The following is a 112,282-nucleotide window of genomic DNA, read 5'->3' on the forward strand; positions in this document are numbered from 1 at the left end:
TGCGGTTCGGGCTGGCCTGGCCGGCGACGATCGCGGCGAGGCAGAGCGCGAAGCCGACCAGTTGGATCGGGGTGAGCAGCTGGCCGAGGAACACCGCGCCCAGCACGGCGGCCACCAGCGGCGACAGCAGGGTGAGCACGGCGACGGAGGTGACCGGCAGCGTGCCGATGCCGCGGAACCAGAGGGTGTACGCGAGCAGGCCGCCGGGCAGGCCGAGCCAGAGGTAACCGAGGGCGGCGTTCCCGTCGACGGCGGGCGGCGCCCCCTCGAAGAGGAACGTCACCGGCAACAGGAACAGGCCGCCGGCCGTGAGTTGCCAGCCGGCGAGGGTCGTCGGGCCCACGTCCGGCGGGCGTCCCCAGCGTTTCGTCAGCGTCACGCCGAGCGCCATCGCGCCGGCACCGCCGAGACCGGCCAGGATGCCGACCGTGTCGAAGGCCGCGTCGGGGCCGACGACCATCAGCCCGACGCCCAGCACACCTGCGGTTCCCCAGCCGAAGCTCCAGGCCGACGGGTTCTGGCGCAGCACCGTCACGGCCAGGATCGCCACGGCCAGGGGCTGCACCGCGCCCAGCGTGGCGGCCACCCCGCCGGGCAGCCGCTCGGCGGCGACGAACAGCAGCGGCAGGAACACGCCGATGTTGAGTACGCCCAACGCCGCCGCCTTGAGCCACCAGGAGCCGCGCGGCAGCGTACGGGCGAACGCCAGCGCGAGCAGACCCGCCGGCAGCGCACGCATCAGCCCCGCGAACAGCGGGTGGCCCGCCGGCAGCAGCTCGGTGGTTACCACGTACGTCGTCCCCCACACCGCAGGGGCGAACGCGGTCGCGGCGGTGGCGGCCAGCCGGCCGGTGCCGGTTGGTGTGGTCGCGAGGTTTGTCACGCGACTCAGGATCGGTGCCGGGACAGCAATGAGTCCAACACATGTTTGTCAGCTGATCTATCGTGGTTCACGATTGATCGGTGGAGCTTCAGCAGATGCGGTACGTCGTGGCGGTGGCGGAGACGCGCAACTTCACCCGGGCCGCCGAGCGGTGCCGGGTGGTCCAGTCGGCCCTCAGCCACCAGATCGCCCGTCTGGAACGGGAACTCGGTGCCCGGCTCTTCGACCGCACCAGCCGCCGGGTGCGGCTGACCCCGGCCGGCGAGGCGTTCCTCCCGGCGGCCCGGCAGTGTCTCGACGCCGCCGAGCGGGCGGCGGCCGAGGTGGCCTCAGCCGTCGGCGAGATCCGTGGCCGCCTCACCGTCGGCGTCATCCCCACCGTCGCGGCGGTCGACATCCCGGCCGCGCTCGACGCCTTTCGGCAGCGCTATCCGCAGGTCCGCATCAACCTCCGGGTCGCCGGTAGCGAACAGCTCATCGACCAGGTGAAGGAGGGCGCGATCGACGTCGGCTTCCTCGGGCTTCCGGTGACCGCCCGGCCGGAAGGGGTCACCGCCAGGCAGTTGGCCCACGACCGGCTGGTCGCCGTGGTGGCACCCGAGCATCCGCTCGCCGGACAGGACGAGGTCGACCTCGCCCAACTCTCCACCGAGGTGTTCGTGGACCTGCCGGCGGGAACGGCCGGACGCGCCCAGTCCGACCAGGCCTTCGCCGCCGCCGGAGTGCACCGTGAGGTCGCCTTCGAGGTGACCACGGTGGACATCCTGATGACCCGGCTGATCCGCCGTAACCTGGGCATCGCCCTGCTCGCCTCGAACTTCACGCCACACCTGGCTGGCGTGGTCACCATCCCGGTGCGGGACGCGCCCGCCCGGATCGAGTACCTGATCTGGAACCGGGCCGCCCGAACCCCTGCGGCGAGCGCCTTCCTCGCGGAGTTGGGCGTCCCGGTCGACAGTGCGGCCGAGGAGCGGTGAACGCCGGCCGAGGAGCGGTGGTCGCCGGCCGGGGAGCGGTGGTCGCCGGCCGGGGAGCGGTGGCCGCCGGCCGAGGTCAGGCCGGGAGGGGCCGGGTTCGTCGGGCGTCGGCCAGCACCTCGGCCCACCACCGCAGCTCGGCCAGGCTCGCGGCCAGGCCGCGCGAGACATCGGTGTCCGGCGCGTACCGGCCCCGGTCGTCGAGGCAGGTCCACGGCACGCGCAGGCCCATGGCCCGGCGGGTCGTCACGACGCTGAGTTCGGCCAGCACCCCGCGCAGGTGCTCGATCGCCGCGTACCCGCCCTGGACGCCGTACGCGACAACAGTCGCAGGCTTGACGCGCCACTCGGCGTAGTGCCAGTCGATCAGGCGCTTCAGCGAGGCGGGATAGCTGTGGTTGTACTCGGGCGTGACGAAGACGAACGCGTCGGCCGCCGCGATCCGGTGGGCCACCTCGCTTCCCGGCCCGCCGCCGGGATAGAGCAGGCTGTCGTCGGGCAGCGTGATCTCGGCGATGTCGATCAGGTCCGCCTCGACCGACTCGTCAAGCGCGGCGACGACCCAGCGGGCGATCGCCGGACCCATCCGTTCGGTGCGGACGCTTGCGGAGATCACGGCGACGCGTAGGCCGGTTGCGGCGGCGGGGTGGCTGTGCGGTTCGTTGGAAATGGTCACGCCCGAGACCGTGCCGGTTCAACATTGGTTGAAGTCAAGTCCCGGGGCGCTAGTCTGCGGTCATGTCCGCTCTCGCGCACTCCACCCGGACGCTCGGTGTCGGCGAAGTCGCCGTGGACAGCGGCGTCGCGCCCTCCGCGGTGCGGTTCTACGACAACCACAGGGTCATCAAGGCCGTACGGACCTCGGGCAACCAACGGCGCTTCGACGAGTCCGCCGCCTGCCGGATCCAGGTGGCCAAGCTCGCCCAGCGGGTCGGCCTGAGCGTGCGCGAGATCGCCGACCTCTTCGCCGACCTCTCGGACGACCCGACGCCCGAGGAGTGGGGGCGGGTCGCGGAGCGGCTGGTGACCGAGGCCGAGGAGCGGGTGCGCCACCTCAAGGCGCAGCTCGCGGCGGTGGCGTCCGGCGCCAAGCTCTGCGAGATCGGGCGGGACGACCCGACCCGCTGACCCGTACCCGCTCGCGGGCTTGACTTCAACCTATGTTGAACCCCGATCGTCGGGGGCATGGAGCATCCTGAAGCGCACCGGCTCGCCGCCCTGGTCGAGACCGCCACGATCGTCGGGCTCGGCACCAGCACCCGCGCGGCTAACGAGACCTTCGGGCTGGTCGAGCAGACCACGCACGCGCTGATCCGGCGCGGGTTCCGGGTCGTCGCGCTGCTCGACAACGAGCGGGTCGGCGACCGCTACGACCGGTACGTCCGGGGCGAGGACGTCGACCTGGACGCGACGCTCGCCCAGGCGTGGGGGCCGTGGCGGACGATCGAGATGCGCGACGCGCTGGTCCGGTTGCGCCGGCACAACGAGCGGCACCCGGACGATCCGGTACGCATCATCGGCATCGCCGGCCCGCGTACGCTCCCCGCCGACTACGACCGGGTGGTGGAACTGCTCGCTTCGGTGGACCGGGCGACCGCGACGCGGGTCGGCGAACGCTTCGAGGTCATCCGCACCGCCCACGACAACGGCGAACACGTCCAGCGCCTGTACGGCACCCATCCCGGCGTACCCTTCGTCGAGCTTGCCCGCACCGCCCGCGACCTGGTCGCCCGGCTCGACGGCGGCCCGGGGCACGACGAGGCGCTGCGGCTGGTCGACGCGATTGTCGACTTCCACGCCACCGCCCCCGGCAGCAGCGGATACGACGCCGAGCGGGAGGAACGTGCCGCAGCTGAGCGGCTCCTCGATCACCAGCGTCGCAGCGGTGGCCGCGTCGTGCTCTGGGAGGGCAGCGCACACGTGGCGAAGCACGGCAACGTCATGCTGGGTGCCCACCTCGGGGCGGCCCTGGGGGACCGGTACGCGGCCGTGCACATCGCCTTCGGCCGGGGGCGGATCCTCGGCACGGAGATCCCGTACCCGAGCCCGACCTCGCTGGAAGCCCGGCTGCTCGACGGCGACGACGAGAGTGCCGGCGACATGAGTGGCGCACGGATCGTCGACCTGCGCTCGGCGGCCCCCGGGGACGGGTTCGACCAGCCCTGGCGAACCCGGCTGATCTCCGGCATATATCAGCCGGAGCGCGACGACGAGCACTACTACGAGTTGCCCTCGCCGGCCGGCAGCTTCGACGCGATCGCCGTGATCCCGACGATCACCGCCGCCAGTCCGCTCACAGAGCCGGCCGGCCGCGACTCGTAGCGCGACGATCAGGCGGGGCGGCGCAGGACGCTGACGGCGAAGTCCGCGTCGTCGCGCCAGGGGCGCAGGTCCCAGGTGGCGAAGCGGTGTTCCAGTCGCAGGCCGGCGGCGGCCAGGTCGGCGTCGAAGTCGGCCAGCGGATAGCCCCGGTCGGTGCCGAAGCCGACCGCGAGCACCCCGTCCGGGCGCAGGTGCGCGGCGACCCGGCGCAGCACCGCCACCTCGGTGCCCGGGGCGACGAAGGTCATCACGTTGCCGGCCAGCACCGCCGCGTCGAACGGCTCCGGCTCACCGGCAGCCGCGAGATCCAACTCCGCCAGGTCGCCGACCAGCCAGCGGGGTCCCGGGTGGTCGGCGCGGGCCGCCTCGATGAGCACCGGGTCGGCGTCCACCCCGAGCACCGTGTGCCCCCGGGCGGCCAGTGCGGCACCCACCCGGCCGGTGCCGCAGCCGGCGTCGAGGATCCGTGCTCCCGGCGGTACCAGCGTGTCCAGCAGCCGGGCCTCGCCGGCCAGGTCGGCACCCTCGGCGGCCAGTTGGCGGAAGCGGTCCACGTACCACTGGGAGTGTTCCGGGCCGGTGTCGGTGACCCAGCGGGTCGGGCTGCCCGTGCCGGCGCTGCGTTCGCTCATTCGACCACCGTATCCAGCCCTGATCACCGCGCAGTGGGAAGCACGATCCGGCCGGTGCTGCCGTCCACCTCGACGGTCGCGCCGTCGGGCAGGGCGGTCATCGCGTCCGTCACCGCCAGCACGGCTGGCAGGCCCTGTTCCCGCGCCACGATCGCGGCGTGCGAGAGCAGGCCGCCGGTCTCGGTGACCACCGCCGCGACGACGCCGAACAGCGGCGTCCACGCCGGGTCGGTGGTGCGGCAGACGAGCACGTCGCCGGGGCGTACCCGGGCGAAATCGTCGGGGCCGCGGACCAGGCGGGCGGGGCCGGCGGCGACCCCCGAACTGCCGGGCGTACCGGTCAGCGCGGTGCCGCCGCCCGCAGGGGAGGGTGGCACGGCGGCCGTGATCGGCCGGGCCTGGAGCAGCCAGATCCGGCCGTCGGCGAGCGCCCATTCCACGTCCTGCGGACCGCCCAACAGCTCCGCTGCCTGCTGGCCCAGCCGGGCGAGCCGGTGCAGGTCGTCGTCGGTGAGGCAGAAGCGGTCCCGGTCGGCCGGCGGCACGGCTCGGGTGACGAGCCCGGTGTCTGCGCGGTCGATGCGCTGCTGCTTTCCGCCGAGCGACCGGTGAGTCACCGTGTCACCGGAGAGCACCCATGAGTCCGGGGTGACCCGGCCGCCGACCACGCTCTCGCCCAACCCCCAGGACGCCTCGATCCGCACCTCTGGGCCGGCGAACAGCACCCCGGCGACGTCGGCGTCGACCAGCCGCTGCACCAGCACGGCGGTCGTCGGAGCTGCGGGCGGCGCGCCCGCCGCCCGCCGCCGGTACTCGACGGCCCGCGCGGACCAGAGTGAGGCCCAGCACCCGCGTACCGCCTCGGCCACCCGGTCGGCCCCGCTGACGCCCAGGAAGGTGTCGTACTGTCCGGCCGCCGAAGCCTCGGCGGTGTCCTCGCCGGCCGCCGAGGAACGCACCGCGACGTACGCCTCAGTCGACGGACCGGCGAGCCGGACCAGTGCGTCGGAGATCGCGTCGGTCAGCGCGGGGGAGAGCGGCACCCGCTCGACGAGCCGGCGTGCGGTGGCCACCCCGGCGAGATCGAGCCCGGCGACCGCCTGCTCGTACGCGGCGCTCGGCACCACGAATCCGGGCGGCACCGGCAGCCCGGCCCGCAGCAGCCGGGCGAGTACGGTGGCCTTTTCGCCCGACGTGGCGGCGTCGGCGTCGGCCAGGGCGATCAGCACCACGCTCTCCTGCCCCACGACGGTCCGTGCTCTGCATCGCGAACCCTACGCGACCGGGCGGGCGTGCCGGCGTTGACGGCCGAGGAAAGAGCCTGGATGCTCACTGCCGTGCCGCACTCCTCGACGCCGGGTCTGCTCGTCCTGCATGCCGTTCGGGTGGCCGGGATGGCCGACGACATGGCGGTCGCCCGGCGTACCGGCCTCGACCAGCCCACCGTCTCCGAGCTGCTGGAAGACGACGAGGCGTACGGCTGGGTGACCCGGGTCGGGTTCGCCGGCACCAACGGCTGGACGCTCACCGAGCGGGGCCGCGACCAGGACGCCCGCAGTCTCGCCGAGGAACTCGACCGCACCGGGGTCCGGCCCGACATCGAACGGGCGCATCGACGGTTCGAGTTGCTGAACGGGCGCCTGGTCAAGGCGTGCACCGACTGGCAGTTGCGGCCCAGCCCGGCCGACCGGCTGGCCGCCAACGACCACACCGATCCGGAGTGGGACGCCCGGGTGCTTGCCGAACTCGCCACCCTCGCCGCCGAGCTGCGGCCGTTGGTCGACGGCCTGTCCACAGTGCTGGCCCGCTTCGGCGGCTACGACGAGCGGTTCGCCGCGGCCCTGGCCCGGGCGCGGGCGGGGGAGACCCGGTGGGTGGCCGGCGTCGAGGTCGCCTCGTGCCACGCCGTCTGGATGGAGTTGCATGAGGATCTGCTCTCCACCCTCGGCATCGCCCGCGACGGGACCCGCTAGGTTGCCCGGGTGGCGACCCGACACCTCTATCTGGCCCGGCACGGTGCGGCGGACGCGTTCGGCGAACTCACCGACGTCGGCTACCAGCAGGCGCGGCTGCTGGGCGAACGACTCGCCGACCTGCCGATCGACACGGTCTGGCACTCGCCGCTGCCGCGTGCCGCGGCGAGCGCCCGCGAACTGGCCCGGCAGCTGCCCGACGTGCCCGCCGCCGAGGCCCCCGAACTCGTCGACCACGTGCCGTACGTGCCAAGCGCCGCCGAGCTGCCCCGATCCTGGGCCGGTTTCTTCGATCGCTGCGACGAGGCCGAGACCGCGTCGGGCCGCCGCCTCGCCGAGGCGCTTGTGACCAGGTTCGCGCGGGCACCCGAGCCGGGGCAGCCGGACACGTACGAGGTGCTGGTGACGCACGCGTACCAGATCGCCTGGCTTGTCCGCGACGCGCTGGCCGCCCCGCCCGCGCGGTGGCTCAGCCTGGGCAGCGCCAACACCGGCCTGACGATGATCGAATACCGTACCGGTCGAGCGCCTGTCCTGATGATGTTCAACGACCTGGGCCACCTGCCGGCCGACCTGCGCTGGACCGGGTTTCCGGCCGCCGCCCGCCCCTGAGCGCGGGGCGCCGAGCTAGCTGGAGACGAGTGACTGCTCGGCGGCGAGCCGTGCGCAGCGGGCCGTGCCCCATTCGCCAAGCGCGCGGAGGGCCTCGTTGAGCGACGTGCCGTGCTCGGTGAGGGAGTACTCGACCCGGGGCGGGACCTCGCGGTAGACCTCGCGGTGGACCAGCCCGTCCTGCTCCATCTCGCGCAGCTGCTGGATAAGCATCTTCTCGCTGACGCCGGGCAGGCCACGCCGTAGCTCGCCAAAGCGGCGGGTGCCGTAGTTGTCGAGCTCCCACAGGATCAGCGACTTCCACTTGCCCGACACCACGTCCATGCCGGCGTCGATGCCGCAGATGTACGGCCCACGCCGCGCGCCCGCTGCCATCCGAATCCTCCCGAAGTCGCCTGTCGCTCCAATACTTACCACGAGGTGAGTATTGAACAAATAAGTAGGTACTTGCCCGGAGGAAGGCGTCGGCGGAAGCATTGCCCACGGCGCGCCAGTGAACGAAGCATTCGACCGACCAGAGGACAGAATTGTTAACCAGCAGCACGTTCCTTGGGCTGGGCGCGATGGGCGGTGCGCTCGCGACCGCCGCGCTCGACGCCGGCAGTGCCGTCACGGTCTGGAACCGCAGCGCGGACCGGACCCGACACCTTGGCGAACGGGGTGCCGCCGTCGCCGGCACCATCGAGGAGGCGGTGGCCGGCGACGGGGTGATCGTCGCCTGCCTGCTCGACCACCGGTCGGTGCACGACGTACTCGACCCGGTCGCCGCGCGACTCACCGGACGTACCCTCGTCAACCTCACCACCACGACGCCGAACCAGGCACGCGACCTCGCCGGCTGGGCGGCCGCGCACGACATCGACTACCTCGACGGCGCGATCATGGCGGTGCCGGCGATGATCGGTGCCCCCGGATCGGTGATTCTCTACAGTGGCTCGGCCACCGCCTTCGACACGTACCGGCCACTGCTCGACCGCTGGGGGCAGAGCAGCCACCTCGGCACCGACGCCGGCCTGGCCTCCCTCTACGACCTGGCGATGCTCTCCGGGATGTACACGATGTTCGCCGGCTTCACCCACGGCGCGGCGATGGTCGGTGTGGACGGCGTCTCCGCCACGGAGTTCGCCGGCCGGGCCGTGCCGTTCCTCGCCGCCATGACCGGGGCGCTGACCCACGCCGCCGCAGTCATCGACGCCCGCGACTACGCGGGCGAGGGCCAACAGAGCCTGGAGTTCACCCGGAGCGCGCTCGACACGATCACCCAGGCGAGCCTCGACCAGGGAGTGGCCGCCGAGGTGTTGCGCCCGATGCGCGACCTGGTCCGCCGGCAGATCACCGCCGGGCACGGCAAGCAGGGTTCCGACCGCATCTTCGAGGAACTGAGGAGCGTCCGATCAAGGCGCCAGCTGACCAGTTCACGCGACCAGGCCCAGGCGGCGCAGCGCGCACCGTGTCCGGGTGGGCGCGGTGCGCGGTGCTACCGTGATCTGACTGATGGTGAGCGGAATGGTGCCGGCCACACCGGACGATGACGAGCTGTGGCGGTTGGCCGTGCGCACGCTCGACGGCAACTGGGAACACGACCACACCGTGCCGTCGCGCACCCTCTACCCGCACCAGTGGAGCTGGGATTCGGCGTTCATCGCGATCGGCTGGGCGCATGTCCGTCCCGATCGCGTCTGGAGGGAGCTGAGCAGCCTCTTCGCCGCCCAGTGGGCCGACGGGCGGGTGCCGCACATCGTGTTCAACCCGGCGGTGTCCGCTGACGCGTACTTCCCGGGGCCGGGGTTCTGGGCCTCGGCGACGGTCGCGGGGGCACCCCGGGTGGCCACCTCGGGGCTGGTCCAGCCGCCGGTGCACGCCCTGGCGGCGTGGCACGCCTACCGCCGGGCACCGTCCGAGTCGGGCCGCGCCGCGCTGGGGCGGCTCTACCCGCGACTGGTGGCGCAGCAGCGCTACCTCGCCACCCGCCGCGACGTCGGCGGCGCCGGGCTGGCCAGCATCGTGCATCCGTGGGAGTCCGGGTTGGACAACAGCCCGGCCTGGGACGAGCCGATGGCCGCCGTACCGGCCGAGGTGGCGGCGCTGCGCGCGTACCGGCGGCGGGACCTGGCCCACGCCGCCGCCGCGCATCGGCCCACGGACCTGGACTATGCCCGGTACGTCGCGATCGTCACCGCATACCGCACGGCCGGCTACCGCGACGACGGCCTGGCCGACCGGCACCCCTTCCTGGTGGAGTGTCCGCTGTTCAACGCGGCGATGGGGGCCGCCGAGCACGCGCTCGCCGGGATCGCCGGTGAGATCGGCGCGGATCCCGGCCCGCACCGGGAGCGGGCGGCCCGGATCACCGCCGCCCTGGTGGACCGGCTGTACGACCCGACGACCGGCACCTTCCACCCGCGTGACCTGCGTACCGGCCGCTGGACGCCGGCCCGTACGGTGCTCGGCCTGGCACCGTTGATCCTGCCCGACCTGCCGGCGCGCCAGGTCGAGGCGATCCTGGCCGAGGCGGGTTCGGCCCGGTTCGGTCTCGCCGCCCGGATGACCCGGCCGCTGCCCAGCCACGACCGCACCGCCACCGACTTCGAGCCGCTGCGCTACTGGCGCGGCCCGAGCTGGATGAACATCAACTGGCTGGTGCGGCACGGTCTGCTCGGGCACCGGCGTCCGGAGTTGGCGGCCGGCCTGCGGACCTCGATGATCGAGTTGGCGGCCCGGGCGGGCTGCCACGAGTACTTCCATCCGGAGACCGGCGCCGGCCTCGGCTCCCCGGCCTTCGGCTGGACCGCCGCGTTGCTGCTCGACGTGCTGGCGGCCGACGGCGGGTGACCCGCAGGCGAGGGAGAGAGCGATGGCCCGGGACAGCTACGACGAGCAGCTCGACCGGCTGACCGGGATGCTGGCCACGATGAGCCGGGACGCCGGGGCGGCGATCCGGGGTGCCAGCACGGCCCTGTTCGACGTCGACCGGGGCGCGGCCGAGGCGGTGTTGGCCGGCGACGCCGCGCTGGACCGGTGCCGGGCCGAGGCGGAGGCGCTGATCCCGCAGGTGCTGGTCCGGCACCAGCCGGTCGCCTCCGACCTGCGGCTGGTGGTGTGCGCGCTGCGTATCGCCGCCGCCCTGGAGCGGATGGGGGACCTCGCGGTGCACATCGCGAAGGTCGTCCTGATGCGGTATCCGGTGGGCGTGGTCCCGGAGCCGGCGGTGCCGGTGCTGACCACCATGGCGGAGGCGGCGGCCCGGATGGCGGAGAAGACCGCGGTCGTGCTGGCCACCCGGGACCAGTTGGCCGCCACCCAGCTCGGGCTCGACGACGACGAGGTGGACGCCGCCGAGAAGCGCCTGCTGTCGCTGCTCGTCTCCGGCTGGCCGTACGGCGTCGAGTCGGCGATCGACCTGGCCCTGGTCGGCCGCTACTACGAGCGGTACGCCGACCACGCGGTGAATGTCGCGCGGCAGGTGGTGTTCCTGGTCACCGGAACGATCCGCCTCTGACCGCCAAGTTCATTTTTCGTTCACCTGGAGCCGGGAGTCCGGCTACCTGCGCCTCCTAGCTTGACTCGCGTACGGCCCGTACGGGCTGATGCACCCCGATAGAGAGGCTTACCTGGTGAACCGCAACGTGCTTTCGCGGCGCGTCCTCGCTGGCGTCGCGCTTGCCGCGCTCGCGCTTACCGGCTGTGGTAGCAACGACAACAGCAGCGCAGCGTCGGGCGCGAGCGGCGGCGACAGCGCCTACGCGAGCCTGTCCGGCGAGTTGAAGGCGTCCGGCGCCAGCTTCCCGGACGCGTACTACCAAGAGGTGATCGAAGCCTTCAAGGCCGAGGCCTCCGGCGTGACGGTCACCTACAACGCGACCGGCTCGGGCACCGGCAAGAAGCAGTTCGGTGAGGGCCTGGTCGACTTCGCCGGCACCGACAGCCTGGTCAAGGAGTCCGACGGCGTGGCCGCCGGCTCGTTCCTCTACGTGCCGACGGTGGCGGCGCCGATCACCGTCTCCTACAACCTTCAGGGCGTCGACAAGCTCCAGCTCAGCCCGGAGACGCTCGCCAAGATCTTCCAGACCGACATCAAGACCTGGGACGACGCGGCCGTCAAGGCGGACAACCCGGGCGTCGAGCTGCCGAACACCCCGATCGTGGTGGCCCACCGCTCGGACGGCTCGGGCACCACCAGCAACTTCACCAAGTACCTGGAGGCGGCCGCCGGGGGGACCTGGAAGCTCGGCAGCGGTGACACCGTGGCCTGGCCGGCGAGCACCCAGGGCGGCGAGAAGAACACCGGCGTGGCGCAGATCGTGCAGCAGACCAACGGCGCCGTGGGTTACGTGGACCTGAGCGACGCCAAGGCCACCGGCCTGAAGTTCGCCGCCATCAAGAACAAGGACGGCCAGTTCGTCGAGCCCACGCTGGAGGGCACGACCGCGGGCCTGGAGGGTGCCGAGATCGCCGACGACCTGAGCTACAACCCGCTCAACGCCGCCGGTGCCACCGCGTACCCGATCACCGCGCCGACCTTCATCATCGTGCAGACCTCCTACGGTGACGCCGCCAAGGCGGAGCTGGTCAAGGGCTTCCTCACCTACCTGCTCAACGACGGCCAGGAGCTGGCCAAGGAGATCGACTTCGCGCCGCTGCCCGCCTCCCTCAAGGAGAAGGCGCTGGCCCAGATCGACAAGATCCAGGGCTGATCAGGATCAAGATCGCTAGGGCGGTCCGGCTGGGGACGGGATCACGTCGATCCCGTCCCTAGCGGGGTCCCTGAGCTGGAGTGAAGATGACCTTGACGAACAAGTCTCCCGCCTCCCGGTCGACGCTGACCCAGCGCGACGGCAGCGCCGTCGGCGACCGCGTCTTCTCCTGGTGGACGCTCGGCACCGGCCTGCTGGTGCTGGCGATCCTCGGGCTGATCCTGATCACCACCGTCCGGGAGGCGTGGCCCGCGTTCGACGCGATGGGCCTGCGCTTCCTCACCGAGCGGGTCTGGGATCCGAACCCGGCCACCGGCGACGCCATCTTCGGCGCGCTGTCGTTCGCCTACGGCACGGCGATCTCGTCGCTGATCGCCCTGCTCTTCGCGGTGCCGGTCTCGGTGGGCATCGCGCTGTTCCTCACCGAGCTGGCGCCGCGCCGGCTGCGCGGTCCGGCGGTGACCGTGATCGACCTGCTCGCCGCCGTGCCCTCGGTGGTCTTCGGGCTCTGGGGCATCCTGGTCGTCGCACCCGCCATGGTCCCGGTCTACAACTGGTTCCACGACATGTTCGGCGGCATCCCGGTGCTGGGTAACCTCTTCGGTCCGGTGACCAGCGGTCGCAACTTCATGACCGCCGGCCTCATCCTGGCGATCATGGTCACGCCGATCATCACCTCGATCACCCGCGAGGTGTTCAGCACCGTCCCGCGCGCCGACAAGGACGCCGCCCTCGCGCTCGGTGCCACCCGCTGGGAGATGATCCGGGGCGCGGTGTTCCCGCACAGCTTCGGCGGTGTGGTCGGCGCGGTGATGCTCGGCCTCGGCCGGGCCATGGGGGAGACCATCGCGGTGGCGCTTGTCATCGGCGGTGCCACCAACATCACCGGCAACCTCTTCGCTCCCGGCAACTCGATGGCCGCCGTCATCGTGCAGCAGTTCGGTGAGTCCACCGGCACCTTCACCGCGGCCCTGATCGGTCTCGGCGTCGTGCTCTTCGCGATGACGGTGCTGATCAACGTGCTCGCCCAGACGGTCGTCCGTCGGGCCGAGGCCCGGATGAAGGGAAGCATCGCGTGACCGTCGCCGCACCAGCCGCCACCCGCCCGGCCGCCGGTCGTCCCGACCTGACCCGGGCGGCCCTCTCCGGCCGTCGCCGCTTCACCAACCACCTGGCCACGGCCGCCATCTGGGGTGCCGTGCTGCTCGCCGTCGTTCCGCTCGCCCTGGTGACGTACACCGTCATCGGCAAGGGCGGCGGGGTGCTGAGCCTGTCCTTCCTGACCGAGGACATCCCGAACTCGTACCGCCGCGAGGGCGGTGGCATGGCACCGGCGATCGTCGGCACCCTGGTCATCACCGGGATGGCCGCGCTGATGGCCATCCCGCTCGGCGTCTTCGGCGCGGTCTACCTCAACGAGTACGGCAAGCAGCGACCGCTGGCCCGGGTCATCCGGCTGATGGCCGACGTGATGACCGGCGTGCCGTCGATCGTGATGGGTCTGTTCATCTACATCTCCTGGGTGCTGCTCGTCGGCGAGCAGACCGGTTTCGCCGGTGCGCTGGCGCTGGCCTGCCTGATGCTGCCGGTGGTGATCCGCAGCAGTGAGGAGATGCTCCGGCTGGTCCCGGACGAGCTGCGCCAGGCGAGCATGGCGCTGGGCGCCCGCAAGTGGAAGACCACGCTCACCGTGGTGCTGCCGGCGGCCATCTCCGGCATCACCAGCGGCTCGCTGCTGGCCGTCGCCCGCGCGGCCGGCGAGACCGCGCCGATCATCATCGTCACCGGCATCGTCTTCGCGCCGAACTGGAACCTCTTCGCCGGCTCCAACACCGCGCTGCCGGCGCAGATCTTCCGCAACGCCAGTACCTCGTTCCCCGCCGCCCAGGATCGGGCCTGGGGCGCGGCCCTGACGCTCATCGTGATCGTACTCAGCTTCACGATCATCGCCCGATTCATCTCGAGCCGGTTCGCCATCAAGGAGCGCTGACATGGCCAGCAACGACACCGATCTGACCACCCGCCCGTCCGTCGCGGTGCACGCGGCCGGCACCACCGCCTCCGGCGTCGAGACCGCCGGCGCGCCGGTGATGCAGCTGCACGACGTAAGCGTCTACTACGGCAGCTACGAGGCGGTCCGCGGCACCACCATGCCGATCCAGCAGAACCAGGTCACCGCGATGATCGGGCCCTCCGGCTGCGGCAAGTCCACAGTGCTGCGGGCGTTGAACCGGATGAACGACCCCATCCCGGGGGCCCGGGTCAGCGGCGAGGTCCTCTTCCACGGCCAGGACCTCTACGCCCGGGACGTCGACCCGATCCAGGTCCGTCGCCGCATCGGCATGGTGTTCCAGAAGCCGAACCCGTTCCCGAAGTCCATCTTCGACAACGTCGCCTACGGGCTGCGGATCAACGGCATCAAGGGCCGCCTCGACGACCACGTGGAGGAGGCGCTGACCCAGGCCGCGCTCTGGGACGAGGTCAAGGACAAGCTCCGCAAGAGCGCCCTGGCGCTCTCCGGCGGCCAGCAGCAGCGGCTCTGCATCGCCCGGACGATCGCGGTCAAGCCCGAGGTCATCCTCATGGACGAGCCCTGCTCGGCGCTCGACCCGATCGCCACGGCGAAGATCGAGGACCTCATGTTCGAGCTGACGAACGACTACACGATCGTGATCGTCACGCACAACATGCAGCAGGCCGCCCGGGTCAGCCACTACACCGCGTTCTTCACCGCCGAGGTGGACGAGCAGCAGGTGCGGCACGGCCGGTTGGTCGAGTTCAGCCAGACCGGCAAGCTCTTCACCAACCCCGCCGACAAGCGTACGGAGGACTACATCACCGGCCGCTTCGGCTGAGCCGGAACCGGAGCCGGTACGCGATGAACAACCTCGTCGGGGCCGCCCCGGGTGATCGTCGGTCCGACGGCCGTTTCGTGCTGCTCGTGGTGGACGACGACGAGGCCGTCGGTGCCGCGCTGGTCACCGAGCTGGCCGAGCACCGGGTACGCGGACACCACTACCCGTACGCGGCCGAGGCCCTGCTTGCCGCAGGCACCCTGCAACCGGACGCGGCGGTGGTCGCCGCCGGGCTGACCAGCATGAGCAGCGCCGAACTGGTGCGCCTGCTGGCCTGTCGGGCCGGCATCCCGACCGTGGTCGGGGTCGGCGACGACGACGGCGGGACCGCCGCGGCCGGCCTCAAGGCGGGTGCCACGGCCGGCGTACGGCGACCGTACCGGGCCGAGGAGGTGCTGCCGATCCTGCGGGCGATCCGCCCGGAGACCGCCGCCGCGCTCGACCCGCCGATCGAACTTGGCGGGCTGCGGGTGGACCCGTCGACGTTCGAGGCGCACCTGCGCGGGCGGCCGGTGGCCCTGCCGATGAAGGAGTTCCGGCTGCTCTACTTCTTCATGAGTCACGCCGAGCGGACGGTCACCCGGGAGCAGCTGCTGGCCGCCGTCTGGGGTGGGGTCGCCGACGACGCGTCGAACACCCTCACCGTGCACATCAAGCGGCTGCGGCGACGGCTCGCGCTGGACGGCGGAGCGCCGCCGATGATCGTTACCGTACGCGGCCTGGGTTACCGGTTCGTGCCGGCCGCGTCGAACTCAGCCGAGCAGGACGAAGATCGGGGCGCCGACGAGCGGACCGAGGATCGCACCCGCGACCACCTGGCCCACGGTGTGGGCGCCCAACCGAACCCGTGACCAACCCACCAGCCCGATCAGGGCCAGCAGCGGGGTGACCGCCGGGCCGAAGAGGTAGCCCAGGGCGGCCACCGAGGCGGCGCAGATCGCCGCGTGGGCGCTCAACTTCCAGACCTGGTTGACCCCGCCGATGGCGGCCACGATTGCGAACATCGCCACCACCAGGGCCACCAGTGGGCGGGGCGCGCCGAGTGCCACCAGCACCGCCAGCCCGGCGAGGACCGAGACCAGCCCGTGCAGCAGCGGCCGGCGGCGCTGGGTGCGTACCCCGATGTGGTGGTCGGTCAGCTGGCCACGTCGTACGCCCAGCCAGATGATCCCGTACGGGATGACTGAGCAGAACAGCACGGCCAGGGCGCCCCAGCCGAGCCCGACCGCGACGGCCGGCGCGGTGCTGTGCACGGCGACCACCATGGGCAGTACCGCGGCGAAGACCGCGGGCGCGAAGACCTCGGTGGTGAGCCGGGCCAGCCGGTAGGCGGCGGAGCGGGTACTCCGCTCGACAACGGTGGGCACGGGCCCACGGTACGGGTCCGCGTTGCGCCTGTGGGTCCGGTCCGTTTGTCGGCTCCGGGCGGGGGTAACCAGCGCGGCGCTGACGAACGGAGGGCGGCGTGCGGTTTCCCCTTTTCGTCGACGCGGTGTCGCGCCGCTCGGGCCTGCCGCCCGAGCTGGCCGCGACGGTCGTGCGGGCGGTGTTGCAGACCATGGCGGAGCGGACGACCGGCCCGAGCACCGACCCGACGGGTTACCTTCCCGCCGAACTCGGCGGCACGTCGGCCCCGCATGCCCCCGAGGACTTCCTGCGTCGGGTTGGCGAGCGGGCCGAAGTCGACGAGCGGACCGCTGGGACCGGCGCGGCAGCGGTCTTCGCGACGCTGCGCGAGGCGGTCACGGTCGACGAGTTCCAGGAACTGCTCGCCCGGCTACCCGCCACCGGCGACGGCACGAGCCACCCACTGACCGGCCCGGACGAGGTCGGGCCGTAGCCGGACCGGGCGGAGGTCCCTGCCCCTGCCGGACGAGAGGTTGGCGACGGCGGTTAGGCTGCCCGCCGTGGCAGGTCTGTTGCGGAGCATGGCGGCCCGCGTCGGCGCGGCGATTCCGACCCCCCGGCGTGCCGGGCCGACTCCGGCCCGGGTCGCGCGGCCTCGTCAGGTCAACGCGTTGCAACGCCGCGAGTTGTCGTATGCCCCGGAGCCCGACGGCCAGGCCGACCCGGGCGAGATCGTCTGGACCTGGGTGTCCTACGAGGACGATCCCCGGCAGGGCAAGGACCGGCCGGTGCTTGTGGTGGGCCGGCAGAGTCGGACGCTGTTCGGGCTGATGCTTTCCAGCCAGCGGGATCGCGACGGCGAGCGGCACTGGCTGGCGCTGGGCCCCGGCGAGTGGGATCGGGAGAAGCGGCCCAGCTGGGTGCGGTTGGACCGGGTACTGACGATGCGCGAGGACGGCATCCGGCGCGAGGGCGCGGTGCTGGACCGGGCCCGGTTCGACCGGGTCAGTCAGGCGTTGCGCGCCGGCTACGGCTGGCACTGAGCGAACAGCGGGCGGCCCTGGGCGGCAGCCGCCCCCGGCCGGTCTCTCAGCACTCGGCGAGGTGGGCGGTGTCGCGTAGGGCCCGGCCGCTGCGGCCCGACCCGAGCCCCTTGGCCTGGTACATCGCCGCGTCGGCGCGGTCGAGCGCCTCGGTGAGCTGGGTCCCCTGCACCGGCGCGAGTCCGACCGAGGCGGTCACCCGCAGGGTGAGCCCACCCAGCGGGATCGGCGCGGCGAGCATGTCGTAGAGCCGCCGGGTGGCCTGGTCGATCCACCTGTGGTCGAGCGTGGGGCTGGCCAGCAACCCGGCGAACTCGTCACCACCGAGTCGCCCGACCGGGTTGTCGCCGGCGAAGGCGGCCAGCCGCTGGGCGACGTGGATCAGGACGTGGTCACCGGCCGAGTGCCCGTACCGGTCGTTGATCTGCTTGAAGTCGTCCAGGTCGAGCACCACCGCGACCAGCGGTCGGCCGGTGCCGTCGGTGAGCAGCGCCGCGGCGAGACGGTAGAAGGCCCGCCGGTTGGGCAGGCCGGTCAGCGGATCGTGGCTGGCCGCGTGCCGTTCGGCGGCTAGTTCGGCGCGGAGCCTACCGATCTCGGCCTCGGCGCGTACCGCCCGGCGGCCCAGCTGCCAGGAGGAGAGCAGGGCACCCGCGGCGCAGATGCCGGACGCGACGGTCAGCGGATCCGGCACCGACCTCTCCCTTCGCCCCCGCCGCAGCGCCCAGCGCGGCCAGACACCTCGTTTCCCCTGGTGGCGGCCAGGTTCACGTAACAGAATGTGAGCGGATGCGCACCGCTCACATGCGCTATCATGCTCGCTGTCCATTGCAGATGCAATAGCAGATGCACGTGCAGAATCATCGAGAGTCGACACCGTCCCCTCATGCCGCTACCGCTCCTCCCCACGGCACCGGCGCCTACCGGAGAGAACCACGCACACATGCAGCAGCCGCCGAACGGTGTTCCCGTACCCCAGTTGCCTCCTCTCGCCTGGCAGAAAAGCCGGCGCAGCAATCCCAGTGGAAACTGCGTCGAACTGGCGGAGTTGCCCGGAGGTGCGGGGATCGCGATGCGCAACTCCCGGCACCCGGAGGGGCCGGCGTTGATCTACACCGTGGACGAGATCGCCGCGTTCGTGCGCGGTGCCCGGGACGGAGACTTCGATCATCTGATCAGCTGACCCCACATCCCATCTGCGGGAATCGCCGCGCACGGGATGGAGGTTCACCTCACTGATGGTTCATGGCATGCTTACAGGTCGGTCGGGCCGGTTCACCGGTTCGGCCCACCGGATGACATGCGGAGGACGGCAGGTGACCATGGTTTCCGCCGAGCAGGGCCCGGCGGCAGGGCCGACCGTGCTGCGGATGCTGCTTGGCGCGCAACTGCGCCGGCTGCGCGAGTCACGCGGGGTCACCCGGGAGAGCGCCGGCTGGGAGATCCGGTCCTCCGAATCGAAGATCAGCCGGATGGAGCTGGGCCGGGTCGGCTTCAAGGAGCGCGACGTCGCCGATCTGCTCACCCTCTACGGCGTCACCGCCGAGCAGGAGCGCGCCGCGCTGCTCAAGCTGGCCCGGGACGCCAACAGTCCGGGCTGGTGGCACCGCTACGGTGACGTGCTGCCGTCGTGGTTCCAGTCGTACCTTGGCCTGGAGGCTGCGGCGGTGCTGATCCGCAGCTACGAGGTCCAGTTCGTGCCGGGGTTGCTCCAGACCCGGGAATATGCCCGGGCCGTGGTGCTGCTCGGCCACTCCGGGGCCGACCCGGTCGAGGTCGATCGCCGGGTGGACCTGCGGATGCGGCGTCAGGAGCTGCTGCACCGCCCGCGCCCGCCCCGGCTCTGGGCGGTGGTCGACGAGGCGGCGCTGCGCCGGCCGATCGGTGGTCCACAGGTGATGCGTGGCCAACTGGAGGCGCTGCTCGAAGCCACCCGGACGTCGAACGTCCGGTTGCAGGTGATCCCGTTCGCCGCCGGTGGGCACGCTGCGGCCGGCGGTGCCTTCACAATTCTCCGCTTCGGTGACCAGGACCTGCCGGACATCGTCTACATCGAGCAGTTGACCAGCGCGCTCTACCTGGACAAGCGCGAGGATCTCGACTTCTACGCGCTGGCCATGGAACGACTCTGCGTCGAGGCCGAGCCGCCGGAGAACACCCCGGACATCCTCAAGCGGATCATCGCCGACATCGACTCCGTGTGACTCTCCGGCCCCGCTGACCTGCGCAGACGGCGCGGGGCAGCGGGGCCGTCAATCATCTGCGTTGACATCCTTCGCTCTCTGCGGCTAATCTCTGGATCGATCCAGTCTGAATCGATCCAGAAGAGAGGGCGGGCCGATGAAACCGACCCTGCGAGCCGTCGCCGAGGCCGTCGGTGTCTCGCGGAGCACCGTCTCCAACGCCTACTCCCGCCCGGACCAGCTCTCGGCTGAGCTTCGCCGACGGATCCTCGACACCGCCCGCGAGATGGGCTATCCGGGTCCCGACCCGACCGCCCGCTCGCTGCGACGCGGCTTCGTGGGCGCCATCGGCGTGCTGTTCACCTCGCAGTTGTCGTACGCCTTCACCGACCCGTTCGCGCTGCGGTTCCTCACCGGGGTCTCCGAGGCGGCCGAAGGGCACGGCAGCAGCCTGCTGCTGGTCCCGCTGCCCACCGACCCGGCGGGTGCCCGCAAGGCGGTGGAGAACGCCGCTGTCGACGGTTTCTGCGTCTACTGCGCCGGTGACGAGGAGGACATCCTCGACACCATCCGGGGTCGCGGGTTGCCCTTCGTCACCACCTCCTCGCGTCCCCGGGCGGGCGACCGGTGGGTGGGCATCGACGAGCGCGCCGCCGCCCGGTCGGTCGCCGAACACCTGGCCGGTCTCGGCCACCGGCGGGTCGCCCTGCTCGGCGACGACGTCCTGCCCGACGCCGCCACCGGCCGGCTGCGGGTGGCGGACGTCGCCGACGTACCGCACCCGACCACCCGCGACCGTCTCGCCGGCTTCGCCGACGCCTTCGCCGTGGTCGGCGTCGGCTGGCCCGAGCTGACGATCCTCTCCGCACCCGGCAACAGCCGGGCCGCCGGTGCCGCGGCCGTACGCGGGCTCGACTCCCTTCCCGAGCCGCCGACCGCCGTCCTGGCCTGCTCCGACGTGCTCGCCCTGGGCGCGCTCGACGCGCTCGCGGCGCCCGGCGGGCCGGGCCGGACGGTCTCGGTGACCGGCTTCGACGACATCGCCGACGCCGCCACCGCCGGACTGACCACCGTGCGCCAGCCCGGTGAGGAGAAGGGCCGCTCGGCGGCCGGCCTCCTCTTCGACCCGCCCACGGAGGCCTCGGCGGGTCAGATCCTCCTGCCCACCACACTCGTCGTCCGCACCAGCAGCGGACCAGCCCCGAGGAGTTGACCATGGAACAGCCCACCGGCTTCATCTTCGCCGTCGACGCCGTCACCCGGCACGTCACCTCCGCGCGACCGGACGCGCCGGTCCGCCCCGACCCGCCACGCGCCACGCCACTGGCCGGCGTCCGTCGCCTCGCCGCGACCGCCCTGCACCACCTCGCCGACCAGATCCAACCCACCCCGCTGCCGTGCAAGGAAGGGCCCCTTGCTAACGCCTAGCGTGGTAAAAGGGCCCCCTATTAACAATCGGTAGCCGGCCGGGGCGGGTGGTGGACCGCCCGGGCGACCAGGCAGACTGGATGCCGATGTCGCCGTTAATGCCGAACCTACGGTTGCACGACCGTTACGTGCTGCACGACCGCGTCGGCCTCGGTGGGATGTCCGAGGTGTGGCGCGCCGACGACGACGTGCTGGGCCGACCCGTCGCGGTGAAGGTGCTCGCCGGCACGTTCGCCGTCGATCCGGAACTGCGGGCCGTGATCCGGCGGGAGGCCCGCGCCGCGGCCCGGCTGGCCCACCCACACGTGACCCAGGTGTACGACTACGGCGAGGCGACGCTCGACGGCGGCACCGTGCCATACCTGGTGATGGAACTGGTCGACGGGCGCAACCTCGCCGACCGGTTGGCCGAGGGCCCGCTGCCCTGGCCGTCCGCGCTCCGCACGGCCGCCGAGGTCGCCGCCGCGCTTGCCGCCGCCCACCGCATCGGGGTGGTGCACCGGGACATCAAACCGGGCAACGTCATGCTTACCGACACCGGTGCCAAGGTGCTCGACTTCGGCATCGCCGCGCTCGCCGGTCCGCAGTCCGCCGGCACCGGGCGCAGCAGCGAGCCGATGATGGGTACGCCCGCGTACACCGCGCCGGAGCGGTTGCACGCCGGGGCACCGAATCCGGCCAGCGACGTGTACGCGCTCGGCGTACTGCTTTATCGCACCCTGACCGGTGACGTTCCGCTGCCCGTACGCAGCTGGGAGGAGGCCGTGCTGGTGCACGCCCGCCGGCCGCCGGTGGCACCGCCGCAGGTGCCGGGGCTGCCCGCCGACGTCGCCGACCTGGTGCTGGCCTGCCTCGACCCCGAGCCGGCCCGGCGGCCCGGTGCCGCGGAGTCGGCCGCTCGGCTGCGTGCCGCCACGGCCGGCACGGCGGGACCCTTCACCGCCCTGCTGCCGATCGTCGCGCCGGCCGGCCAGGGAGACACCGTGAGCCGGCCTGCCTCCGTCCAGCCGCCGACCCTCGTGGACCGCGCCGGCACCTGGCCCGCCACCGGCCCCACCGCCCCGACCGCCATCGGCCCGACCGCCATCGGCCCGACGACCGCCACCGGCACCGCGACCGCGCCCGGTGGTTCCACCTTCGCTGGTCCCGGTTCCGCGCGGGCCGCAGCCCCGCCCTGGTCGGCGTCCGCGCCGGTGACGGGTGCTCTGGCCCGTGGGGTCGGCCGCAACGGGCGTGGTTCCGGTCGGTCCCGGCGGCGGTACGCCCCACCGACAGGCGCGCTGGTCGCGGCCGGCCTGGCGCTGCTCGTCGGGCTCGGTGCGCTGCTCGCCCAGGGCAACGGCGACGGCGACGGCGGGGCGGCACCGGGGGCGGCGGCCAGCAGCGCGCCGGCCGCTCCGGCTGCGGTGCCGACCTCGGCCACCCCGGCGGCACCGCGTCCCGACCCGTCGCCGGCCGACCCCGAACCGGTCAGCCTGCGGCAGACCGCCACCGAGTTCGTCACCCTGCTCGCGGAGGCGCAACTCGTCGGTGACATCGACCGCAAGGCCGCCGATCGGCTCCGCAAGGACCTCACCGATCTCGCCGGGGGCAAGCCCAAGGACCGGGAGAAGCGGATCGAGAAGCTACGCGACCGCATCGAGGACGAGGCCGAGGACGGTCGGCTCCCCGCCGACTTCGCCGACCGCCTGGACGACCTGCTCGACCGGCTCGAAGCGACGCTGCCCGAGGAGGACTGACCGGCCTCGTCAGGTCAGCGTCACCTGCACGTACTCGCCCGGCGCGCTGCCGGCCCGGGCGAGCAGCCGGCCGTCCGCCGCCCAGATCGCCGACTGGCCGGCGGCCTCGGAGTAGCCGCCGCCGGTCGAGCCGGCAAAGCTGGCGACCGCCGCGACCACCCGGTGGGTGCTGACCACGCGCAGCGCCCGCTCGTCGGAGAGTTCCGCTTCGTCGGCCTGGTGGAGGATGGCGCCGACGTAGACGTCGACACCGAGGGCACAGGTCCGTGCCGCATGCTCGACGACGCCGGTGTCCTTGCAGATCGCCAGGCCCAGCCGCCAACCGTCGACCGTCAGCACCACCGGCTCGCGCCCCGGTGTGAAGCGGTGGACCTCCGGCGCGCCCAGCCACATCTTGCGGTACGCCACCCGCGCGCCGGTGCCCTCCACGGCCAGGGTGGCGATGTGGTCGCCGGCCACGGGCGCGCCGACCAGCGCGACGGTCCCCGTCTCCGCGCACGCCTCGACCAGCGGTGCCAGTCGCGGGTCGGCCGGGTCGACCGGTGCGGCGTCCAGTTCGTAGCCGGTAAGCGAGAGTTCCGGGAAGACCACCACCCGGGCCGCCGCCGCGCGGACCAGCGCCACGTGCGCTGCCACGTTCGCGCCGACGTCGTACGCTTCGCAGGTTGGCTGGGCGACCGCGAGCCGTAACGGAGTGCGCACCGACATCACCTCCACGCCTGCGCAGCGTAGAGTCTTCTCGTTCCGGAAGTCGATACCGACTGAGCGGTTCCCAGGATCAGTTCGTAGCGTAGGGGCCATGATTCTCCTGCCGTACGCCGCCGAAGAACCCAGCCCGTCCGGGCCCCCTCAGGACGGCCTGGTCGGTTTCGTCACCGACCTGGTGGAGCGGCTCGGCGGTCCGGGAGCAGGGCTGGCGGTGGCGCTGGAGAACCTCTTCCCGCCGATTCCGAGCGAGGTCATCCTGCCGCTGGCCGGGTTCGTCGCGGCGCAGGGCCGGATGAGCGTCGTCGGGGCGATCTTCTGGACCACCCTCGGCTCGCTGCTGGGCGCCCTGGCCCTCTACTACATCGGTGCGGGGCTGGGACGGGAGCGGACGCGGGCGATCGCGGCCAAGCTGCCGCTTGTGAAACTCAGCGACATCGACCGGACCGAGGAGTGGTTTCTCAAGCACGGCGTCAAGGCGGTCTTCTTCGGCCGGATGATTCCGATCTTCCGGAGCATGATCTCCATCCCGGCCGGTGTGGAACGCATGCCGGTGCTCACCTTCGTCCTCTACACCACGCTGGGCAGCCTGATCTGGAACACCACGTTCGTGCTGGCCGGCTACCTGCTCGGAGACAACTGGCACCTGGTCGAGGGGTACGCCGGGATCCTCCAGAACCTGGTAATCGTCGCCTGCGTGATCGGGTTGGTCTGGTTCGTGGTGACCCGGCTGCGCAGGTCCCGGCGCTCCGGTGGCCTCAGGTCCAACGACAGCGGCGCGGGACTGGGCGACGTCACGCAGGCCGGGGTGCCCGACCCGGACGGCCGGGGCACCATCTACCGCAGCGCCTGGGCCGACGACCAGCGCCGCCCCGACCAGCACCCACCCCGCTGAATCCGCCGCCCGACCTCGTCCGTCGCCGGCAGGGGCGGTCCGGCACCAGGATTCGCGAAATACTACGCCGATGGACGGGGAACTGGGCTGGGCGGACGCGGTCGGGGTCGTCGAGCTGCCCGGCGGGGTAAGGGTACGGGGACGGCGCATCGCGGACGCGGCGTCGCCGGCCGACTTCAGCCTGCTGCTCGCGCCCGGTCCGACACCAGGCTGGGAGTACCGGCGGGTACGCTGGCCCGACTTCTGGGTGCCGGTGGACCGGGCGGACGCCCTGGACGCCCTGCGCGAGGCGCTGCGCCGCGGCTACGCCGGCCAGCGGGTGGAGGTGGCCTGCCGGGGCGGTACGGGCCGGACCGGCACCGCGCTGGCCGCGCTGGCGATTCTCGACGGGTTGCCCGCCGACCGGGCCGTCGACTGGGTCCGTGCCGCGTACCGGCCCCGCGCGGTGGAGACCCCCTGGCAACGTCGCTGGCTGCGTCGGCTGGTCTGAGACCGGGGCCGGCTCACCGGGGGAGGACGAGCCGGCCCGCCGCTCAGCGTGTGACGTACTGACGCAGGTGCTGCGCGGTCAGGGTGTCGCCGTGGGCGACCAGGTCGGCGGGGGTGCCGGTGAAGACGATCCGGCCGCCGTCGTGCCCCGCGCCCGGCCCGAGGTCGATAAGCCAGTCCGCGTGCGCCATCACCGCCTGGTGGTGCTCGATGACGATTACCGTGTTGCCGGCGTCGACGAGCCGGTCCAGCAGCGCGAGCAACTGGTCGACGTCGGCCAGGTGCAGGCCGGTGGTCGGCTCGTCCAGCACGTACGTGCCGGCCCGGTCGGCCATGTGGATCGCCAGCTTGAGCCGCTGCCGCTCGCCGCCGGAGAGGGTGGTCAACGGCTGGCCCAGGGTCAGGTAGCTGAGCCCGACGTCGGTCATCCGGTCCAGGATGGCCCGCGCGGGTCCGCTGGGGAAGAAGTCCCGGGCCTCGGCCATGGACATGCCGAGCACCTCGCCGATGTTCCTGCCGCGCAGCCGGTAGGTGAGCACCTGGTCGGTGAAGCGCCGGCCCTCGCACTGCTCGCAGACCGAGGCGACGCCGGCCATCATCGCCAGGTCCGTGTAGACCAGCCCGATGCCCTTGCACGTCGGGCAGGCGCCCTCGGAGTTGGCGCTGAACAGCGCCGGCTTCACCCCGTTGGCCTTGGCGAAGGCGGTGCGGATGGGGTCGAGCAGACCGGTGTAGGTGGCCGGGTTGCTGCGCCGCGAGCCGCGGATGGGGGACTGGTCCACCACGACCACTCCGTCCCGGCGATGCAGCGAGCCGTGGATCAGGGAACTCTTGCCCGAGCCGGCCACCCCGGTCACCACGGTCAACACACCGAGCGGGACGTCCACGCTTACGTCGCGCAGGTTGTGCAGGTCGGCGTGGCGGATGGCGAGCTGGCCGGTGGGGGTACGGACCCGGTCGCGCAGCCGTACCCGGTGATCCAGGTGGCGGCCGGTCAGGGTGTCGGAGCGACGCAGCCCGGCCACGTCACCGGTGTAGCAGATCGTGCCACCGGCGGTGCCCGCGCCCGGTCCCAGGTCGACCACGTGGTCGGCCACCGCGATGGTCTCCGGCTTGTGCTCGACGACGAGCACCGTGTTGCCCTTGTCCCGCAGCCGCAGCAGCAGGTCGTTCATCCGGGCGATGTCGTGCGGGTGCAGGCCGACGGTGGGTTCGTCGAAGACGTACGTGATGTCGGAGAGGCTGGAGCCGAGGTGCCGGACCATCTTGACCCGCTGCGCCTCGCCGCCGGAGAGGGTGGCGGACTCGCGGTCGAGGCTGAGGTAACCCAGCCCGATCTCGACAAGCGAGTCGAGCAGGTCCCGCAGGTTCCCGGTCAACGGGGCGACGGACTCGTCGTCGATGCCCCGGACGAACTCGGCCAGGTCACTGATCTGCATGGCGGAACACTCGGCGATGTTGCGCCCGGCGATCCGGGCGGAGAGCGCGGCGGCGTTGAGTCGGGTGCCGCCGCAGTCGGCGCAGGTGGTGAAGGTGACCGCCCGGTCGACGAAGGCCCGGATGTGCGACTGCATGGACTCGCGGTCCTTGGCCAGGTACAGCCGGCGCACCTTGACGATCAGACCCTCGTAGGTGATGTTGGTGCCACCGATCTTGATCTTCGTGGCCGGCTTGTGCAGGAAGTCCGCCCACTGCTGCGGGGTGAAGTCCTGGAGCTTGACGTCCGGGTCGAACAGGCCGGAGCCGACGATGGTCTGCCAGTACCAGGTGTCGACGCCGAAGTTCGGCACCGTGATGGCGCCGTCGTTCAGCGACTTCTCCACGTCCACCAGTTCGTTGACGTCCAGGTCGGAGACCCGACCCAGGCCCTCGCAGGCGGGGCACATCCCCTCGGCCAGGTTGAAGCTGAACGCTCCGGCCCCGCCGACGTGTGGGGTGCCGAGCCGGCTGAAGACGATCCGTAGCATCGCGTACGCGTCGGTGGCGGTGCCCACTGTGGAGCGCGAGTTGGCACCCATCCGCTCCTGGTCGACCACGATGGCGGGGGTGAGGTTGCGCAGCGAGTCGACGTCCGGCCGGGAGCGGCTGGGCATGAACGACTGGAGGAAGGCGCTGTAGGTTTCGTTGATCAGGCGCTGCGACTCGGCGGCGATGGTGCCGAAGACCAGCGAGGACTTGCCGGAGCCGGAGACCCCGGTGAAGACGGTGAGCCGGCGCTTGGGAATGTCGACCGAGACGTCGGCGAGGTTGTTCTCCCGCGCCCCGCGTACCTCGATCAGATCGTGGCTGTCGGCGGCGGACTGTGCTGGCTGCTGCATGCGAACCCTTCGCGAGATCGTGGACGGACCGCCACCCGGGACACCGGGTGGGGGATTGGCCTGACCACTTCAAGTGTCTCATTCACGCGCCTGTAGAGACTTTTGCCGCATTTATCGCGTGGGCTGATGAGCTATCTGACCGAAAGTCTCAAACGACGCGTAAGCGGTAGGGTGATCGGGTGGCGGGTCCGACGAGCAACCGCCGACTGCGCGCGGTCGACCTCGCCGCGACGGTCGGCATCTCCGTGCAGCAGGTCCGCAACTACGTCGATCTCGGTGTGCTGCCGCCGGTCGAGCGCACCCCGAGCGGCTACCGGATCTTCACCGATGCGCATGCCCTGGCGCTCGCCGTGGTGCGGACGATGGCCGAGGGGCACGGCTGGGCGCGTACCCGGGAGGTGATGGCGGCGGTGCACCGCGGTGACCTGCCGGCGGCGCTGGCGGCCCTCGACGCCGGCCACGCCGAACTGGACCGCGAGCGCGCCGAGATCCGTCGGGTGCTCGGCGCGTTCGAGACGGTGGTGACCAGCCCGCCGGTCGCCGCGCCGCGCCGCGCGGTCCGCATTGGCGCGGTGGCCGATCTGGTCGGGGTTCGCACCTCACAGCTGCGTCTCTGGGAGGCTCGCGGGCTGCTCCGACCGGTCCGCGAGCGGGGCACCGAATACCGGGTGTACGACGAGAGCGAGGTGCGCGCCGCCCAGGTGGTGGCGCTGCTGCGCCGAGGCGCCTATCCGTTCGAGATCATCACCGCCGTGCTCGACGAACTGCGGACCACCGGCAGCCCGCAACGGGTCCGCGCCGAGTTGGCCCGCCGGGAGCAGGACCTGCACCGGCGCAGCCTGCGACGGCTGGCCGCGTCGGCGGCTCTGCACGACTACCTGGGCCGCGCCGCGCCGTGACCGCATTGCGGCGTTTCTAACCGCAGGGTGACCGTCCGGTCAACCAGTTGTGATCTGGTGCGCAGCGCGGTGGGCGGTGGCCCGAGGCCACCGCCCACCGTCGATGTCTCGCGGGATCAGCGCACCGTGCAGGGCGACGCCAGGTTCACCAGGTCGGCGGGACGGTTGCCGTTGACCCGGCCGATCGCGGTGGCGATCCGGTTGATGGCGGCGACCCGCCGGTCCACCAGGGGACCGACGATGGCGTTCTGGACGAAGTTGGCGCCGCCCTGGGGGTTGGCGGCCTGCTGGGCGAGGCGGGCGTTGGCGTCGGCGATCTGCGCGTCCAGGTTGGCCAGTTCCCGCTGCACCTCGGCGGCGGCCTGGGCGGGCACGGCCGGCAGCCGGTCGGCCACGCTCGGGCAGCTCACGGTCTGGGCGACACCGGCGTTGCCGTTGTTCCCCGCGTTGCCGTTACCGGCGTTGCCGTTGTTGCCCGCGTTGCCGTTACCGGCGTTGCCGTTGTTGCCGGCGCCCGCGTTGCCGTTGACCGCGCTGGGGGTGCCGGCACCGTTCAGCCCGCAGGTGGCCAGGGCGGCGAGGTTGGGCCGCTGCCCGCCGACCCGGTTGATGTTGATGCCGATCCGGTCGAGGGCGGCGGTGCGCTTGCTGGCCAGTGGGCCGAGGATGGCGTTCTGGATGAAGTTGGCGCCGCCCTGGGGGTTGGCGGCCTGTTGGGCGAGGCGGGCGTTGGCTTCCTCGATCTGCTTGTCGAGGTTTGCCAGTTCCTGCTCGACTCCGGCCTGTGCGGCGGCCGGTACGTTGGCCAGCTTGTCCCGCACCGTCGGGCAGTTGACCGTCTGCGCTCCGGCGGCGCTCGAACCGCCACTGTTGCCCGCGTTGCCGTTACCGGCGTTGCCGTTGTTGCCGGCGCCCGCGTTGCCGTTGACCGCGCTGGGGGTGCCGGCGGCGTTCAGGCCGCAGTTCGCCAGGCTGCTCAGGTCGGGCCGCTGCCCACCGGCGCGGTTGATGTTGATGCCGATCCGGTCGAGGGCGGCGGTGCGCTTGCTGGCCAGTGGGCCGAGGATGGCGTTCTGGATGAAGTTGGCGCCGCCCTGGGGGTTGGCGGCCTGTTGGGCGAGGCGGGCGTTGGCTTCCTCGATCTGCTTGTCGAGGTTTGCCAGTTCCTGCTCGACTCCGGCCTGTGCGGCGGCCGGTACGTTGGCCAGCTTGTCCCGCACCGTCGGGCAGTTCGCCGTCTGCGCCCCGGAGCCGGCGCTGTCGTCGGCCGAGGCCAGCGTCAGACCGGCCCCCAGCAGCGCCACCGCGAGGACGCCGACCCCGCCGAGCTTCAGCGCGGCGTGCTTCTGGAGCTTTCGCGTACGCCTGACCATGCTTTCTCTCCTCATGATTGACCGCCCGACGGGGTCGGACCCCGCCGGCTGATGCGCCGTGGATGCCGGGAGGGTGACCGACGGCGGCGGCCGGCCCGCCGTACGTCCCCTCCGCGGATGCTGTCGGACCGGCGGCGGGAGCGCTCCCGTTGCTGGTCCGGAAGGTTGCGATGGTTCGGTCGTGGATACGCGGCGGCCCGGGCTGTCGGTTCAACGCCGACGCGGAAAGATCGCCGTTCGCTTCCTCCTCGATGGACCGGCGTCGGTACGCGCGGTCGGAGATCTTGCGGTTAGGCTGCGTCTTCATGACAGTCCGGGCTCTGGTGACCGCTCCCGTCGTCCTCGCGCTCGCGACGATTCCCGCGACCGGGAGTGTCCTGCCGGCCACCGAGCGTGTTTCCGGCGAGGTGTCGGTCGCCGCCGGAGCTGCGCCCGCGACACCGGTCACCGCGCCGCCGGCCGTGCCTGCGCCGACCGGCGGCGCTACGGCGCTGCCCTGCCCGAAGGCGGTGGCGCCGAAGGTGAAGCGGTCGCCCCGACCCACGCCACCGCCGTCCACGCCGGAGCATCTGGTCGTCGGCGGGGACGCGCTCGCCACTCCCGGGCTGATCGTGCCGCCGAACGTGCCGGCACCGCCGCAGGTGACCGCCACCTCGTGGCTGGTGGCCGATCTGGACAGCGGCGAGGTGCTGGGCGGCTGCGGCCCGCACGAGTACGCCACCCCGGCCAGCGTGCAGAAGCTGCTGCTGGCCGCGACGATGCTGCCCCGCCTCGACCCGGACGAATTCGTCACGATTACCCGGGAGGACCTGGACATCGCGCCGGGCAGCTCGGCCGTGGGGCTGCTCGTCGGCGGCCAGTACCGGGTGCGGACCCTGTGGCTGGGACTGCTGTTGCAGTCCGGCAACGAGGCGGCGAACGCGCTGGCCCGGCTTGGCGGGGGACCGGACGGTGCGGCCGGCGGGGTGCGGGCGATGAACGAGCAGGCCCGCCGGCTCGGCGCGTTGCAGACCCGCGCGGTCACCCCGTCCGGGCTGGACGCGCCGGGTCAGTTCACCAGCGCGTACGACCTGGCGCTGATCGCCCGGGCCTGCTTCGCCGATTCGGCCTTCCGCCGGTACGCACTCACCGAGCGGACCCGGATCCCGGCGCAGAAGGCGCTGCGCGCCAAGGGCTTCGAGATCCAGAACGAGAACCAGCTGATCTACCAATACCCCGGTGCGTTGGGCGAGAAGACCGGCTTCACCGACTATGCCCGACACACCTACGTCGGTGCCGCCGAGCGCGACGGCCGCCGGCTGGTGGTGACGCTGCTCGGCGCCGAGCCCCGGCCGCAGCGCGGCTGGGAACAGGGCGCCGCGTTGCTCGACTGGGGATTCGCGCTGCCGCCGGGTGCCACGGTCGGCCGGTTGGTGGAACCGGGGGAGCTGGACGCGCCGGAGGCGGCCCCATCGGCCGCGCCGCAGCCGGGCGACGCGCCGTCGGCGGACGCCACCACCTCGGCCGCGCTCGACGACGGGCCGGGCGCCGGCACGCTTGTGGCGTTGGCGGTCGGTCTGGCCGCGATCGGGCTGGCCGTGCTCGCCGCCCGACGGCGTTGATCGCCTCGGCAGACCGGGAACCCGCGTGTTGGTCGATTCGCCAGACTGGCCGGAAATCACCCGATAGTGTCGCTGGATGTGAGAGTCAACCGCCTCGCCGCCGCGGTGACCGCGGCGTTCATCACGGCGCCCCTGCTGCCCGCCGCCGCACCCACTCGGACTCCCACCCACCGCGAATGAGCGCCCCGCCGACGGGTCGCGTCCGGCTGACCGTGCCGCTGCTGGGAGTCCTGGCCGCAGTGGGTGTGGTGGGTGGGTGCGTACGGCCACCGCAGCCTGCGCCGCAGCCGTCGCCGTCGGGGCGGCCGGGCCTCGTGCTGCTCTCCGAGGTGGATTCACGGATCCACACCGACATCCGGTACGCCACCGCGCACAACTTCGTCGGCCGGCCCGTCGACGGCTATCCGGAACCGCTCTGCCTGCTCACCGCCGCGGCAGCGGCGGCGCTGCGCCGGGTGCAGGACGCGGCGTTGGCCACCGGGCACAGCCTGAAGGTCTACGACTGCTACCGGCCCCGGCGCTCGGTGGCGGACTTCTCGACCTGGGCGCGCCAACCCGACGCGCAGCAGATGAAGGCCGAGTTCTATCCCCGGGTGGCCAAGTCCGACCTGTTCGACCAGGGTTACCTGGGCGCGCCCAGCGCGCACAGCCGGGGCAGCACTGTCGACCTGACCCTGATCGACGTGCCGGTACCCGAACAGCCCGATTACGTCCCGGGTCAGCCGCTGGTCGCCTGCACCGCCGCGCGCGAGCGACGCTTTGCCGACAACAGCGTCGACATGGGCACCGGCTTCGACTGCTTCGATCCGCTCGCGCACGTCGACTCGTCCCAGGTCGACGCCCCGGCCAGGCGGAACCGGGAACTGCTCAGGCGGCTGATGACCGACGGCGGGTTCGTCGGCTACGACCGCGAGTGGTGGCACTTCCGCTACCGCGACGAACCCTGGCCGGACACCTACTTCGACCTGCCGGTCGCCCGTTCCTCGGCGGGTTGAGCCGCGTCGAGGGGTACGCGGCTGCGGTGGCCGGCACCACAGCGCGACCCGTCGAGATGTGTGCCGCGCTCATGTCGTCGGTGACCCAGCTCACGCTAGCGTCGCCGTACGCCGACACCACCGCCGGCGCTCACCACCACCAGGGAGAGCGTCTTGACGAAAACTCTGCTGCGGATGCTCACCGGCGCCGTCGCGGTGCTGCTGCTGACGCCCGCCGCACCCGCCTCCGCCGCCACCATCCCGCACACCAAGACCCCCGTCTCGGGGACCCTGTCGACGTACCGGGTATCCGGCGTGTACGTCGCCGGTGTCTCCTCCGGCGCCTACCTGGCCACCCAACTCCAGGTGGCCTACTCGCAGCGGATCAGGGGAGCGGCACTCTTCGCCGCCGGCCCCTACTACTGCGCGCAGAACAACGTCGCCCAGGCGCTCTACGGCTGCGGCGACAACGTCTACCCCACCCACCTCAGCGCGTTGCAGACCTACACCCGCAGTTGGGCCGCGAGCGGCTGGATCGACCCGGTCAGCGGGCTCTCCGGCGAGCCGGTCTATGTGTTCCACGGTGGAGCCGACCAGACGTGAAGCGGTCCGTAAGCGACGACCTGGTCCGCTACCAGCAACACTTCGGCGCCAGCGTGCAGTACGACAGCGGCTCCTCGGCCGGGCACGGTTGGGTCACGCCGTACGGGACGGCCGGCTGCTCGGCCACGGCGGCGCCCTACCTCAACGACTGCGGCACCGACCCGCAGGGCACCTTCCTGCGCAAGCTGCTCGGCTCGGTGCAGCCGCCGAACACCGGGCCGCTCGGCGGCACGCTTGTGCGGTTCAGCCAGAACACGTTCGCGGTCAACGGCTGGGCCAACGGGTTGAGCATGGACGCCAACGGTTTCGCCTACGTTCCGGCGTCCTGTGCGGCGGGGGCGAGCTGTCGTCTGCTGGTGGCGCTGCACGGGTGTCTTCAGGGTCACAGTCGGGTCGGCACCTCCTTCGTGGACCGCGCCAATCTCAACCAGTACGCCGACACCAACCAGATGATCGTGCTGTATCCGCAGGCCATCCCCGTGGCGAGCAATCCGAACGGCTGCTGGGACTGGTGGGGTTACCTCGGCGCCACCAACTATCCGATCAAGGGCGGTGCCCAGATCGAGACCGTCATGAACATGGTCCGTCGGCTGGGTGGGTGATGTCCTAGATCCTTTCCCCGTAGGCTGTCGTCCATGATTGCCGTACGTCAGCGTCCTGACGACGCACGGTGGGCGCCCTCGCCGGCCCCGGTCACCCCACCGGGGCCGGCCGGGCGGTGAGCTGGACCCGCATACCGGCCCAGCGGGATGATCGGGCCCGCCCCACGGGTGGCGCCCGGTTGGTCGCGTTCTGCGCCCGGATCTCCGCGTCCCGTCCGTTCGAGCTGGTGATCATCGCGGTGATCATCGCCAACGGGGTCGTGCTCGGCCTGGAGACCTATCCCAACCTGGGCTCGGCCGGTTCCGCGCTGCACGCCGTCGAGTGGTTCTTCCGGGCCGTGTTCGTCCTCGAGATCGCCATCCGGATAATCGCGTACGGTCGCCGGCCGCAGGACTTCTTCCGGCACGGCTGGAACGTCTTCGACTTCCTGGTGATCGCGGCGATCTTCGTACCGGCCCTGCACGGCGACTCGGCGCTGCTGCGGGTCGTCCGGGTGCTGCGGATGTTGCGGCTGGTGCGGTTCTCGCCCGGCCTGCGGACGATCGTCACCGCACTGTGGCGCAGCCTGCCCGGCGTCGGCGGCTTCTTCGCCCTGGGCGTGGTGACGCTCTACGTCTACGGCATGGCCGGCTGGCTGATCTTCGGCGAGGCGTACCCCGAGGACTACGGTGACATCGGCCGGTCCCTGCTGACGCTCTTCGTGTTGCTCTCCCTGGAGACGCTGCCCGACCACATCGCCGACGCCATCGATTTCGCCCCGTGGACCCTGCTCTACTACGTCAGCTTCGTGATCCTCACCGTCAACGTGCTGCTGAACATCCTGATCGCGGTCATCGTCAACTCGATGGAGGAGGCCCGCCGGCTGGAGATGACCGAGGGGCTGGCACCGGGGTACGACGAGGACGGTGACGGCATACCGGACGAGGTGGACCGGATCGCGATAAGTCAGCGGCTCGACGATCTACGCACCCTCATCGTCGAACTTGAGCGGGAGCTTCGCATCGACCGCGATGACGGACGGAGCCGCCGAACCGGGAAGGATTGAGTACACTAACCCCACCCCACCAGGCCCGCGTCACTCGGTGCGTCCGCGTTTGATCAGGATCACGACGGATGCGGATAACGGTCGGCACCAGATAGGGTCGTTACACCGACTGATGATCTCTGGGGAGGGTGTGTGCTGGCACTGGTGGCGGTCCATGCGCTGACAGCCGTGATCGCCCCGGCGCTGGTGCGGCTCTGGGGCAGGCAGGCTCTCTATCTGGTGGCGTTGGCCCCCGGCGCGACCCTGGTCTGGGCGTTGACCCAGACCGGCGGGGTGCGCTCCGGCGAACCGGTGGTCGAGACGGTGCCGTGGGTGCCGCAGCTCGGCCTGGAACTCGCCCTGCGGATGGGCACCCTGTCCTGGCTGCTGGTCGTCCTGGTCGGCGGGGTCGGCGCGCTGGTGCTGGCGTACAGCGCCCGCTACTTCCGCTCCGACGACCCCGGGCTCGGCCGCTTCGCCGCCGTCTTCGTCGCCTTCGCCGGTGCGATGCTCGGCCTGGTCGTCTCCGACGACCTGCTCCTGCTGTACGTGTTCTGGGAGCTGACCACGGTCTTCTCCTACCTGCTCATCGGCTACGACCCGGCCAAGCGGGCCAGCCGGCGGGCGGCCATGCAGGCGCTGCTGGTCACCACGCTGGGCGGCCTGGCGATGCTCGCCGGGTTCATCATGCTCGGCCAGCACGCCGGCACCTACCGCTGGTCGGAGGTGGCCGAGAACCTGCCCGGCGGCGGTTACCTGGCGGTGGCCGTACTGCTGATCCTGCTCGGTGCGCTGAGCAAGTCGGCGATCTTCCCGTTCAGCTTCTGGCTGCCGGGCGCGATGGCGGCACCCACCCCGGTAAGCGCCTACCTGCACGCCGCGGCGATGGTGAAGGCTGGCGTCTTCCTGGTCGCCCTGATGGGGCCCGCCTTCGCCGGCCTCACCCCGTGGCGGCCGGTGCTGCTGGTCACCGGCCTGATCACCATGTTCCTCGGCGGCTGGACCGCGCTGCGCCAGGTGGACCTGAAGTTGCTGCTGGCGTACGGCACGGTCAGCCAACTCGGTCTGCTGATGGTGATCCTCGGTGCCGGCACCCGGGACACCGCGCTGGCCGGCGCCGCGATGGTGCTGGCGCACGCCCTGTTCAAGGCGACCCTCTTCCTCACCGTCGGCGTCATCGACCACGCCACCGGCAGCCGGGACCTGCGTGAACTCAGCGGGGTGGGCCGCAAGGCGCCGGCCCTGGCGGTGGTGGCCGGTCTCGCGGCGGCCTCGATGGCCGGTCTGCCGCCGATGGCCGGGTTCGTGGCGAAGGAGGCGGCGGTCGAGGCGCTGCTGCACGGCACCGCCGCCGACCTGGCCGTGCTGGCCGGCGTGATCTTCGGTTCGGTGCTTACCGTCGCGTACACGCTGCGCTTCCTCTGGGGTGCCTTCGCCGACAAGGCCGACACCCCGAGCACCGTGGTCAAGCCGATCAGCTGGCCCTTCCTCGCGCCCGCGGCGGTGCTCGCCGTCGCCGGTGCCGCGGCGGGTCTGCTCGCCCCGGCGGTGGACCGCCTGCTCGCCCCGTACGCCGATCTCTACCCGACCGGCAGTGACCCGGGCTATCACCTGGCGTTGTGGCACGGGCTCACGCCGGCGCTGGGACTGTCGGTGCTGGCCGTGGCCGGTGGTGTCGGGCTCTTCCTGCTGATGCGTCGCGAACGCGTACGGGCCACCCTGCGACTGCCCTTCGACGGCGCTGCCGCCTACGGCAAGGCCATCGCCGGGGTGGACCGGCTTGCGGTGGAGCTGACCGGTGCCACCCAGCGTGGTTCGTTGCCGTTCTACCTGGGCGTCATCCTGGTGGTGTTGGTCGTCTTGCCGGGTGGCGCGCTGCTGGCCGGCAGCCCGTGGCCGCAGCGCTTTCACCTGTGGGACACCCCCCTGCAGGTGGTGGCCGGAGCCGTGGTGGTCGTCGCCGCCGTGATGGCGGCCCGCGCTCTGCGCCGGCTCACCGCGATGATCCTGGTCGGCGTCGCCGGCTACGGCATCGCACTGTTGTTCGTCCTGCACGGCGCCCCGGACCTGGCCCTGACCCAGTTCCTTGTGGAAACCGTCACGATCGTGATGTTCGTGCTGGTGCTGCGCCGGCTGCCAGAGAAATTCTCGGAACGACCGATCCGGTCCAGCCGCCGAGGGCGGGTCGCCATCGGCGTCGCGGTCGGCGCGGTCACCGCCGGCATGGCCTACGTCGCCGCCGGGGCCCGTCAGGCCATTCCGATCTCCGTGGACTTCCCGGACGAGGCCGTCTCGTACGGCGGCGGCAAGAACGTCGTGAACGTGACCCTTGTCGACATCCGGGCCTGGGACACCATGGGCGAGATCGCGGTACTGGTGGTGGCCGCCACCGGCGTGGCCAGCCTGATCTTCCGCCATGCCCGCGACCTCGACCGGCGCGGCGACATTCCCGGCGGGGTCCGGGCGGAGTCCCGGCCGCGTTGGTTGACCACCGGTGCCACCGCCCGCGCCCAGTCGGTCATCCTCCAGGTGGTCACCCGGCTGCTGTTCCACGCGATCATGCTGTTCTCCATCTACCTGCTGTTCAGCGGCCACAACGCGCCCGGCGGTGGTTTCGCCGCCGGCCTGGTCGCCGGCCTGGCGCTGGCCGTGCGCTACCTGGCCGGCGGGCGGACGGAACTCAACGGCGCCGCGCCGGTGGACGCCGGCGTGGTGCTCGGTGCCGGGCTGTTCGTGGCCGTCGGCACCGGCGTGGCCGCGATGCTGCTCGGCGGGGAGTTCCTCCAGACCGCCATGCTCGACTTCCACCTGCCGGTACTGGGGCACATCCACTTCGTCACCTCAGTCTTCTTCGACGTCGGCGTCTACCTGATCGTCGTCGGCCTGGTGCTTGACATCCTGCGCAGCCTCGGCGCGGAGATGGACCGCCAGCAGGAGGAGACCGAGGACGTCGAGGTCCGGGAAAAGGAGCTGGTGTGACACCCAACCTCACCTACGTCATCGTGGTCGGCGTGCTTGTCGCCGCCGGCGTGACGTTGCTGCTCGAACGCAGCCTCACCCGGGTGCTGATGGGCGTCATCCTGCTCGGCAACGGCGCCAACCTGCTGCTGCTGACCGGTGGTCGGGCCGGCGGTCCGCCGATCGTCGGCACCACCGCGCAGGAGGAGATGAGCGACCCGCTGCCGCAGGCGATGATCCTCACCGCCATCGTGATCACCCTCGGGATGACCGCGTTCCTGCTCGCCCTGGCCTACCGCAGTTGGCACCTCAACGGGCACGACGAGGTGCAGGACGACGTCGAGGACCGCCGGATCATGGACCTCGCGGAACGCGATGAGGGTCCCGGCACGGAAGACGACGGGGACGGCGAAGCCGACGGCGACGACGTGACGACCGAGGGCGAACGGCCGGTTCCCGCCTCGACGAACGCGGGGAGGCCCGAGTGACGTACCTCGTTCCGCTGCCGGTGGTGATGCCGCTGCTCGGCGCGGCGCTGACGCTGCTGCTGCTCGGTCGGCCCCGCGCCCAGCGCTGGGTCAGCCTCACCGTGCTCACCGCCACCGTCGCGGTGGCCGCGGCGCTGCTGGTCCGCTCCAGCCTGGACGGGCCGCTGGTGGTGGAGGTCGGTGGCTGGGGCGCGCCGCTGGGCATCGTGCTGGTGGCCGACCAACTCGCCGCGTTGATGCTTGTCGTCTCCGCCACGGTCACCCTCTGCGTGCTGGTCTACTCCATCGGGCAGGGCATGGCCGACGGCAACGAGGAGACGCCGCTGTCGGTGTACCACCCCACCTACCTGGTGCTCACCGCGGGCGTGTGCAACGCCTTCCTCTCCGGCGACCTGTTCAACCTCTACGTCGGCTTCGAGATCCTGCTGGTCGCCAGCTACGTGCTGCTGACCCTGGGCAGCACCGAGACCCGGATCCGGGCCGGCACCACCTACGTGGTGGTCAGCCTGCTCTCGTCGGTGATCTTCCTGGTCGCCATCGGACTGGTGTACGCCTCGACCGGCACCCTGAACCTCGCCCAGCTCGTGGAGCGGTTGGACGCCCTGCCGGACGACATGCGGTTGGTGCTTCAGGGCATGCTGCTGCTCGCCTTCGGCATCAAGGCGGCGGTCTTCCCGCTGTCGGCCTGGCTACCCGACAGTTATCCGACCGCGCCCGCCCCGGTCACCGCCGTCTTCGCCGGCCTGCTGACCAAGGTCGGCGTGTACGCGATCATCCGTACCGAGACGCTGCTCTTCCCCGGCGGCCGGACGGCCACCCTGCTGCTGGTGACCGCGGTGCTGACGATGGTGGTCGGCATCCTCGGCGCGGTCGCGCAGTCGGACATCAAGCGGTTGCTCTCCTTCACGCTCATCAGTCACATCGGCTACATGCTCTTCGGCGTCGGGCTCACCTCGTCGCTCGGCCTCTCCGCAGCGATCTTCTACGTGGTGCACCACATCACCATCCAGACCACCCTGTTCCTCGCCGCCGGTCTGGTCGAAAGACGTGGCGGCAGTACCGCGTTGGATCGCCTCGGCGGTCTGGCCCGGTTGTCACCACTGCTGGCCGTGTTGTTCTTCGTACCGGCGCTCAACCTCGCCGGCATCCCACCCTTCTCCGGGTTCCTCGGCAAGCTCGGCCTGGTGCAGGCGGGCATCGACGACGGCGGCGTGCTGGCCTGGATCCTGGTCGCCGGTGGTCTGATCACCAGCCTGCTCACCCTGTACGCGATCGCCCGGGTGTGGAACCTCGCCTTCTGGCGGGCACCGCATCCGGAGATGCCGCGGGAGGACGACGCGGACCGGGCGGCCCGTGCCGACGGTGCGATGCAGCCGGGCCAGGGCGTCGCCGTGGCGCAGACCGGTGCCGTGATGCCCGGGCTGATGATCGCGCCGACCGTCGCGCTTGTGGCGTTCGGCCTGGTGCTGACCCTGGTCGCCGGGCCGCTGTTCGACCTGAGCACCGACGCCGCCGACGACCTGCTGCGGCGCACTCCGTACGTCGAGGCCGTCTTCCCGGGAGGTACGCCGTGAATCCCGACCCGATGACCCCGGCCGACCCGACCGACGCGCCGGACCCGCCCCTGAGTCGGGCCGCCCGGCGCCGCAACCAGATTGTCGCGGTGATTGCCCTCGTCGCCGTCTGGGTGCTGCTGTGGGGGACCTTCTCCTGGGCGAACGTGATCGGTGGACTGGTGGCGGCGGCGGTGTTGCTGGCGGTCTTCCCGCTGCCGCCGGTGACCTTCGCCGGCCGGATTCATCCGGTGCCCACGCTGCGCTTCTGGGGGCGGTTCCTGCGGGACCTGGTGGTCGCCTCGGTCCAGATCGCCTGGCTGGCGCTGCGACCCGGGCACATTCCGCACAGCGCCATCATCGCGGTGCAGCTGCGGGTGAACACCGACCTCAACCTCACCCTCACCGCCGAGGCGTTGTCCCTGGTGCCGGGGAGCCTGATCCTCGAGGCGGATCGGACCACCGGCACCCTGTTCGTGCACGTCATCAACCTGAAGAGCCTGGACGAGGTCGAACAGTTCCGCAGTGGCGTGCTGGAGCTGGAGGCGCGGATCATCGCCGCCATCGGCTCGCCGGACGAGCAACGCCGCGTCCGTGAAGACGCCGACCTGGAAGGAGCCACCACATGACCGTCGTCGCCGTGATCGTCACCGTGCTGCTCGCCGCGGCCGGCGGGCTCACGCTGACCCGGATCATCCGCGGTCCGTCGATCCTCGACCGGGCCGTCGCCACCGACGTGCTGCTGGCCGTCATCGTCGCCGCCATCGCCACCGAGGCCGCCTACAGCCGGGACGCCACCGCGCTACCCGTGCTTGTGGTCCTGGCCGTGCTCGGCTTCGTCGGGTCGGTAAGCGTCGCCCGTTTCGCCGCTCGGAGAAACAGCAAATGAGTCTCGACGCCGTCCTCGACATCGTCGCCGCCGTCTGCCTGATCAGCGGCGCGCTGCTCAGCCTCGCGGCCGGGGTCGCCCTGGTGCGCTTCCCGGATCTGCTCACCCGGATGCACGCCGCCGCCAAGCCGCAGGTCCTCGGCCTGCTGCTGGTGCTGGTCGGTGCCGGGCTGCGGCTGCGTACCGGGGTGGACATCACCACGCTGGTGCTGGTCGGCATCTTCCAGCTCGCCACCGCACCGGTGGCCGCGCACATGGTCGGCCGGGCCGCCTACCCGCACGACGACATCCGCACCGACCTGCTGCTCACCGACGAACTCGCTGCGCACCTGGACCGGGTGGCCCGCGAGCAGGGCGACCCGGCCCGCGCCTGACCGCGCAATATCAATTGCGACCGCCTCCGGTCGTCAATACTCTTCTCCGCATCAGGTCGAACCCGACTGGAGCCGGAAGGAGTACGCCGTGTCAGAACCGCAATATCGCCAGGCCAGTTGGCCGTTGCCGGGTCGCACCGCCGTGCCCGCCGGCATCTCCCGCAGACTTCCGGCCCTGACCAGGCCTCTCCAGGACCCGGCCCCGCGCCCCTAACCAGCGCCCCGGCCCCCTCACCCCCACCCCCACCCCCCTCACCCTCACCCTCACCCCGCGCCCACCCGCGGCCGTCGATCATGCACTTTTCGTCCCCGCAAAAGGGCGAAAAGGCGCGTTCCGGCGACCGGAAGTGCAAGATCGGCGGGGCTCGTTCGCAGGTCAGGAGAAGACGACCATGGGATTCAGCATGCTCGCGGGTACCCGGGCGCCGGTACGGGTGTGGACCGACCCGTACGGCATCGAGGCGCAGGCCGCCAGGCAGCTGCGCAACATCGGTGCGCTGCCCTGGGTGCAGGGTGTCGCGGTGATGCCGGACGTGCACTTCGGCAAGGGTGCCACGGTCGGCTCCGTGATCGCGATGCGGCAGGCGGTCTCGCCAGCGGCGGTCGGGGTGGACATCGGTTGCGGCATGTCGGCGGTACGCACCTCGCTGGCCGCCGCCGACCTCCCCGACGACCTGGCCGGACTGCGTCGGGCCATCGAGGACGCGATCCCGGTCGGCTTCGCCCAGCGCGCCGAGCCGGTCGACCCGCGCCGGGTGCGGGGTCTGGAGCAGCGCGGCTGGGACGACTTCTGGCGGCGCTTCGGCGACCTGGACCGGCGGGTGGCGCAGTTGGAGACCCGGGCCCGGCGGCAGCTGGGCACCCTCGGTGGCGGCAACCACTTCATCGAGGTCTGCCTGGAGCAGGGCGGCACCGACGCCGGCCGGGTCTGGCTGATGCTGCACTCCGGTTCGCGCAACATCGGCAAGGAACTGGCCGAGCGGCACATCGCGGTGGCCCGCCGGCTGCCGCACAACGCCGACCTGCCCGACCGGGACCTGGCGGTCTTCCTCTCCGGCACGCCGGAGATGGCCGCCTACCGCCGGGACCTCTGGTGGGCGCAGGAGTACGCGCGGCGCAACCGCGCGGTCATGCTCGCGGTGTTGATGAACGTGGTGCGGAACCGATTCCCGCAGGTCGGCTACGACGAGCCGATCAGCTGCCACCACAACTACGTGTCCGAGGAGCACTACGAGGGGGTGGACGTGTTGGTGACTCGTAAGGGAGCGATCCGGGCGGGCTGCGGTGACCTGGGCATCATTCCCGGGTCGATGGGGACCGGTTCGTACATCGTGCGCGGCAAGGGCAACGAGTGGGGCTACTGCTCGGCGTCGCACGGGGCGGGACGTCGGATGTCCCGGGCCCAGGCCAAGCGGACGTTCGACACCGCCGACCTGGTGGCGCAGACGTCCGGGGTGGAGTGCCGTAAGGACGCCGGGGTGGTCGACGAGATCCCCGGCGCGTACAAGGACATCACCGAGGTGATGGCCCAGCAGGAAGACCTGGTCGAGGTGGTGGCCCACCTCAAGCAGGTGGTCTGTGTCAAGGGCTGAGGGACGCGACAGGCGATCCCCGGCTCGAATCCGGCCGGTCCGACCGCCGCCGTGACAGATGCGTTCTCCGGAACGCATCTGTTACGGTCGGTGTTCAGGAGCCCATCCGTAACCGTCAATGCCGTGAAGGGCGTGGTCGGCGGGGAGGAGCCGGATGAGTGCACTGTTCAACGCCTTGCGCGAGCGGGTGGAGGTCAACGCCCGGCAGGCGGTCGAGACGTACACCAGCGAGGTCGGCGAGTACCAGGCCATCCCGCCGGGCACCGACGAGCGCATCGGGATGTACGACTTCGCGGTCCTCATCCGGCGCCGCTCGCTCGACCTCGCCGCGGCCAGGCTGCCGCTGACCGAAGCCGACCTGGCCGGCATCGGCGCGATCGGTCGGCAGCGGGCCGAGATCGGGCTGTCCGTGCCGTCGCAGCAACAGGTGCTCGGCCTGCACACCTCGCTGATGGTGCGCGAGGTGCACGACCTGGCCCGCCCCGAGGACGTCACCGACTTGCTGGGCATCGTCGGCTGGCTCGGCACCCAGGGTGTCCCCGCACGCAGCGCCTACCTGCGCGGTTACACCAGCGGCGTGGGCACCGCACGGATGCTGTCGACACGGCTGGAGCTCCTGGCCCGGGCGCTGCTGGCCGACGAGCCGGCGGAGCCGTTCGTCGCCGGTCTGCGCCTCGCCGGGCGGTACCACGTCACCGTCGTGAAGACGACGCGGCCGGTGCCCGCGGAGACGCAGGCCGAGGTGGTCGCCGCCTTCGCCGTCGACCGGCTCCCGATGACCTGGCTCGCCGATGACGAGGTCGCCGTGCTCAGCCCGGCCTTCGACGCACAGGCGAAGATCCTGCAACGGGTACGGACCGCGACAGCGCTGATCGGCCAACCGTGCGGCATCGGTGCCGCGCAGGGCGAGGTGGGTGGGTTGGCCGAGGCGCTCGCCTGGGCCCGGGAGGCGAGCCGGGTGGCCCCGCCGCAGGAGCGCCCGGACCGGTTGCCCGGCATCAGCGACCTGTTCGTGGAGATGGCGGTGGCGCGCGCCCCGGCGGTCGACGGGTGGCTGCGTAGTTACGCCAGGGCACTCGCCACCGGCCCGGACCTGGTGGCGACGCTGCGCGCCTACTACGCCCACGACATGAACCGCACGAGCACCGCCACCGCCCTGCACATCCACCCGCGCACGCTTGATTACCGGCTGCGCCGCGTGCGGGAGGTCACCGGCATCGACCCCGGCTCGACCGCCGGCGTCCGGCTGCTGAGTGCGACGGTAGCCCGAACGCTCGCCGTGGACCACTACGCGGACTGACAAACGTCACCGAGCGATTGCGCACGGTTGACGAAGACGCGTACACACCGGTGTCGAGAGACTCCCGTGCATGGCGGCCGCCAGGAGTTCCGCCTGGCTGGCCAGCAAGGCAACCCTCGAGATCGGTAGGAGACCTCCGTGCGAAGAGGACTACGCAACTGCCTGATCGCCGCCGGCCTGGCGGTGGCCGTCGCGGTGGCACCGACCGCCGCACCGGCCCAGGCGGCACCCCGTACCGGTGACGTGCAGGTGATGTTCTTCGACTGGACCAGCCTCGTGGTGGCCGCCGCCGGGCACCTGCTGGCCGGCGGCAGCTCCGACGCGCCGTCGCTCCAGGCGGCCGTCGACCAGATCATCGCCGCTGTGGAGCAGTCGGAACGGAACATCATCGCCCACACCGACCTGATCGCGGCGGCCGATGTGCAGGCCTGCGCCCGCCAGCACACAATCGAACTCAGCGACATCGACACGATGAGCCCCACCGTGCGGCAGCTGTGGGCGCAGAGCGCCACCGGCTGCGCCACCCTGGCGACGGCGTACGTCAACACGCTCACCACCCCGGCGGCGGTGGACAACATCGGCCATGTGCTGCCGTCGCTGTTCGCGATCGTGATCGCCGCCCGCACCAGGGCCGGCCTGACCAACGGCATCAACCTCGTCATCCAGGACCAGATCCGCAGCTACGAGGCGGTCGTCGCCAAGCTCACCCCGACCGACTGCGTGAAGAAGCGCGCCCGCGACCCGGGTTATCCGGTCGAGAAGTGGTGGGAGTGCACCGCCTACAACGGTGACCTGGGTACCTCCGAGTCCGTCGTGGGCGACCTGCGCGAGCCCAACCGCGCCCAGGCCGAGGATCGCGCCGCCCGTAATACCAGCCGCCCGGTCGCCAAGGCGGCTCTGCCTCAGCTGCGCGCCCTGGGCGTCTGAGTCACCCCCAACCGGGGCCGCACGTCCGCCCACCGGCGCCGTGCGGCCCCGGCTGCTGCCGGCGCTCCCCGCCCGGCCTGATCCGGCCCGGTCAAACGCTGTCGAGCAGCGCGTCGAGCGGTCGTGGCAGGGTGCCGCGGCCCACCGCCGCCTCGACGAGCAGACGCACGTAACGCTGATTGCGGCGCGAGCTGCTGCGCAGGAACCGCCACAGCTGCGCCTCGGGCTCCCGGCCGCGCCAGGCGGGCTGGGTCTGGAACGAGCGGAACGACCGCAGCTCGCCCTGCGCGTCGAAGAGCGCCTCGACGTCTGCGACGCCGAGCGCCCGGATCAACTCCTGCTCCAGGTCGTCCAGGCAGACGTGGAACCCGAGACGCTCCATCTCGGTGCGGGTACCCGGTGAGCCGAGCTGTGCCATCGCCAGCCCGCGCCGGAAAATCTCCTCCTCCCGCAGGTCGCAGAGCCCGGCGAGGCGTACCCGGGTGGCCAGCGGGCCCAGGCCGGCGAGGAAGCGGCCGATCGCGTGCGCCCCACCGATCGGTACGACCACCACCCGCTCCGCTTCGAGATCCCGACCCTGGCCCAGCGCGGCCGTCTCCAGGGCGATCTGGTCGCTGATGCCCTCGACGAGCACCACCGCCTCGGCGTACTCGACCTTCGCCAGGGCACGGGCCGTCGCCTGGATCGAGGCGGCGTTGCCACCCAGGGGGCCATCGAGGGTCACGAGCGCAATCATCGGTGACACGCCTGCCGGACGGCGACCCGATTAGGCGCGAGCGGCGGCTGACCAGGCAACCGTCCAATGTGGTTACTCCGCGCGTCCGTCCTGTCCCGGGATGTCATAGGCTGCCGTCCGGTTGTGAACCGGTCGAGGAGATCCATGTCGAGCGCTGTCCGTAGTCCGCTGCGTCGGTTCGCCCTACGATGCCAGGCTCTCGTCGAGGCCAACTGGTTCAACCTGGCCAGCTTTGCCGTGGTCATCGTCAACGCGACAGCGCTGGGCCTGGAGACGTACGGGGGCGTGGTCGCGGCGGTGGGCGGCACGTTGCGGGCGGTCGAGTACGCCTGCCTGGCCCTGTTCGTGCTCGAACTGCTGGTCCGGTTCGGGGCGCACGCGCCGGCGCCGGCCGGTTTCTTCCGGAACCCGTGGAACGTCTTCGACCTGATGATCGTCGCGGCCCCGCTGCTGCCCGGCGTACGGGAGAACGTGACGCTGCTGCGACTGCTTCGGCTGGCCCGGATCGTGCGCGCCTTCCGGCTCTTCCCGAGTCTGCGGGTGATCCTGGTCGGTATCCGGCGCAGTCTGCCCGGCCTCGGCAGCTTTCTGCTGGTCACCGCGCTGCTGCTGTACGGGTACGCGATGCTGGGCTGGATGCTGTTCGGCACGTCCTATCCGGCGGAGTACGGCACGGTCGGGCAGGCCATGCTCACGCTCTTCCTGCTGCTGTCGCTGGACGGCATCACCGACACGCTTGAGGCCGGTCGCGAGGTCACCGAGTGGGCGGTGCTCTACTACGTCTCCTACATGGTGGCCGCCTGTTATCTGCTCACCAACCTGCTGGTGGGTCTGGTGCTGACCGCCCTTCAGGAGGCGCACCAGGACGAGCGGGCCGCTGCGCGGCGCGGCACCGGCCCGGTGGGTAACCACGCCGAGGACGAGCCCTCGGTCCGCGAGCAGTTGGCCCGGGTGCAGGCCATCATCACCGACCTCGAACGACGGCTGCCGGACCGGGAGCTGACCGGCCCGGCCAGCTCCGCTACGGCGCCGGCTGCCGCTGGCGGGCAGCCGACCGGCGGTCCTGCGCCGGTCGGCGACGGCGGCACGCTCGCCCTGCCCAGGCCCCGGGTGGCTCGCCGCGCCAACCCGAGACGACGCCGTCGACGCAGGTGACGGCGGTACCGGAACCGGCTCGACCGACACCAGCACCGGGGGAGCAGCCGGTGCCCGGCGCGTACCAGGTCACCTGGCCGGAGCCAGGACGACCGGCACGGCGACCAGGTTCGTGCGGGACCCGTCGGCGGCGGAGACCTCGTACGCCTCGACGGTGCCGGGCTGCTCACGGTCCAGGCGGTAGCCGATCGCGATCCGGTAGCCGCCCCGGCAGCCGGTGCCGCAGGTGGCGGTGGTGAAGGCGGTGGCGAGTTGCCGACCGGCGGCGTCGAGCAGCCGGACGATGACGGTCGCCTCGAACACGTCGGCGGTGCCGGCGACGGTCACCGGGCTGGTCACCCGTTCGCCGATCACCGGGGCGGTGACCACGACCGGCGGTAGCAGGTCGAGGTAGTCGGCGCGGTCGGCCGGCGGGTCGGCACCGAAGGCGACCCGCGCGACGGTGGGAAACTGGGTGAGCGTGTACACCACCTGGGCCTCGCGCAGTCGGGCGACGGCCGGGTCGGCTGCCGCGGCCAGCCGGACCCGGGCGGTCCCGGAGTCGATCCCGCTGACTTCGGCGCCGTCGGACACCAGGGTGACCAGGCCGGCGCCGGACTCCGCCGGGCTCGGGCCGGCGGCCAACTCGGTCAGGGCCAGCCGGGAGGTGGCCACGGTGGCCGGGCGACTGCGCCGGGTCGGGGCGAGCCGCCCGTCGCGGACGTACCAGAGCTGGAGGGTGAGGGTCGCGGGGCGGCTGCCGCCGGTGGCGCCGGTGGTCGACGGTGGCGGCGCGGTGGCGGTGCGGGCGGGCGGGCGGGCGGCGGTGCCGGTGGGTGCGGCGGGGGAGGTCGGCCCGCTGCGGGTGGGGCCGGCGGAGGTGGGCGTCGATGCGGTCGGTGCCGGGCCGAGCGATCCGGAGCGTGTCGGGGCACATCCGGTGGCCAGGAGCAGCAGCACGGTGACGGTGGCGGTCGCCCGGCGGCTCATCCGGCCCGCCCCGCGCCGGCAGCCTCCGGTTCGTCGGGCAGCAGGAGCCGGAACCGGGTGCCGGTGTCCGGTGCGCTGCGCACCGTCAGCCGGCCACCGAGCAGCCGGGCGTTCTCCTGAGCGATGGCCAGCCCGAGGCCGCTGCCACCACGGGCCGGGTCGACCTTGTGGAAGCGGTCGAACAGTCGCGGCAGGTGCTCGGCGGGGATGCCGGGGCCCTGGTCGCTGACCTCGAAGGCCACCCGCCCGGGGGACCGGGCGACGGCGGTGCGGACCTGACCGGCGCCGTGCTGTACGGCGTTTGCGATCAGGTTGCTCAGCACCCGCTCCAGGCGCCGCGGATCGGTGCGCAGCCGTACCGGTTCGGCGTCGACCGCGACCCGCTGCTGCCAGCCGCGAGCGGCGACGATGGCGTGCAGCAGGGCCGGCGCGTCCACGTCCGTGACGGCCACGGACTCCTGACCGGCGTCGAGCCGCGAGATCTCCATCAGATCCTCCACCAGCCGGCGCAACCGGACCACGTCGGTGAGCAGCAGCTCGCCGGCCCGGCGCGCGTCGGCGGGCAACCGGTCCAGGTGCTCGCGCAGCAGCGAGGCCGCGGCGACCAGGGCGGTGACCGGGGTACGCAGCTCGTGCGCCACGTCGGCGGTGAACCGCCGTTCCCGTTCCCGGGCCCGGTTGACCCGGCCCATGGGTTCCAGGGTGCGCCGGGCGAGGGTGTGCCCGACCGCGGCGGCGAGGAGCACCACCAGGACCCAGCCCGCGACGAGGGCGGCGCGCAACTGCTCCAGCTCGGTGGCCAGGTCGTCCTCGTCGGTGATCACGTACAGTTCGGCGGTGGAGCCCGGGATCCGGCCACCCACCACGAGCAGCCGGGTTCGGCCGGTGCTGCGCTGGTAGCCGAGCTGTCCGGCCGCGACGGTGCGGCGTAGCCGCTCACCCAGCGGTGGCGCGTACGCCGGGTGTGACGGCCGGTTCTCCCCGGCGACCAGCACCACGTGCCGTCCGCTGCCCTCGAAGCTGGTCAGCAGCGCGGTACGGTGCGCCTCGGTGAGCGGCAGGAACTGTCCGGCCAGCACCAGCTGGTAGCGGGCGTCGGCCGCGGCGGCGTGCAGCGAGGCGTCGTAGCGGGCCTGCCGCAGCGGTAGGTACGAACCGGCGGCGAGTACTCCCGCCGAGACGCCGGCGACGAGCACGAAGGCGATGGTCAACCGACGGCGCAGCCGACCGGGGCTCATGGTGTCCGTGCCCATCGCCGCCACCGGGGGTCAGCCGGCGACGAACTTGTAGCCGGCGCCGCGTACGGTGCGGATCAGTCGTGGGGCGGCCGGATTCTTCTCGATCTTGGCGCGCAGCCGCTGCACCGCCACGTCGACCAGCCGGCTGTCGCCGAGGTAGCTGTGGTTCCAGACCCGGTCCAGCAGCAGTTCGCGGGTGAAGACCTGCCCGGGTCGGCTGGCCAGCTCCAGCAGCAGCCGGAACTCGGTGGTGGTCAGCGGCAGCTCCCGCCCGTCGCGGCGGGCCACGAAGGCACCGGGGTCGATCTCCAGCCCGCCGACGCGTAGCGGACCCGGCTCGGGTACGAGGACCGTGCGGCGCAGCACCGAACGGACCCGGGCCACCAGCTCCGGCAGGTCGAAGGGCTTGCGCAGGTAGTCGTCGGCACCGCACTCCAGGCCGACCACCACGTCGATGGTGTCGGTGCGGGCGGTCAGCATGAGGATCGGCACCGCGCTGGTCCGCCGGATCTCGCGGCACACCTCCAGGCCGTCGAGCCCGGGCAGCATCACGTCCAGCACGATCAGGTCGACCGGCCCGGCCCGCCAGGCGGTGAGGGCCTGCCGGCCGTCGTTCGCGGTGTCCACCCGGAATCCGGCGCGGCGCAGTCCGAGGGCGGTGACCTCCCGGACGGAGGCGTCGTCCTCGACCACCAGCACCCGGCCGTCCACGATGCACCCAGGGTAGTGCGCGGTGGCCCGGTCGTCGCTCGGCGTGACGGTCGGGGACGGAGACCGGACGGTGTCGGATCCCCGTCCCCGTGGTCGGCGACTCCTACCACTGGTGTGCGACGTCGAGCACGATCCGGCTGTGCGTTCCCGGGCCGGCCAGGACGGAGACCTGGAACGGCAGCCGGGCCCGCACGCCGACGGCGAAGGTGGTGTAACCCTCGAAGCTGCCCCCGAAGACCACGTCGCGCAGGGTCGGCTGGCGCAGCACGTTGGCCACGTGGTCACCTACCCGGTACGGCACGGTGGCGACGTGCTCGTCGTCGTACGCCGGCGCGCGCAGCGAGACGCGCAGCACCGCGCCACCCGCGGTGTACGGCGACAGCGCCAGCCCTTCCCCGTCGGTGTACGTCTCGCCGTAGCCGATCGAGTAGCCGGTGACCGGGCCGGCGAACTCGAAGACCACCCGGTCGTGACAGTCGTGCCGGCCGTTGCGTACCGCGATCAGGGGCGCGCCGCTCAGCGCTCCGGCCGTCTTCTCCGCGCTGCCCCAGGTGATCCCGCAGTACGGTGCGTCGGCCGTCGCCGGGCCGGGCGCGGCGGCGGCGGTCCCGGCGAGCAGTGCGCCGACCGCCACGACCAGGGCTGCGATGCTCCTGCTGATCCTCATCGTTCTCTCCTTCTCGATTCCGCTCCGCCCGCCGGTGCTCGGTGGCCCGGCGGGCTCGGCGTTGACCTCGTTGGATCCAGCGTCGGTACGGTCCGCAACCGCGGTCTCACCGCGGCGTAACACCCGGGTAACAGGACCCGGCGGTATGACACTTCCGTGATGACGCCGACGGAAGTCGACATATTAATATTCACGCACATCAATCGCGGCGTGTCGGTGCGTCGCGGAGTCCGCAGGGGAGTGCGTGATGATCCGACGAAGACTGCTGCGCCTGGCTACCGCCACGTTGGCGGCGCTGCTGGCGGCGACCGGGGTGCAGGTGGTGACCGCCAGCGGCGCCTCGGCAGCCCGGACGGTCTACTACGACGCCAGCCGGGCCGGTGAGTTCCGGACCAACTTCGACCAGGCCGCCCAGATCTGGAACAGCCGGGTGAGCAACGTCCGGTTGGTGGCGGGCACCCCCGCCAACGTCACCATCCTGGTCGACAACGGCTGGCCCCGGGCGCAGGTCACCGGGCTGGGTTCCGGCCGGATCTGGATGGGCTGGGAAGCGGTCAACCAGGGCTACCACCGCACCCGGATCGCCACCCACGAGTTCGGTCACATCCTCGGCCTGCCGGACCGGCGCACCGGGCTCTGCTCCGACCTGATGTCCGGCAGCAGCGCCCCGGTCTCCTGCACCAACGCCAACCCCAGCGCGGCCGAGGCCAGCCGGGTCAACCAGCTCTTTGCCGGCAGCCGCAGCGCGTCAAGCGTCGCCGGGACGTACACCTGGACCTCCGACGGTGACGTCGGGACGTTCGTCGTCGGCGGCCGGCCCGCCACCGAGAACTACCCGTGGCTGGTCTACACCTCCGGCTGCACCGGCACCCTGATCAAGGCCAACTGGGTGGTCACCGCCAAGCACTGCTCGACCCCGTCGTCGGTGCGGGTGGGCAGCATCAACCGCAGCAGCGGCGGCACCGTGGTCGGGGTGAGCCGGGCGGTCAGCCACCCCAGCATCGACGTCAAGCTGTTCCAGCTGTCCAGCTCGGTCAGCTACGCGCCGGCGCCGATCCCGACCTCGTCGGGCGCGGTGGGCACCGCCACCCGGATCATCGGCTGGGGCCAGACCTGTGCGCCCCGTGGCTGCGGCTCGGCACCGACGACCGCGCACGAGCTGGACACCTCGATCGTGGCGGACAGCCGGTGCAGCGGCATCAACGGCCCGTACGAGATCTGCACCAACAACACCAACGGCAACTCCGGCGCCTGCTACGGCGACTCCGGCGGCCCGCAGGTGCGTCGGATCAACGGCGTGTGGAACCTGATCGGCGCGACCAGCCGCTCCGGCAACAACAACTCCACCTGCGCCACCGCCCCGTCCATCTACGGTGACCTGCCCTCGATCCGCTCCTGGATCAACACCCAGGTCGGCGGTCTGCCCGCCTGATTCCGGTCGGACCCCTCCCGCGCGACGGGCGCGTGCGGGAGGGGTCCGGCGGCGTGCGATAGTGGCTGCTCGTGAAGCGGTATGGGATGTTGATCCTGCCTTCGGCCAACCGGGTGTACGCCGGTGCCGCCGTCGAGTTGACCCGGGCCGAGCTGGAGATCTTCGGCACCACGGTGCTGGGCGGGCGGATCGGGGCGGTGCAGACCGCCACCGTCGGCGGGGTCCGCTACGTCACGTTCGACGTCGACGGTGGGCTCAGTGAGCGGGACGCGGCGCTGCTGGGCAACCTCTCCAGCGCGTACGCGCTCTTCGAGTTCGTCGGCGACCTGCTGCGACCGGTGCCGCTGACCCGGCTGGACCGCTTCGACGACGACCTGATCACGATCCAGAAATATCCGGGCAAGACCAACGAGCAGTTCACCAAGCTGCTGCTCAACGTGACCCTGCTCGCCTCGGACTGGGCCGGTGACCTGTTGACCCGGCGGTTCCGGGTGCTGGATCCGCTCTGTGGCCGGGGCACCACCGTCAACCAGGCGATCATGTACGGCTTCGACGCCGCCGGCCTGGACCGCGACAGCAAGGACTTCGAGGCGTACCAGGCGTTCCTCACCACCTGGCTCAAGCGCAAGCGGATCAAGCACCGGGTGCTGGAGTCCGGCCCGGTCCGCCGGGAACGCAAGGTGGTCGGCCGTCGGCTGCGGCTGGAGGTGGCCGCCTCGAAGGAGGCGCACAAGGCCGGCGACGTGCAGTCGGTCGACGTGGTCAACGCCGACACCACCCGGGCCGGCGAGTTCTTCCGCCCGGGCAGCGTCGACCTGGTGGTGGCCGACGCGCCGTACGGCGTGCAGCACGGCAGCCGTACCGCCGAGCAGGGACTGGCCCGCGACCCGCTGGCCCTGCTCGCCGCCGCCGCGCCGGTCTGGGCGCGGCTGCTGCGCCCCGGCGGCGCCCTCGGCATCTCGTGGAATACGAACGTGGCCCGCCGCGAGGCCGCCGCCGAACACCTGACCGCCGCCGGCCTGACCGTCCAGGACCAGACCCCCTGGCGCTCCCTGGCCCACCGCGTAGACCAGGCCATAGTCCGCGACATCCTGGTAGCCCACAAACCCACCCCCTAACCCCGCTCGCCCCCCACCCCCCACCCCCCCGCCCCCGCCTCCCTTGCTCCCGCGATCTTGCACTCTTGGTCGCCGGGATGTGTCTTATGCGGCTTATGCGGGGACACAAAGTGCAAGATCGCGTGAGTGAGCGGGGTGAGCGGGGTGAGCGGGGTGAGCGGGGCGAGCGGGGTGTGGGGGAGGGGAGGTTGACTGGGGAGGGGGTGGGTGGTGAGATTGATCTGTGTGAGTGTTAACGCTCACAGGGGTCGGCGACAGGAGTGATGATGCGTACCAGGGCACGATGGCTCGCTGCGGTCGCCGCGCTCGGTCTGGTGGTCGCCGGCCTGGCGGCACAGCCCGGTACGGCCAGCGCGGAGTCCAACGGCGGGGTGCGGGTGATGCCGCTCGGCGACTCGATCACCGAGGGCACCCAGATCCCGGGCGGCTACCGGATCGGTCTCTGGCAGCGCCTGGTCAACGGGAGATACACCGTGGACTTCGTCGGCTCGCAGTTCAACGGGCCGGCCAACCTCGGCGACCGCGATCATCAAGGACATCCCGGCTGGCGCATCGACCAGATCGACGCCAACATCGTCGGCTGGCTGAACACCCAGCGGCCGCAGACCGTCCTGCTGCACATCGGCACCAACGACATCCTGCAGAACTACAACGTGAGCACCGCACCGAACCGGCTCTCCACCCTGATCGACCGGATCACCAGCACAGCTCCCGACGCGGAGGTGTTCGTCGCGCAGCTCATCCCGCTCACGAACACCAACCAGGCGGCGGCCGTACGCACCTTCAACGCGGCCATTCCCGGCATCGTGCAGAGCAAGGTGAACGCCGGCAAGCGGGTCCATCTGGTGAACATGCACAGCGCCCTGACCACCGCCGACCTGATCGACGGCATCCACCCGACCGCCACCGGCTACGACAAGATGGCCGCGGTCTGGTACAGCGCGCTCCAGGCGGTGCCCGGCAGCATCGGCACCCCGGGCAACGGCGGCGCACCGACCACCGCGATCGTCGGTGCCCAGTCCGGTCGCTGCCTCGACGTTCCCGGCTACAGCACCGCCAACGGCACCCAGCTTCAGTTGTGGGACTGCCACGGCGGTGCCAACCAGCAGTGGACGCACACCGCCGGCCGGGCGTTGACGGTGTACGGCAACAAGTGCCTCGACGCCGAGGGCTACGGCACGTCCCCGGGCACCCGGGTCACCATCTACGACTGTCACGGTGCGACGAACCAGCAGTGGCAGCTGAACGCCGACGGCACCATCACCGGTGTGCAGTCCGGGCTCTGCCTGGACGCCAACGCCGCGGGTACCGCCAACGGCACCCGGCTCGTCCTCTGGACCTGCAACGGTCAGGCCAACCAGCGGTGGAGCCGGCGGTAGCCGAAGCTACCGCCGGCTCGGGCGGACCCGGACGCGATCGGTGTTCAGCGGCCCTTGGCCTGCGGCCGATCCGGCGTGGGGCCGAAGGTGGTGAGGAAGCGGTCCCGGAAGGAGTCCATCGGCCAGACCGGGGCGGTGGCGTCGGGCGTGAGGCCCTCCTGCCAGTTCCAGTCGGCGACCCGGTCCAGCACGGCCGGGTCCTTGGCCAGCAGGTGGATCGGCACGTCCGGGCTGGGGTTGTCGCCGGTGACCACCGGTGCGGGCTGGTGGTCACCCAGCACGATGAGCACCGTGTCGTCGTTGCCGTACTTCTCGACGTAGGAGATCAGGGTACGCAGCGTGTAGCTGATCGAGTGCCGGTAACCGGTACGCGCCTGCGCGGCCGGGGTGCCGATGATGCCCTGCCGGAACACCTCCCCGTCGTCGATGTCGTCCCAGTCGACAAGCGAGGGCACCTTGGTCCACGGTGAGTGGCTGGAGACCAGCGACAGCTCGGCCATCACCGGCCGGTCCCGGGAGCCGGCGAGTTCGCGCTTGTGGAACTGGTGCAGGGCGAACTGGTCGGGCATCGGCGCGAAGGCGAACTTCGGCCCCTGGTAACCCAGGTCCGGCCCGCCGTAGAACTGCTCGTAGCCGTAGAACGCTCCCTCCGGCCACGCCTGGTTCACCGCTGGCATCACCCCGACCGTACGCCAGTCGGCGCGCCCGAAGGCATCGCCGAGGGTGAACCGGTCGCTGGCGAGCAGGCTCTTGTGGCGCTGGTTGTTGTCGATCCACAGGCCGGAGAGCAGCGTGGCGTGGGCGAGCCAACTGGCCCCGCCCACCGTCGGCGAGGTGAGGTACCCGCTGCGGGTGGCGAAGCCGGCCGCAGCCAACCGCTGGCCGCCCTCGTCCAGCACCCGCTGCACTGAGGCGAACTCGGGGTCGGAGACGGCGTCGCGGCCGTAGCTCTCCACGAACGCGATGAGCACGTCCTTGCCGCGCAGCCCGGTGAGCAGCTGGTCGCCGGGCACGTCGCGGAACGGGTCGACCCCGACCTCGGTTTCGAACGCCTTCCGGTCGGCGAGTCGCTCGCGTACCTCGCTTGCGTGTTCGTAGGCCAGGGTGCTGGCGTTGCTGTCGGCCACCAGCACGCCGGGCACGATCCGGGCCTGGAACGTGGCGAGCAGCGCCCAGACCACCACCAGGGTGGCGGTGACCCGGGTGACGCCCGTGCGGTGCCGGACCAGCAACCCGGACAACCGTACCGTCGACAACGCGGTAAGCACGGGGGCGGCCAGCAGGAGCAGCCCGAGACCGGCCGCGAGGGCGATCGCGCCGGGCCGGCCGATCGACTCGGCCACGAAGGTGAACGCCTCGTCCAGCAGCGACCAGTCCAGCACCAGGTCGAACGGGCGGCCCAGCGAGGAGTAGAAGCCCAGGTCACCGACCTTCACCACGGCGACCAGACCGATCAACGTACCGGACACTGCGGCCACCACCCGCCGGGGCCGGCCGGGCAGGGCGAGCAGCAGCGCGACGAGCAGCAGCGCCTCCAGCGGAATCCGCAGGAACGTGCCGGGTTCGATCTGCCAGGGCCGGTTGGGCATGGTCAGCGCGGCCAGCACCAGGGCGGCGGCCAGCACGGTGACCACCCGGGACCGGATGCGCCGCCACCGGCCGGGCTGCCCGGGCGATTCGGCCCCGCTCGCCGTATCGCCGCCAGCGGTGTCGTGGTCCTCGGCCGGTGCGGTGTCCGGCCGCTCGGCCGGTTCGACGGCAGCGGCCGGGGCCTGCTCGGAGATCGACAACTGGTTCTCCCGGATCAGCGCAGCGACAGGACGGGCGCGGTCGACAGGTCACGGTCCTCGGGCCGGTCGATGCGCCGGACGCCGATCGGCACCGACGGCACCGTCGGCGCGACCAGCGCCGGTACCGGCCGGCCGGCGCGGTGCCGCCACAACCAGGCCACGTCCCGGCCGAACGACTCGACAAGCATGCCCAGCGCCGCCACCAGCACCAGGGTCGTCAGCGCCCCGGGCAGCACCTGGGACGCGGCGACCGCGAGCATGATCCCCTGGACCGCGGCGACCACCTTACGCCAGTAGCGCGGCGGCAGTTGCGCGTCCATCCAGGGCAGCAGCCAGCCGGCGACCAGGAACGCGTACCGCATGACGCCGATGGCGAGTACCCACGGCCCGACCGACGGGGCGACGTAGAGGCTCAGCATCAGCACCAGGAACGAGTCGACCTCCATGTCGAAGCGGGCACCGAGGGCGCTGACCGTGCCGGTGCGCCGGGCCACCTTGCCGTCGACGGCGTCCAGTGCCAGGGCCACCACCGTCAGCGTGACAAGCACCCCGACCGGCGCGGGTCGCCCCGCGATCAGCGCCTCGGCGATCAGCGCGGTCACCGCACCGACCAGCAGCCCCCGGCCCATGGTGACCCAGTCGGCCGGACCGAGCCGGAGCGAGCCGGCGTGCCGTAGGCCGCGGATCAGCGCCAGGCAGGTCACGGCCCCGTACGCCAGGCCGGCCAGCCAGCCCACGGTGCCGAGGCCCACCGTCGCAGCGAGCCCGGCCAGCAGAATGATCTGGACGATCAGCCCGAGTTGCGGACCGGTTCGAACTGTGGACACCGTGCCTCCGTGTTTATGATCGACGACCCCTGTCAGGGATGTACGGGAAATACGACGGATCGGTTCGGTCCGGACGCAGGTGAGGAGAAATACCGGTGACCCGAACGGCTCGCGCCTTCTGGGTGAGGGTGCCCGGTGCGGGCGAGATCCGCACGGTGACGCTGCCCGAGCCGGACGCCGACCAGGTCCTGGTCCGGGCCCGCTACTCGGCTGTCAGTCGGGGCACCGAGACGCTGGTCTTCGCCGGGCGCGTGCCCCCCAGCCAGTACGCGGCGATGCGCGCGCCGTTCCAGGACGGCGACTTTCCCGCCCCGGTCAAGTACGGCTACCTAAGCGTCGGCGAGGTGGAGCAGGGTCCGGCGCAGCTGCGCGGGCGGACGGTGTTCTGCCTGCACCCGCACCAGAGCGCGTACGTGGTGCCGGCCGAGGCGGTGACCGTCGTACCGGATCGGGTGCCGGCGGCCCGCGCGGTGCTGGCCGGCACGGTGGAGACCGCCGTCAACGCCCTCTGGGACGCCCCGCCGCTGGTCGGCGACCGGGTCAGCGTCATCGGCGGCGGCATGGTCGGCTGCACGGTGGCGGCCCTGCTGGCCCGCTTCCCCGGCGTCCGGGTGGAGTTGGTCGACACCGACCCGTCCCGGGCCGAGGTGGCCGCCGCGCTCGGCGTCGACTTCGCCGCGCCGGAGGCCGCCAGCGGCGGACGTGACCTCGTGGTGCACGCCAGTGCCAGCGCCGCCGGGCTGCAACGCGCTCTGGACCTGCTGGCGCCCGAGGGCACCGCGCTCGAACTGAGCTGGTACGGCGACCGGCCCGTGCAACTCTCGCTGGGCGGCGCCTTCCACTCCGGCCGGTTGACCATCCGCAGCAGCCAGGTGGGTCGGGTCGCCCCGGCGCGCCGGGACAGCCGCAGCTACGCCGACCGGATGGCGCTCGCCCTCGACCTGCTCGCCGACCCGGCGTTCGACGCGCTGATCACCGGCCGGTCGCCCTTCGCGGAGCTGCCCGACGTGCTCAGCCGACTGAGCGCGGGCGACCTGCCCGCGCTCTGCCACCTCATCACCTACGACGGGGAGTGATCCGTGTTCAGCGTGACCGTCCGTGACCACATCATGATCGCCCACAGCTTCCGGGGCGACGTCTTCGGCCCGGCGCAGCGGTTGCACGGCGCGACGTTCGTCGTCGACGCCACCTTCCGCCGGCCCGACGTCGACGACGACGGCATCGTGGTCGACATCGGGCTGGCCACCGAGCAGCTCAGGGCGGTGCTCGGCGAGCTGAACTACCGCAACCTCGACGATGAACCCGCCTTCGCCGGCACGAACACCACCACCGAGGTGCTGGCCCGGACCATCGCCGACCGGCTCGCCGACCGGGTGCACGCCGGCGACCTGGGTGCCGGTGCCCGGGGACTTACCGGAATCACCGTGACCCTGCACGAGTCGCACGTCGCCTGGGCCAGCTACGAACGGTCGCTCGGCACCGGTGGGGACGCCGCCTGACGTGCCGGTCCTGCACGTAATCCTGCCGGGTGACATCGACGACCCGGCGTCGCCCAGCGGCGGCAACGGATACGACCGGCGGATCTGCGCCGGGCTCGCCGCCACCGGCTGGTCGGTGCGGGAGCATCCGGTACCCGGCGCCTGGCCGGAGGCGTCGCCGGCGGAGCACGCCGCGCTGGGCGGAGTGCTCGCCGGCCTGCCCGACGACGCGCTGGTGCTTGTCGACGGGCTGGTCGCCTCGGTGGTGCCGGACGTCCTCGCGGCGCACGCCCGGCGGCTGCGCCTGGTCGCCCTGGTGCACCTGCCCCGCGAGGACGACACCGAGGCCCGGGCGCTGGCCGCCGCCACCACCATTGTCGCCACCAGCGCCTGGACCCGCGACCGGCTGCTGCGGCGGTACGCGCTGCCCGCCGACCGGGTGCACGTGGCGGCACCCGGGGTGGATCCGGCGCCGCTCGCGGTCGGCTCGGCGGCCGGTACGGCGCTGCTCTGCGTCGCCGCGGTCGCCGCGCACAAGGGGCAGAACGTGCTGGTCGAGGCGCTGGCCGGAATCAGCGACCGGAGCTGGACGCTTAGCTGTGTCGGCCCGCTGCACCGGGATCCGGCGTTCGTGCAGCGGCTGCGCGAGCGGCTCACCGTCCACCGGCTCGACGAGCGGGTCCGGCTCACCGGTCCGCTGACCGGTGAGCGGCTCGCCGCCGCGTACGCCGCCACCGACCTGCTGGTGCACCCGTCCCGGGGGGAGACGTACGGAATGGTGGTCACCGAGGCGCTGGCGCGCGGCATTCCGGTGCTCGCCACCGCCGTGGGCGGGCTGCCCGACGCCCTGGGGTCCACCGCGGCCGGCGACCGGCCCGGTCTGCTGGTGCCGCCCGAGGACCCGGCGGCCCTGGCCACGGCGCTGCGGCAGTGGCTGGACGACGCGGCGTTGCGGGCGCGCCTGCGGGCCGCAGCCGCGCAACGGCGGGCGGCCCTGGACGACTGGACCAGCACCACCACCCGGATCGGCACGGCGCTCAAGGAGGCGATGACATGGTGAGCGAGACAGGGGTGAGCATCGATCTGCCACCGGATTTCGCGCAGTGGCTCGCGCTGCGGGAACCGGCCGACGTGGCGGCCCGGTCGACCGAGCTGGTCGAGACGGTCCGCGCGACGCTTACCGGGGACGGCCCCTTCGTCGTGCACGACCTCGGTGCCGGCACCGGCTCGCTGGGACGCTGGCTGGCGCCGTTGCTGCCCGGCCCGCAGCACTGGACTCTCTACGACCAGGACGCGGACCTGCTCGCCCGGGCCGGTGCCGCGCGACCCGCCAGCGCCGCCGACGGTACGCCGGTGACGGTGCGGACCCGTCAGGTCGACCTGACCCGGCTGACCGCCGCCGACCTCGACGGCGCCCACCTGGTCACCGCCTCGGCCCTGCTCGACATGCTGACCGCCGAGGAACTGGAGCATCTGGTCGCTGTCTGCGCCGAGGCCGGTTGCCCGGCGCTGTTCCTGATCTCGGTGACCGGCACGGTGCGGCTGACCCCGGCCGACCCGCTGGACGACGAGGTCGCCGCGGCGTTCAACGCCCACCAGCGCCGTACCCGCGACGGGCGGCGGCTGCTCGGCCCGGACGCCCCGGCGGCCTGCGCCGCCGCGTTCGCCAGGCACGGCGGGACCGTGCGGACGCGGCCCAGCCCGTGGCGGCTCGGGCCGGAGCAGGCCGCCCTGGCGGTGCAGTGGTTCACCGGCTGGCTCGACGCGGCCCGCGAGCATTGCCCCGAACTGACCGACCGCACCCGCGAGTACGCACGACGTCGGCTGGCGGAGGCTGAAAGTGGTCAACTCGGGGTACTGGTGGACCACGCTGACCTGCTGGCCGTGCCCCGTTGAACCGGCAGTCCGCGGGTTACGTGCGTAGAGTCAAGGAAGATCGTCAGGCCGGGGAGGCACGCATGGGGGGTGACGCTTGTGGCACTGCGCCCGCGACCGCCCCGGCGGGCCGATCGATCTGGGGCTGGGCCCGGCTGGCCCTGGGGCTCGCCGTGCTGGCGGGCCTGGTCTACTGGCTGGGCACCGGTCCGTTCCTGGCCGGGTTGCGGCTGATCGACGCGCCCGCGCTGGTCGCGGCCCTGGCGATCGGTGTGCTCACCACGGTTTGCGCCGCCTGGCGGTGGAGCCTGGTCGCGGGCGGCCTCGGGGTGCGGCTGCCGCTGCCGCAGGCGGTCGCCCACTGCTACCGGGCGGTGTTCCTCAACGCCACCCTGCCCGGCGGGATCCTCGGCGACGTGCACCGGGCGGTGCGCCACGGCCGCGAGGCCGGCGACGTCGGTCGCGGCATCCGGGCCGTGGTGTGGGAACGCGTGGCCGGGCAGGTCGTGCTGGTCGCCGTCGCGGTCGTGCTGCTGTTCGCCTTCCCGTCACCGGTGCGCCCGTACCTGCCGGTGGCGACCGCGGTGGCGGTGGCGGTGCTGGCCGGGGTGCTGCTGGCCGCCTGGCTGCTGCCGGAATCCGGCGCGTCGCGGTGGACCCGCGCGCTCGGCACCGCCGTCTCGGACGTGCGCGCCGGGCTGTTGGCCCGGCGTACCTGGGCGGGAGTGCTCCTCGCCTCCGCGTTGGCGGTCGCCGGGCACCTCGCCACGTTCCTCGTGGCGGCCCGCACGGCCGGCTCCACCGCACCGCTGACCCTGCTACTGCCGCTGACCCTGCTGGCCCTGCTCGCGATGGGGGTGCCGGCCAACGTCGCCGGGTTCGGCCCCCGCGAGGGGGTGGCCGCGTGGGCGTTCGCCGCCGCCGGCCTGACCGCCGCCGAGGGAGTGGCGACCGCGACGGTGTACGGCGCTCTGGTGCTCGTCGCGAGCCTGCCCGGAGCCGCCGTGCTGCTGGCCCGACGTGTCCGTGTACCCGCCACCGTCTAACGAGGAGACCCATGTCCGAATCACTGCCTGTCGCCACCATCCGGACGCAGGTCACTGTGCCGCTGCGGTTTCCCGACGGCTACGCCACCACGGCCCGGCTGTTCACCTTCGACGGGCTGGTCGACGGCCGGGAGCATCTCGCGTTCGCCCTCGGCGAACCAAACAACGGCGACGTGCCGCTGGTCCGCCCGCACAGCGAATGCCTCACCGGTGACGTGTTCGGCAGTCAGCGCTGCGACTGCGGCCCGCAGTTGCGCGAGGCCGTGCAGCGGATCGCCGAGGTCGGCGGCTACCTGCTCTACCTGCGGCAGGAGGGCCGCGGCATCGGCCTGTACGCCAAGCTCGACGCGTACGCGTTGCAGGACGCCGGGTTGGACACGTTCGAGGCCAACGTCGCCCTCGGCCACGACGAGGACGAGCGGGACTACACCGTCGCCGCGCAGATGCTCGCCGCGCTCGGTGTCGGGCCGATCGCCGTGCTCAGCAACAACCCGGAGAAGACCGAGCAGCTGAGCCGGCTCGGGGTGACCGTGACCGAGCAGGTGCCGACCGGGGTGTTCCTCTCGCCGGCCAACGCCGACTATCTCGCGGCGAAGGCCAGCCGCGCCGCCCGTACCGTCGACCTTCCGTTCGTCCGGTGACCGGCCCGCCGGCCGCACGACGGCCGTACGTGCTGCTCAGCTGCGCGACCTCGATCGACGGCTACATCGACGACGCGACCGAGGAGCGGCTGCTGCTCTCCAACGACGCGGACCTGGACCGGGTCGACGCGGTCCGGGCCGGCTGCGACGCGATCCTGGTGGGTGCCGGCACGGTCCGCCGCGACGACCCCCGGCTGCTGGTGCGCAGCGACCACCGCCGGGCCGACCGGGTGGCCCGGGGCCTGCCCGCCTCACCCACCCGGGTCACCGTCACCGGCTGCGGCGACCTGGACCCGCAGGCCCGGTTCTTCACCGTCGGCGACACCGACCGGATCGTCTACTGCGCGAGCGGGTCGGTGGAGAAGGCCCGGCACCGGCTGGGCGGACAGGCCACCGTGGTCGACGCCGGTGAGCCGGTCGACCTGGCGCGGGCCCTGGCCGACCTCGCCGACCGGGGAGTGGGCCGGCTGCTTGTGGAGGGCGGTGCGCGGATGCACAGCCAGTTCCTCGGTGCCGGGCTCGCCGACGAGCTGCACCTGGTGGTGGCACCCTTCTTCGTGGGGGACCGGCGGGCGCCGCGCTTCGTCGGGGAGGGCAGCTTCCCGTGGCATCCGGGCCGCCGGGCCCGGGTGCTGGAGGCCCGTCAGATCGGCGACGTGGTGCTGACCCGCTACGCCCTGTCGGATCGCTGTGACCCAGCCTGAACGCCCAGTGTGGCGTGCGGCAACACGGTCGCGGGTGGGGTTACGCCAGGCGCCTCGGGTGGTGTAGAGGAACAGCCGGTCGTCGGCGGCGAGCGCCGCCACCTCCGCACGCGGCGTTGCCGGGAACGCCATGCGCTGCTCGTGCAGCATCCAGGAGATGGCGTCACGGTCGCCAAGGGGATAGATGCCGACCCGAATCTTGGCGCGCAGATCATCCCTGATTTGGCGCCAGAGCGGCGGGCGTACGGCATGAGATCAGGGAACTGACCTGAACGCGGGCTACTGCTCGGTGTCTTGCAGGTCGCGCCGGTGGGTTTTGATCCACCGTTCCACGTCCTCCGCCCGCCAGATGCGGCCGACCGAGAGGACCGCCACGGGGTCGGGGAACGTCTTGGAGTTGGTGATCTGGTAGGCGCGCGTGCGGGACACGCCGAGCATGTCCTGAATCTCCTGGCTCGCCACCAGCCGCAACTCTCCCACGCACTCACGGTAAGAGCAGGCGAACTGAACACACGTTCTCTGCCCAGATGCACTCTTCGAGTGTGCAGTAAGCGTACAGACTGTGCATCTGTTCACTTCGGGGCGATGGTCGAGGCGGTCAGCAGGGGAGGGGTTATGGGTCGGCGGTGGAAGTGGTTCTTGTGGCCGGGGTGAATGAGGGCCGACCTGATGGGGGATGGGTCGGGGTGTTGGCGGCGGGCGGGTGTGCTGGAGGGCGTACCCGATGGGTCTGGGGTCTTGCCGGGCGACGGCGTGGTGGGGGAGGCGCGGGTCGTGCGGCGGGTGGGGGTGGCGCGGAATCGCGGGCGGGGCGTTACGGGCCGTTGCCGTCCGGGTGGTGTCGGGGGAGTGTGCCGGGTGCGGGGCGGCGCGGTGATGGTTGAGGACACCGGGTCGTCGGTGCCGCGTCGGCACCTTGGGCGGGTGCTGCGGCAGCTACGCACCGAGGCGGGGATGACGGTGGACGGTGGGGCGGAGGCGTTGCAGTTCAGTCGGCAGCGGTTGTGGCGGATCGAGGCGGGCCGGTCCGCGGTGAGCCGCCGCGACGTGCGAGACATGTGTCAGCGGTACGCTGAGCGGCCCGAGTTGGCCGCCGCGCTTGTCGCCCTGGCTGGGGAGACGCGGGCGAAGGGTTGGTGGCATGCGTACGGTGATCCGCTGCCGCGTTGGTGCGAGCCGTACGTCAGCCTGGCCGCCGAGGCTCGCCAACTCCGTGAGTACGCCGACGGGATGATCCCCACGCTGCTGCAAACCCGGGGGTACGCGACTGCCGTCTGCCGGCGACGGCCGGACCTGACCGAGGCGGAACGGGAACGGCTGATCGAGGTACGGCTGCGCCGGCAGGACCGTCCAACTCCACCACGCCGCCCTCTGACTCACCCCTGCCTCTCCACCGTGGATGGTTAGTGCTGATGGGTCGCCAGGCGTTTGAACCCTGAACCTACGGGTTGAGTGGTCCGCCGGCTGTCCGGCGAGCGGGACGGTCGAGGAACATCAGCCGGGCCCGCTTGTCCGGCAGGTCGATCAGCGGGCCGTCGACGAAACCGGCCCGCCGTAGCCGGACGATCGCCTTGTCGTTGCGCGCGTCCGGCTCCATCACCAGCCGCAGCCGGGCAGGGTCGGTGAAGACGAACGCGATGAACTCGCCGAGCAGGGTGCCGGTGAAGCCGGGCTCGGGCCGTACCGGCGGGCCGATCAGCAGGTGACCGCCGTGGTCGCCGGGGCGGACCGGGTAGCACTGCCCGACCGGGTCGTGCTCCGGCTGGTAGGTCTGGAACAGCGCCACCGGCGCGCCGTCGCGCAGCGTCAGGTACGCGTGGTGGGTGGGCAGCGAGTCGACGTACCGGTAGATCTCGGCGACCCGGTCCCGGTCGGCGTCGCGCATCCCCCAGAACCGGGCCCGCTCCTGGCTGACCCAGGAGTGGATCACGTCGGCGTCGGCGTCCGGGTCGACCGGCCGGAAGGTGACCAGCCCGAAGCCGGGTACCTGTCGCTGGTGGTGGTGCCGCTCAGTCATCGTGCTCCTCGGTCAGCCGGTTCCAGTCGTCGGTCACCTCGATCAGTTCGCCGCGCACCCAGAGCGCCAGCTGGTCGTCGCGGTGCGCGCCGGTGCCGGTGGCGCCGAGCGGCACCACCCACCGGCTGCGCTCCCGCCGGCCGAGATCCCACACGTAGCGGGCGGCCGGACCGCGCAGGCACAGGTCGGTGACCCCGGGAACGCTCGCGGTGGCGAGCACGCAGTCGTGGTCACCGGCGAGTTCCGGCCCGGTTGGCGCGGCCGGGTCGGGCAGCGCCCGCCACGGCGTGAGCCGGTGCCGCTCGCCCCAGCGCCGGGTGTCGCCGCGCTCGGCGACCTCCTCGACCGCCGCCCGCAGCAGCGCGTCCCGGTCCAGGTCGGGCAGGTCGGCGTCGAGCAGCGCGACCAGTGCGTACCCGACCCGGGGTGGCAGGGCCAGCCAGGGCGCGAACACCTCCGGGTAGCCGGCGTCGCCGGCCAGTACGGCAAGCGTCGGGTGGGCGGTGAGCCGCCGGACGATCGCCGTGCGCAGGTCGGCGAAGCGTGCCGCGTCGACGCTGTCGGCGGCCATCCGGCGGTCCCAGCGCAGCAGGCGGTCGCGCAGCTCGGCGGCCCCGGCGGAGAGCCCGGCCACCCCGGCGAGCAGGTCCAGCAGCGGTCCGGCCGAGCCCAGCCGGGTGTCGGTGTGCACGCTGGCCTGCTGTTCGGGCCGCCAGTCGGTGCCGGCGGTGAGCAGTTCGCGGATCCGGTCGGCGCGGTACGGCGGGGCGAACTCCACCCCGAGCGCGGCGGCGATGCCCCGTTCGTTGGCCATCACCGCGACCTGGTCGACAGGTGCCTTCGGCATCGGGTGCCAGCCGCGCCACGCGTACCGCCGGTCCCAGGCGGGCACCACCCGCAGCCCGTTGTCCCGGTGGCGCTGCGGCACCCGGCCGGCGACCCGGTGCAGCAGCCCACCGGCGGTGTCGGCGGCGAGCACCACGTTCACCGGTTCGACCCAGCCCGCCAGGGCCACGTCGACGTCGGCGACGGTACGGGCCCGCAGCAGGGCGGGCAGCACGGCGAAGCCGAGGTCGCCGGTAACCCGGGGCGGGTGTCGCAGGCTGACCGTGAACTCGGGATGCTCGTCCGGCCCGCCGGAGATCACCGGTCCCCGCTCGGTCTCGATCACCTCGACCTCGACCGGATCCGCGCCGGCCACCTCGACCGTCTCGACGTGCCGGTGCGCGGGCCGCCACCCGTCCGGCCCGTACGCCTCGACCCGGCCGTCCCGGCGGCGCAGTCGCTCGGCGTACCCGTCCTGGTAGTCGGCCATCGCGTTGGTGATTGCCCAGGCGACCTCGCCGGCGTGCCCGAAGTGCGGGATGCCCGGCACCCCGGGCACGGCGAACCCGAGTACGTCGTACTCCGGGCAGGCCAGCCGGATCTGCTGGTAGATGCCGGGCGCCTCGATGATCCGGTGCGGGTCGCCGGCGATCAGCGCCGCGCCGTCGGCGGTCCGCTCGGCGGCGAGTAGCCAGCCGTTGCTGCCCGAGCTGTGCTGACCCTCGGCGGCGAAGAGCCGGACGGCTTCCGGACCGAGCCGCCGCGTCACGTGGGTACGCCAGAGCTTGGTGCCGAAACCGGCGAAGAGCACGTGGTGGGCGAGCCAGATCGCCAGCGGCGTCCACGGCTGCCAGCGCCCGGCGGCCAGGCCGGTGGCGGCGAACTCCGGTGCCCGCGCCACACCGGTGGCCAACCCGGCGTTTACCCCGTCGACGTAGCGGCCCACCCAGCGGGCGGTGGCCGGATCGAGGGCGGCGTGGCAGCGTCGGGCGGTGTCGTCCAGCCGGACCCGGCGGGCGAAGCTGTCCCAGGCGACCGCGTCGGGGCCGAGGAAGGCCGCGCTGGTGCCCTGCGAGCGGTGCCGTTCCACCTCGATCTGCCAGGCCCGGTCCACCGCGGTGACCTGCCCCTGGGCGAAGGCCAACGTGTCGTGGTCGGCGGCGCGCAGGTGCGGGATGCCGTACCGGTCGCGGTATCTCCGGGCGCTCACGGGGCCACCGTGGTGGTGCGGGCGCGGGCGGCGGGGACCACCAGCGGGGTGCCGGTCTCCGGGTCGTCGATGACCCGGCAGGGCAGGCCGAAGACCTCCTCGACCAGTTCGGCGGTGACGATCTCGCGGGGTTCGCCGGCCGCCACCACCCGGCCGGCGCGCATGGCGATCAGGTGGGTGGCGTAGCGGGCGGCGTGGTTGAGGTCGTGCAGCACCGCGACCAGGGTGCGGCCCTGCTCCTCGTGCAGCCGGGCGCAGAGGTCGAGCAGGTCGATCTGGTGGGCGATGTCCAGGTAGGTGGTCGGCTCGTCAAGCAGCAGCAGCGGGGTCTGCTGGGCCAGCGCCATGGCCAGCCAGACCCGTTGCCGTTGGCCGCCGGAGAGTTCGTCGACCAGCCGGTCGGCGAGATCGGCGACGCCGGTGGCGGCCAACGACTCGGCCACGATCCGCTCGTCGTCGCGGGACCACTGGCGCAGCAGCCCCTGGTGCGGGTAGCGACCCCGGGCCACCAGCTCGGCCACGCCGATGCCGTCCGGCGCGGTGGGCGACTGCGGCAGCAGGCCGAGCGTACGGGCCACCGCCCGGGCCGGCCGACGCGCGATGTCCTCGCCGTCGAGCAGCACCACACCGGCGGCCGGCTTCAGCAGCCGGGACAGGGCGCGCAGCAGGGTCGACTTGCCGCACGCGTTCGGTCCGATGATCACCGTGAAGGAGGCGTCCGGCACGGCGACGGTCAGGTCCTCGGCGACGACGCGCCGGTCGTAGGCGAGCCGTAGCCCGCTCCCAGCCAGCCGGGAGGTCGGCATGCAGGTTGCTCCGTTCTCGTCGTCGGTGCCCCGGGCCGGACCGCCGGCCCGCTCGGTGTTTTCAGCCGGCGCGCCCGCCCGATCGGTGTTCCCAGCCGGGCCGCCGGCCCGATCGGTGTTGCCAGTCGGCGCGCCCGCCTGGTCCGTGTTCACAGCCGGCCCGCCCGGCGTTCGGTGGCCAGCAGCCAGACCAGGTAGCCGCCGCCGAGCACGCCGGTGACCACGCCGACCGGCAGTTGGCCGGGGAAGGCCCGCAGCGCCACCTGGTCGGCGACGACGATGATCAGCGCGCCGATGATCGCGGCCGGCAGCAGCGGGGTGCCGGGTGCCCGGGTCAGCCGGCGGGCCAGGTGCGGGGCGGTCAACGCGACGAACGACACCGGGCCGGCGGCGGCCGCCGCGAGGGAGACCAGCAGCACCGCCGCGGCGAGCAGCAGCATCCGCAACCGTGGCACGGGTACGCCCAGCCCGCTTGCCGCGTCGTCGCCCAACTCGGTCATCCGCAGCGCCGGAGCGCAGGCAAGCAGCACCGGCACCGCCACCGCGAGCAGGGCCAGCAGCGGCCCGGCGTTGGCCCAGCCCCGGCCGTCGAGGCTGCCGGTGAGCCAGAGCACGGCCCGGGCGGCCTCCATCAGCGGCGCGCGGGTAAGCAGGTAGCCGTTGACGCCGGTGAGGATGGCCCACATGCCGATGCCGACCAGCACCAGCCGGTAGCCGTACACGCCGCGCCGCCAGGCGATCAGGTAGATCAGCAGGCCGGTGCCGATGCCGCCGAGCGCTGCGGCCCCGGCCAGCGCGGCACTGCTGCCGCCGACGACCACCACCACGAGCGCGCCGGTCGCCGCGCCCTGGGTGAAGCCGAGCACGTCCGGACTGCCCAGCGGGTTGCGGACCAGGGCCTGGAACACCGCGCCGGCCAGGCCGAGCGCGGCACCGACGGCCAGCCCGGTGACCAGCCGTGGCAGGCGCAGCTCGGTGACGATGAACTCCTCGGCGGGGCTGCCGCCACCGGTCAGCGTACGCAGCACGTCGGCCGGTGACATCGGATAGTCGCCGTGACCGACGGCCAGCACTCCCACGGCGAGCGTGAGCAGCGCGCAGATCGCCCCGACGGCGAGAGAGCGCCGGTGCAGCCGGAGCGAGAGACCGCCCGGGGTACGGATCACGATCATGGGCGTGCCGTCCGGGTGCGGGTCACCAGCCAGAGGAAGAGCGGACCGCCGAGCACGGCGGTGACCAGCCCCACCTGCAACTCGCCCGGCCGGCCCAGCACCCGGCCGAGCACGTCGGAGCCGAGCAGCAGCACCGGGGCGAGCAGCGCGCAGTACGGCAGCAGCCAGCGCAGATCAGGCCCGGTGAGGGTACGCACCAGGTGCGGCACCAGCAGACCGACGAAGACGATCGGCCCGCAGGCGGCGGTGGCGGCCCCGCAGAGCAGGGTGATGGCGACGATCACCGCCGCCCGGATCAGCGCCGGGCGGGCACCCAGCGCCTGCGCGGTGTCGTCGCCGAGGGCCAGCGCGTTGAGCGGCCGGGCGGCGGCCAGGGCGGCCAGCAGTCCGATCGCGATGAACGGCAGCACCCGCCGCACGGTGGACTCGTCGGCGCTGGCCAGCGAACCTACAGTCCAGAACCGCAGCCGCTCCAGACCGGCGGAGTCGAGCAGCATCACCGCGCTGACGTAGGAGTAGAGCGCGGCGTTGAGCGCCGCGCCGGCCAACGCCAACCGGGCCGGGGTGGCGGTGCGGCCACCACCTACCGCGTACACGCCGACGGTCACCAGCGCGGCACCGGCAAGCGCGAACCAGACCTGGCCGGCACCGCCGCCGACGCCGAGCAGCAGCGCGGCGGTGGCGATCGCGGCGGCGGCGCCCGCGTTGATGCCGAGCAGGCCCGGATCGGCCAGCGGGTTGCGGGTCAACGCCTGCATCGCCGCGCCGGCCACCCCGAGAGCGGTGCCGGCGAGCAGGCCGAGCAGCGTGCGGGGCAGCCGCATCTCGTGCACCACGGCGTACTCGGCGGCGTCGCGGTCGGTGAGTGCCGGCCACACCTCGGCCAGCGGGATCGGCTTGGCGCCGACGGCGACGCTGAGCACCACGACGGCGGCCAGGAGCAGCGCGGCCGCGACGAGGCCGGCGGCCCGCGACGCGGCGCGACGGGGTCGGCGGGGTGGGTCGGCGGACCGGGTCGGCGTTTCGGGGGGTGGCGACTCGATGACGGACAGTGTGAACTCCAGTGTGGTGCGAAACGCCGAGCGGGACTTGACAGGAGGTTAGGTTAGGTTAGCCTAACCGCGGCTGTCCATGGCCATCCGCAACCCTGATCGAAAGACGACGCCATGCCTGATCCGCTCTCCGCACGCCGCCTCTCCCGACGGGGGCTGCTGGCCGCCGGTGGCACCGCCGCCCTCGCCGCCGTGCTCGCCGGCTGCGGCCGGGAAGACGCCGCAAATCCCAGCAATGACAACGCTTCCGGGCCATGGTCGTTCACCGACGACCGCCCCGAGAAGGTCACCGCCGACATCCGGCCGGCCCGGGTGGTGGCCTTCACCGGCGCGGCAGCCGCGCTGATCGATTTCGGACTCGGTCGCGAGGTGGTAGGCGTCTTCGGGGAGACCAGAAAGACGGACGGCAGCGTCGAGCCGCAGGCCGGTGACCTGGACGTGGAGAGCGTCGAGATCCTCGGCAACGTCTGGGGTGAGTTCAGCGTCGAGAAGTACGCCGCGCTGCGCCCGGAACTGCTTGTCACCCACATGTACGACCCGGGCGCCTACTGGTACGTGCCGGACGAGAGCAAGGACAAGATCCTGCCGCTCGCGCCGGTGGTCACCATCACCACCGCCCGGGTGCCGCTGACCCGGCCCATCGAGCGCTACGCCCAGCTCGCCGAGTCCCTCGGCGCCGACCTGTCGGCGGCCAAGGTCACCGAGGCGAAGACCCGCTTCGAGGCCGCCGCCGAGGCGGTCCGCCAGGCCGTCGCGGCCAACCCGGGCATCAAGGTGATGGCCGCCTCCGGCAGCCCCGACCTGTTCTACGTCTCCAACCCCAAGGTCAGCACCGACCTGATGTACTTCGCCGAACTCGGCGTCGACATCGTGGTGCCCACCAAGCTCGAAGCCGGCGACTACTTCGAGGCCCTCAGCTGGGAGAACGCCGGCCGGTTCCCGGCCGACCTGATCCTGCTCGACAACCGCAGCACCGCCCTGCAACCGACCGACCTGGCCGCCAAGCCCACCTGGAAGCAGCTGCCCGCCGTGCAGGCCGGCCAGGTGACGCCGTGGGACGCCGTGCCCCGCTTCTCGTACGCCGGGGCCGCCCCGTTGCTGGAGAACCTGGCCAAGGCCATCCAGGGCGCGAAGAAGCTGACCTGATTCCTCGGGCGGCCCGGGTCGACCCCCGCCTGCCGCCCGCCCCACCACCCACGCACCGACCGCAGCACCCGCCGCGTGCCGGCGGTTCCGGCTGCCCGAAAAACCCCGATCCGCCGACCGTGGAGGACACGTCCATGACCCTGCCGGTACACACCACTTCGCCGACCAGGCCGACAACCGCCCGGGCCCAGCTGTTCAACGACGGCACCGTCGAGGACTACCGCCGGGCCGTCGCGGCCGGCGTCGACCGGGTGGCCCGGCGGGTGACCGAGGTGACCGGCCCCTTCACCGGCGTACGCCCGGACCAACTGGCCCCGCTGGTGGACGCGATCGACCTGGACCGGCCGCTGCACGACACCACCGCGGTCCTCGACGAACTGGATGAGGTGTACCTGCGCGACGCGGTCTACTTCCACCACCCGCGCTACCTGGCCCACCTCAACTGCCCGGTGGTCATCCCGGCGCTGCTCGGCGAGGCGGTGCTCAGCGCGGTCAACTCCTCGCTGGACACCTGGGATCAGAGTGCCGGCGGCACGCTGATCGAGCGGCGGCTGATCGACTGGACGGCACACCGGATCGGCCTCGGGCCGGCCGCGGACGGCGTCTTCACAAGCGGCGGCACCCAGTCCAACCTGCACGCCCTGCTGCTGGCCCGGGAGGAGGCGCTGGCCGGGGCGACCCCGGCCGACCGGCGGATCCTGCTGCCCCGGCTGCGGATCGTCACCTCGGCGGCCGGTCACTTCAGCGTGCAGAAGGCGGCCAAGCTGCTCGGCCTGGCCCCGGACGCGGTCGTGGTGGTGCAGACCGGCCCGGACCGGCGGATGCGCCCCGGTGCCGTCCGGCACGAGATCAGCCGCTGTCGCCGCGACGGGCTGCCGGTGCTGGCGGTGGTGGCCACCGCCGGCACCACCGACTTCGGCACCATCGACCCGCTCGACGAGATCGCCGAGGTCTGCGCCACCGCCGGCGTGTGGCTGCACGTGGACGCCGCGTACGGCTGCGGGTTGCTGGTCTCGCCGACCCGCCGGCACCTGCTCGACGGCATCGAGCGGGCCGACTCGGTGACCGTCGACTACCACAAGTCCTTCTTCCAGCCGGTCAGCTCCAGCGCGGTGCTGGTCCGCGACCGGCGTACGCTGCGGCACGCCACCTGGCACGCCGACTACCTGAACCCGGCCCGGATGGTCACCGAGCGCATCCCCAACCAGGTCGACAAGAGCCTCCAGACCACCCGCCGCTTCGACGCCCTCAAGCTCTGGCTGACCCTGCGGGTGATGGGGCCGGACGCGGTCGGCGAACTCTTCGACGAGGTATGCGACCGGGCCGCGCAGGCGTGGGACCTGGTCGCCGCCGACCCCCGCTTCGAGGTGCTCACCCGCTCGCCGCTGAGCACCGTGGTGTTCCGTTGGCGACCCGCCGGGCCCGGCCCGGAGCTGGCCGACGCGGCGAACCTGCACGCCCGGGCGGCACTTGCCGCCTCCGGTCTGGCCGTGGTCGCCGGAACCCGGGTCGACGGCCGGCAGTACCTCAAGTTCACAGTGCTCAACCCCGCCACCACCCGCGACGACATCGCCCACGTGCTCGACCTGATCGCCGAGCACGCCGGCCGGTACGCGCACACCCACGCCGCCGCACGTACCGCCGATCTGACCTGCCCGGTCGGCTGACCTGCCGCCGGTGGACCCGAGCCTGGAGGGCCGGATGGAAAGCCACGACTTCATCGGGATCGGCCTGGGCCCGTACAACCTCGGCCTGGCCTGCCTGACCGCCCCGCTCACCGAACTCGACGGGCTGTTCCTGGAGGCCCGCGACGACGTCTCCTGGCATCCCGGCATGCTGCTGGAGTCGTCCCGGTTGCAGACCCCGTTCCTGGCCGACCTGGTCACCCTGGCCGACCCCACCTCGCCGTACTCCTTCCTCGCCTACCTGAAGGAGATCGGCCGGCTCTACCCCTTCTACATCCGGGAGAGCTTCTTCCCGCTGCGGGCCGAGTACGACGCGTACTGCCGTTGGGCCGCCGCGAAGCTGCCCAACCTGCGGTTCGGCCACCGGGTGACCGCCGTCGAGTACGACCCGGCCGAGGACCGGTACGCGGTCACCGCCAGCGTCGACGGCGGCACCGTCACCCACCGGGCCCGGCACCTGGTGCTCGGCACCGGCACCCCGGCGCACCTGCCCGCCGCCTGCGCCGGCCTGAGCTCCGACGCCGTGCACAACTCGCGTTACCTGGAGCACCGCGACGCGTTGAAGGCCAAGCGGAGCATCACGATCGTCGGCAGCGGGCAGAGCGCCGCCGAGATCTACCACGACCTGCTCACCGACATCGACACGCACGGCTACCGGCTGAACTGGGTGACCCGTTCGCCGCGCTTCTTCCCGCTGGAGTACACGAAGCTCACCCTGGAGATGACCTCACCGGACTACGTGGACTACTTCCACGCGCTGCCGGAGCCCACCCGCTACCGCCTCGAAGCCGAGCAGAAGGGGCTGTTCAAAGGGATCTCCGCCGACCTGGTCAACGAGATCTTCGACCTGCTCTACGCGCACAGCATCAACGGCCCGGTGGACACCCGGCTGCTTACCAACACCGAACTGACCGCCGTGGCGTACGACGAGCGCACCGGCGTGCACACCCTCGGGCTGCGCCACGTCGAGCAGGAACGGGACTTCACCCTGGCCAGCGAAGGGCTGGTGCTGGCCACCGGCTACCGCTACCGGGTGCCGGAGTTCCTGGACCCGATCCGGGACCGGCTGCGCTTCGACGGCCACGGCCGGCTCGACGTGGCCCGCAACTACAGCGTCGACGTCACCGGGCGCGGCGTCTTCCTCCAGAACGGCGGCACCCACACGCACAGCATCACCTCACCCGACCTCGGCATGGGCCCGTACCGCAACGCCTGGATCATCCGGGAGCTGCTGGGCCGGGAGGTCTACCCGATCGAGAAGTCGATCGCGTTCCAGGAGTTCGGAGTGCCCGCATGAGCCGGGTCGCGGCGGGCGACGGGCGCGCACCGGGGATCGTCTACACCCGGGCCGACCCACGACTCGGCGAGTTCGCCCTGCGTACGCTCGACGTGGCGGCCGACGCGCCGCTGCTGCACCGGTGGGTGACCCACCCGAGGTCGGCGTTCTGGTTGATGCAGGACGCCGACGTGGACCGGGTCGCGAAGGAGTACCGGCGCATCGCCGAGCACCCGCACCACGACGCCTACCTGGGGCTCTGGCGTGGCGAGCCGGCGTTCCTCGCCGAACGGTACGACCCGGCCCGGGTCGAGTTGGTCGGGCTCTACGACGCGCGCCCCGGCGACGTGGGCATGCATTTCCTCTGCGCGCCGCCGCAGACCCCGGTGCACGGCTTCACCCGCGCCGTGATCACCACCGTGCTGTCGTGGCTCTTCGCCGGTCCCGACACCGAGCGCGTCGTGGTCGAGCCGGACCTGCGCAACACCGCCGTGCAGGCGTTGAACGCGGCGGTCGGCTTCGAGGTGGTCGGCCCGATCGCCAAGCCGGAGAAGACCGCCCTGCTGAGCATCTGCACCCGCCGGCGGTTCCTGGCCGCCACCACCGAAGGAGCATCCGCGTGAGCATCCGCGATCTGGTCAGCCACCTGCGCCCGCAGACCTGGGAACGGGCCAACCGGCGGCTGGTACGCAAGGCGCTTGCCGAGTTCGCCCACGAACGGCTGCTCACCCCCGAACCGGACGCCCCGCCGGCCGACCCCGCCGACGCCGAGGGCCGGCGGTGGTACACCGTCACCGGCGACGGTGGGGCGGTGCGGTACCGGTTCACCGCCCGGGTGCTGACCCTCGAGCACTGGGACATCGACCCGGAGAGCATCACCCGCCACCGGGGCGACGAACCGCTGCCGGTGGACGCCGTCGACCTCTGCCTCGACCTGCGTGAGGCGCTCGGTCTCAGCGACCGGATCCTGCCGGTGTACCTCGAGGAGATCAGCTCCACCCTGGCCGGCATCGCGTACAAGCTGGACCGTCCGCTGCCCGGCGCGGCGAAGCTGGTCGATGCCGATTTCCAGGTCATCGAGACCTCGATGACCGAGGGGCATCCCTGTTTCGTGGCCAACAACGGCCGGCTCGGCTTCGGCGTCGACGAGTACCACAGGTACGCCCCGGAGGCCGCCCGGCCGGTGCGGCTGGTCTGGCTGGCCGCGCACCGCGACCACTCGACCTTCAGCTGCGCCGCCGACCTGGACTACGACCGGCTGGTCCACGCCGAGTTGGGCGAGGCCACCCGCACCGCCTTCGCCGACACGATGGCCGGGTACGGCCTGGACCTGGCCGACTACCACCTCATCCCGGTGCACCCCTGGCAGTGGCGGCACAAGCTGGCCGTAACCTTCGCCGGTGAGCTGGCCCGCCGCCGGCTGGTCTGCCTCGGCGAGGGGTCCGACGAGTACCTCGCCCAGCAGTCCATCCGCACCTTCTTCAACGTCAGCCAGCCGCAGCGGCACTACGTCAAGACGGCGCTGTCGGTGCTGAACATGGGCTTCATGCGTGGGCTCTCCGCGGCGTACATGGCGGCCACCCCGGCCATCAACGACTGGCTGGCCGACCTGATCGCCGCCGACGAGGTGTTCCGGCACACCGGCCTGACGATCATTCGGGAGCGGGCCGCCGTCGGCTACCGGCACCGGCAGTACGAGGCCGCCACCGACCGCTACTCGCCGTACCGGAAGATGCTTGCCGCGCTCTGGCGGGAGAGCCCGGTCCCCGGCCTGGCCCCCGGCGAGCGGCTGGCCACTATGGCGTCGCTGCTGCACGTGGACGCCGACGGCCGCTCCTTCGCCGCCGAACTGATCGCCGCCTCCGGGCTGGCACCGGCACAGTGGCTGCGCCGCTACCTGAACGCCTACCTCACCCCGCTGCTGCACGCCTTCTACGCCTACGACCTGGCGTTTATGCCGCACGGCGAGAACGTCATCCTGGTGCTGCGCGACCACGCCGTCGAACGGGTGATCTTCAAGGACATCGCCGAGGAGATCGTGGTGATGAGCGCCGAGGCGACCCTGCCGCCCGCGGTCGAGCGGATCCGGGCCGAGGTGCCGGAGGAGATGAAGCTGCTCTCCATCTTCACCGACGTCTTCGACTGCTTCTTCCGCTTACTCGGCGCCGTGCTGGCCGAGCAGGGCGTGGCCGACGAGGAGACCTTCTGGCGCGCGGTCGCCGAATGCGCCACCGAGTACGCCGCCCGGGTGCCCCACCTGGCCGACCGACTGGACCGCTACGACCTGTTCGCCCCCGAGTTCGCGCTCTCCTGCCTCAACCGGCTGCAACTGCGCGACAACCAGCAGATGGTCGACCTGGCCGACCCCTCCGCCGCGCTGCAACTCGTCGGCGCGCTTACCAACCCGATCGCCCGCTTCGCCCCGTCCTGACCCGGCCGGTGACCCCGCGCCCCGGGGCACCGTCTTGCCCCGGGGTCACCGTCCTGCCCGGCGTCCGTGGTCGCGCGCCCGGCCGGGCGGTACGGCGCAGGTCAGTCCAGGGTCAGTCCCGGGACAGGTCGGCGAGGTCGCGTTCCAGCAACTGCGCCAGCAGGGTGTGTCGACCCGGATCGTTGGTCGGGGTGATGCCCCGGCTGGGCATCTCCACGGTCATCAGCAGGTGCAGGTGCATCCGGTACAGCGCCAGCCGCCGTCGTACCCCGTCGTCGAAGACCAGCGGCGTGCCGGCGGCGTCGGCGTAGCCGCGCAGGAACGGATGCTCCGGCTCGTCCTCGGCACGGCGGAACAACAGCGGCGACACCAGATCCAGCAGCGGATCGCCGTAGAGGAACCGCTCGCCGTCGACCAGCCCGCACATCCGGTACGCCCCGCTGCCGTCCGGTGCGGCGAGCACGTTGCCGTCCCAACCGTCGAAGTGCAGCAGGGCGGGTCGGCGTACCTGGTCGAGCAGGTCGGCATGCCGGGCCACCAGCGCCCGGAACCGTTGCGGCGGCGCGGGCAGGGTGACCTCCCAGTCGACGGCGTCGGCGAGCAGCTCCTCGATGATCGCCGCGAACGCCGTCGACCAGGTGGCACCGCCGGTGCGTCCGGCGTCGTAGCCGAACCGTTCGCCGGTGATCCGGTGCAGGGTGGCCGTCGCGGCGCCGAAGTCGTAGCGGGCGAGGTCGTCGGCACCGTCCAGATCGGGCAGTGCCCGACCGGGCAGCCGGCCGGTGACCAGCCATTCGTCGAGGCGCGGACCCCGGCCGTGATGCAGCACCGGCGGCACCGGCACCTGCGGCGCGTGCTCGGCGACCAGCCGGAAGTAGCGCGCCTCGGCGGCGAGCAGATCCGTCTCGTAGCGCAGCAACCGCGCCGTGGGCGGCGGCGCGACCTTGAGGACCACCTCCCGGCCGTCGTCCAGGCGCGCCCACCACACCGCCGCGAAGCCGCCGCCGTGCAGCGGAGCGCAGTCGACCACCCGGCGGTCGGGCCCGAACGAGGCATGCAGATACTCGGCCGCGTCGTCGGGGGAGAGGACCCGCTGGGTGGGGCTGATCGGCGCCATCCGGCCAAGGTACGCGGCACACCCCGCCGCCGTCCGACCGTACCGCGACCGAATCTGCGGCGGCAGGCCGTGCCCATCCCAGGACTAGCGCGACCTGGTTGCGGACGGACGGGCAACCCTAGCGTGCTCGGCATGGCGATTTCGAGACCAGGTGGACAGCTGTGAAGCCCTACCTCAGGACCATGTTCAGCGGGGCGTGCCTCGTCGTGCTGCTCGGCGCGTGCAGCGCGGGGCCGGGCGGCGACAGTCCGGCGGCTCCGGACGATGCGGCGCAGGGCGGCCGGCAGCCGTCGTCGTCCGCGACCACGCTACACATCCCGACGTCACCGGCCCCGACCGATGCCGGACCGTCTCATCCGTACGTCGGGATGTGGGTGACGGCCGACGGCCACATCCGGCAGCTGCTGCTGCCCAACGGCCGCTACGACGAGGCCCGCGGCGAGCGGGAGAGCGCCTACACGGGCGCCTACCGGGTCATCGGCACCCGGATCGAGTACGTCGACGACACCGGTTTCAGCGCGGACGGCACCTTCGACGGGGACGTGCTGCACCACGGGGGATACGTCTTCTACCGCGAGGGCAGCGCCGCGCACCGGGAAGCGAGAGAGGACGGCTGACGGACAACGCTGCACAGCAGCCCGTCGACCGCATCGACCTGCCCTGACCGCCACTTCCGGTTTGCGCCAGCGGGGCTGACCGATTCACCTGACTGTGGGAGCGGGACCGGAGCTGTCGCGGTGGATCAGTTCGGCGGCGAGCGAGTCCACCCGGGGGCCGCTGCCGCCGGCGTCGAGGGCCAGCGCCATCGCCCGGGCACCCATCTCGACAAGCGGCAGCCGGACGGTGGTCAGCGCCGGGGTCACGTCGCGCGCCATCGGCATGTCATCGAAGCCGAACACGCTCAGCTGGTCGGGCACCGAAATCCCGCGTGCGCGCAGCAGCGACAACGCACCGATGGCCATCGAGTCGTTAAGCGCCGCGATCGCGGTCAACCCGGGCTCCGCGTCGAGCAGTGCGGCGGTGGCGGCGGCGCCGCTGTCGCGGTCGAACTCGGCGTACCGGATGCGGTGTTCCGGCAGTTCCCGGCCGTGCTCGGCGAACGCCTCGCGCAGCCCGGTGAGCCGGTCGGTGGTGGTGGTCAGCACCCGTGGCCCGGCCACCACCCCGATCAGCTCGTGCCCGAGCCGGCAGATCTCCGCGCCGAGCAGCCGGGCGCCGCCCCGGTTATCCGGCATCACCGCGTCACCGGAGTGTTCGTGGCGGCCGATCACCGCGACCCGCCCGCCGGTGGCCTCGTACGCGGTCAGCTTGCCGTTGAGCAGCCGGGTGAACTCGGCGTCGTGGTAGCCGGAACCGGCGAGGATGATGGCGGCGACCTGGTGTCCGCGCAGCAGCTCGACGTACTCCAACTCCCGCTCCGGGTCGCGGTAGCTGTTGCAGATCATCAGCAGCCGGCCCTGGTCGGTGGCGACCCGCTGCAACCCCCGCGTGATCTCGGAGAAGTACGGGTCGGAGACGTCGTGCACGATCACGCCGACCGCGCCGCGATGCGAGCGGGCCAGCAGCTGGGCGTGGGCGTTCGGCACGTACTGCAGCTCGGCGACGGCCTGGAGCACCCGTTCGCGCAGCTCGTCGGTGACCGGCTTGCTGCTGCCGTTGATCACGCGGGATGCCGTGGCGGGTGAGACCCCCGCCCGCCGGGCCACATCGGACAGCGTCGCCACTCCCGCCCCCTCCCGGTCACGCCGGCCGCGCGCCTGGCGACCAGCGTCACCGTACCGCAGTGCGGGCCGCGAGCTGTTCCGTGGTTCGCGCAGGTCAAGGCCGCAGGTCGGGGGTGTTACGCCTGGTCTGCGGCGAGTGGTCGGGAACCGTCCCCTGGGCGAGCAGATGCGCGCTGGCCGCGACCAGCGCCGGCTCCCGCCGGTAGACGCGGGCGAGGTGCAGCGCGGCGTCGAACACGGTCTGCGCCATCGGCCCGTGCGCCGCCGCCTCGGCGGCGATCCACGCAGGTCCCTCGATGCCGTCAACGGTGACGTCGGCCAGGCCGGCCGTACAGCACTCGTCGACGAGTTCCTCGACGCGGTGGAAGTAGGCGTGGGTGAACCCGATGCTCGGGTCGTTGGCGCCGTTGGCGAGCAGCACCCGGGCTTCCTCGATCATCCGGTCGTCGAGTCGACCGGTGGCGGCGAAGTCGAGCGGTCCGGCGAATCGCGAGATCGCGGCGACGAGCACGCGACCGCCGGGGCGGGTGACGCGTACGGCCTCGGCGAGGGCCCGACACCGGTCGGTGCGGCGCGGCAGGTGGTAGAGCGGGCCGAGCAGCAGCGTGGCGTCGTAGCTGTCGTCCTCCTCGGGGAGCGCGCGGGCGTCCGCGACGTCCGCCGCCACGCCGGGCTGGCCGGCGCGGGCCTGGGCGACGTGGGCGGGCACCAGGTCGAGCAGGCGTACGCGGTAGCCCAGCGCGACGAGGGCGCGGGCGTACTCGCCGGGTCCGCCGCCGACGTCCAGGATCCGGGCCGGCGGCGCGGGCAGTGCCTCGCGTAGCAGTTCCAGGGTTCGCGCCCGTTCCAGCCGGGCCTGCGGCCGTGCGCCGAGCCGCTCGTCCTCCCGGTAGCGGAGCGTGTAGTACTCGACGACCTCGCTGGCATCTTGATCCACCGTTCGATGGTGGCGGGGTGCGCGGCCCGGTCGCGACCGGTTTTCGAGGCGGCCCTGCGCTGGTGCGGCGCTTGTCAGGCAGGGCCCCGCCCAGGCGCGAGGCGGCAGGAAAGCCCCTTCCTTGCACCCTTGCCGGGCGTGGGGCGGCGGCTTAGGCTGACTAGGAAAGCGCTTACCTCAAGCGTGTACGACTGGAAGGACCCCCATGACCCGCAGGTCGATCGGCATTATCGTGAACGGCGTAACCGGCCGGATGGGATATCGGCAACATCTGGTGCGCTCCCTGCTGGCCATCCGTGAGTCCGGCGGCGTGCCGCTGCCCGACGGCACCACCGCCTGGCCGCACCTGGTCCTGGTCGGGCGCAGCGAGACCAAGCTGCGCGAGATCGCCGAGCGGCACGGCCTGGACGACTGGACCACCGACCTGACCGCCGCGCTGGCCCGCGACGACATGCACGTCTACTTCGACGCCCAGGTCACCCAGCAGCGGGAGAAGGCCATCCGGCAGGCGATCGAGGCCGGCAAGCACATCTACACCGAGAAGCCGCTCGCCGAGGACACCGCGGCCGCCCTCGACCTGGCTCGGGCGGCCCGCGCCGCCGGGGTGCGCACCGGCGTGGTGCAGGACAAGCTCTTCCTGCCCGGGCTGCGCAAGCTCAAGCGGCTGCTCGACGGCGGCTTCTTCGGCCAGGTGCTCTCGGTGCGGGGCGAGTTCGGCTACTGGGTCTTCGAGGGCGACTGGCAGCCCGCCCAGCGCCCGTCGTGGAACTACCGGGCCGAGGACGGCGGCGGCATCGTGGTCGACATGTTCCCGCACTGGCACTACGTGCTGGCGGAGCTCTTCGGCGAGGTGCGCGCGGTCTCCGCGACCATCGCCACGCACGTCCCGCGCCGCGTCGACGAGGCCGGCCGGCCCTACCAGGCCACCGCCGACGACGCCGCGTACGCGGTCTTCGAGCTGGAGGGTGGCGTCATCGCCCAGCTCAACTCCTCCTGGGCGGTGCGGGTGTACCGCGACGAACTTGTCGAGTTCCAGGTCGACGGCACCGAGGGCAGCGCGGTGGCCGGGCTGCGGGGGTGCCGGGTGCAGCACCGGGCGGTCACCCCGAAGCCGGTGTGGAACCCGGACCTGCCGGTGACGGAGGACTTCCGCTCGCAGTGGACCGAGGTGCCGGACAACGAGGACTTCGACAACGGCTTCAAGGTGCAGTGGGAGGCGTTCCTGCGGCACGTCGCGGTCGGCGAGCCGTTCCAGTGGGACTTCCTGGCCGGTGCCCGGGGCGTGCAACTGGCCGAGTTGGGCCTGGTCTCGGCCCGGGAGGGTCGCCGCGTCGAGGTGCCGGAGCTGGCGCTGTGAGCGGCACCGAGGTCACCCTGCCCGGTGGTCGGCGACTGCGACTGCGCGGCGGCGCCGGCCATCCCCGCCCCGACGCTCCGCCGCGCAGCCGCATCGCGTACGCCGCCGCACACGTGGTGGCCGACCCGGCGGCCGACAACACCCCGGGTACCCCGGCCACCCTCGACTGGGACCGCACCCTTGCCTTCCGCCACCACCTCTGGTCGTACGGCCTCGGGGTGGCCGAGGCGATGGACACCGCGCAGCGCGGTATGGGCCTGGACTACCCGGCCACCCGCGAGCTGATCCGGCGCAGCGCGGCCGAGGCGCGGGCGGCCGGCGGTCGGATCGTCGCCGGGGTCACCACCGACCAGCTGCCGGCCGGCCCGGCCAGCCTCACCGAGGTCACCGCCGCCTACCGCGAGCAGCTCGACGACGTGCAGGCCGCCGGGGCGGTGCCGGTGCTGATGTGCAGCCGCCACCTGGCCGCCACGGCCCGCAGCCCCGAGGAGTACCTGCGGGTCTACGACGACCTGCTGACCGCCGCCGACGGGCCGGTGGTGCTGCACTGGCTCGGGCCGATGTTCGACCCGGCGCTCACCGGCTACTGGGGCAGCACCGACCTGGACCTGGCCGCCGACACCGTCGTCGAACTGCTCAAGGCCCACGCGTCCCGGGTGGACGGGATCAAGATGTCGCTGCTGGACGCCGGCCGCGAGGTGGCGTTGCGCCGCCGGCTGCCGGCCGGGGTACGCCTCTACACCGGCGACGACTTCAACTACCCGGAGCTGATCCGGGGCGACGAGCAGGGCCACTCCGACGCGCTGCTCGGGGTCTTCGCCGCCATCGCGCCGGCCGCCTCGGCCGCGTTGGCTGCCCTCGACCGGGGCGACCTGACCGCGTACGACGAGATCTTCGCGCCCACCGTGCCGCTGGCCCGGCACCTGTTCGCCGCGCCCACCTGGTACTACAAGACCGGCATCGTTTTCCTCGCCTGGCTCGCCGGCCACCAGGACCACTTCACGATGGTCGGCGGGTTGCAGTCCGGCCGGTCACCGGCGCACCTGGCCACCCTGCTAACCCTGGCCGACGCGGCCGGACTGCTGCCCGACGCCGAGCTGGCCGCCGCCCGGGCGCGGGCGTTCTTCGCCGTCGCGGGGGTGACCCAGTGACCGACCAGGGATTGCGCCGGTTCTCCTTCAACCAGGCCACCGCGCAGCACTGGGCGCTGCCCGACGTGGTGGCCGGCTGCGTGGCCGCCGGCGTGCCCGGTATCGGCCTGTGGCGTGAGCCGGTCGCCGAGTACGGCCTCGACCGTGCCGCCAAGCTGGTACGCGACGCCGGGCTGACCGTGACCACGCTGTGCCGGGGTGGGTTCTTCACCGCCGACGACTGGCGGGAGCAGAACCTGCGCGCCATCGAGGAGGCGGCCACCCTCGGCGCGCCGGTGCTGGTGCTGGTCTCCGGCGGCCTACCGACCGGCAGCAAGGACATCGACGGTGCCCGGACCCGGGTCGCCGACGCCATCGCCGAACTGGCCCCGCACGCCGACGCCGCCGGGGTGACCCTCGCCATCGAACCGCTGCACCCGATGTTCAGCGCCGACCGTTGCGTCATCGCCACCCTCGGCCAGGCCCTCGACATCGCCGAACGGTTCGACCCCGGCGTGGTCGGCGTCGTCGTGGACGCCTACCACGTGTGGTGGGACGACACGGTGTACGCCCAGATCGCCCGGGCGGGGGAGTGGATCGCCTCCTTCCAGGTCTGCGACTGGATCACCCCGCTGCCGGAGGGGGTGCTGCTCGGTCGGGCCCTGCCCGGCGACGGTTGCATCGAGCTGCGCCGGCTGCGTGCGGCGGTCGACGCGGCCGGCTACACCGGCCCGATCGAGGTCGAGGTCTTCAACGCCGAGGTGTGGTCGCGCCCCGGCGAGCAGATCCTCGCCGCCGCCATCGACGGCTACCTCCGCGAGGTCGTCTGAAAGGAAGGGCCCCCTATTAACGCCTCGTGTAGAGGAAGGGCCCCTTGTTAACGCACCCGCTCGGCCGCGTAGCACCATCGTTCCGTATATGGAACGATGGTGCCCCCGGCCCGGACCACGCTGGCGGGCCGGGGCAGCGGCGGCAACGGGGAGGCGAGTCAATTGACGGAGCGGACGACCGAGGTAAAGGAAGCCGTCACCGGCAGCCCGCCGGGAGTACGGGTCGACTGGCGGGTCCCGCCGCCCCGGCCCGGCCTGGCCGGGGCGCTGGACCGGTTCTTCGGGCCGGGGCGCAGCCGGCGGGAGAACCTGACCGAGGCCGGGACGCACCTGCTGGTGCTGGCGCTGCTGGCGGCGTACATCGTCCGGCAGGCCCGGGGTGAGGACTGGTCGGTTCTCGCGATCGTGGTGACGGCGGTGATCGCCGTGGACCTCGTCGGCGGCGTGCTCACAAACGCGACCAACCCGGCCAAGCGGTGGTACCACCGGCCCGGCCGGCGCGGCCCGCGCCTGCTGTTCGTGGCGGCGCACGTGGCGTACCCGCTGGCGGTGACCCGGGTCCCGGCGGCCGGCGCCGATTCGACCTGGCTGCTGGCGAACGTGGCGCTGCTGCTGGTGGCGGCGGTGCTTGTCGAGTTGGCGCCTGTCGACGTGAAGCGGCTGCTCGCGGTGGCGCTCTACCTGGCCGCCGTCCTGGTCAACCTGACCTGGTTGCCGCTGGACCCGGCGTACGCCTGGTTCCCGCTCTTCTTCTACCTCAAGCTGCTGGTCTGCTTCCTGGTCCCGGAGGCGCCGCTGGTGCCCTCCGGGACCACCGAACCGGAGCGTCGTGCCTAGGCCCGGCTGGCGAGGGCGTCGACCAGGCGGCGGGTGGAGCCGGCGAGGTTCCACCGCTCGGCCAGGTCGAGGAGCCGGTCCGGGTCGGCCGGCGCCACCGGCAGTTCGGTGGGCAGCGCCGGCAGCGGCACGTCCAGCGCGACCCGGACCACCTTCGGCGCCACCGCGAGGTAGTCGCGTGCGGCGGCGAGCTTGGTCCGCAGCCCGGGCGCGAAACCGGAGCCCGGGTCGTCCAGGGCGGTGAGGATGCCGGCGATGTCGCCGTACCGCTCGATCAGCCGGGCGGCGGTCTTCTCGCCGACGCCGGCCACTCCGGGCAGACCGTCGCTGGGGTCGCCGCGCAACGCGGCGAACTCGGCGTACCTGTCGGCCGGCACGCCGTAGCGGGCCCGGACCGCGGCGTCGTCGCAGTCCTCCAGCTTGGCCACGCCCCGCCCCACGTAGAGCAACCGCACCCCACGAGCGTCGTCGATCAACTGGAACAGGTCGCGGTCACCGGAGACCACCTCCACCGGGCCGGGCTGGGTGACCGAGAGGGTGCCGAGCACGTCGTCGGCCTCGTAGCCGGCCGCGCCGACCACTGTGATGCCGAGCGCGTCGAGCACGTCGAGCAGCATCGGCACCTGCGGGGTGAGGGTGTCCGGCACCACCTCGCCGCCCTCCGGTGCCACCCGGTGCGCCTTGTACGACGGCAGCAGCGCGACCCGCCAGTCCGGCCGCCAGTCGTGGTCCATCGCGCACACCATCCGGCCTGGCCGCCGGGTGCGGACCAGGTGGGCGAGCATGTCGAGGAAGCCGCGTACGGCGTTCACCGGCTGGCCGTCGGCGGTCTTCGCGGCGGACTCGGGGATGCCGAAGTAGGCCCGGAAGTAGAGACTGGGCGCGTCGATGAGCATGATCGGGGTCTGCGGTGCCACGCCCGACAGCCTGGCACACCCCACTGACGTTCGGCGCGCCCGCCACGACCAGGAGGATGCGATGACCCCGCCCACCGGCCTGAAGCTGACCCAGGTCAACCTGGACACCCCGGACCCGGCCGCGCTGGCCCGCTTCTACCGCCGGCTGCTCGGCTGGGAGATCGAGGTCGAGCAGCCCGACGACGTGATCCTGCGCAACGCCGACGGCGGGGTGGGGTTGTCCTTCCAGCGGGAACGGGCGTACGTCCGGCCGACCTGGCCGGCCGAGCCCGGCCGGCAGCAGATGTCGATGCACCTGGAGATCGGCGTCGAGGACCTGTCCGCCGCCGTCGACCACGCGCTGGCCTGTGGCGCCACCCTGGCCGACCACCAGCCACAGGAGGACGTCCGGGTCTGCCTCGACCCGGACGGCCACCCGTTCTGCCTCTGGCTGATCGGTTGATCGGATCCCTCGGTGCACACCGAAGTGGTCAGGCTCGCCGGGCCCGTCGTGACGGGTCGGTAATGCCGCGAGCTGACACCCGAATTCCACCATCGAACCGCTGTGCAGGGCTTCCTGAACGGTGACCTCTTCGGCGTGCCGAAAGCGTCAGTACCCGTGGCTCGGGCTCATGGGCCGACGACGTCCGCTCATAGCCGATGAGCGTGCGTCGACCCATGCTCGGGGGTGCTGCCACGGCTGCTGCTCCTTGCCGGGTCGTTGACGAGCGGCATCCTCGGTCACCACTCGTCGTTACGGAGGCTGGAGAGCTGGGCTGCATAGGTGGCGCTCATCTTGTCGTGGTGTCGTGCGTGCGGTCGGAGTTCATCGGTGCTGTGGAACCTGATGACCTCGGTTATCGTTGTGCCGTACGACGTCGGTGCCGGTCCGAGCCGTATCGCTCGACGAGCGCGTCGCCGATCGAGGCCAGGTGGTCTCGCACCGCCGGAGGGTCGGTCACCTCGAGGTATTCGATCAGTCCGGCGAGCTCGCCGGCGAGTATGTATTCGTCGTTGCCGCGGATCACGACCTCGATGCGGCCGTCGGTCGTGGAACCTCCCACTTCGAGTCGAGCGCCGAATCCCATCCGGAGCACGCCTATCCCGTGGGGCGCGCACATCGCCCGGGCCTCGAGGGGTGTTCGTTTGCGTTCGACCTCGTCGGCGATCTCGCGCCAGCTTTCGGCAAGGTCGAAGTCGTCGGGCCGGTGCACGGGGTCGGCGGTCGGGTCGGCGGACGACACGCGGTCGATCCGGAAGGTCCGCCGACCGGCTTCGGTGTTGGCGACGAGGTACCACGATGGGCCCTTGGCGACGATGCCCAGCGGGTGCACGGTGCGCTCGGTTCCGGTGCCGTCACGGTCGACGTAGCCGAGCCGGACCTGGACGCCGCGGATCACCGCGTCCTGGAGCGCGTCGAGGAAGCGAGGCGGTCGGGGCTCGAACCTGCTCGCCCCCCACCGCTGCGGGTCCCTGACGAGCGACGACGCTGCCGCCTCGGCCTGCACCCGGAAGGGCTCCGGCAGGGCATGGACGAGCTTGCGCAGCGCCGCTTTCACGGCCGGCGTCGCAGCCGAGACCGGGCCTGCGACCAGGAAAAGGGCGCGGGCCTCACCCGCAGTCAACCCGGACAGGTCGGTGCGGGCACCGCCCACGAGGCGCCAGCCGCCGCCTCGGCCCTGCACGGAGTACACCGGCACGCCGGCCATACCCAAGGCGTCGAGGTCACGGCGGGCGGTGCGCTCGGAGATCTCCAACTCCCGGGCGACCTCCGCTGCGGTCACCTGCTCGCGATGTTGCAGCAGAAGGAGGATGGCCATCAACCGGTCGGCTCGCACTCCGACGACACTTCCACAAAAACCGGTCAGGAGGTGACCGGTATCGGTCGGCAGGATGCCGGCATGACAACCGATTTTCCCGAGCCCACCCGCATTCCGGTCAACGGTGTGGAACTCGAAGTCTTCGAAGCCGGCCGGCAGAACGCAGGGAACCCCATCGTGCTCTGTCACGGCTGGCCGGAGCACGCCTTCTCCTGGCGCTATCAGGTGCCAGCCCTGGCCGCAGCGGGCTACCACGTCATCGTCCCGAACCAGCGGGGTTACGGCAACTCGTCCCGTCCCGCCGAAGTGACGGACTACGACATCGCACACCTGTCGGGTGACCTGGTCGCCATTCTCGATCACTACGGCTACGAGGACGCCACCTTCGTCGGCCATGACTGGGGCGCATTCGTCGTCTGGGGCCTGACCCTGCTGCACCCAAACCGGGTCAGCGGCGTGGTAGCGCTGAGCCTGCCCTACCAGGAGCGCGGAGAGATGCCCTGGATCGAGTTCATGGAGGCCGTGCTCGGCGCCGATTTCTACTTCGTACACTTCAACCGGCAGCCGGGCGTCGCGGACGCCGTGTTCGAGGAGAACACGTTCCAATTCCTTCGGAACCTGTACCGGAAGAACGCACCCCTCGCAGAGCCTCAGCCGGGCAACGCGTTGATCAACCTCGCCAGAGCGGAAACCCCACTCGGTGAGCCCGTCATGAGTGACAGCGAACTGGCCATCTTCGTCTCCGCCTTCGAATCAACAGGGTTCACGGGCGGAATCAACTGGTACCGAAACCTGGACCGCAACTGGCATCTGCTGGCGGACGTGGACCCGATCATCCGACAGCCCACCCTCATGATCTACGGCGACCGCGACACGGTCGCGAGGGCTGAAAGACTGCCAGACTTCGTGCCGAATGTGGAAGTGGTCAGTCTGGACTGCGGTCATTGGATCCAGCAGGAGAAGCCAGAGGAAACGACCGAGGCGATTCTAAAGTGGCTGGACCAGCGGGATGCCGCTTAGCGCCACTGCAGGTGATGCGTTCACGGTCCGCTGAGGGTTCTCGGGTTAGTCACTGGTGATGCCCCTGCGCTGCGGGTTGGTGGCGTCAGCCACCAACCCGCCAGGGTGCGCCGCCGTGCTCTCAGGGACTCAGGGGTAGGCGCTCACGCAGTCCGCAGTCTCGACATCGAGAACTACATCGATGCCTGAACTCGGCGCGGCGCAGTCGGCTCGATAAAGTTTGTCCGACGCGAACCAGCCTGTATTGACGAACACGTGGACGAGCGACACCCGCCGAGCGTAAATCCAGGAACCGATCAGCGACATCCTCAATTGCCGCTGGTCGCGCTATGGCTGGTGGAAGCACCGATGGCTGATCAATCCGCGAACCGGTGAGATCGTGTTCTGGACGACGGACGGGGGCGTCGACGGGCATACGCCGGTTGACCTTGACGACCTCGACCTGGTGGGCATCGATCCGCTGCCGTCCTATGTCTGGTACCAGGACATGGCCGACTTCGCTGAGAGGATCAGCGACGTGGCGGTCGGTCGCAGACTCGCGCGAGCGATCCAGGGCCGGGGTGCCTTCCGCCGGTTCAAAAACGAGTTGTACGAGGAGTATCCGCACCTGCTGCCGGCGTGGCACGCCTTCCGCGACGTGCGCTCACGGCGGCGGGCGGTGGAATGGCTGGTCGACAACTCGCTGATCGACGACGAAACGGGCGAGCGTTTCATGGCCGAGCACCCGGATCCGGACCTTCCCTGAGCTGGCGCCTACGCTGCAACGTTCCAGACGACGAACACACGCACCTGCCGCATGGTGCTTGCCGTCGTTCGCCCGGCTGTCCCTACCCGGGCGTTACTGAAAGTATTCGGCGTGTAGTCGAGCGTACGGCTGGTGGCGGTCAGGGTGACGGCGGGTCCTGCCCATGCCGATCTCGGCGCAGCAATGCGTGCCCGGGGTGCGGGCACGATGAGCCGGACATTCCTCGGCCAGGGCGCGGACCTGGTCGGCTTCCAATTCGAAGGCCTCGCGGCAGCCGGTCAGCACCAGCGTATCTGCGGCGATGTCCCACCGAAGATGATCACAGAACTCCTGATGCCAGGCTCGTCGGTGGTCGGTAGTGATCGAGCATCCGTTCGGCGAGGTAGAAACTTCCTTGGCGGAGTGGATCGCGACCGGCCCGGACCCGCGCCGTCTCGTTCGACCGGTGCGAGCGCGTTCTCGGTTGACCGGGCGGCGTCTGCCGTTGTCGGTGATCCCACTGCAGTACCGCAACAACGCACAGTCCCGACGCGCGATCGCCGCCGGGCGCCTCGTCGATCCTTGGCCGGGCGCCACAGGCTAGCCGACAGCAACGATCGGCATCGGTCCACCACGCAGATCGCCGAGAAGTACTTTCTGCCGCAGGTCGCGCGCTGGTCCGGGGACCGGTGCCGGGAGTCGGTGACAGTGGCACACTTCGCTTGTGAACGCGACGGAGGCAGTCGGCCGGCTCTCGGAGGTCCTGGATTCTCTCGCGGCGCAGGGCTTCGTCACCTGACCGCTGGTGGCCTATTCGCCGGCTTCGCCTGGCGAGGTCGATGCGGTAGAGGGGCAACTGGGCTGCAGGCTGCCGATGTCGTTGCGGCGCTGCCTGACGACCGTCGCCACCCCGTGGAGTTCGCCTGGTTTGCCGCCGCCCGAGCACACCTTCCCTGGTCCGTTCCACGAGATCTTCTCCGGAAACCTGTGTTGGTCACTCAACGACCTGCCCGATTGATGGTGCGGATCGTCCTACCTCCACGACGACAGCCGGCTCCGAGCAACCCGAGGCCGCAACCCACGCAGCTCACGATAACGATGGTGCCCACAAAACGTGGGGGATGACCTGGCCGAAGCGGTCAGAGCATCCCCCACGTTGCCAACCGAGCGCGAAGGCGGCTTCTACGATCAGGCGTCGATCAACCACGTTCCGCTGTTGCAGTTCCCTTCGCTCGTCGTCCACTCACCTGACCGTCGAAGGGCGGCGAGGCGGTGCGGTGACGATGTCGGTGCGCGTGACGAGGAGATGACGGCCAAGCCGTGTCTGTGCCTTGACAGTCATATGACTATGTGGTCATATTACTGGCATGGTCGACGTGTTCACCGTGGTAGCCGAGCCGTCGCGACGCCGCATCCTCGATGAGCTGTTCAAACGTGACGGGATGCTCGTGGGGGAACTCGTTGATGCGACCGGCCTCACCCAGTCCAACGTCTCCAAGCACCTGCGCGTCCTGCGTCAGGGCAGCTTCGTCTACGAGGTTCCGGAGGGCAAAGCCCGCCGGTATCGAGTCGATCCCCGAGCGCTCGCCCCGCTGGAGGACTGGCTCGCCCCGTACCGGCGCAAGTGGACCGACGCGCTCGACGCGCTCGCGCGGCACCTCGATGAGAACCCCACCAAGGAGAACCGATGAGCACCGAAGTCACCGTCGACCGCAGCCATCCCGAAGGGCCGGTGCTGCTGCTGAAACGGCGCCTGCCTCACCCGGTCGCGCGAGTCTGGGAAGCAGTCACCCGTTCAGAGGAACTGAGTCAGTGGTATCCATGTCGGGTCGAGCTCGAACCGCGCGAAGGCGGTCGCATCACCTTTCTCTTCGAAGGCGGAGAACCGGAAGTCTCTCACTTGATCGAGTTCGATCCGCCGCACGCGCTTGCCTATGAGTGGTCAGGAGAACGCTTGCGTTGGACCATCGAACCCGATGGAGACGGCAGCATCCTCCGCTTGAGCAACACGGTCCTCAACCCAGAATGGATGCCGCGCACCGCGGCTGGTTGGGACACCTGTTTCGAGGACCTGCTGGCACTGCTCGCAGGCGAACCAGCCGCCAGCCACTCCGGTCCCGACGACGTCAAGATCGAACGTTATCGAACGTACCTGATGTGACCGAGGCGCACGCCTGATCTCCTTTACGATGCGCATGCGTTGAGCTGGGTCGATGCGTGTGGTGATGGCCGGCCAGTTGCCGGTTGCCCGCATCGCACCGTCACCGCGACGACCACGACGCACTCATCTGCTTGATGTGCGGGTGCGGTGGTCGGGCCTGCGGCAGTCAGAGCAGGCTGCGTTCGCGTAGCCGGGCGAGCCGGTCCGCTGGCAGGCAGTCGGACAGGTTCCGCTCCAGGTCGACCAACTCAAGGTCGACCGGGTACACCACGAAGTCGTCGGTGACTGGCAGCGTTTCGGTCCAGTCGCGGAGGTTGAGCCGAGCCGCTACTGCGCATAACAGTCGTCGGCCTGCCTCGGATCCTGCGGCGGCATCGATGTCGTCGGCGTCAAGCAGTGCGAGTTCCTGTCGTACCAGCCGTACCGATCCTGTGTCGTCGAGGTCGATGTCGGTGCTGGTCTCGAAGTCGGCCGGCGACCATGCTGCCTGGGCGTCGACCGCCGCGAGGGCGGCGCGCTCGTCCTCAGTGGCCACATGCACCTCGAAGGTCAGCGCGTCCGATCGGTGGTAGCTCAGCGCGACGCAGGCGGCGGGGCCGTCGACCGGCAGGCGCGCTATGGCTTCCGGGATCAGCGTGAGCATTGCGTCCTCGATGCTCCGGCACGCCGCTTCGAGGTCGAATCCGGCCGGCGGCCGCTCATAGCGCACCTCGGACCGACGGCCCACCACCTCGACGACGCGGACCAGGCCGCGGTCGTCGTGCTCCGCCGTCAGCACCGAAGGCACCCGGCCGTCGTGCTCGATCTCGACACGGCTGATCCGCCCATCGCTGTATGCGTACGACTCCCGCCCCGAGCCGCGCCGCCCGACCGTGTCGGCCGAGCGCATCAACCCAGCTACGAACCGGTACTCGTGCAGGCCCCGTCCGAATCGAAACGCGCCGCCTCAACCAGGTCCCCGCGGCAACCGACGAACGTCTCGTAGGACAGGCGGCCGTGCAGAAAGCCGCTGTACTCTTCGATCACCACCGCGCGGCCCTCAGCGTCGAACCCGATACGCAGGACATCCCGATCCGTCGCTGGTCTGGCGTCCAGCCGGCGGCCAGCTTTGAGCAGGTTCCGTTCGAAGTGCAACGGACGAAGATCAGGGCCCGGCCAGGTGTACCAGTCCCAGCGCCCAACGAGCGCGGTCGCCGCTCTCTTTCGTGAGTCGTACTCGCCAGCGAGCCGGGCGAACCGCGCAGCAAGATCGGCCATTTTCGGGATCCTACTGGTCGCCTCGCCGCCGTTGCCCACATCCGGATCTGCCGCTGGGTGAGCGTGGCAGCGTGCGGTTGAGGGGCGCCGTCAGATGGTTCCGATGCTGCGGGGTGGGGCGAGCAGATCATCGATCGCGCTGTGGAACTCGTCGAAGGTACGGATTTGGCTCGCCGCGTTCGCGTAACGGCGAAATGCCTCACTGAAGTGCTCTGCCAGATGTTCGACCTTGTCGGTGGCTTCGGGTGTCTTGACGGTGAGATAGCTGGCAGCGCCGGCACCAAGATCGTGGACCACGGACAGGTCGACGAAGATGTCACCGGGCTGCAGAATCTCGGCCAGGTCAGGACGGTGCGCCTGATTCAGCGTCGAGGCCAGCAGGCGGGTCCGGCCCGGATCGTGGAGGGCGAACAGCGTAATCTCCGAGGTAGCGTCGCCGGCCACGGCCAGGGCAAGGTCGGTGAGGTGCCGGAAGCTGGCCAAGGTGAACAGGCCGGCGAAGCCGGCGTGTTCTCGTTGCCACAGGCCCGGCGCCGGCCGCAGCGGAACGCAGGCACGGGCCGGGACGAACCCGACGTCCGCGCTGAGCCACTCGGACTGCTCGACGTCGACCTCGTACTCCCAGCGGACCAGCCGCACCGCCTCACGGCTCACACTCCGCAGCTGAGCTGCCTCGTCACGGTAGTAGGCGGGAATGGCGAACCGGCTCCGGCCCGCGGTCAGCTCCCAGGTCAGCGCCCGCCACACCGCTAGGGCCTCACCGTCGCCGTTGTTGATCGCATAGCGACACCACGGATTCAGATCCGCATCGTCTGAATAGTCCTGCTCCCACAGCCCCGGCCACATTGGGCCAGGCATATCCGCCTCGTCGGCACGGGCCACGTAGCAGTGCAACCCATCGCGGCGCTCGTGTGCGAACCTCAGGAACGGCTCCAGATGCGGCATCTCGTCAGGATGCCGGATAGTCAGCCGTCGTTACCGCACCAGCCCGATGCCTGACGCGGGCGGCATCCTCATCTGCCGCAATCCGAGCGTCACGGTGCATGACGGACGCGCGGCGACGATCGGCCTGCGGTCGTGCCGATGCCAGGGGCGCCAAGGGGACATGCGACTAGTACACCGGGCGAAAGTCTGGTCCGTCGGCGCTAGTCACCGGCTCCCAACCAAAGGCGGCCAAAGTAATATCATTCCGGGCGCCGAAATCTCTCAACAGCTTGGAGATCGGGCCCTCTGGAAGACAATCCGCAACTCTCGCGAACACCGTCGCCGGAGATGCTCCTAGCTGCTGTGCCACTATCCACGGCAACGCCAGGCCCACCATCACGTCTCGGTCATCATCGGGTCGCAGGCACCGGGCGAGCGCGGTCGCAACCAAGGAACGGCGTACCAAATCGACGGACTCCTCCCTCATCGCGAGCGTGGCGAGGCGGGTGCCGTAGCGTCCGAGGGCGAGCGACGCGGCGGGGTCAAGGGAGTCGAGGAAGCTGCGATCGACTCGCTGTGGTGCCCGTGCCAGGATTGCCTGGGCAACCCAGTCCCGGTCGCCTGGAATCCTTTCCAGGTTCGACTTCACGAGTAGAGGATGGCAAAGCCGGGCAAGCCCTACGAACTCCATCCTCCGGATTTCGCCGATCAATCGACCAAGCCGTCGAACATCCGCACATGCCGCGTTCCGGGCGTCACGGTCGGCGAACGGGCGGCCACGCCAGCGACATCTGAAACTGCCGAACGGCCGGCTCCGGTCAGGCCCGAGGTCCTGCGCTCCAGGACCGCGCAGGTTTACGCGCCAGCGTTTGCTTCCGGCGGCCGACTCAGCTACCGGCTGCCGGGCTTGGTATGAAACAGAGGATCACGACCGTGGCGAAGAACAGCAATACAGGAGGACAACCTGATCCGGATGACCTCGACCCGGCCGGTACGACGCTCTTCGCCGACAGCCGTCGCGCCGCCGAGGCGTGCATGGCGAACCTGCGCCTGGCCCTCGGCCACGACCCGCGCGACCGGCGGGCGCGGGACCTGGCCGAACAGGTGGGCACGAAGAGTCGGAGTTCCGTGCGGTTAGGGGGGCGGCACGACGTGCAGGGCAAGACGCACGAGGCGAAGACGTTCCGGCACGGCGCGGTGGGCGAGGTGGCGCTGTCGTACCAGGCGTTCGACGTATGGGACGCGCCCGGCCAGCAGTTGATCGTGTACGGACGGAGCCGCACAGCCGCAGCGCCGAGGCGCTGCGGCTGTTGGGCGCACCCTGGACGTCAGTCGCTGGCTCCGCTGACCTGGGTCGTACGTAGATTCAGGGCAATTCGACGCGCTCGATGAGTTCTCGCACCGCGATCATGTCCAGGAAGGCGCGGCAACGCACCACCTTGCCGCCGCGCATCTGCCAGATCCAGCAGTACTCGTTGTGGTAGTCGACGCCGTCGGTGGCCGTCGCGTCACCCTCGAACCGGATGATTACGGTGTCACCCTCGGTCCACATGTCCCTGATCGTCATCTTGAGGATCGACGCCAGCCGGTCCAGGATCGGTGCCGAACCCTCCGCCAGGAACTCGGCTTTGGAGGTGTAGGTGCGACCGTTGACGATGGTCCACTGGACGTCGTCGTGGAGAATCTCGTAGATGTCGCCGCCCGCGTTCTGTCGCGCGAAGGCACGCAACACCGTCGCCCTGTTGCGGCCCTCCTCGCCCGGTTTCCCGGGGCCGCGCCCGCCGGCCCGCTCAGCCGGGGCCGCTGAGGCCGCGCCGGCCCCGGCCAGGGCCGTCACTCCACCGACAATCCCTGCGGTCAGGAGCAGCCGCCGGCTGTGCTGCGTGGCACTGTCCTTCATCATCGTTCCTCCCTCGCTTGCCGATGCGCGTCGCTACCCTCGCGGTAGAAGACGTATCCCGCGTGGTGCAGCACGTCCCCGTCGAAGGTGCCGTCCGCGCTGAAACCGGTGTCGTCGACGTACTCGATCCGGGTCCCGACGACCTGGTAGGAACCCGTGTAGGCGCTCTCCCGCTCACCTCGGGCCTCGTCGTAGCGGCCGTTGGGCAGCAACATCTGCCGGATGTGCCCGTCGGCCGTCACCCACATCCCGACGTACGGATGCGGCGACGCGTCGCCGGCCCCCACCGGTGGCGTCGCAGTCGGTGCGGCTGTGGCCGAAGGCGCGGACGCCGGACCGCCGTGCGGCGCCGCGTCGTCGGCAGCGGCACCACCGCTGCCCGCCTCGGCGGAGCAACCCACGAGCAACAGGACACCGCAGGTCACGCTGAACAGAGCCCCCAGTCTCGAATTCGCCATGTCGACCACGGTAGGCATCCCATCCGTCGACAGCCTGGTCCCAGGACACCCAGGAACAGGTCACCCAGCATGCTCACCGCGCGTCCAGACTCAGCCGGACCGACGGCCAGCTAGTACCAACGCCGTTCAGTTAGGCGTGGGCGGGGCTGGTCAAGGGGTGTGTTGATCAAGGAATGAGAGGCGGGGTTCCGGTATCAAGGTTTGTCACTCCAAGACAACCCGAACCAGGAACCCCGCTCGGTGGATCAGATTGCCATAACACGGACGGTCACGGTAGCTGCCGGGCCGTTCGCTGCGGGTCATCTCGGTGAGTTGACCCGCCTCGTGCCGTTCGAGATGGTCGATGACGTCCTCGCCGCGACCCGGCGTACGCAGCGGCGGGTCCGTCTGTTGCCGGCCCGGGTGGTGGTGTACCTGCTGCTGGCGGGCTGCCTGTTCGCCGATTGCGGCTATCGGCAGGTGTGGGCGAAACTCGTCGCCGGTCTGCGCGGGCTACCAGTCGCCGATCCCAGCGGCAGTGCGTTGCGCCAGGCCCGGCAACGACTCGGCTGCGCACCACTGCGGGCCTTGTTCGACCTGCTCCGAGGGCCGGCGGCCACCAGCGCTGTCGCCGCGGTGTGGTGGCGGGGCCTGCTGCCGGTCGTCATCGACGGCACCATGCTCGCTGTCGCGGACTCGCCGGCCAACCTGCGCCGCTACGTCAAACACCGGTGCAACAACGGCGGCTCCGGCTACCCGACACTGCGGCTGAGCGCCCTGTTGACCTGCGGCACCCGTACGGTCATCGACGCTGTGTTCGACCCGAGCACCACCGGCGAGACCGTCCAAGCCGCGCGACTCGCCCGCAGCGTACGCGCCGGGATGCTGCTCCTGGCCGACCGCAACTACGCCGCCGCCGACCTGATCACCACATTCACCGCCACCGGAGCGGACCTGCTGATCCGTTGCAAGACCGGCCGCAGACTCCCACTGATCCGCCGCTACCGCGACGGGTCCTGGCTGTCGGTCATCGGCGGCCAACACGTCCGCGTGATCGAGGCCCGGATCAGCATCACCGCCACCAACGGCAGCCACACCGGCGACTACCGGCTCATCACCACCCTGCTCGACCCGCACCGCTACCCCGCCGCCGACCTCGTCGCCCTCTACCACCAGCGATGGGAAATCGAGACCGCCTACCTGGAACTCAAGTCCACCATCCTCGGCGGCCGGGTCCTGCGTGCCCGCACCCCCGACGGCGTCGACCAGGAAATCCATGCCCTGCTGATCGTCTACCAGGTGCTGCGGACCGCGATGGTCGACGCCACTGACAGCCGGCCCGGCCTCGACCCGGACCGAGCCAGTTTCACCACCGCCCTCAACGCAGCCCGCGACCAAGTCGTCCACGCCGCTGGTGTCATCGCCGACACCACCATCGACCTGGTCGGCGTCATCGGCGAACGCGTCCTGGCCAACCTGCTACCCGACCGCCGCATCCGCACCAAGACCCGCATGATCAAACGCTCGAACTCCAAGTACCAGGCCCGCGGACCGAACATCGACCGCCGCACCTACAAGGCCACCACCAGCATCGACGTCATCACCAACGAACCTTGACCAACCAGCCATCGCCCTAACTGAATGGCGTTGCAGCTAGTACTCCGATGTCACTCATCTGCCGCAGGTGGGGCGCCGCCGACAACACGGCTGCAGGCGAGCGTGCCTAGACTCGAAGTGGCCGCTGAGCAGGACCGCCCGAGCCAAGTAGTTCGCTAGCGAGAACTGCTCTGGGTCGGTTGAGAAGTCGATGAAGTCGCTGGCCGCCATGAGCCAGGTATCGGCCGATGCGCCGAGCTACCGATCTTGGTCGGCGGTGGGACAGGATGTTGGCCCGAGTCGGCTTCTAAGTGAAGGTTGTCGGTGGCGGTTGGGTTCTATCGGGTCTGCGTCATCGACGCGATCCTGGTGCACTCGCCAGCCGACTACGTCCGTCGACCCACGGTGCCTGCCGAGTCGCCGACCCTCGGACTGGGTCACCTGCAGTTCGAAGCCCTGATCACCACAGCCCGGAAGTCCTCGAACCCGAACGACTTCGCCCTGGTCGCGCTCTTGGGCCTGCTGTGACCACCATGCTCGACGCCGGCGTCAGCCTCCGCGACGTGCAGATCGCCGCCCGCCACGCCGGCCCCCGCACCACCATGCGCTACGACCGCGCCCGCAAGAACCTCGACCGACACCCCAACTACATCCTCGCCGCGTACATGGCCTCCGGGACGTAGCCAGCCTTCACGGCTCTGCCGATGTGCGTACTCCGCGTGGCCTGGCCAGCGCGACGCTCAGCCCGCGCCAGGGCGGGCCCCGGGTGGGTGTGTGGAGGCTGCCGACCTGATAGCGCAAACGGGTCACGGTCCATGAGCGCCGCCGACTGTGGCCCTGGGCGATAGCACCGACGGTTCAGCTCGACAGGGCCCACATACGCTGCCGGCGGCCACCCTCCGGCCGGGCACGGATCTAGCCGCGATCCGCGCGCCTGCAACCAGGGTGGAACCTCACAGCCGCTCAGCGACCTGATCCGGGATCTAGCCTGGACTGACTAGGATGCTGTCGACGCTCTGGTAAGCGATATCGGCCAGCACGGTATGTCGAGCGGCTGTCGGATTACCGGGGCTGCCTTCGCTCTGGCAGTCAACCGGCGCTTCGGTCCCGACACCATCCTGACCACCGTGCTACAGCTTTTCGCGCGTGCGTGGCGAAGCTCAGGGGCGGCTGACGTGCGTTCTGATGCCGCTGACGAAGGCGCTCCAGGAGACGGGGTCGAAGCTCAGGGTTCCGGCGGCGGGTGCCTTGGAGTCGCGTACGTCGATCTCACTGCCTCGATCGCGGACCTCGACGCACTGGCCGTTGTTGCCGGAACGGCTCGACGTACGCCAGACGTTACGCTCCATACTCGCTCAGCTCCTTGATGAACTTGATCGACTCGGCCGGCGACCTCGCCAGCATCCTCAGATTGTCGTACGCCGCCGACAGCCGCGCCAGGTCGTGGCTGGATTCGAGGAAGAGCTCACCGGCCAACGTCTCGATGTAGCCGAGTGGTGGTTCGTCCTGCTCGAAGCTGAGCAGGGCGAAGCCACCGCCGACCGCGAGGTGCGCGCCGGCTTCGAAGCGGAGCACCTGGATCGTGATGTTGGGCAGTTGACTCACCTTGACCAGGTGGTGAAGCTGCTCGCTCAGCACCTCCGGGCCGCCGACCTCGGTTCGCAGGGATGCCTCGGAGAGGATGGCGTGCAGCCGCAGCGGGGTCGGCTGCCGGTGCAGCACCTCTTGGCGGGTCATTCGGGCGCCGACGCGCTGGTCGACGGTTTCCGGGTCGGTCTCGCGGCCGATGATGTTGACCTCGCGGGCGTACCGCTCGGTTTGGAGTAGACCGGGCACGAGCATCGGCTCGAAGTTCTTGAGTTCGACGGCTTCGGTCTCGTAGGCGATGTATGTGGCGTACTTGCCGCCGATGCGCTGCCACCAGCCCTCTTCGCGCAGGTCACGGGCCAGCTCCAACAGCGACGTGCCGGGCTCTTCGTCGATCCGGATGCCGTAGGTGACAAGTAGTTCCATGACGTCACCGGGCCGGAGCTTGATCTCGCCGGACTCGAGCCGGCTGATCCGGGATGTCGAGCAGCGGACGAGCTTCGCGGTCTCCTCGCCGGTCAGTCCCTTGGCTTCGCGGAGCTTGCGCAGCTCCCGGCCGAGTCGACGGGATCGTGGCGTCGCTGGCGTAAATCGAGGCATGTAGTGATTCTGCACCAATCCCGACTAGTCGTCTGCATCGACTCACATGCAGATTTCCATTGATCATGGATTGATGCTTGCCTTGCATCATGTGATGCGCCAGCCTGGTTACGGTACGCAACGGATGTGGTCAGGGGTGTACGGTGCCGCCCCGGCTTCGCGATCTCGCTTGGAGGTGAGAGGACTCGTGCTTGTCGAGTTGGTGATGATGGTGCTCAGTGGGGTGCTGCTGGGCTTCGTGGCCGGGCTGTTAGCGTTCAAGGTGAAGTCGCGGTGGTGTCCGCGCTGCGGGACATACACCCACACCATGCCGCCAGCGGCGGGCAACCGATGAACCATCTTCACCGCCGCGACCACAACTCCGTACCCCTCGGACGACGGGTGGCTGAGCTGCGCGTCAACCGGGGCATGAGCCAGCAGGCCTTCGCCGATCGGCTCGGCAAGTCGAAGAGCTGGGTCGATAAGGTGGAGCGAGGGGTACGTCGGCTCGACCGCTACTCGGTGATCCGGGAGATCGCCGACGTGCTGCGCCTCGACCCCGAAGTCCTCCTCGGCCCACGCCGACCAACAGCGGCGACACCGAGCGTGGAAGGCGTCGACGCGATCCGCGCCGCCCTCGCCTCCTACCAGCAACGACCACTGCGCACCGCCACCGCCCAGCAGGCCAGCCGGCAGGTCGGCCACGCCTGGATGAGCTACCAGTACGCCCGCTACCCGCAACTCCTGGCCGCGCTACCTGGCCTGCTCGACACCACACGCGGGATGCGGAGCCTGCTGGTGTCCACGTACCGAATCACCGCCGGGGTGCTGATCAAACTCGACCACGCCGAGCTCGCCTGGCTCGCCGCCGACCGGGCCGTCACCGCCGCCGCCGAAGGCCTCACCCTCACCGCCGCCGCCACCATCGGCATCACCCAAGCCCTACGCGCCCTCGGCCACCACCACCTCGCCCTCACCGCCGCGATCACCGCCGCCGATACCGCAGACGACGACAACGTACGCGCAACCCTCTACCTCCAGGCCGCACTCGCCACCGCCAGCTACGGCGACCGCCGCAACACCCACGACCTCCTCGACTACGCCGCCAGCCTGGCCGATCGACGGGCCAACGACACCGACCCGCAGCACACCGGGTTCGGGTCGGGCGCCGTCGAATCGGCCCGATTCCTCGCCGCCCACTGCCTCGGCGACACCGCCGAAGCCCTTCACCGCCACGAACACGCCATCCGCAGCCACGGCTGGCGGCGGCTGCCGCCCGAGCATCGCGGCGCCCACCTCATCGACGCCGCTCGTGCGTACCTCGACACCGGCGACCCGGCCCAGGCCGGGCAGGCGCTCCTCGACGCCGACCGGATCGCGCCCGCCGAAGTCCGCAACCGGCCGGTCGCCCGTACCCTCCTCGCCGAGGTCATCCAACGCGGACCGGCAGCGGCCGACGTCGCGCGACTGGCCACCATCCTCGGCCTCACCCGATGACGGCGAGCAGTCGCCCATTACCGCGAACCCGGCCACCAGACCGGATGACCTCGTACGACACCCGATCCGAAAAAGAGTCGCTGTGGCCGACTTTGATACATGCCAGAGGTGGTTGTTACCCCACACCGGAACATCGGCGATTTTCTTTGTAACCAAGCCATTACAGCTCGCACACTCCTGTGTGTCATCTTCCGGTCGAATGGAGGAACACATGCGTCTCCGATCGTTCGTCAGCGCAGCGCTGGCTGCCGTCCTGGCCGCAGCCGGCGCACTCATGCCAGCGGCACCTGCCGCAGCGGCCACCGCTGACCGCTGGGGGTTCGCCTACGTCAAGGACCCCACCGTGCCGGTCTGGACCGTGCTTGACACCACCCGGCAGTGGGGAAGCTGGAAGACGGCATTCCCGGCCACCTGGGCCGACGGCATCAAGCTCGCACCTGGCCGATTCCAGGTCCGCTTCCCGCAGGTAGGCGCCGGCTCGCGGGGCGTGCCGCACGTGACCCCGGTGAACCGGAGCGGGCACTACTGCGAGGTGGTTCGCTGGGGCCAGTCCGGCGCCGACCAGATCGTCGACGTGCAGTGCCACAGGCCCGGCGGCACGCGCGAGGACACCCCGTTCACCGTCCTCTGGACGACCAGCTCGGGCGTGCTGCCGGCCGGCAACTCCCACGCGTACGTGCAGTGGGCTGGCGGCGCGATGACGCAGTCGTACAACTCCACGGGCATGGTGAACGCGGTCGGGGCGTTCGGCGTCGGACAGTACGCGGTGCGGCTGCCCGGGGTGGGGCTACCCGATTTGCTCGCCGGCAACGTGCAGGTCACCGCCGTGCAACCGAACGCCGCTCCCCGCCGATGCAAGGTCAACTCCTGGGGCCCGCTCAGCACCTACGTGCAGGTGGAGGTCTTCTGCTACGACCAGGCCGGCGCGTTCACCAACACCGACTTCGTCCTCTCGTACCACCGCCGGCGGTCGGTGATCGGCTCCTTCAGCCCGCCGACGTACATCGGATACGTGGGCACCGCCGTCGGCGGGCCGACCAACGACAACTCGATGGTCGGTGTCGGTGCCAACACGGTGGTGCCGCTGGCCCCCACCGGCCGATTCCTGGCGACTTTTCCGCAGATCGGCGTCAGGGAGACGCATGCCCAGGTCGTGGCGCAGGGCCCTGGCAGCAACTACTGCCATCTCACCCAACCCTGGTCGTACACCACTGATGTCGAGGTCGACGTGATCTGCTTCGACAACGCCGGCGTGATCACCCCCCACCGCTTCCTGGCCACCTTCACCTCCCGGGTATGACGCCGGTCAGCGTCGGCGGCGGGCCTCCTCCGGCCGCCGCCGACGCTGCGGCGAGCGGGCAGGAGCATCGAATTCGCCTGGCTGGATCGGCGAGCGGCGAGCAGACTGGCCTGGTGAGCTTCCTGCCCGGGCTGGAGTTGTCCCGGCGCTTCCATGCCGAGGTGGTCGCGCCCGTGCTCGGCCGGGAGTTCGCCGGCCTGCGGTACGCCGCCGGGCGCCTCGACGGCGGATCGGAGCTGCTCGGCCTGGACACGCCCCGCTCGACCGACCACGACTGGGGCTGCCGGGTGCAGCTGTTCGTGGGTCCGGCCGATCTGCCTCGGGCCGAGCAGGTGTTGGCTGCCGTGGAGGCCGCGCTGCCGGCCACGTTCCTCGGCCTGCCGACCCGTTTCGCCGAGGCGGAGGACGTGCTGTTCGGCGTCGCGGGGGAGAACGGCGCCCGGCACGGGGTGACGGTTCACGAACTGGGCGCCTGGCTGCGTGGCCGGCTGGGCTTCGATCCCGCACGGGGGGTGTCCACGCCGGACTGGCTGGCGGTGCCGACCCAGCGGCTGGCGGAGCTGACCGGCGGCGCGGTCTTCCACGACGGCCTCGACGGTGCGCTCACCCGAGCCCGTACGGCCCTGCGGTGGTATCCCGATGACGTGTGGCGGTACGTGTTGGCCGCCGGGTGGACCAGGGTGGCGCAGGCCGAGCATCTGCCGGGCCGGTGCGCCGAGGTCGGCGACGAGGTGGGCAGCCGGCGATCACCGACGCTGAACTGCGGGCGCGTCCCCTGACTGGGGCGGTCGACCAGTTCGTGCACAGCGTGGATGTACTCACGCACGCCGAACGGGCCCGCCGGGTGACCGACGCGCTGAACAGAGGGGCACCGGCTGGCCGCGCCGGCCCAAACGAGCGTTAAGCTGAGGAGGTGACTGTCGATCGGATCCTGCCCACCGACGAGGCCCACGACCTGCTGGAGTTGGCCACGGAACTCGCCGACCGGGAACTCGCCCCGAAGGTCGTCGAGTACGAGCAGCGCGGCGAGTTCCCCCGGGAGGTGCTGCGCACCCTGGGCCGGGCCGGTCTGCTCGGCCTGCCGTACCCCGAGGAGCACGGCGGCGCCGCCCAGCCGTACGAGGTCTACCTCCAGGTACTGGAGATCCTGGCCAGCCGCTGGCTCGCCGTCGCCGAGGCGGTGAGCGTGCACACCCTCTCCTGCTACCCGGTCGCCGCGTTCGGCACCGAGGAGCAGCGCAAGCTGCTGCCCGCCATGATCGGCGGCGAGCTGCTGGGCGCGTACTGCCTCTCCGAGCCGCAGGGTGGTTCGGACGCCGCGGCGCTCACCACAAAGGCGGTCCGCGACGGGGACGGGTACGTGGTGACCGGCACCAAGGCCTGGATCACCCACGCTCAGGTGGCCGACTTCTACAACATCTTCTGCCGCACCGGCGGCCCGGGCGCGCGGGGCGTCTCCTGCCTGCTCGCCGACCGGGCCACGCCCGGCATCCACCCGCAGGCCGCCGAGCGGACCATGGGCCTGCGTTCCTCGCCGGTGGCGCAGATCGCCTTCGACGACGCCCGGGTTCCGGCGGACCGGCTGATCGGTGGCGAGGGCAAGGGCTTCACCATTGCCATGTCCGCCCTGGACTCCGGCCGGCTCGGCATCGCCGCCTGCGCGGTCGGCCTGGCCCAGGCGGCGCTGGACTACGCGGTGGAGTACGCCCGGCAGCGCCAGCAGTTCGGCCGCTCGATCATCGACTTCCAGGGCCTCGGGTTCACCCTGGCCGACCTGGCCACCCAGATCTCCGCCGCCCGGGCGCTGACGCTGGCCGCGGCGCGGCTGCGCGACGCCGGTCGGCCGTACTCGATCGAGGCGGCCAAGGCGAAGCTCTTCGCCACCGACATGGCGATGCGGGTGACCACGGACGCGGTGCAGGTGCTCGGCGGGGCGGGCTACGTGGCCGACCACCCGGTGGAGCGGTACATGCGCGAGGCAAAGGTGCTCCAGATCGTCGAGGGCACCAACCAGATCCAGCGGCTGGTGATCTCCCGCGCCCTGGCGAAGGGCTGACCGAGCGAGGTCCGGGGCAACCAACGAGACCCTGGTGACGGGCTGACCGAGCGCGGTCGTCCGCCCGCCGAACGTGACGCTCGGCGGGCGGGTCGTCGCGCCGGCGGCTCGTACCCGGTAAGTTTGCACGCCGTGGAGGAGATCGACCGCGCCATCGTCGCCGCGCTGACCACTGACGGCCGGCTGTCGTACACGGACCTCGCGGAGAAGGTCGGGCTGTCCGTCTCCGCGGTGCACCAGCGAGTGCGCCGGCTGGAGCAGCGCCAGGTGATCAAGGGTTACGCCGCGCGGGTCTCCTTCGAGGCGCTCGAGCTGCCGCTTACCGCGTTCGTGGCGATCCGCCCGTTCGACCCGTCGCAGCCCGACGACGCGCCGGAACGGCTGGCCCACCTGCCGGAGATCGACTCGTGCTACTCGGTGGCGGGCGACGACTTCTACCTGCTCTTGGTCCGGGTGGCCGGTCCGGCGGACCTGGAGCGGGTGCTTCAGGAGATCCGCACCTCCGCCAATGTCACCACCCGGACCACGGTGGTGCTCTCCACCCCGTACGAGCACCGTCCGCCGCAGGTCGGTCCGGACACCCTGACCCACCGGCGCCGCGGCGGTTCGACCGAACCCGCGGGTTGACCGACCCAACCCTGCGGTTGGTGGCGACTGATGGTGACCGAGCACTCACCCCCGGGACCCCTGCGATCTGGTCGAACGCGCCTAGCAGGGCGAAAACCGAGCCACCCCCGGTGCGGTCGATCCGCCTCGGGCGGGGCTAGGATCCAAGCCGAATTCTGCGTGAGCACGACCTGGACGAGGTGTCGGCGCCGAGCCAACAGCGGGTGTCGACACCTGTTGCTGCAGTGCCCAGGCCGTCGCACGCGGCCTGCAAGGGGAGGATGAGATGTACCGATCGACACGATTGCGGCTCACCTGTACGGTGCCCGGGGTCCGCGCATGACCCGCATCCTCATCCGCGCCGGCAAGAGCCCGCTGACCGTGCTGTCGCACGAGCAGAGCCTGGCCGCGTCGAGGCTGGGCGTCTTCGGCTCGAACTCCGGCAACATGCTCTTCTACAGCGCGGTGTTCCGGGTCATCAGCGTGCCCGGCGCCGAGGTGGTTGCCAACTCGTACGTCCACGAACGTCCGATCCACCTCGGTCGGTACATCCAGCGGACGAATGAGGAGTTCGACCGGTTCGTTCTGCCGATGGCGAACTCCTACCGGGACACCTTCCTGCCGCATCTGGAGCGGCTCGCGAAGGTCATCGAGAAGCTGAAGATTCCGGTCACCGTGGTCGGCATCGGTGCCCAGCTGCCCTACGGCACCGACTTCGACACGCTGCCCGACGAGTACAAGCGGGTGGTCAAGCGGTTCACCAAGGCCGTCCTGGACCGCTCCGCCTCGATCGGGGTGCGCGGCGAGTACACCGCCCGCATGTTGAAGTATCTGGGCTTCGGCGACGAGCACGTGCGCGTGATCGGGTGCCCGTCGATGTTCGGCAACGGTCCGCTGGGACCGCTGGTGCGCAAGGTCGACCGGTTGTCGTACGACAGCCCGCTGGCCATCTCCTACACCCCGAAGGTCAAGGGGGTCGACCGGCTGGTCGAGGCGAACACCAACCGCTACCCCAACAGTGTCATCGTGCCCCAGCAGCATCACCGGCTGGCGCTCATGCTGTGGGGGGAGAACCCGGCCCGGCTCACCAACCGGCGGATGCCGGTGCACACCGAGCACCCGCTCTACGAGAACGACCGGATGCGCTTCTTCGTCGACGCGTCGACCTGGGTCGAGTTCATGGCCCAGCAGCACTTCGCCTTCGGTACCCGTATCCACGGCAACGTCGCCGGCGTGCTGGCCGGTACGCCCTCGGTGGTGCTGGCACACGACTCCCGCACCGTCGAACTCTCCGAGTACCACGGCATCCCCTACCGCCTCTACGCTGACCTGCCGCCGGACGTCGACGCGCAGCGGCTCTACGAGGAGGCCGACTTCGACGCCTTCCAGCCACGGCAGGCCGAGACCTTCGCGTCCTACGTGAAGTTCCTGGAACACAACGACATCGAGCACGTCTTCCAGCCGGGCAAGGCGAACCCGGAGTACGACAAGGCGCTGGCGGACGCAAAGTTCCCCGGGCCGGTCCACACGCTGATGGCCTCCGACGTCGTCGGGCGTCGCCAGGTGATGTCCCGTCTGCGCTGGCTGCGGCAGGGCCACGAGGGCGATATGGAGCGGTCCGCGTACGCATTCGAACCACCGTTCCGCGAGCCGCGCGGACAGCAGTCGCTCGAGGAGCGGGTGACCCGATTGGAGCAGGAGCTGAAGGTGCAGCAGAACTTCCTGGCCAGCTGGCGGGGCCGGGTGAGCCGGGCACTGCGGATCGGCCCGTCGTCGGTGGGGGTTCGGCGGTGACGCCGGGGCGCTCCGGGGTCGGTGAATGGCTGACCGGTCGACTGCCCGTCCTGGCGGCCGAGGTGGCGGCCGTCGTCGCGTTGCTGTTGGCGGCGGTGGGTAACTCTCCCTTCTGGGCGCTTCCCCCCGCCCTGATCGCGGTCGGACTGCTGGCCTGGGAGTGGCGGGACGGGCTGCGCGCCGGCCGGATCACCGGCGAGGAGACCGTGGTCGCGCGGCTGCTGCTGCTCGCCACCGGGTACCTGGTCGGCGCGGTGCACGGCAATCTTGATCCCTTCCTGGCCGTCGGCGTCGGCATCGCCGCCGTGGCGATTCTCGGCGAGTCGCCGATGATGAAGGTGTCCCGCTCCGTCTACCCGGTCTCGGCCAACCTGCCGGGCAGCGCGCTGCGCCCGCCGCTGCGCCCCAACACGAGCCGGGCGGTGCTGGTCAACAGCGTCGCGGTGCTCGCGGCACTCGTATGCGGGTTCTCCGGTCTGATCGGGGTGGTGGCGCTGGCGGTGTCGGTGGCGGCGCTCGGCCTGCTCGGGTTCACCGGGTGGCAGGCGGTCACCCGGGTGCGGGCCCGGCACCGCAGCGAGGCGCGGTTGACCGCCGCGCTTACCGCGCACGAGCCGGCATTCGTCGTGCACTGGGAGGCGCCGGCCGCGACCGGCTACCAGGTCGCGATGTGGCTGCCCTATCTGGAGCGTCTCGGCAAGAAGTACTTCGTGCTGGTGCGCAGCGAAGCCAATTTCAACGAGGTGCTGCGGCTGACCACCGCACCGGTGGTGTTCCGGGCCGGCCTGACCGAGCTCGACGACGTCGTCGTCCCGTCGTTGAAGGCCGCCTTCTACGTCAACACCGCGACGAAGAACTGCCACCTCATCCGCTACACCGGGCTCAAGCACATTCAGCTCAACCACGGTGACAGCGACAAGGTGCCGAGTCACAACCCGGTGTTCCGGATGTACGACAAGAACTTCGTCGCCGGCCAGGCGGCGATCGACCGGTTCGCGGCGAACGGCGTGCACATGCCGGCGGAGATGTTCACCATCGTGGGACGTCCGCAGGTGGAGAACGTCGCCATCGCCAGTGAACCGATCGCCGCGATCACCAGCCCTCGGGTCCTCTACGCGCCGACGTGGTCGGGTTTCTACGCCGACTCGAACTACTCGTCGCTGCCCGTCGGCTACGACATCATCAAGGCGCTGCTGGCGCGTGGGTGCAGTGTCGTGTTCCGGCCGCACCCGTACTCCCAGCGGTCGGCCGCGTTGACCGCCGAGTGCGCGCGGATCCGGACGCTGCTGGCCGAGGACCGCCGGACGAGCGGGCGACCGCACGTCTTCGGGCCCCAGGCCGAGGTGAAGATGTCGGTGATGGACTGCTTCAACGCCTCGGACGTGCTGGTCTCGGACGTGTCGAGCGTGGTGGCCGACTACCTCTACTCGGAGAAGCCGTTCGCCATGGTCGCGGTCTCGGTGCCAGCGGAGCGGTTCACCGACGCGTTCCCGCTCGCGCGGGCGGCCTATGTGATCGACGCGCACGGGGGCCAGGTGAAGGGGCTCGAGCAGGTCCTGGACGATCTGCTCGGCAGCGATCCGCTCGCCTCCACCCGGCACGACCTCAAGAAGTACTACCTCGGGGACCTTCCCTCGGAGGGGTACGCGCAGCACTTCCTGGACGAGGCCGGTCGCTACGTCTGAACCATCCGGACGTACGGCTCCGGCCCTGGCGTGCCACGCCAGGGCCGGAGCCGTCGGAAGGCACCGTGTCTCGGCTGAATGCGGCGCCTAGGAAAGGGCTGCCGCAAGGTCGGTAGCGGCCTCATACGCGGCAGCAGCCCGGGTGGCTTCGTCCGTGCTCAGCGCGACACGGTCGACGCGGGCCAGCATCTCGGCCGCCGTGGCCGGATCGTTCAGGACCATCGCCACCTCAGCGCGGTAGACGAGCACCTCCACCAACGCGACCGGGTCGTCATCTGATTCGGGACGGGCCAATGCACTGTCAAGGATCCGGGCCGCCTGCCGGGCGTCCCCTCTGGAGTCGGACTGCACGACGGCGTTCGCCATCGCCTTGCTCAACCGCCCAGTCGGTGCCGGCGCGGGGGAGGCCGGGGCGTTCTGGAAGACGCGGATCCAGTTGCCGCCTGGATCGATGACGCTGAAGCCGCTCAGCCCGTCGGCGTTCTTCCGTGCCCGGGGCCGGGTCATCCGAGGCGTCCCGGAGACCAGTACCTTGCCGTACGCGGCGCGCATTCCCGCCGCGAAAGCCCGGTACAGCTGCCCCGTGTCCGGGGTCAGCACGATACACGAACCGTAGGACTGCGCCGGATCGAAGCCCGCGATCTCGAAGAACTGCAGCTGTAGATCTTCACGTTGCAACCCTGCGGCCGGGTTGGGCTTGCGCTGCTTGTAAGTGGTGTGGAAACCGAGCACCTCGTAAAAAGCGACGATGTCGTCGATGGACGGGCAGGGCAGCAGGGGAACGGTTATCTCGTTGGTCACCCGTACTTCGTAGCCGTCGTGAATGGGCACACGCACATGGAAATGGCCGATCGTCAGCCACAGGTGACCGAACGGCCGATGCCGCGCGAACTGCTCTGGTCGAATACCTAGATCAATCGCTTACCGTTGTCTTCGGTCTGGGAACTACGGACGGCCCTTTCGGCACGCACTGCCGCCGCCGCGCGGGCGGAGTCGTTCACGCTGCACGCGCCGCAGAGGTGTGGATCAGTGGCGCGTCGCCGTGGTGCCGGCCTCGGCGGCCGGGGGAGGGGGCTGGTTCCACCGTACGACGACCCGTCGCCCGTGTTCGGTGCCGAGCAGGCTGAGGGTGGCGGTGTCCAGGCGGAGCAGTCCGCCGGCCGAGGGCGGCAGGCCGACCCAGCGGGCGGCCAGCACGCGGAGCGAGTGCGCGTGCCCGACCAGGGCCACGGAACCCCGGTCGAGTAGCGGATGCACTTTGGTGAGCATCCGGTCGAGGCGTTCGCCGACCTCGGTGGGGGACTCGCCGCCGGGGCAGCCGTCGGCCCAGACGCTCCACCCGGGCCGCTCCTCGTGGATTTCGGCGGTGGTGCGTCCCTCGTACTCGCCGTAGTTCCATTCGGCCAGGTCCTCGTCGGTGCCGGTGACGGTCAGCCCGGCCAGCTGCGCGGTACGCAGCGCCCGGAGGCGAGGGCTGGTCAGCACCGCGACGAACTGCCGGCCGGCGAGGGCGGCACCGAGCGCGTGGGCCTGCCGTTCACCGTCGGGGGTGAGTTCGAGATCGGTGTACGACGTGTGTCGGCGGCTGGCGCTCCAGGTGGTCTCGCCGTGCCGAATCAGCGTGATCTGCCCCATCCGCCCAGTTAACCACCAGGTCGTCCAGCGGAGTGAGCCCGTCCTGCCCGCGGAGATCGACCGGATCTCACCTAGCATCCTAGGATGCGCTACGCGATGTGCGCCCGCACACGGGTTTCCGCCCAGGCCACAAGGGGACACCAGAAGGGCAGGACGAACTGCCGGAGAAGTTGAGGAGGCGACATGAGCTTCACCGACAAGGCGAAGAACAAGGTCGAGCAGATGAGCGGTGCCGCCAAGGAGCGCATCGGCGACATGACGGACAACGAGCGCATGCGCGCCGAGGGTGCCAGCGAGCAGAGTGCGGCCCGCGCGCGTCAGGCCGGGGAGAACGTCAAGGACGCCGGCCGGAACGCCAAGGATTCCTTCACCAGGTGACCGCAGCGACGACAGGGGCCGCCGGATGATCCGGCGGCCCCTGTCCGTGGGTCGGGTGGGTCAGTCGTCGCGGTGGGCGTGCCACCACCGTTGCCCGGCCTCGGGCAGCGTGTCGATCGGGTCGTAGTAGGCGTAGCGCTTGTTAAGTGCCGCCAGGTCGGCCGACTCGATGGAGGTGCGGTAGTTCTTCGTCCAGTAGGAGATGCCGCGTTCCCGGTCGTACTCGGTGATCATGTGCACCCAGCGCTTGCCGACGAACGGCACGTCGCAGACGATCCGCGGGGTGGCGTAGCCGGGCAGGTAGCCCATGATGTCGTGCTGGAGCTGCTGGGCGTACCAGACCGGGACCCGCCAGTGTTCGGCGTTCGGGATCATGTCGCACATGTAGAAGTAGTACGGCAGGATGCCGGCTTCGCCCTGTAGCGCGAAGCAGAGGTCGAGCAGGTCGGTGCTGGTGGCGTTGACGCCGCGCATCAGCACGCCCTGGTTGCGGACGTCCCGTACGCCGACGTCGAGCGCGGTCTGGGTGGCGCGGGCGACAAGCGGGGTGAGTGACTGTGCGTGGTTGACGTGGGTGTGGATCGCCAGGTTGACGCCGCGTCGGGCGGCGGTGCGGGCGACCCGTTCGAGGCCCTCGACGACGTCGGGCTGGAGCCAGTGCTGGGGCAGGCCCATGAATGCCTTGGTGGCCAGTCGGATGTCGCGGATGGTCTCGATCTCCAGCAGGCGCATCAGGTAGGACTCGAGGTTGCGCCAGGGCACGTTTGCGACGTCGCCGCCGGAGACGACCACGTCGCGGACGCCGGGGTGGGCCTTGAGGTAGGCGATGTGGGCGTCGTAGCGGTCGACCGGTTTGAGGGTGAGCTTCAGCTTGTCGACGGTGGGGGTGGAGTTGCCGACCAGGTCCATGCGGGTGCAGTGGCCGCAGTACTGGGGGCAGGTGGAGAGCAGTTCGGCGAGGACCTTTGTGGGGTAGCGGTGGGTGAGGCCCTCGGCGACCCACATGTCGTGCTCGTGAAGTGAGTCGCGGCTGGCGTACGGGTGCGACGGCCAGTCGGTGCGCCGGTCGGAGGCGACCGGGATCATGTAGCGCCGGATGGGGTCGGCGAGGAGCGCCTCGGTGGTCGGCACGCTGGTCGGCACCATGGTGTTGATCATCTGTGGCGGGACCAGCATGGACATGGTCGCCAGGGCGCGTTGGTCGGCTTCGAGGTCGGCGTAGAAGGTCTCGTCGACGGTGTCACCGAGCACGGTGCGCAGCTGTTTGATGTTCTTGATGCAGTTGACGCGCTGCCACTGGGCGTTCTCCCACTGGTCGCGGGTGACGTGGCGCCAGCCGGGGAAGCGGGTCCAGTCGGGTTCGACGAGTGGGCTGCGGCGGTATTCGTACGGTTGGCCGGTGCTGGGGGCGGGGGCCGGCTGGGGTGCCGGGATGCTCTGCACCGGCGGGTGGGTCTGGGTCACGGCCCCTCCTCTGGCTGGTTTGGTTGATCAGCGGACCGAAGGCTACTGGAAAATCTCCGGCGAAGAAATTAGTCTGCCGTAAGTTTTCCCGCCACGCGACTTCTGATCGAAGCTTCGGGCGGCCGGACAGGGGAGGTCGGCGTGACATCACCGGTGGGTCTGCACCGTGTCGTGGAACCGGCGGGGGTGCTGCCGCAGGCTGCCTGGCGGCTGGACGCGCGGCCGGAGATCGCGCCGAACGAGGTGCGGATCCGGGTCGAGCGGCTGAACCTGGACGCGGCGAGTTTCCGCCAGTTGTGGGAGAAGCACGCCGGTGACGGCGACGCGGTGCGCGCCGAGGTGCTGGAGATCATCTCGGCGCGGGGAAAGATGCAGAACCCGGTGACCGGGTCGGGCGGCATGCTGATCGGCACGGTCGAGGAGGCCGGCCGGCGGTCTCCGCTGGGCTTCAAGCCGGGTGAGCGGGTGGCGACGCTTGTGTCGTTGACGCTGACTCCGCTGGTGATCACCGACGGGTTGGCGCGTTGGGACGGGCGTAGCGAGCAGGTGCCGTGCGACGGCTGGGCGATTCTGTTCGCGCGGTCGATCGCGGCGGTGCTGCCGGAGGATCTGGATCCGCTGTTGTCGCTGGCGGTGCTGGACGTGTGTGGGGCGCCGGCGTTGACCGACCGGGTGGTGTCGCGGTGTGTGGCCGAGCGGGCGGCGCGGGGCGGCGGGCCGGTGTCGGTGGCGGTGGTCGGTGGGGCGGGCAAGAGCGGTTCGCTGTCGTTGGCTGCGGCACGGCGGGCGGGTGCGGGTCGTACGGTCGGGGTGGTGCCGGTGGCCGCGGAGCGTGACGCGCTGGTGGCGGCGGGTCTGGCGGATGTGGTGGCGGTGGCCGATGCGCGGGATCCGGTGGCGCTGTCGACGGCTGTGACGTCGGCGTTGGGGGTGCCGGCGGATGTGACGGTGGTCTGCGTGGACGTGCCGGGTTGTGAGCACGGGGCGGTGTTGGCGACCGCGGACGGCGGGACGGTGATCTTTTTCTCGATGGCGACGAGTTTCGCGGCGGCGGCGTTGGGTGCGGAGGGCCTGGCGGCGGACGTGACGATGCTTGTCGGCAACGGGTACGTGCCGGGGCACGCGGAGTTGGCGTTGGGGCTGTTGCGGGGTGAGCCGGGGGTGCGTGGCCTGTTCGAGGCTCGGCTGGCGGCAGACTGAGGCCATGACGAAGAACCCCTCGACGTTGTATCGCGGTGGCGCGCTGTTCTGTCCGGCGGAGCCGTCGGCGACGGCGCTGTTGGTGCGGGACGGGCGGATCGCCTGGTTGGGTGCGGACGCGGACGCTCCGGTCGCGGACCGGGTGGTGGAGTTGGGCGGGGCGTTGGTGACGCCGGCGTTCGTGGACGCGCACGT

General features: G+C 71.3%; 114 protein-coding genes and 3 pseudogenes (2 of these 117 only partly in view). 79 read left to right on the plus strand and 38 right to left on the minus strand.

The genetic code is table 11. The features are described from left to right. Positions 1-883, minus strand: the 5' portion of a protein-coding gene (locus AC507J_RS10955; protein WP_496288996.1) for an EamA family transporter. It extends 44 nt beyond the left edge of the window; the window shows 883 of its 927 coding nt (coding positions 1-883); it begins with the start codon at positions 881-883; its stop codon lies beyond the left edge, outside the window. Between the two features lie 80 nt (positions 884-963). Here AC507J_RS10955 and AC507J_RS10960 point away from each other — a divergent pair, with 80 nt between their 5' ends. Further along, entirely contained in the window at positions 964-1,860 is an 897-nt protein-coding gene (locus AC507J_RS10960; protein WP_496288997.1) for a LysR family transcriptional regulator, read from the plus strand. Positions 1,861-1,936: 76 nt separating this feature from the next. On the opposite strand, the gene AC507J_RS10965 is transcribed toward AC507J_RS10960, so the two are convergent. Continuing rightward, a complete protein-coding gene (locus AC507J_RS10965; protein WP_496288998.1) occupies positions 1,937-2,536 on the minus strand; it encodes an NADPH-dependent FMN reductase in 600 nt (199 codons plus the stop codon). A gap of 62 nt (positions 2,537-2,598) precedes the next feature. On the opposite strand from AC507J_RS10965, the gene AC507J_RS10970 reads away from it, so the two are divergent. Beyond that, complete coding sequence (locus tag AC507J_RS10970) at positions 2,599-2,988, plus strand: MerR family transcriptional regulator (RefSeq protein ID WP_496288999.1); 390 nt, start codon at positions 2,599-2,601, stop codon at positions 2,986-2,988. Positions 2,989-3,045: 57 nt separating this feature from the next. After that, positions 3,046-4,182: an erythromycin esterase family protein gene (locus tag AC507J_RS10975; protein WP_496289000.1), complete on the plus strand. Its 1,137-nt coding sequence runs from the start codon at positions 3,046-3,048 to the stop codon at positions 4,180-4,182. An 8-nt stretch (positions 4,183-4,190) separates the two neighbouring features. On the opposite strand, the gene AC507J_RS10980 is transcribed toward AC507J_RS10975, so the two are convergent. After that, positions 4,191-4,814 carry a class I SAM-dependent methyltransferase gene (locus AC507J_RS10980; protein ID WP_496289001.1) on the minus strand — a complete coding sequence of 208 codons (624 nt, stop codon included), beginning with the start codon at positions 4,812-4,814 and terminating at the stop codon, positions 4,191-4,193. A gap of 23 nt (positions 4,815-4,837) precedes the next feature. Then, the gene (locus tag AC507J_RS10985) at positions 4,838-6,061 is read right to left on the minus strand and encodes a PEP/pyruvate-binding domain-containing protein (protein ID WP_496289002.1); all 1,224 of its coding nucleotides are present in this window, start codon (positions 6,059-6,061) and stop codon (positions 4,838-4,840) included. 78 nt (positions 6,062-6,139) lie between these two features. Between AC507J_RS10985 and AC507J_RS10990 the strand changes: the two genes are divergently transcribed. Then, positions 6,140-6,787, plus strand: a complete 648-nt coding sequence (locus AC507J_RS10990) for a transcriptional regulator (RefSeq protein ID WP_496289003.1) — start codon at positions 6,140-6,142, stop codon at positions 6,785-6,787. A 9-nt stretch (positions 6,788-6,796) separates the two neighbouring features. Beyond that, positions 6,797-7,399, plus strand: a complete 603-nt coding sequence (locus tag AC507J_RS10995; RefSeq protein WP_496289004.1) for a histidine phosphatase family protein — start codon at positions 6,797-6,799, stop codon at positions 7,397-7,399. A gap of 15 nt (positions 7,400-7,414) precedes the next feature. Here the strand turns inward: AC507J_RS10995 and AC507J_RS11000 are convergent, their stop codons facing one another. Further along, entirely contained in the window at positions 7,415-7,774 is a 360-nt protein-coding gene (locus tag AC507J_RS11000) for a winged helix-turn-helix transcriptional regulator (protein WP_496289005.1), read from the minus strand. A gap of 152 nt (positions 7,775-7,926) precedes the next feature. On the opposite strand from AC507J_RS11000, the gene AC507J_RS11005 reads away from it, so the two are divergent. The 8 genes and pseudogenes from AC507J_RS11005 to AC507J_RS11040 form a co-directional block, all read left to right on the plus strand. Next, a complete protein-coding gene (locus AC507J_RS11005) occupies positions 7,927-8,931 on the plus strand; it encodes an NAD(P)-dependent oxidoreductase (protein ID WP_496289006.1) in 1,005 nt (334 codons plus the stop codon). Next, entirely contained in the window at positions 8,894-10,231 is a 1,338-nt protein-coding gene (locus tag AC507J_RS11010; protein WP_496289007.1) for an MGH1-like glycoside hydrolase domain-containing protein, read from the plus strand. Before AC507J_RS11005 ends, AC507J_RS11010 begins: the two co-directional genes overlap by 38 nt. A 22-nt stretch (positions 10,232-10,253) precedes the next feature. Beyond that, positions 10,254-10,898, plus strand: a complete 645-nt coding sequence (gene phoU, locus AC507J_RS11015; RefSeq protein WP_496289008.1) for a phosphate signaling complex protein PhoU — start codon at positions 10,254-10,256, stop codon at positions 10,896-10,898. Positions 10,899-11,013: 115 nt separating this feature from the next. Beyond that, positions 11,014-12,093 (plus strand): phosphate ABC transporter substrate-binding protein PstS, encoded by a 1,080-nt coding sequence (gene pstS / locus AC507J_RS11020; protein WP_496289009.1) that lies wholly within the window; start codon positions 11,014-11,016, stop codon positions 12,091-12,093. Positions 12,094-12,179: 86 nt separating this feature from the next. Further along, positions 12,180-13,172, plus strand: coding sequence for a phosphate ABC transporter permease subunit PstC (gene pstC / locus AC507J_RS11025; protein ID WP_496289010.1), 993 nt, complete (start codon positions 12,180-12,182; stop codon positions 13,170-13,172). Further along, on the plus strand, positions 13,169-14,083 hold the full coding sequence (gene pstA / locus AC507J_RS11030) for a phosphate ABC transporter permease PstA (protein ID WP_496289011.1): 915 nt from the start codon (positions 13,169-13,171) through the stop codon (positions 14,081-14,083). Before pstC ends, pstA begins: the two co-directional genes overlap by 4 nt. A 1-nt stretch (position 14,084) precedes the next feature. Next, positions 14,085-14,948 (plus strand): phosphate ABC transporter ATP-binding protein PstB, encoded by an 864-nt coding sequence (pstB, locus tag AC507J_RS11035; RefSeq protein WP_496289012.1) that lies wholly within the window; start codon positions 14,085-14,087, stop codon positions 14,946-14,948. Between the two features lie 23 nt (positions 14,949-14,971). After that, positions 14,972-15,688: pseudogene (locus AC507J_RS11040) on the plus strand (winged helix-turn-helix domain-containing protein); the annotation flags it as partial. Between the two features lie 12 nt (positions 15,689-15,700). Here AC507J_RS11040 and AC507J_RS11045 read toward each other — a convergent pair. Continuing rightward, entirely contained in the window at positions 15,701-16,315 is a 615-nt protein-coding gene (locus AC507J_RS11045) for a phosphatase PAP2 family protein (protein WP_496289013.1), read from the minus strand. A 98-nt stretch (positions 16,316-16,413) separates the two neighbouring features. Here AC507J_RS11045 and AC507J_RS11050 point away from each other — a divergent pair, with 98 nt between their 5' ends. After that, positions 16,414-16,788, plus strand: a complete 375-nt coding sequence (locus AC507J_RS11050; protein ID WP_496289014.1) for a DUF2267 domain-containing protein — start codon at positions 16,414-16,416, stop codon at positions 16,786-16,788. Positions 16,789-16,855: 67 nt separating this feature from the next. Then, positions 16,856-17,338, plus strand: a complete 483-nt coding sequence (locus AC507J_RS11055; RefSeq protein WP_496289015.1) for a type II toxin-antitoxin system PemK/MazF family toxin — start codon at positions 16,856-16,858, stop codon at positions 17,336-17,338. A gap of 46 nt (positions 17,339-17,384) precedes the next feature. Here the strand turns inward: AC507J_RS11055 and AC507J_RS11060 are convergent, their stop codons facing one another. Further along, positions 17,385-18,032, minus strand: a complete 648-nt coding sequence (locus AC507J_RS11060; RefSeq protein WP_496289016.1) for a GGDEF domain-containing protein — start codon at positions 18,030-18,032, stop codon at positions 17,385-17,387. 249 nt (positions 18,033-18,281) lie between these two features. Here AC507J_RS11060 and AC507J_RS11065 point away from each other — a divergent pair, with 249 nt between their 5' ends. The 5 genes from AC507J_RS11065 (at position 18,282) to AC507J_RS11085 (ending at position 22,688) form a co-directional block, all read left to right on the plus strand. Next, on the plus strand, positions 18,282-18,521 hold the full coding sequence (locus tag AC507J_RS11065) for a DUF397 domain-containing protein (RefSeq protein ID WP_341715565.1): 240 nt from the start codon (positions 18,282-18,284) through the stop codon (positions 18,519-18,521). A gap of 139 nt (positions 18,522-18,660) precedes the next feature. Further along, positions 18,661-19,542: a Sco1979 family transcriptional regulator gene (locus tag AC507J_RS11070; protein WP_496289141.1), complete on the plus strand. Its 882-nt coding sequence runs from the start codon at positions 18,661-18,663 to the stop codon at positions 19,540-19,542. Between the two features lie 136 nt (positions 19,543-19,678). Then, positions 19,679-20,734, plus strand: a complete 1,056-nt coding sequence (locus tag AC507J_RS11075) for a LacI family DNA-binding transcriptional regulator (protein WP_496289017.1) — start codon at positions 19,679-19,681, stop codon at positions 20,732-20,734. Positions 20,735-20,736: 2 nt separating this feature from the next. Next, on the plus strand, positions 20,737-20,949 hold the full coding sequence (locus tag AC507J_RS11080) for a hypothetical protein (protein ID WP_496289018.1): 213 nt from the start codon (positions 20,737-20,739) through the stop codon (positions 20,947-20,949). A gap of 86 nt (positions 20,950-21,035) precedes the next feature. Continuing rightward, a complete protein-coding gene (locus AC507J_RS11085; RefSeq protein WP_496289019.1) occupies positions 21,036-22,688 on the plus strand; it encodes a serine/threonine-protein kinase in 1,653 nt (550 codons plus the stop codon). 9 nt (positions 22,689-22,697) lie between these two features. Here AC507J_RS11085 and AC507J_RS11090 read toward each other — a convergent pair whose 3' ends face one another. Beyond that, complete coding sequence (locus AC507J_RS11090) at positions 22,698-23,396, minus strand: carbon-nitrogen hydrolase family protein (protein WP_496289142.1); 699 nt, start codon at positions 23,394-23,396, stop codon at positions 22,698-22,700. Between the two features lie 91 nt (positions 23,397-23,487). Here AC507J_RS11090 and AC507J_RS11095 point away from each other — a divergent pair, with 91 nt between their 5' ends. Beyond that, a complete protein-coding gene (locus AC507J_RS11095) occupies positions 23,488-24,288 on the plus strand; it encodes a DedA family protein (protein WP_496289020.1) in 801 nt (266 codons plus the stop codon). 70 nt (positions 24,289-24,358) lie between these two features. After that, positions 24,359-24,778: a protein-tyrosine phosphatase family protein gene (locus AC507J_RS11100; protein ID WP_496289021.1), complete on the plus strand. Its 420-nt coding sequence runs from the start codon at positions 24,359-24,361 to the stop codon at positions 24,776-24,778. Between the two features lie 43 nt (positions 24,779-24,821). On the opposite strand, the gene AC507J_RS11105 is transcribed toward AC507J_RS11100, so the two are convergent. Next, positions 24,822-27,095, minus strand: coding sequence for an ATP-binding cassette domain-containing protein (locus AC507J_RS11105; RefSeq protein ID WP_496289022.1), 2,274 nt, complete (start codon positions 27,093-27,095; stop codon positions 24,822-24,824). Positions 27,096-27,274: 179 nt separating this feature from the next. On the opposite strand from AC507J_RS11105, the gene AC507J_RS11110 reads away from it, so the two are divergent. Next, positions 27,275-27,994 (plus strand): MerR family transcriptional regulator, encoded by a 720-nt coding sequence (locus tag AC507J_RS11110; protein ID WP_496289023.1) that lies wholly within the window; start codon positions 27,275-27,277, stop codon positions 27,992-27,994. Between the two features lie 116 nt (positions 27,995-28,110). Here the strand turns inward: AC507J_RS11110 and AC507J_RS11115 are convergent, their stop codons facing one another. Then, complete coding sequence (locus AC507J_RS11115) at positions 28,111-29,367, minus strand: hypothetical protein (RefSeq protein ID WP_496289024.1); 1,257 nt, start codon at positions 29,365-29,367, stop codon at positions 28,111-28,113. A gap of 305 nt (positions 29,368-29,672) precedes the next feature. Between AC507J_RS11115 and AC507J_RS11120 the strand changes: the two genes are divergently transcribed. The 14 genes from AC507J_RS11120 to AC507J_RS11185 all read left to right on the plus strand — a co-directional run bounded on the left by AC507J_RS11120 (position 29,673) and on the right by AC507J_RS11185 (position 44,253). Beyond that, positions 29,673-30,968 carry a D-alanyl-D-alanine carboxypeptidase family protein gene (locus AC507J_RS11120; RefSeq protein ID WP_496289025.1) on the plus strand — a complete coding sequence of 432 codons (1,296 nt, stop codon included), beginning with the start codon at positions 29,673-29,675 and terminating at the stop codon, positions 30,966-30,968. A gap of 176 nt (positions 30,969-31,144) precedes the next feature. Then, the gene (locus AC507J_RS11125) at positions 31,145-31,963 is read left to right on the plus strand and encodes a M15 family metallopeptidase (RefSeq protein WP_496289026.1); all 819 of its coding nucleotides are present in this window, start codon (positions 31,145-31,147) and stop codon (positions 31,961-31,963) included. Positions 31,964-32,116: 153 nt separating this feature from the next. Further along, a complete protein-coding gene (locus AC507J_RS11130; protein ID WP_496289027.1) occupies positions 32,117-32,545 on the plus strand; it encodes a hypothetical protein in 429 nt (142 codons plus the stop codon). Further along, positions 32,542-33,147 (plus strand): hypothetical protein, encoded by a 606-nt coding sequence (locus AC507J_RS11135; protein WP_496289028.1) that lies wholly within the window; start codon positions 32,542-32,544, stop codon positions 33,145-33,147. Before AC507J_RS11130 ends, AC507J_RS11135 begins: the two co-directional genes overlap by 4 nt. A 68-nt stretch (positions 33,148-33,215) precedes the next feature. Beyond that, positions 33,216-34,193, plus strand: a complete 978-nt coding sequence (locus AC507J_RS11140) for an ion transporter (RefSeq protein WP_496289029.1) — start codon at positions 33,216-33,218, stop codon at positions 34,191-34,193. A gap of 132 nt (positions 34,194-34,325) precedes the next feature. Further along, a complete protein-coding gene (locus tag AC507J_RS11145; protein ID WP_496289030.1) occupies positions 34,326-37,151 on the plus strand; it encodes a Na+/H+ antiporter subunit A in 2,826 nt (941 codons plus the stop codon). Beyond that, complete coding sequence (locus AC507J_RS11150; RefSeq protein ID WP_496289031.1) at positions 37,148-37,618, plus strand: Na(+)/H(+) antiporter subunit C; 471 nt, start codon at positions 37,148-37,150, stop codon at positions 37,616-37,618. The genes AC507J_RS11145 and AC507J_RS11150 overlap by 4 nt, the downstream gene beginning before the upstream one ends. Next, entirely contained in the window at positions 37,615-39,192 is a 1,578-nt protein-coding gene (locus AC507J_RS11155; protein ID WP_496289032.1) for a Na+/H+ antiporter subunit D, read from the plus strand. The genes AC507J_RS11150 and AC507J_RS11155 overlap by 4 nt, the downstream gene beginning before the upstream one ends. Continuing rightward, positions 39,189-39,800, plus strand: a complete 612-nt coding sequence (locus AC507J_RS11160) for a Na+/H+ antiporter subunit E (protein ID WP_496289033.1) — start codon at positions 39,189-39,191, stop codon at positions 39,798-39,800. The genes AC507J_RS11155 and AC507J_RS11160 overlap by 4 nt, the downstream gene beginning before the upstream one ends. Continuing rightward, positions 39,797-40,060, plus strand: a complete 264-nt coding sequence (locus AC507J_RS11165; protein ID WP_496289034.1) for a monovalent cation/H+ antiporter complex subunit F — start codon at positions 39,797-39,799, stop codon at positions 40,058-40,060. Before AC507J_RS11160 ends, AC507J_RS11165 begins: the two co-directional genes overlap by 4 nt. Further along, the gene (mnhG, locus tag AC507J_RS11170; protein WP_496289035.1) at positions 40,057-40,434 is read left to right on the plus strand and encodes a monovalent cation/H(+) antiporter subunit G; all 378 of its coding nucleotides are present in this window, start codon (positions 40,057-40,059) and stop codon (positions 40,432-40,434) included. The genes AC507J_RS11165 and mnhG overlap by 4 nt, the downstream gene beginning before the upstream one ends. A 392-nt stretch (positions 40,435-40,826) precedes the next feature. Beyond that, on the plus strand, positions 40,827-42,026 hold the full coding sequence (locus AC507J_RS11175) for an RtcB family protein (RefSeq protein ID WP_496289036.1): 1,200 nt from the start codon (positions 40,827-40,829) through the stop codon (positions 42,024-42,026). 154 nt (positions 42,027-42,180) lie between these two features. Beyond that, complete coding sequence (locus AC507J_RS11180) at positions 42,181-43,326, plus strand: PucR family transcriptional regulator (protein ID WP_496289037.1); 1,146 nt, start codon at positions 42,181-42,183, stop codon at positions 43,324-43,326. Positions 43,327-43,464: 138 nt separating this feature from the next. Further along, positions 43,465-44,253, plus strand: coding sequence for a hypothetical protein (locus AC507J_RS11185; RefSeq protein ID WP_496289038.1), 789 nt, complete (start codon positions 43,465-43,467; stop codon positions 44,251-44,253). 91 nt (positions 44,254-44,344) lie between these two features. On the opposite strand, the gene AC507J_RS11190 is transcribed toward AC507J_RS11185, so the two are convergent. After that, positions 44,345-44,977 carry a TOPRIM nucleotidyl transferase/hydrolase domain-containing protein gene (locus tag AC507J_RS11190; protein ID WP_496289039.1) on the minus strand — a complete coding sequence of 211 codons (633 nt, stop codon included), beginning with the start codon at positions 44,975-44,977 and terminating at the stop codon, positions 44,345-44,347. A gap of 156 nt (positions 44,978-45,133) precedes the next feature. Between AC507J_RS11190 and AC507J_RS11195 the strand changes: the two genes are divergently transcribed. Further along, positions 45,134-46,144, plus strand: a complete 1,011-nt coding sequence (locus AC507J_RS11195; protein ID WP_496289040.1) for an ion transporter — start codon at positions 45,134-45,136, stop codon at positions 46,142-46,144. 69 nt (positions 46,145-46,213) lie between these two features. On the opposite strand, the gene AC507J_RS11200 is transcribed toward AC507J_RS11195, so the two are convergent. The 4 genes from AC507J_RS11200 to AC507J_RS11215 form a co-directional block, all read right to left on the minus strand. Further along, entirely contained in the window at positions 46,214-47,113 is a 900-nt protein-coding gene (locus AC507J_RS11200; RefSeq protein WP_496289041.1) for a Gmad2 immunoglobulin-like domain-containing protein, read from the minus strand. Further along, positions 47,110-48,366 (minus strand): sensor histidine kinase, encoded by a 1,257-nt coding sequence (locus AC507J_RS11205; protein ID WP_496289042.1) that lies wholly within the window; start codon positions 48,364-48,366, stop codon positions 47,110-47,112. The genes AC507J_RS11200 and AC507J_RS11205 overlap by 4 nt, the downstream gene beginning before the upstream one ends. 15 nt (positions 48,367-48,381) lie before the next feature. Further along, positions 48,382-49,062: a response regulator gene (locus AC507J_RS11210; protein WP_496289043.1), complete on the minus strand. Its 681-nt coding sequence runs from the start codon at positions 49,060-49,062 to the stop codon at positions 48,382-48,384. Between the two features lie 103 nt (positions 49,063-49,165). Further along, a complete protein-coding gene (locus tag AC507J_RS11215; protein ID WP_496289044.1) occupies positions 49,166-49,729 on the minus strand; it encodes an AMIN-like domain-containing (lipo)protein in 564 nt (187 codons plus the stop codon). Positions 49,730-49,976: 247 nt separating this feature from the next. Between AC507J_RS11215 and AC507J_RS11220 the strand changes: the two genes are divergently transcribed. The 3 genes from AC507J_RS11220 (at position 49,977) to AC507J_RS11230 (ending at position 53,658) form a co-directional block, all read left to right on the plus strand. Next, positions 49,977-51,161 (plus strand): snapalysin family zinc-dependent metalloprotease, encoded by a 1,185-nt coding sequence (locus tag AC507J_RS11220; protein WP_496289045.1) that lies wholly within the window; start codon positions 49,977-49,979, stop codon positions 51,159-51,161. An 86-nt stretch (positions 51,162-51,247) separates the two neighbouring features. After that, positions 51,248-52,279 carry a TRM11 family SAM-dependent methyltransferase gene (locus AC507J_RS11225; protein WP_496289046.1) on the plus strand — a complete coding sequence of 344 codons (1,032 nt, stop codon included), beginning with the start codon at positions 51,248-51,250 and terminating at the stop codon, positions 52,277-52,279. Positions 52,280-52,545: 266 nt separating this feature from the next. Next, positions 52,546-53,658, plus strand: coding sequence for a ricin-type beta-trefoil lectin domain protein (locus tag AC507J_RS11230; RefSeq protein ID WP_496289047.1), 1,113 nt, complete (start codon positions 52,546-52,548; stop codon positions 53,656-53,658). 44 nt (positions 53,659-53,702) lie between these two features. Here the strand turns inward: AC507J_RS11230 and AC507J_RS11235 are convergent. After that, positions 53,703-56,275: pseudogene (locus AC507J_RS11235) on the minus strand (CDP-alcohol phosphatidyltransferase family protein). 95 nt (positions 56,276-56,370) lie between these two features. Here AC507J_RS11235 and AC507J_RS11240 point away from each other — a divergent pair. From AC507J_RS11240 to AC507J_RS11270, 7 genes are all read left to right on the plus strand, one after another. Next, positions 56,371-57,351 (plus strand): zinc-dependent alcohol dehydrogenase, encoded by a 981-nt coding sequence (locus AC507J_RS11240; protein WP_496289048.1) that lies wholly within the window; start codon positions 56,371-56,373, stop codon positions 57,349-57,351. A 3-nt stretch (positions 57,352-57,354) separates the two neighbouring features. Beyond that, positions 57,355-57,774 carry a 6-pyruvoyl trahydropterin synthase family protein gene (locus tag AC507J_RS11245; protein WP_496289049.1) on the plus strand — a complete coding sequence of 140 codons (420 nt, stop codon included), beginning with the start codon at positions 57,355-57,357 and terminating at the stop codon, positions 57,772-57,774. After that, positions 57,758-58,813 carry a glycosyltransferase family 4 protein gene (locus AC507J_RS11250; protein ID WP_496289050.1) on the plus strand — a complete coding sequence of 352 codons (1,056 nt, stop codon included), beginning with the start codon at positions 57,758-57,760 and terminating at the stop codon, positions 58,811-58,813. The genes AC507J_RS11245 and AC507J_RS11250 overlap by 17 nt, the downstream gene beginning before the upstream one ends. Then, on the plus strand, positions 58,807-59,649 hold the full coding sequence (locus tag AC507J_RS11255) for a small ribosomal subunit Rsm22 family protein (protein ID WP_496289051.1): 843 nt from the start codon (positions 58,807-58,809) through the stop codon (positions 59,647-59,649). The genes AC507J_RS11250 and AC507J_RS11255 overlap by 7 nt, the downstream gene beginning before the upstream one ends. Positions 59,650-59,711: 62 nt before the next feature. Further along, positions 59,712-60,674: a lysylphosphatidylglycerol synthase domain-containing protein gene (locus AC507J_RS11260; protein ID WP_496289052.1), complete on the plus strand. Its 963-nt coding sequence runs from the start codon at positions 59,712-59,714 to the stop codon at positions 60,672-60,674. Between the two features lie 11 nt (positions 60,675-60,685). Further along, positions 60,686-61,315 (plus strand): GTP cyclohydrolase II, encoded by a 630-nt coding sequence (locus AC507J_RS11265; RefSeq protein WP_496289053.1) that lies wholly within the window; start codon positions 60,686-60,688, stop codon positions 61,313-61,315. Further along, positions 61,312-62,019: a RibD family protein gene (locus AC507J_RS11270; protein WP_496289054.1), complete on the plus strand. Its 708-nt coding sequence runs from the start codon at positions 61,312-61,314 to the stop codon at positions 62,017-62,019. The genes AC507J_RS11265 and AC507J_RS11270 overlap by 4 nt, the downstream gene beginning before the upstream one ends. A gap of 279 nt (positions 62,020-62,298) precedes the next feature. On the opposite strand, the gene AC507J_RS11275 is transcribed toward AC507J_RS11270, so the two are convergent. Then, positions 62,299-62,499: a helix-turn-helix transcriptional regulator gene (locus AC507J_RS11275; protein ID WP_496289055.1), complete on the minus strand. Its 201-nt coding sequence runs from the start codon at positions 62,497-62,499 to the stop codon at positions 62,299-62,301. Between the two features lie 396 nt (positions 62,500-62,895). Between AC507J_RS11275 and AC507J_RS11280 the strand changes: the two genes are divergently transcribed. Beyond that, positions 62,896-63,426 carry a helix-turn-helix domain-containing protein gene (locus AC507J_RS11280; protein WP_496289056.1) on the plus strand — a complete coding sequence of 177 codons (531 nt, stop codon included), beginning with the start codon at positions 62,896-62,898 and terminating at the stop codon, positions 63,424-63,426. A gap of 34 nt (positions 63,427-63,460) precedes the next feature. Here the strand turns inward: AC507J_RS11280 and AC507J_RS11285 are convergent, their stop codons facing one another. From AC507J_RS11285 to AC507J_RS11305, 5 genes and pseudogenes are all read right to left on the minus strand, one after another. Then, complete coding sequence (locus AC507J_RS11285) at positions 63,461-64,036, minus strand: GNAT family N-acetyltransferase (RefSeq protein ID WP_496289057.1); 576 nt, start codon at positions 64,034-64,036, stop codon at positions 63,461-63,463. Continuing rightward, positions 64,029-66,071 carry a penicillin acylase family protein gene (locus AC507J_RS11290; RefSeq protein ID WP_496289058.1) on the minus strand — a complete coding sequence of 681 codons (2,043 nt, stop codon included), beginning with the start codon at positions 66,069-66,071 and terminating at the stop codon, positions 64,029-64,031. Before AC507J_RS11290 ends, AC507J_RS11285 begins: the two co-directional genes overlap by 8 nt. After that, a complete protein-coding gene (locus AC507J_RS11295; RefSeq protein ID WP_496289059.1) occupies positions 66,068-66,877 on the minus strand; it encodes an ABC transporter ATP-binding protein in 810 nt (269 codons plus the stop codon). The genes AC507J_RS11290 and AC507J_RS11295 overlap by 4 nt, the downstream gene beginning before the upstream one ends. 149 nt (positions 66,878-67,026) lie before the next feature. Then, entirely contained in the window at positions 67,027-68,049 is a 1,023-nt protein-coding gene (locus AC507J_RS11300) for a FecCD family ABC transporter permease (RefSeq protein WP_496289060.1), read from the minus strand. Continuing rightward, positions 68,046-69,145: pseudogene (locus AC507J_RS11305) on the minus strand (FecCD family ABC transporter permease). The gene AC507J_RS11300 and the pseudogene AC507J_RS11305 overlap by 4 nt, the downstream one beginning before the upstream one ends. A gap of 70 nt (positions 69,146-69,215) precedes the next feature. Between AC507J_RS11305 and AC507J_RS11310 the strand changes: the two are divergent. The 5 genes from AC507J_RS11310 (at position 69,216) to AC507J_RS11330 (ending at position 75,639) form a co-directional block, all read left to right on the plus strand. After that, the gene (locus AC507J_RS11310) at positions 69,216-70,247 is read left to right on the plus strand and encodes an ABC transporter substrate-binding protein (protein ID WP_496289061.1); all 1,032 of its coding nucleotides are present in this window, start codon (positions 69,216-69,218) and stop codon (positions 70,245-70,247) included. A gap of 134 nt (positions 70,248-70,381) precedes the next feature. After that, the gene (locus AC507J_RS11315; RefSeq protein ID WP_496289062.1) at positions 70,382-71,914 is read left to right on the plus strand and encodes a pyridoxal phosphate-dependent decarboxylase family protein; all 1,533 of its coding nucleotides are present in this window, start codon (positions 70,382-70,384) and stop codon (positions 71,912-71,914) included. Positions 71,915-71,948: 34 nt separating this feature from the next. Then, a complete protein-coding gene (locus AC507J_RS11320) occupies positions 71,949-73,229 on the plus strand; it encodes a lysine N(6)-hydroxylase/L-ornithine N(5)-oxygenase family protein (protein WP_496289063.1) in 1,281 nt (426 codons plus the stop codon). Then, on the plus strand, positions 73,226-73,831 hold the full coding sequence (locus tag AC507J_RS11325) for a GNAT family N-acetyltransferase (RefSeq protein ID WP_496289064.1): 606 nt from the start codon (positions 73,226-73,228) through the stop codon (positions 73,829-73,831). The genes AC507J_RS11320 and AC507J_RS11325 overlap by 4 nt, the downstream gene beginning before the upstream one ends. Continuing rightward, entirely contained in the window at positions 73,828-75,639 is a 1,812-nt protein-coding gene (locus AC507J_RS11330) for an IucA/IucC family protein (protein ID WP_496289065.1), read from the plus strand. Before AC507J_RS11325 ends, AC507J_RS11330 begins: the two co-directional genes overlap by 4 nt. A gap of 112 nt (positions 75,640-75,751) precedes the next feature. Here the strand turns inward: AC507J_RS11330 and AC507J_RS11335 are convergent, their stop codons facing one another. Further along, a complete protein-coding gene (locus AC507J_RS11335; protein ID WP_496289066.1) occupies positions 75,752-76,756 on the minus strand; it encodes a fructosamine kinase family protein in 1,005 nt (334 codons plus the stop codon). A 161-nt stretch (positions 76,757-76,917) separates the two neighbouring features. Here AC507J_RS11335 and AC507J_RS11340 point away from each other — a divergent pair, with 161 nt between their 5' ends. Then, positions 76,918-77,373: an Atu4866 domain-containing protein gene (locus tag AC507J_RS11340; protein ID WP_496289067.1), complete on the plus strand. Its 456-nt coding sequence runs from the start codon at positions 76,918-76,920 to the stop codon at positions 77,371-77,373. Between the two features lie 84 nt (positions 77,374-77,457). On the opposite strand, the gene AC507J_RS11345 is transcribed toward AC507J_RS11340, so the two are convergent. After that, the gene (locus tag AC507J_RS11345) at positions 77,458-78,480 is read right to left on the minus strand and encodes a LacI family DNA-binding transcriptional regulator (protein ID WP_496289068.1); all 1,023 of its coding nucleotides are present in this window, start codon (positions 78,478-78,480) and stop codon (positions 77,458-77,460) included. 94 nt (positions 78,481-78,574) lie between these two features. Continuing rightward, positions 78,575-79,417: a class I SAM-dependent methyltransferase gene (locus AC507J_RS11350; protein ID WP_496289069.1), complete on the minus strand. Its 843-nt coding sequence runs from the start codon at positions 79,415-79,417 to the stop codon at positions 78,575-78,577. A gap of 205 nt (positions 79,418-79,622) precedes the next feature. Here AC507J_RS11350 and AC507J_RS11355 point away from each other — a divergent pair, with 205 nt between their 5' ends. The 4 genes from AC507J_RS11355 to AC507J_RS11370 all read left to right on the plus strand — a co-directional run bounded on the left by AC507J_RS11355 (position 79,623) and on the right by AC507J_RS11370 (position 83,571). Continuing rightward, positions 79,623-80,774: a Gfo/Idh/MocA family protein gene (locus AC507J_RS11355; protein WP_496289070.1), complete on the plus strand. Its 1,152-nt coding sequence runs from the start codon at positions 79,623-79,625 to the stop codon at positions 80,772-80,774. Further along, the gene (locus AC507J_RS11360) at positions 80,771-81,925 is read left to right on the plus strand and encodes a dihydrodipicolinate synthase family protein (protein ID WP_496289071.1); all 1,155 of its coding nucleotides are present in this window, start codon (positions 80,771-80,773) and stop codon (positions 81,923-81,925) included. Before AC507J_RS11355 ends, AC507J_RS11360 begins: the two co-directional genes overlap by 4 nt. After that, the gene (locus AC507J_RS11365; protein WP_496289072.1) at positions 81,922-82,734 is read left to right on the plus strand and encodes a sugar phosphate isomerase/epimerase family protein; all 813 of its coding nucleotides are present in this window, start codon (positions 81,922-81,924) and stop codon (positions 82,732-82,734) included. Before AC507J_RS11360 ends, AC507J_RS11365 begins: the two co-directional genes overlap by 4 nt. Before the next feature lie 162 nt (positions 82,735-82,896). Continuing rightward, complete coding sequence (locus AC507J_RS11370; RefSeq protein ID WP_496289073.1) at positions 82,897-83,571, plus strand: hypothetical protein; 675 nt, start codon at positions 82,897-82,899, stop codon at positions 83,569-83,571. Here the strand turns inward: AC507J_RS11370 and AC507J_RS11375 are convergent. Next, positions 83,568-84,467, minus strand: a complete 900-nt coding sequence (locus tag AC507J_RS11375; protein WP_496289143.1) for a 5'-3' exonuclease — start codon at positions 84,465-84,467, stop codon at positions 83,568-83,570. The two genes, AC507J_RS11370 and AC507J_RS11375, sit on opposite strands and share 4 nt — an antisense overlap. A gap of 82 nt (positions 84,468-84,549) precedes the next feature. On the opposite strand from AC507J_RS11375, the gene AC507J_RS11380 reads away from it, so the two are divergent. After that, the gene (locus AC507J_RS11380) at positions 84,550-84,930 is read left to right on the plus strand and encodes a VOC family protein (protein ID WP_496289074.1); all 381 of its coding nucleotides are present in this window, start codon (positions 84,550-84,552) and stop codon (positions 84,928-84,930) included. Positions 84,931-85,324: 394 nt separating this feature from the next. Here AC507J_RS11380 and AC507J_RS11385 read toward each other — a convergent pair whose 3' ends face one another. Next, a complete protein-coding gene (locus AC507J_RS11385; protein ID WP_496289075.1) occupies positions 85,325-86,305 on the minus strand; it encodes a helix-turn-helix transcriptional regulator in 981 nt (326 codons plus the stop codon). Between AC507J_RS11385 and AC507J_RS11390 the strand changes: the two genes are divergently transcribed. The 4 genes from AC507J_RS11390 (at position 86,261) to AC507J_RS11405 (ending at position 90,192) form a co-directional block, all read left to right on the plus strand. Next, positions 86,261-87,307, plus strand: coding sequence for an alpha/beta fold hydrolase (locus tag AC507J_RS11390; protein WP_496289076.1), 1,047 nt, complete (start codon positions 86,261-86,263; stop codon positions 87,305-87,307). The two genes, AC507J_RS11385 and AC507J_RS11390, sit on opposite strands and share 45 nt — an antisense overlap. Positions 87,308-87,686: 379 nt before the next feature. Continuing rightward, a complete protein-coding gene (locus AC507J_RS11395; RefSeq protein WP_496289077.1) occupies positions 87,687-88,052 on the plus strand; it encodes a UPF0158 family protein in 366 nt (121 codons plus the stop codon). A gap of 1,346 nt (positions 88,053-89,398) precedes the next feature. Then, complete coding sequence (locus tag AC507J_RS11400) at positions 89,399-89,722, plus strand: ArsR/SmtB family transcription factor (protein WP_496289078.1); 324 nt, start codon at positions 89,399-89,401, stop codon at positions 89,720-89,722. Beyond that, positions 89,719-90,192: an SRPBCC family protein gene (locus tag AC507J_RS11405; protein ID WP_496289079.1), complete on the plus strand. Its 474-nt coding sequence runs from the start codon at positions 89,719-89,721 to the stop codon at positions 90,190-90,192. The genes AC507J_RS11400 and AC507J_RS11405 overlap by 4 nt, the downstream gene beginning before the upstream one ends. 166 nt (positions 90,193-90,358) lie before the next feature. Here AC507J_RS11405 and AC507J_RS11410 read toward each other — a convergent pair whose 3' ends face one another. The 4 genes from AC507J_RS11410 to AC507J_RS11425 form a co-directional block, all read right to left on the minus strand. Then, the gene (locus tag AC507J_RS11410; protein ID WP_496289080.1) at positions 90,359-91,081 is read right to left on the minus strand and encodes a hypothetical protein; all 723 of its coding nucleotides are present in this window, start codon (positions 91,079-91,081) and stop codon (positions 90,359-90,361) included. An 8-nt stretch (positions 91,082-91,089) separates the two neighbouring features. Beyond that, positions 91,090-91,449, minus strand: a complete 360-nt coding sequence (locus tag AC507J_RS11415) for a hypothetical protein (protein ID WP_496289081.1) — start codon at positions 91,447-91,449, stop codon at positions 91,090-91,092. Positions 91,450-91,539: 90 nt separating this feature from the next. Beyond that, positions 91,540-92,394: a hypothetical protein gene (locus AC507J_RS11420; RefSeq protein WP_496289082.1), complete on the minus strand. Its 855-nt coding sequence runs from the start codon at positions 92,392-92,394 to the stop codon at positions 91,540-91,542. A 166-nt stretch (positions 92,395-92,560) separates the two neighbouring features. Beyond that, positions 92,561-93,022: a hypothetical protein gene (locus AC507J_RS11425; RefSeq protein ID WP_496289083.1), complete on the minus strand. Its 462-nt coding sequence runs from the start codon at positions 93,020-93,022 to the stop codon at positions 92,561-92,563. Positions 93,023-93,306: 284 nt separating this feature from the next. Between AC507J_RS11425 and AC507J_RS11430 the strand changes: the two genes are divergently transcribed. Then, positions 93,307-93,765: an MmyB family transcriptional regulator gene (locus AC507J_RS11430; RefSeq protein WP_496289084.1), complete on the plus strand. Its 459-nt coding sequence runs from the start codon at positions 93,307-93,309 to the stop codon at positions 93,763-93,765. Here AC507J_RS11430 and AC507J_RS11435 read toward each other — a convergent pair. Then, positions 93,740-94,210 carry a nuclear transport factor 2 family protein gene (locus tag AC507J_RS11435; RefSeq protein ID WP_223256367.1) on the minus strand — a complete coding sequence of 157 codons (471 nt, stop codon included), beginning with the start codon at positions 94,208-94,210 and terminating at the stop codon, positions 93,740-93,742. The genes AC507J_RS11430 and AC507J_RS11435 overlap by 26 nt on opposite strands. A 62-nt stretch (positions 94,211-94,272) precedes the next feature. Continuing rightward, on the minus strand, positions 94,273-94,731 hold the full coding sequence (locus AC507J_RS11440) for an Atu4866 domain-containing protein (RefSeq protein WP_496289085.1): 459 nt from the start codon (positions 94,729-94,731) through the stop codon (positions 94,273-94,275). A 240-nt stretch (positions 94,732-94,971) separates the two neighbouring features. Between AC507J_RS11440 and AC507J_RS11445 the strand changes: the two genes are divergently transcribed. From AC507J_RS11445 to AC507J_RS11455, 3 genes are all read left to right on the plus strand, one after another. After that, positions 94,972-96,327, plus strand: a complete 1,356-nt coding sequence (locus AC507J_RS11445; RefSeq protein WP_496289086.1) for an IS4 family transposase — start codon at positions 94,972-94,974, stop codon at positions 96,325-96,327. A gap of 303 nt (positions 96,328-96,630) precedes the next feature. Beyond that, positions 96,631-96,834: a hypothetical protein gene (locus AC507J_RS11450; RefSeq protein WP_496289087.1), complete on the plus strand. Its 204-nt coding sequence runs from the start codon at positions 96,631-96,633 to the stop codon at positions 96,832-96,834. A gap of 5 nt (positions 96,835-96,839) precedes the next feature. Continuing rightward, positions 96,840-96,989, plus strand: coding sequence for a hypothetical protein (locus tag AC507J_RS11455; protein ID WP_496289088.1), 150 nt, complete (start codon positions 96,840-96,842; stop codon positions 96,987-96,989). Positions 96,990-97,466: 477 nt separating this feature from the next. On the opposite strand, the gene AC507J_RS11460 is transcribed toward AC507J_RS11455, so the two are convergent. Beyond that, positions 97,467-97,655, minus strand: coding sequence for a DUF397 domain-containing protein (locus AC507J_RS11460; protein ID WP_496289089.1), 189 nt, complete (start codon positions 97,653-97,655; stop codon positions 97,467-97,469). Beyond that, complete coding sequence (locus tag AC507J_RS11465; protein WP_496289090.1) at positions 97,645-98,493, minus strand: helix-turn-helix domain-containing protein; 849 nt, start codon at positions 98,491-98,493, stop codon at positions 97,645-97,647. Before AC507J_RS11465 ends, AC507J_RS11460 begins: the two co-directional genes overlap by 11 nt. Positions 98,494-98,668: 175 nt before the next feature. Here AC507J_RS11465 and AC507J_RS11470 point away from each other — a divergent pair, with 175 nt between their 5' ends. From AC507J_RS11470 to AC507J_RS11505, 8 genes are all read left to right on the plus strand, one after another. Then, entirely contained in the window at positions 98,669-98,827 is a 159-nt protein-coding gene (locus AC507J_RS11470; protein WP_496289091.1) for a hypothetical protein, read from the plus strand. Between the two features lie 47 nt (positions 98,828-98,874). Beyond that, a complete protein-coding gene (locus AC507J_RS11475; RefSeq protein WP_496289092.1) occupies positions 98,875-99,969 on the plus strand; it encodes a helix-turn-helix domain-containing protein in 1,095 nt (364 codons plus the stop codon). Positions 99,970-100,180: 211 nt separating this feature from the next. Beyond that, positions 100,181-101,269 (plus strand): hypothetical protein, encoded by a 1,089-nt coding sequence (locus AC507J_RS11480; protein WP_496289093.1) that lies wholly within the window; start codon positions 100,181-100,183, stop codon positions 101,267-101,269. Between the two features lie 113 nt (positions 101,270-101,382). After that, positions 101,383-102,048, plus strand: a complete 666-nt coding sequence (locus AC507J_RS11485) for a DUF4037 domain-containing protein (protein WP_496289094.1) — start codon at positions 101,383-101,385, stop codon at positions 102,046-102,048. A 134-nt stretch (positions 102,049-102,182) separates the two neighbouring features. Continuing rightward, positions 102,183-103,325, plus strand: a complete 1,143-nt coding sequence (locus tag AC507J_RS11490) for an acyl-CoA dehydrogenase family protein (protein ID WP_496289095.1) — start codon at positions 102,183-102,185, stop codon at positions 103,323-103,325. A gap of 132 nt (positions 103,326-103,457) precedes the next feature. Beyond that, on the plus strand, positions 103,458-103,952 hold the full coding sequence (locus AC507J_RS11495; protein ID WP_496289096.1) for an Lrp/AsnC family transcriptional regulator: 495 nt from the start codon (positions 103,458-103,460) through the stop codon (positions 103,950-103,952). A gap of 318 nt (positions 103,953-104,270) precedes the next feature. Further along, positions 104,271-105,725 (plus strand): polysaccharide pyruvyl transferase family protein, encoded by a 1,455-nt coding sequence (locus tag AC507J_RS11500; RefSeq protein WP_496289097.1) that lies wholly within the window; start codon positions 104,271-104,273, stop codon positions 105,723-105,725. Then, the gene (locus AC507J_RS11505) at positions 105,722-107,410 is read left to right on the plus strand and encodes a CDP-glycerol glycerophosphotransferase family protein (RefSeq protein ID WP_496289098.1); all 1,689 of its coding nucleotides are present in this window, start codon (positions 105,722-105,724) and stop codon (positions 107,408-107,410) included. The genes AC507J_RS11500 and AC507J_RS11505 overlap by 4 nt, the downstream gene beginning before the upstream one ends. Positions 107,411-107,497: 87 nt before the next feature. Here the strand turns inward: AC507J_RS11505 and AC507J_RS11510 are convergent, their stop codons facing one another. Together AC507J_RS11510 and AC507J_RS11515 are read right to left on the minus strand one after the other, a co-directional pair. Next, complete coding sequence (locus AC507J_RS11510) at positions 107,498-108,211, minus strand: DUF8817 family protein (RefSeq protein ID WP_496289099.1); 714 nt, start codon at positions 108,209-108,211, stop codon at positions 107,498-107,500. A 225-nt stretch (positions 108,212-108,436) separates the two neighbouring features. Then, positions 108,437-109,045, minus strand: coding sequence for a histidine phosphatase family protein (locus AC507J_RS11515; protein WP_496289100.1), 609 nt, complete (start codon positions 109,043-109,045; stop codon positions 108,437-108,439). Positions 109,046-109,228: 183 nt separating this feature from the next. On the opposite strand from AC507J_RS11515, the gene AC507J_RS11520 reads away from it, so the two are divergent. Further along, positions 109,229-109,423, plus strand: a complete 195-nt coding sequence (locus AC507J_RS11520; protein ID WP_496289101.1) for a CsbD family protein — start codon at positions 109,229-109,231, stop codon at positions 109,421-109,423. Positions 109,424-109,483: 60 nt separating this feature from the next. Here the strand turns inward: AC507J_RS11520 and AC507J_RS11525 are convergent, their stop codons facing one another. Continuing rightward, positions 109,484-110,887 (minus strand): KamA family radical SAM protein, encoded by a 1,404-nt coding sequence (locus AC507J_RS11525; RefSeq protein WP_496289102.1) that lies wholly within the window; start codon positions 110,885-110,887, stop codon positions 109,484-109,486. A 141-nt stretch (positions 110,888-111,028) separates the two neighbouring features. Here AC507J_RS11525 and kdd point away from each other — a divergent pair, with 141 nt between their 5' ends. Together kdd and AC507J_RS11535 are read left to right on the plus strand one after the other, a co-directional pair. Continuing rightward, the gene (gene kdd, locus AC507J_RS11530) at positions 111,029-112,087 is read left to right on the plus strand and encodes an L-erythro-3,5-diaminohexanoate dehydrogenase (protein WP_496289103.1); all 1,059 of its coding nucleotides are present in this window, start codon (positions 111,029-111,031) and stop codon (positions 112,085-112,087) included. 4 nt (positions 112,088-112,091) lie between these two features. Beyond that, positions 112,092-112,282, plus strand: the 5' portion of a protein-coding gene (locus AC507J_RS11535) for an amidohydrolase (RefSeq protein ID WP_496289104.1). It continues 1,378 nt past the right edge of the window; only the first 191 of its 1,569 coding nucleotides appear in the window; it begins with the start codon at positions 112,092-112,094; the stop codon falls past the right edge of the window.

The organism is Micromonospora sp. PRAS1 (genome assembly GCF_059553435.1).

Excerpts from the sequence above, each read along its gene's own strand:
- AC507J_RS11295 (WP_496289059.1), bottom strand. The coding sequence starts at position 66,877 with ATGCCGACCTCCCGGCTGGCTGGGAGCGGGCTACGGCTCGCCTACGAC.
- AC507J_RS11320 (WP_496289063.1), top strand. The coding sequence starts at position 71,949 with ATGGAAAGCCACGACTTCATCGGGATCGGCCTGGGCCCGTACAACCTC.
- AC507J_RS11455 (WP_496289088.1), top strand. The coding sequence starts at position 96,840 with ATGCTCGACGCCGGCGTCAGCCTCCGCGACGTGCAGATCGCCGCCCGC.
- AC507J_RS11010 (WP_496289007.1), top strand. The coding sequence starts at position 8,894 with ATGGTGAGCGGAATGGTGCCGGCCACACCGGACGATGACGAGCTGTGG.
- AC507J_RS11065 (WP_341715565.1), top strand. The coding sequence starts at position 18,282 with ATGCAGCAGCCGCCGAACGGTGTTCCCGTACCCCAGTTGCCTCCTCTC.
- AC507J_RS11115 (WP_496289024.1), bottom strand. The coding sequence starts at position 29,367 with ATGGTCAGGCGTACGCGAAAGCTCCAGAAGCACGCCGCGCTGAAGCTC.
- AC507J_RS11255 (WP_496289051.1), top strand. The coding sequence starts at position 58,807 with ATGGTGAGCGAGACAGGGGTGAGCATCGATCTGCCACCGGATTTCGCG.
- AC507J_RS11515 (WP_496289100.1), bottom strand. The coding sequence starts at position 109,045 with ATGGGGCAGATCACGCTGATTCGGCACGGCGAGACCACCTGGAGCGCC.
- AC507J_RS11300 (WP_496289060.1), bottom strand. The coding sequence starts at position 68,049 with ATGATCGTGATCCGTACCCCGGGCGGTCTCTCGCTCCGGCTGCACCGG.
- AC507J_RS11230 (WP_496289047.1), top strand. The coding sequence starts at position 52,546 with ATGCGTACCAGGGCACGATGGCTCGCTGCGGTCGCCGCGCTCGGTCTG.
- AC507J_RS11390 (WP_496289076.1), top strand. The coding sequence starts at position 86,261 with ATGTTGCAGCAGAAGGAGGATGGCCATCAACCGGTCGGCTCGCACTCC.
- AC507J_RS11355 (WP_496289070.1), top strand. The coding sequence starts at position 79,623 with ATGACCCGCAGGTCGATCGGCATTATCGTGAACGGCGTAACCGGCCGG.
- AC507J_RS11075 (WP_496289017.1), top strand. The coding sequence starts at position 19,679 with ATGAAACCGACCCTGCGAGCCGTCGCCGAGGCCGTCGGTGTCTCGCGG.
- AC507J_RS11260 (WP_496289052.1), top strand. The coding sequence starts at position 59,712 with ATGGGGGGTGACGCTTGTGGCACTGCGCCCGCGACCGCCCCGGCGGGC.
- AC507J_RS11440 (WP_496289085.1), bottom strand. The coding sequence starts at position 94,731 with ATGGCGAATTCGAGACTGGGGGCTCTGTTCAGCGTGACCTGCGGTGTC.
- AC507J_RS11500 (WP_496289097.1), top strand. The coding sequence starts at position 104,271 with ATGACCCGCATCCTCATCCGCGCCGGCAAGAGCCCGCTGACCGTGCTG.
- AC507J_RS11280 (WP_496289056.1), top strand. The coding sequence starts at position 62,896 with ATGGTTGAGGACACCGGGTCGTCGGTGCCGCGTCGGCACCTTGGGCGG.
- AC507J_RS11405 (WP_496289079.1), top strand. The coding sequence starts at position 89,719 with ATGAGCACCGAAGTCACCGTCGACCGCAGCCATCCCGAAGGGCCGGTG.
- AC507J_RS11415 (WP_496289081.1), bottom strand. The coding sequence starts at position 91,449 with ATGGCCGATCTTGCTGCGCGGTTCGCCCGGCTCGCTGGCGAGTACGAC.
- AC507J_RS11180 (WP_496289037.1), top strand. The coding sequence starts at position 42,181 with ATGAGTGCACTGTTCAACGCCTTGCGCGAGCGGGTGGAGGTCAACGCC.
- AC507J_RS11335 (WP_496289066.1), bottom strand. The coding sequence starts at position 76,756 with ATGGCGCCGATCAGCCCCACCCAGCGGGTCCTCTCCCCCGACGACGCG.
- AC507J_RS11380 (WP_496289074.1), top strand. The coding sequence starts at position 84,550 with ATGACCCCGCCCACCGGCCTGAAGCTGACCCAGGTCAACCTGGACACC.
- AC507J_RS11165 (WP_496289034.1), top strand. The coding sequence starts at position 39,797 with ATGACCGTCGTCGCCGTGATCGTCACCGTGCTGCTCGCCGCGGCCGGC.
- AC507J_RS11410 (WP_496289080.1), bottom strand. The coding sequence starts at position 91,081 with ATGCGCTCGGCCGACACGGTCGGGCGGCGCGGCTCGGGGCGGGAGTCG.
- AC507J_RS11175 (WP_496289036.1), top strand. The coding sequence starts at position 40,827 with ATGGGATTCAGCATGCTCGCGGGTACCCGGGCGCCGGTACGGGTGTGG.
- AC507J_RS11000 (WP_496289005.1), bottom strand. The coding sequence starts at position 7,774 with ATGGCAGCGGGCGCGCGGCGTGGGCCGTACATCTGCGGCATCGACGCC.
- AC507J_RS11120 (WP_496289025.1), top strand. The coding sequence starts at position 29,673 with ATGACAGTCCGGGCTCTGGTGACCGCTCCCGTCGTCCTCGCGCTCGCG.
- AC507J_RS11220 (WP_496289045.1), top strand. The coding sequence starts at position 49,977 with ATGATCCGACGAAGACTGCTGCGCCTGGCTACCGCCACGTTGGCGGCG.
- AC507J_RS11460 (WP_496289089.1), bottom strand. The coding sequence starts at position 97,655 with ATGGAGCGTAACGTCTGGCGTACGTCGAGCCGTTCCGGCAACAACGGC.
- pstC (WP_496289010.1), top strand. The coding sequence starts at position 12,180 with ATGACCTTGACGAACAAGTCTCCCGCCTCCCGGTCGACGCTGACCCAG.
- AC507J_RS11325 (WP_496289064.1), top strand. The coding sequence starts at position 73,226 with ATGAGCCGGGTCGCGGCGGGCGACGGGCGCGCACCGGGGATCGTCTAC.
- AC507J_RS11215 (WP_496289044.1), bottom strand. The coding sequence starts at position 49,729 with ATGAGGATCAGCAGGAGCATCGCAGCCCTGGTCGTGGCGGTCGGCGCA.
- AC507J_RS11285 (WP_496289057.1), bottom strand. The coding sequence starts at position 64,036 with ATGACTGAGCGGCACCACCACCAGCGACAGGTACCCGGCTTCGGGCTG.
- AC507J_RS10980 (WP_496289001.1), bottom strand. The coding sequence starts at position 4,814 with ATGAGCGAACGCAGCGCCGGCACGGGCAGCCCGACCCGCTGGGTCACC.
- AC507J_RS11225 (WP_496289046.1), top strand. The coding sequence starts at position 51,248 with ATGTTGATCCTGCCTTCGGCCAACCGGGTGTACGCCGGTGCCGCCGTC.
- AC507J_RS11095 (WP_496289020.1), top strand. The coding sequence starts at position 23,488 with ATGATTCTCCTGCCGTACGCCGCCGAAGAACCCAGCCCGTCCGGGCCC.
- AC507J_RS11315 (WP_496289062.1), top strand. The coding sequence starts at position 70,382 with ATGACCCTGCCGGTACACACCACTTCGCCGACCAGGCCGACAACCGCC.
- AC507J_RS11375 (WP_496289143.1), bottom strand. The coding sequence starts at position 84,467 with ATGCTCATCGACGCGCCCAGTCTCTACTTCCGGGCCTACTTCGGCATC.
- AC507J_RS11205 (WP_496289042.1), bottom strand. The coding sequence starts at position 48,366 with ATGGGCACGGACACCATGAGCCCCGGTCGGCTGCGCCGTCGGTTGACC.
- pstB (WP_496289012.1), top strand. The coding sequence starts at position 14,085 with ATGGCCAGCAACGACACCGATCTGACCACCCGCCCGTCCGTCGCGGTG.
- AC507J_RS11080 (WP_496289018.1), top strand. The coding sequence starts at position 20,737 with ATGGAACAGCCCACCGGCTTCATCTTCGCCGTCGACGCCGTCACCCGG.
- AC507J_RS10975 (WP_496289000.1), top strand. The coding sequence starts at position 3,046 with ATGGAGCATCCTGAAGCGCACCGGCTCGCCGCCCTGGTCGAGACCGCC.
- AC507J_RS11105 (WP_496289022.1), bottom strand. The coding sequence starts at position 27,095 with ATGCAGCAGCCAGCACAGTCCGCCGCCGACAGCCACGATCTGATCGAG.
- AC507J_RS11100 (WP_496289021.1), top strand. The coding sequence starts at position 24,359 with ATGGACGGGGAACTGGGCTGGGCGGACGCGGTCGGGGTCGTCGAGCTG.
- AC507J_RS11400 (WP_496289078.1), top strand. The coding sequence starts at position 89,399 with ATGGTCGACGTGTTCACCGTGGTAGCCGAGCCGTCGCGACGCCGCATC.
- AC507J_RS11420 (WP_496289082.1), bottom strand. The coding sequence starts at position 92,394 with ATGCCGCATCTGGAGCCGTTCCTGAGGTTCGCACACGAGCGCCGCGAT.
- phoU (WP_496289008.1), top strand. The coding sequence starts at position 10,254 with ATGGCCCGGGACAGCTACGACGAGCAGCTCGACCGGCTGACCGGGATG.
- AC507J_RS11085 (WP_496289019.1), top strand. The coding sequence starts at position 21,036 with ATGTCGCCGTTAATGCCGAACCTACGGTTGCACGACCGTTACGTGCTG.
- AC507J_RS11070 (WP_496289141.1), top strand. The coding sequence starts at position 18,661 with ATGGTTTCCGCCGAGCAGGGCCCGGCGGCAGGGCCGACCGTGCTGCGG.
- AC507J_RS11520 (WP_496289101.1), top strand. The coding sequence starts at position 109,229 with ATGAGCTTCACCGACAAGGCGAAGAACAAGGTCGAGCAGATGAGCGGT.
- AC507J_RS11480 (WP_496289093.1), top strand. The coding sequence starts at position 100,181 with ATGCGTCTCCGATCGTTCGTCAGCGCAGCGCTGGCTGCCGTCCTGGCC.
- AC507J_RS10990 (WP_496289003.1), top strand. The coding sequence starts at position 6,140 with ATGCTCACTGCCGTGCCGCACTCCTCGACGCCGGGTCTGCTCGTCCTG.
- AC507J_RS11200 (WP_496289041.1), bottom strand. The coding sequence starts at position 47,113 with ATGAGCCGCCGGGCGACCGCCACCGTCACCGTGCTGCTGCTCCTGGCC.
- AC507J_RS10970 (WP_496288999.1), top strand. The coding sequence starts at position 2,599 with ATGTCCGCTCTCGCGCACTCCACCCGGACGCTCGGTGTCGGCGAAGTC.
- AC507J_RS11090 (WP_496289142.1), bottom strand. The coding sequence starts at position 23,396 with ATGTCGGTGCGCACTCCGTTACGGCTCGCGGTCGCCCAGCCAACCTGC.
- mnhG (WP_496289035.1), top strand. The coding sequence starts at position 40,057 with ATGAGTCTCGACGCCGTCCTCGACATCGTCGCCGCCGTCTGCCTGATC.
- AC507J_RS11125 (WP_496289026.1), top strand. The coding sequence starts at position 31,145 with ATGAGCGCCCCGCCGACGGGTCGCGTCCGGCTGACCGTGCCGCTGCTG.
- AC507J_RS11265 (WP_496289053.1), top strand. The coding sequence starts at position 60,686 with ATGTCCGAATCACTGCCTGTCGCCACCATCCGGACGCAGGTCACTGTG.
- AC507J_RS11310 (WP_496289061.1), top strand. The coding sequence starts at position 69,216 with ATGCCTGATCCGCTCTCCGCACGCCGCCTCTCCCGACGGGGGCTGCTG.
- AC507J_RS11465 (WP_496289090.1), bottom strand. The coding sequence starts at position 98,493 with ATGCCTCGATTTACGCCAGCGACGCCACGATCCCGTCGACTCGGCCGG.
- AC507J_RS11195 (WP_496289040.1), top strand. The coding sequence starts at position 45,134 with ATGTCGAGCGCTGTCCGTAGTCCGCTGCGTCGGTTCGCCCTACGATGC.